103 protein-coding genes, 8 tRNA genes, 1 other RNA gene and 1 riboswitch (1 of these 113 cut by a window edge) are annotated in these 115,343 nt (G+C 37.3%); of the genes, 43 read left to right on the top strand and 69 right to left on the bottom strand.

Annotated elements, in window-relative coordinates; translation table 11 throughout:
* The 9 genes from ACTJJF_RS08665 to ACTJJF_RS08625 form a co-directional block, all read left to right on the top strand.
* Positions 1 to 486, top strand: partial view of a serine hydrolase domain-containing protein gene (locus ACTJJF_RS08665; RefSeq protein ID WP_440699386.1) — the 3' end only. 552 nt of this gene lie to the left of the window's left edge; only the last 486 of its 1,038 coding nucleotides appear in the window; its start codon lies off the left edge, out of view; it ends in the stop codon at positions 484 to 486.
* 46 nt (positions 487 to 532) lie between these two features.
* Entirely contained in the window at positions 533 to 1,435 is a 903-nt protein-coding gene (locus ACTJJF_RS08660; protein ID WP_440699385.1) for an alpha/beta fold hydrolase, read from the top strand.
* Positions 1,436 to 1,531: 96 nt separating this feature from the next.
* The gene (locus ACTJJF_RS08655) at positions 1,532 to 1,951 is read left to right on the top strand and encodes a DUF1801 domain-containing protein (RefSeq protein ID WP_440699384.1); all 420 of its coding nucleotides are present in this window, start codon (positions 1,532 to 1,534) and stop codon (positions 1,949 to 1,951) included.
* Between the two features lie 3 nt (positions 1,952 to 1,954).
* Entirely contained in the window at positions 1,955 to 2,587 is a 633-nt protein-coding gene (locus tag ACTJJF_RS08650; RefSeq protein ID WP_440699383.1) for a DUF7079 family protein, read from the top strand.
* Positions 2,588 to 2,710: 123 nt separating this feature from the next.
* A complete protein-coding gene (locus ACTJJF_RS08645) occupies positions 2,711 to 3,271 on the top strand; it encodes a dihydrofolate reductase family protein (protein WP_440699382.1) in 561 nt (186 codons plus the stop codon).
* Positions 3,268 to 3,642 carry a VOC family protein gene (locus ACTJJF_RS08640; protein ID WP_440699381.1) on the top strand — a complete coding sequence of 125 codons (375 nt, stop codon included), beginning with the start codon at positions 3,268 to 3,270 and terminating at the stop codon, positions 3,640 to 3,642. Before ACTJJF_RS08645 ends, ACTJJF_RS08640 begins: the two co-directional genes overlap by 4 nt.
* A 34-nt stretch (positions 3,643 to 3,676) precedes the next feature.
* Positions 3,677 to 4,453 (top strand): helix-turn-helix domain-containing protein, encoded by a 777-nt coding sequence (locus ACTJJF_RS08635; RefSeq protein ID WP_440699380.1) that lies wholly within the window; start codon positions 3,677 to 3,679, stop codon positions 4,451 to 4,453.
* A 15-nt stretch (positions 4,454 to 4,468) separates the two neighbouring features.
* The gene (locus ACTJJF_RS08630; RefSeq protein ID WP_440699379.1) at positions 4,469 to 4,852 is read left to right on the top strand and encodes a 5-carboxymethyl-2-hydroxymuconate Delta-isomerase; all 384 of its coding nucleotides are present in this window, start codon (positions 4,469 to 4,471) and stop codon (positions 4,850 to 4,852) included.
* Between the two features lie 31 nt (positions 4,853 to 4,883).
* Entirely contained in the window at positions 4,884 to 5,384 is a 501-nt protein-coding gene (locus tag ACTJJF_RS08625; protein WP_440699378.1) for a DinB family protein, read from the top strand.
* A 284-nt stretch (positions 5,385 to 5,668) separates the two neighbouring features.
* On the opposite strand, the gene ACTJJF_RS08620 is transcribed toward ACTJJF_RS08625, so the two are convergent.
* The 9 genes from ACTJJF_RS08620 to ACTJJF_RS08580 all read right to left on the bottom strand — a co-directional run bounded on the left by ACTJJF_RS08620 (position 5,669) and on the right by ACTJJF_RS08580 (position 16,422).
* Complete coding sequence (locus tag ACTJJF_RS08620) at positions 5,669 to 6,334, bottom strand: hypothetical protein (protein ID WP_440699377.1); 666 nt, start codon at positions 6,332 to 6,334, stop codon at positions 5,669 to 5,671.
* Between the two features lie 35 nt (positions 6,335 to 6,369).
* Positions 6,370 to 6,894: a hypothetical protein gene (locus tag ACTJJF_RS08615; protein WP_440699376.1), complete on the bottom strand. Its 525-nt coding sequence runs from the start codon at positions 6,892 to 6,894 to the stop codon at positions 6,370 to 6,372.
* Between the two features lie 187 nt (positions 6,895 to 7,081).
* Positions 7,082 to 7,831, bottom strand: a complete 750-nt coding sequence (locus tag ACTJJF_RS08610) for a hypothetical protein (protein ID WP_440699375.1) — start codon at positions 7,829 to 7,831, stop codon at positions 7,082 to 7,084.
* A gap of 4 nt (positions 7,832 to 7,835) precedes the next feature.
* Entirely contained in the window at positions 7,836 to 8,102 is a 267-nt protein-coding gene (locus tag ACTJJF_RS08605; protein ID WP_440699374.1) for a hypothetical protein, read from the bottom strand.
* A 93-nt stretch (positions 8,103 to 8,195) separates the two neighbouring features.
* On the bottom strand, positions 8,196 to 8,531 hold the full coding sequence (locus tag ACTJJF_RS08600) for a hypothetical protein (protein ID WP_440699373.1): 336 nt from the start codon (positions 8,529 to 8,531) through the stop codon (positions 8,196 to 8,198).
* Positions 8,528 to 8,734, bottom strand: coding sequence for a hypothetical protein (locus ACTJJF_RS08595; RefSeq protein WP_440699372.1), 207 nt, complete (start codon positions 8,732 to 8,734; stop codon positions 8,528 to 8,530). The genes ACTJJF_RS08600 and ACTJJF_RS08595 overlap by 4 nt, the downstream gene beginning before the upstream one ends.
* Positions 8,735 to 8,841: 107 nt before the next feature.
* Entirely contained in the window at positions 8,842 to 9,363 is a 522-nt protein-coding gene (locus ACTJJF_RS08590) for a hypothetical protein (RefSeq protein WP_440699371.1), read from the bottom strand.
* On the bottom strand, positions 9,360 to 15,947 hold the full coding sequence (locus ACTJJF_RS08585) for an RHS repeat-associated core domain-containing protein (RefSeq protein ID WP_440699370.1): 6,588 nt from the start codon (positions 15,945 to 15,947) through the stop codon (positions 9,360 to 9,362). The genes ACTJJF_RS08590 and ACTJJF_RS08585 overlap by 4 nt, the downstream gene beginning before the upstream one ends.
* Positions 15,948 to 15,954: 7 nt before the next feature.
* The gene (locus ACTJJF_RS08580; RefSeq protein WP_440699369.1) at positions 15,955 to 16,422 is read right to left on the bottom strand and encodes a hypothetical protein; all 468 of its coding nucleotides are present in this window, start codon (positions 16,420 to 16,422) and stop codon (positions 15,955 to 15,957) included.
* A gap of 721 nt (positions 16,423 to 17,143) precedes the next feature.
* Here ACTJJF_RS08580 and ACTJJF_RS08575 point away from each other — a divergent pair.
* From ACTJJF_RS08575 to ACTJJF_RS08540, 8 genes are all read left to right on the top strand, one after another.
* Entirely contained in the window at positions 17,144 to 18,109 is a 966-nt protein-coding gene (locus ACTJJF_RS08575; protein WP_440699368.1) for a DUF2268 domain-containing putative Zn-dependent protease, read from the top strand.
* Positions 18,110 to 18,723: 614 nt separating this feature from the next.
* Positions 18,724 to 19,557 carry a hypothetical protein gene (locus tag ACTJJF_RS08570; RefSeq protein WP_440699367.1) on the top strand — a complete coding sequence of 278 codons (834 nt, stop codon included), beginning with the start codon at positions 18,724 to 18,726 and terminating at the stop codon, positions 19,555 to 19,557.
* Positions 19,558 to 19,784: 227 nt separating this feature from the next.
* Positions 19,785 to 20,549, top strand: coding sequence for a hypothetical protein (locus ACTJJF_RS08565; RefSeq protein ID WP_440699366.1), 765 nt, complete (start codon positions 19,785 to 19,787; stop codon positions 20,547 to 20,549).
* A 33-nt stretch (positions 20,550 to 20,582) separates the two neighbouring features.
* On the top strand, positions 20,583 to 21,359 hold the full coding sequence (locus tag ACTJJF_RS08560; protein WP_440699365.1) for an alpha/beta fold hydrolase: 777 nt from the start codon (positions 20,583 to 20,585) through the stop codon (positions 21,357 to 21,359).
* A gap of 13 nt (positions 21,360 to 21,372) precedes the next feature.
* Positions 21,373 to 21,723: a DUF2200 domain-containing protein gene (locus ACTJJF_RS08555; RefSeq protein ID WP_312298628.1), complete on the top strand. Its 351-nt coding sequence runs from the start codon at positions 21,373 to 21,375 to the stop codon at positions 21,721 to 21,723.
* A gap of 26 nt (positions 21,724 to 21,749) precedes the next feature.
* Entirely contained in the window at positions 21,750 to 22,508 is a 759-nt protein-coding gene (locus tag ACTJJF_RS08550; protein ID WP_440699364.1) for an ATP-grasp domain-containing protein, read from the top strand.
* Positions 22,509 to 22,683: 175 nt separating this feature from the next.
* Positions 22,684 to 22,809: riboswitch (FMN riboswitch) on the top strand.
* A gap of 92 nt (positions 22,810 to 22,901) precedes the next feature.
* The gene (ribB, locus tag ACTJJF_RS08545) at positions 22,902 to 23,549 is read left to right on the top strand and encodes a 3,4-dihydroxy-2-butanone-4-phosphate synthase (RefSeq protein ID WP_440699363.1); all 648 of its coding nucleotides are present in this window, start codon (positions 22,902 to 22,904) and stop codon (positions 23,547 to 23,549) included.
* Positions 23,550 to 23,682: 133 nt separating this feature from the next.
* Positions 23,683 to 24,681, top strand: coding sequence for a T9SS type A sorting domain-containing protein (locus tag ACTJJF_RS08540; protein WP_440699362.1), 999 nt, complete (start codon positions 23,683 to 23,685; stop codon positions 24,679 to 24,681).
* Between the two features lie 190 nt (positions 24,682 to 24,871).
* On the opposite strand, the gene ACTJJF_RS08535 is transcribed toward ACTJJF_RS08540, so the two are convergent.
* On the bottom strand, positions 24,872 to 26,956 hold the full coding sequence (locus tag ACTJJF_RS08535) for a TonB-dependent receptor domain-containing protein (protein WP_440699361.1): 2,085 nt from the start codon (positions 26,954 to 26,956) through the stop codon (positions 24,872 to 24,874).
* A 160-nt stretch (positions 26,957 to 27,116) separates the two neighbouring features.
* On the opposite strand from ACTJJF_RS08535, the gene ACTJJF_RS08530 reads away from it, so the two are divergent.
* Positions 27,117 to 27,869: a DUF3575 domain-containing protein gene (locus tag ACTJJF_RS08530; RefSeq protein ID WP_440699360.1), complete on the top strand. Its 753-nt coding sequence runs from the start codon at positions 27,117 to 27,119 to the stop codon at positions 27,867 to 27,869.
* Between the two features lie 114 nt (positions 27,870 to 27,983).
* Here the strand turns inward: ACTJJF_RS08530 and ACTJJF_RS08525 are convergent, their stop codons facing one another.
* The gene (locus ACTJJF_RS08525) at positions 27,984 to 28,199 is read right to left on the bottom strand and encodes a hypothetical protein (protein WP_312298639.1); all 216 of its coding nucleotides are present in this window, start codon (positions 28,197 to 28,199) and stop codon (positions 27,984 to 27,986) included.
* Between the two features lie 229 nt (positions 28,200 to 28,428).
* On the opposite strand from ACTJJF_RS08525, the gene ACTJJF_RS08520 reads away from it, so the two are divergent.
* The 5 genes from ACTJJF_RS08520 to ACTJJF_RS08500 all read left to right on the top strand — a co-directional run bounded on the left by ACTJJF_RS08520 (position 28,429) and on the right by ACTJJF_RS08500 (position 31,844).
* Positions 28,429 to 29,103: a DUF4919 domain-containing protein gene (locus tag ACTJJF_RS08520; RefSeq protein ID WP_440699359.1), complete on the top strand. Its 675-nt coding sequence runs from the start codon at positions 28,429 to 28,431 to the stop codon at positions 29,101 to 29,103.
* Between the two features lie 225 nt (positions 29,104 to 29,328).
* Positions 29,329 to 30,180, top strand: coding sequence for an alpha/beta fold hydrolase (locus ACTJJF_RS08515; protein WP_440699358.1), 852 nt, complete (start codon positions 29,329 to 29,331; stop codon positions 30,178 to 30,180).
* Positions 30,180 to 30,650 (top strand): RNA polymerase sigma factor, encoded by a 471-nt coding sequence (locus tag ACTJJF_RS08510; RefSeq protein ID WP_440699357.1) that lies wholly within the window; start codon positions 30,180 to 30,182, stop codon positions 30,648 to 30,650. Before ACTJJF_RS08515 ends, ACTJJF_RS08510 begins: the two co-directional genes overlap by 1 nt.
* Complete coding sequence (locus ACTJJF_RS08505) at positions 30,640 to 31,230, top strand: hypothetical protein (RefSeq protein ID WP_440699356.1); 591 nt, start codon at positions 30,640 to 30,642, stop codon at positions 31,228 to 31,230. Before ACTJJF_RS08510 ends, ACTJJF_RS08505 begins: the two co-directional genes overlap by 11 nt.
* A complete protein-coding gene (locus ACTJJF_RS08500) occupies positions 31,227 to 31,844 on the top strand; it encodes a class I SAM-dependent methyltransferase (RefSeq protein ID WP_440699355.1) in 618 nt (205 codons plus the stop codon). Before ACTJJF_RS08505 ends, ACTJJF_RS08500 begins: the two co-directional genes overlap by 4 nt.
* Positions 31,845 to 31,917: 73 nt before the next feature.
* Here ACTJJF_RS08500 and ACTJJF_RS08495 read toward each other — a convergent pair whose 3' ends face one another.
* From ACTJJF_RS08495 to truA, 3 genes are all read right to left on the bottom strand, one after another.
* Positions 31,918 to 33,675, bottom strand: coding sequence for an ABC transporter ATP-binding protein (locus ACTJJF_RS08495; protein WP_440699354.1), 1,758 nt, complete (start codon positions 33,673 to 33,675; stop codon positions 31,918 to 31,920).
* A gap of 226 nt (positions 33,676 to 33,901) precedes the next feature.
* Complete coding sequence (locus tag ACTJJF_RS08490) at positions 33,902 to 34,252, bottom strand: hypothetical protein (protein WP_440699353.1); 351 nt, start codon at positions 34,250 to 34,252, stop codon at positions 33,902 to 33,904.
* Between the two features lie 24 nt (positions 34,253 to 34,276).
* Positions 34,277 to 35,029: a tRNA pseudouridine(38-40) synthase TruA gene (gene truA, locus ACTJJF_RS08485; RefSeq protein ID WP_440699352.1), complete on the bottom strand. Its 753-nt coding sequence runs from the start codon at positions 35,027 to 35,029 to the stop codon at positions 34,277 to 34,279.
* 88 nt (positions 35,030 to 35,117) lie between these two features.
* Here truA and lpxK point away from each other — a divergent pair, with 88 nt between their 5' ends.
* From lpxK to ACTJJF_RS08455, 6 genes are all read left to right on the top strand, one after another.
* Complete coding sequence (gene lpxK / locus ACTJJF_RS08480) at positions 35,118 to 36,143, top strand: tetraacyldisaccharide 4'-kinase (RefSeq protein ID WP_440699351.1); 1,026 nt, start codon at positions 35,118 to 35,120, stop codon at positions 36,141 to 36,143.
* Positions 36,127 to 36,942: a purine-nucleoside phosphorylase gene (locus ACTJJF_RS08475; RefSeq protein ID WP_312298653.1), complete on the top strand. Its 816-nt coding sequence runs from the start codon at positions 36,127 to 36,129 to the stop codon at positions 36,940 to 36,942. Before lpxK ends, ACTJJF_RS08475 begins: the two co-directional genes overlap by 17 nt.
* Before the next feature lie 268 nt (positions 36,943 to 37,210).
* Positions 37,211 to 37,726 carry a TlpA family protein disulfide reductase gene (locus tag ACTJJF_RS08470; protein WP_312298655.1) on the top strand — a complete coding sequence of 172 codons (516 nt, stop codon included), beginning with the start codon at positions 37,211 to 37,213 and terminating at the stop codon, positions 37,724 to 37,726.
* 98 nt (positions 37,727 to 37,824) lie between these two features.
* Positions 37,825 to 38,280, top strand: a complete 456-nt coding sequence (locus ACTJJF_RS08465; RefSeq protein WP_312298656.1) for a GNAT family N-acetyltransferase — start codon at positions 37,825 to 37,827, stop codon at positions 38,278 to 38,280.
* Positions 38,281 to 38,439: 159 nt separating this feature from the next.
* Positions 38,440 to 39,537, top strand: coding sequence for a DNA polymerase IV (gene dinB / locus ACTJJF_RS08460; RefSeq protein WP_312298657.1), 1,098 nt, complete (start codon positions 38,440 to 38,442; stop codon positions 39,535 to 39,537).
* A 44-nt stretch (positions 39,538 to 39,581) separates the two neighbouring features.
* Positions 39,582 to 41,054, top strand: a complete 1,473-nt coding sequence (locus ACTJJF_RS08455; RefSeq protein ID WP_312298659.1) for an alpha-amylase — start codon at positions 39,582 to 39,584, stop codon at positions 41,052 to 41,054.
* An 87-nt stretch (positions 41,055 to 41,141) separates the two neighbouring features.
* Here the strand turns inward: ACTJJF_RS08455 and ACTJJF_RS08450 are convergent, their stop codons facing one another.
* The 3 genes from ACTJJF_RS08450 to ACTJJF_RS08440 form a co-directional block, all read right to left on the bottom strand.
* Positions 41,142 to 41,312, bottom strand: coding sequence for a hypothetical protein (locus tag ACTJJF_RS08450; protein WP_440699350.1), 171 nt, complete (start codon positions 41,310 to 41,312; stop codon positions 41,142 to 41,144).
* 284 nt (positions 41,313 to 41,596) lie between these two features.
* Complete coding sequence (locus ACTJJF_RS08445; protein WP_440699349.1) at positions 41,597 to 42,934, bottom strand: carboxylesterase family protein; 1,338 nt, start codon at positions 42,932 to 42,934, stop codon at positions 41,597 to 41,599.
* Between the two features lie 137 nt (positions 42,935 to 43,071).
* A complete protein-coding gene (locus ACTJJF_RS08440; protein WP_440699348.1) occupies positions 43,072 to 43,974 on the bottom strand; it encodes a helix-turn-helix domain-containing protein in 903 nt (300 codons plus the stop codon).
* A 266-nt stretch (positions 43,975 to 44,240) separates the two neighbouring features.
* Here ACTJJF_RS08440 and ACTJJF_RS08435 point away from each other — a divergent pair, with 266 nt between their 5' ends.
* Positions 44,241 to 45,293 (top strand): NAD(P)-dependent alcohol dehydrogenase, encoded by a 1,053-nt coding sequence (locus ACTJJF_RS08435; RefSeq protein ID WP_440699347.1) that lies wholly within the window; start codon positions 44,241 to 44,243, stop codon positions 45,291 to 45,293.
* Between the two features lie 32 nt (positions 45,294 to 45,325).
* Here ACTJJF_RS08435 and ACTJJF_RS08430 read toward each other — a convergent pair whose 3' ends face one another.
* Positions 45,326 to 45,775: a winged helix-turn-helix transcriptional regulator gene (locus ACTJJF_RS08430; RefSeq protein ID WP_440699346.1), complete on the bottom strand. Its 450-nt coding sequence runs from the start codon at positions 45,773 to 45,775 to the stop codon at positions 45,326 to 45,328.
* A 151-nt stretch (positions 45,776 to 45,926) separates the two neighbouring features.
* Between ACTJJF_RS08430 and ACTJJF_RS08425 the strand changes: the two genes are divergently transcribed.
* Positions 45,927 to 46,805: an NAD(P)H-binding protein gene (locus tag ACTJJF_RS08425; protein ID WP_440699345.1), complete on the top strand. Its 879-nt coding sequence runs from the start codon at positions 45,927 to 45,929 to the stop codon at positions 46,803 to 46,805.
* A 71-nt stretch (positions 46,806 to 46,876) separates the two neighbouring features.
* On the opposite strand, the gene ACTJJF_RS08420 is transcribed toward ACTJJF_RS08425, so the two are convergent.
* The 43 genes from ACTJJF_RS08420 to rpsU form a co-directional block, all read right to left on the bottom strand.
* Positions 46,877 to 47,683, bottom strand: coding sequence for an alpha/beta hydrolase (locus ACTJJF_RS08420; RefSeq protein WP_440699344.1), 807 nt, complete (start codon positions 47,681 to 47,683; stop codon positions 46,877 to 46,879).
* A 116-nt stretch (positions 47,684 to 47,799) separates the two neighbouring features.
* Positions 47,800 to 49,083: an alkaline phosphatase family protein gene (locus ACTJJF_RS08415; protein WP_440699343.1), complete on the bottom strand. Its 1,284-nt coding sequence runs from the start codon at positions 49,081 to 49,083 to the stop codon at positions 47,800 to 47,802.
* A gap of 100 nt (positions 49,084 to 49,183) precedes the next feature.
* Complete coding sequence (locus ACTJJF_RS08410; protein ID WP_440699342.1) at positions 49,184 to 50,026, bottom strand: GNAT family N-acetyltransferase; 843 nt, start codon at positions 50,024 to 50,026, stop codon at positions 49,184 to 49,186.
* A 37-nt stretch (positions 50,027 to 50,063) separates the two neighbouring features.
* Positions 50,064 to 50,459 carry a cytidine deaminase family protein gene (locus tag ACTJJF_RS08405; protein ID WP_440699341.1) on the bottom strand — a complete coding sequence of 132 codons (396 nt, stop codon included), beginning with the start codon at positions 50,457 to 50,459 and terminating at the stop codon, positions 50,064 to 50,066.
* A gap of 29 nt (positions 50,460 to 50,488) precedes the next feature.
* Positions 50,489 to 51,085, bottom strand: a complete 597-nt coding sequence (locus ACTJJF_RS08400; protein ID WP_440699340.1) for a GrpB family protein — start codon at positions 51,083 to 51,085, stop codon at positions 50,489 to 50,491.
* 148 nt (positions 51,086 to 51,233) lie between these two features.
* Positions 51,234 to 52,013, bottom strand: coding sequence for a T9SS type A sorting domain-containing protein (locus ACTJJF_RS08395; RefSeq protein ID WP_440699339.1), 780 nt, complete (start codon positions 52,011 to 52,013; stop codon positions 51,234 to 51,236).
* Positions 52,014 to 52,016: 3 nt separating this feature from the next.
* Entirely contained in the window at positions 52,017 to 52,541 is a 525-nt protein-coding gene (locus ACTJJF_RS08390; RefSeq protein WP_440699338.1) for an ankyrin repeat domain-containing protein, read from the bottom strand.
* Positions 52,538 to 53,083 carry a YceI family protein gene (locus ACTJJF_RS08385; RefSeq protein WP_312298679.1) on the bottom strand — a complete coding sequence of 182 codons (546 nt, stop codon included), beginning with the start codon at positions 53,081 to 53,083 and terminating at the stop codon, positions 52,538 to 52,540. The genes ACTJJF_RS08390 and ACTJJF_RS08385 overlap by 4 nt, the downstream gene beginning before the upstream one ends.
* A 12-nt stretch (positions 53,084 to 53,095) precedes the next feature.
* The gene (locus ACTJJF_RS08380) at positions 53,096 to 53,446 is read right to left on the bottom strand and encodes a c-type cytochrome (protein WP_440699337.1); all 351 of its coding nucleotides are present in this window, start codon (positions 53,444 to 53,446) and stop codon (positions 53,096 to 53,098) included.
* 1 nt (position 53,447) lies between these two features.
* Positions 53,448 to 54,290: a DUF5777 family beta-barrel protein gene (locus tag ACTJJF_RS08375; RefSeq protein WP_440699336.1), complete on the bottom strand. Its 843-nt coding sequence runs from the start codon at positions 54,288 to 54,290 to the stop codon at positions 53,448 to 53,450.
* Positions 54,291 to 54,417: 127 nt separating this feature from the next.
* Positions 54,418 to 55,068 (bottom strand): Crp/Fnr family transcriptional regulator, encoded by a 651-nt coding sequence (locus tag ACTJJF_RS08370; protein ID WP_440699335.1) that lies wholly within the window; start codon positions 55,066 to 55,068, stop codon positions 54,418 to 54,420.
* Between the two features lie 267 nt (positions 55,069 to 55,335).
* The gene (locus tag ACTJJF_RS08365; RefSeq protein ID WP_002976436.1) at positions 55,336 to 55,641 is read right to left on the bottom strand and encodes a DUF3467 domain-containing protein; all 306 of its coding nucleotides are present in this window, start codon (positions 55,639 to 55,641) and stop codon (positions 55,336 to 55,338) included.
* A gap of 87 nt (positions 55,642 to 55,728) precedes the next feature.
* Positions 55,729 to 59,994, bottom strand: a complete 4,266-nt coding sequence (gene rpoC, locus ACTJJF_RS08360) for a DNA-directed RNA polymerase subunit beta' (RefSeq protein WP_312298684.1) — start codon at positions 59,992 to 59,994, stop codon at positions 55,729 to 55,731.
* Between the two features lie 121 nt (positions 59,995 to 60,115).
* Positions 60,116 to 63,937, bottom strand: coding sequence for a DNA-directed RNA polymerase subunit beta (gene rpoB, locus ACTJJF_RS08355; protein WP_312298685.1), 3,822 nt, complete (start codon positions 63,935 to 63,937; stop codon positions 60,116 to 60,118).
* 437 nt (positions 63,938 to 64,374) lie between these two features.
* Positions 64,375 to 66,960 (bottom strand): T9SS type A sorting domain-containing protein, encoded by a 2,586-nt coding sequence (locus tag ACTJJF_RS08350; RefSeq protein ID WP_440699334.1) that lies wholly within the window; start codon positions 66,958 to 66,960, stop codon positions 64,375 to 64,377.
* Positions 66,961 to 66,992: 32 nt separating this feature from the next.
* On the bottom strand, positions 66,993 to 68,153 hold the full coding sequence (locus ACTJJF_RS08345; RefSeq protein WP_440699333.1) for a hypothetical protein: 1,161 nt from the start codon (positions 68,151 to 68,153) through the stop codon (positions 66,993 to 66,995).
* Between the two features lie 138 nt (positions 68,154 to 68,291).
* Complete coding sequence (locus tag ACTJJF_RS08340; RefSeq protein ID WP_440699332.1) at positions 68,292 to 68,798, bottom strand: hypothetical protein; 507 nt, start codon at positions 68,796 to 68,798, stop codon at positions 68,292 to 68,294.
* 253 nt (positions 68,799 to 69,051) lie between these two features.
* A complete protein-coding gene (rplL, locus tag ACTJJF_RS08335) occupies positions 69,052 to 69,420 on the bottom strand; it encodes a 50S ribosomal protein L7/L12 (protein WP_062675820.1) in 369 nt (122 codons plus the stop codon).
* 46 nt (positions 69,421 to 69,466) lie between these two features.
* Positions 69,467 to 70,045 carry a 50S ribosomal protein L10 gene (gene rplJ, locus ACTJJF_RS08330; RefSeq protein WP_440699331.1) on the bottom strand — a complete coding sequence of 193 codons (579 nt, stop codon included), beginning with the start codon at positions 70,043 to 70,045 and terminating at the stop codon, positions 69,467 to 69,469.
* Between the two features lie 17 nt (positions 70,046 to 70,062).
* The gene (gene rplA / locus ACTJJF_RS08325; RefSeq protein WP_050022253.1) at positions 70,063 to 70,755 is read right to left on the bottom strand and encodes a 50S ribosomal protein L1; all 693 of its coding nucleotides are present in this window, start codon (positions 70,753 to 70,755) and stop codon (positions 70,063 to 70,065) included.
* An 11-nt stretch (positions 70,756 to 70,766) separates the two neighbouring features.
* Positions 70,767 to 71,213: a 50S ribosomal protein L11 gene (gene rplK, locus ACTJJF_RS08320; protein ID WP_065399374.1), complete on the bottom strand. Its 447-nt coding sequence runs from the start codon at positions 71,211 to 71,213 to the stop codon at positions 70,767 to 70,769.
* A 521-nt stretch (positions 71,214 to 71,734) separates the two neighbouring features.
* Complete coding sequence (locus ACTJJF_RS08315) at positions 71,735 to 72,406, bottom strand: hypothetical protein (RefSeq protein WP_440699330.1); 672 nt, start codon at positions 72,404 to 72,406, stop codon at positions 71,735 to 71,737.
* Between the two features lie 11 nt (positions 72,407 to 72,417).
* Positions 72,418 to 73,059: a hypothetical protein gene (locus tag ACTJJF_RS08310; protein ID WP_440699329.1), complete on the bottom strand. Its 642-nt coding sequence runs from the start codon at positions 73,057 to 73,059 to the stop codon at positions 72,418 to 72,420.
* 18 nt (positions 73,060 to 73,077) lie between these two features.
* Complete coding sequence (locus ACTJJF_RS08305) at positions 73,078 to 73,698, bottom strand: hypothetical protein (protein WP_440699328.1); 621 nt, start codon at positions 73,696 to 73,698, stop codon at positions 73,078 to 73,080.
* Between the two features lie 619 nt (positions 73,699 to 74,317).
* The gene (gene nusG / locus ACTJJF_RS08300; protein WP_002976412.1) at positions 74,318 to 74,860 is read right to left on the bottom strand and encodes a transcription termination/antitermination protein NusG; all 543 of its coding nucleotides are present in this window, start codon (positions 74,858 to 74,860) and stop codon (positions 74,318 to 74,320) included.
* A gap of 19 nt (positions 74,861 to 74,879) precedes the next feature.
* Positions 74,880 to 75,086, bottom strand: a complete 207-nt coding sequence (secE, locus tag ACTJJF_RS08295) for a preprotein translocase subunit SecE (RefSeq protein WP_002976410.1) — start codon at positions 75,084 to 75,086, stop codon at positions 74,880 to 74,882.
* Between the two features lie 12 nt (positions 75,087 to 75,098).
* A tRNA-Trp gene (locus tag ACTJJF_RS08290) sits at positions 75,099 to 75,169 on the bottom strand.
* 65 nt (positions 75,170 to 75,234) lie between these two features.
* Positions 75,235 to 76,422 carry an elongation factor Tu gene (tuf, locus tag ACTJJF_RS08285; protein ID WP_062697363.1) on the bottom strand — a complete coding sequence of 396 codons (1,188 nt, stop codon included), beginning with the start codon at positions 76,420 to 76,422 and terminating at the stop codon, positions 75,235 to 75,237.
* A gap of 267 nt (positions 76,423 to 76,689) precedes the next feature.
* The gene (locus tag ACTJJF_RS08280) at positions 76,690 to 79,788 is read right to left on the bottom strand and encodes an efflux RND transporter permease subunit (RefSeq protein WP_312304170.1); all 3,099 of its coding nucleotides are present in this window, start codon (positions 79,786 to 79,788) and stop codon (positions 76,690 to 76,692) included.
* Between the two features lie 60 nt (positions 79,789 to 79,848).
* Complete coding sequence (locus ACTJJF_RS08275) at positions 79,849 to 80,934, bottom strand: efflux RND transporter periplasmic adaptor subunit (RefSeq protein ID WP_440699327.1); 1,086 nt, start codon at positions 80,932 to 80,934, stop codon at positions 79,849 to 79,851.
* Positions 80,935 to 80,938: 4 nt separating this feature from the next.
* Positions 80,939 to 82,180, bottom strand: coding sequence for a TolC family protein (locus ACTJJF_RS08270; RefSeq protein ID WP_312304159.1), 1,242 nt, complete (start codon positions 82,178 to 82,180; stop codon positions 80,939 to 80,941).
* 213 nt (positions 82,181 to 82,393) lie between these two features.
* Positions 82,394 to 83,758, bottom strand: a complete 1,365-nt coding sequence (locus ACTJJF_RS08265; protein ID WP_440699326.1) for an ATP-binding protein — start codon at positions 83,756 to 83,758, stop codon at positions 82,394 to 82,396.
* Positions 83,759 to 84,439, bottom strand: a complete 681-nt coding sequence (locus ACTJJF_RS08260) for a response regulator transcription factor (protein ID WP_065399383.1) — start codon at positions 84,437 to 84,439, stop codon at positions 83,759 to 83,761.
* 165 nt (positions 84,440 to 84,604) lie between these two features.
* Positions 84,605 to 84,676 (bottom strand) — tRNA-Thr (locus ACTJJF_RS08255).
* A 41-nt stretch (positions 84,677 to 84,717) separates the two neighbouring features.
* Positions 84,718 to 84,790, bottom strand: a tRNA-Gly gene (locus ACTJJF_RS08250).
* An 86-nt stretch (positions 84,791 to 84,876) separates the two neighbouring features.
* Positions 84,877 to 84,957: transfer RNA gene (locus ACTJJF_RS08245), tRNA-Tyr, on the bottom strand.
* An 18-nt stretch (positions 84,958 to 84,975) separates the two neighbouring features.
* A tRNA-Thr gene (locus ACTJJF_RS08240) sits at positions 84,976 to 85,052 on the bottom strand.
* Between the two features lie 88 nt (positions 85,053 to 85,140).
* Positions 85,141 to 85,213: transfer RNA gene (locus tag ACTJJF_RS08235), tRNA-Gly, on the bottom strand.
* 86 nt (positions 85,214 to 85,299) lie between these two features.
* Positions 85,300 to 85,380 (bottom strand) — tRNA-Tyr (locus tag ACTJJF_RS08230).
* Positions 85,381 to 85,398: 18 nt separating this feature from the next.
* Positions 85,399 to 85,472 (bottom strand) — tRNA-Thr (locus ACTJJF_RS08225).
* Positions 85,473 to 85,581: 109 nt separating this feature from the next.
* Complete coding sequence (locus ACTJJF_RS08220) at positions 85,582 to 85,872, bottom strand: HPF/RaiA family ribosome-associated protein (protein WP_066697961.1); 291 nt, start codon at positions 85,870 to 85,872, stop codon at positions 85,582 to 85,584.
* Complete coding sequence (locus tag ACTJJF_RS08215) at positions 85,869 to 86,756, bottom strand: tyrosine-type recombinase/integrase (RefSeq protein WP_440699678.1); 888 nt, start codon at positions 86,754 to 86,756, stop codon at positions 85,869 to 85,871. The genes ACTJJF_RS08220 and ACTJJF_RS08215 overlap by 4 nt, the downstream gene beginning before the upstream one ends.
* Before the next feature lie 79 nt (positions 86,757 to 86,835).
* A complete protein-coding gene (gene rpsU / locus ACTJJF_RS08210) occupies positions 86,836 to 87,033 on the bottom strand; it encodes a 30S ribosomal protein S21 (protein WP_034687383.1) in 198 nt (65 codons plus the stop codon).
* Between the two features lie 269 nt (positions 87,034 to 87,302).
* Here rpsU and ssrA point away from each other — a divergent pair.
* From ssrA to ACTJJF_RS08195, 3 genes are all read left to right on the top strand, one after another.
* Positions 87,303 to 87,704, top strand: a transfer-messenger RNA (tmRNA) gene (ssrA, locus tag ACTJJF_RS08205).
* A gap of 121 nt (positions 87,705 to 87,825) precedes the next feature.
* Positions 87,826 to 88,128, top strand: a complete 303-nt coding sequence (locus ACTJJF_RS08200) for a hypothetical protein (RefSeq protein ID WP_440699325.1) — start codon at positions 87,826 to 87,828, stop codon at positions 88,126 to 88,128.
* Positions 88,125 to 88,304 carry a hypothetical protein gene (locus tag ACTJJF_RS08195; protein ID WP_440699324.1) on the top strand — a complete coding sequence of 60 codons (180 nt, stop codon included), beginning with the start codon at positions 88,125 to 88,127 and terminating at the stop codon, positions 88,302 to 88,304. The genes ACTJJF_RS08200 and ACTJJF_RS08195 overlap by 4 nt, the downstream gene beginning before the upstream one ends.
* A 93-nt stretch (positions 88,305 to 88,397) precedes the next feature.
* On the opposite strand, the gene catB is transcribed toward ACTJJF_RS08195, so the two are convergent.
* Positions 88,398 to 89,027: a type B chloramphenicol O-acetyltransferase gene (gene catB, locus ACTJJF_RS08190; RefSeq protein ID WP_440699323.1), complete on the bottom strand. Its 630-nt coding sequence runs from the start codon at positions 89,025 to 89,027 to the stop codon at positions 88,398 to 88,400.
* A 390-nt stretch (positions 89,028 to 89,417) separates the two neighbouring features.
* Here catB and ACTJJF_RS08185 point away from each other — a divergent pair, with 390 nt between their 5' ends.
* From ACTJJF_RS08185 to pyk, 5 genes are read left to right on the top strand one after another with little or no spacing between them, the layout of a single operon-like run.
* A complete protein-coding gene (locus tag ACTJJF_RS08185) occupies positions 89,418 to 89,657 on the top strand; it encodes an acyl carrier protein (protein ID WP_002976354.1) in 240 nt (79 codons plus the stop codon).
* A gap of 34 nt (positions 89,658 to 89,691) precedes the next feature.
* Positions 89,692 to 90,936, top strand: coding sequence for a beta-ketoacyl-ACP synthase II (gene fabF, locus ACTJJF_RS08180; RefSeq protein ID WP_065399419.1), 1,245 nt, complete (start codon positions 89,692 to 89,694; stop codon positions 90,934 to 90,936).
* A 9-nt stretch (positions 90,937 to 90,945) separates the two neighbouring features.
* Positions 90,946 to 91,710: a ribonuclease III gene (rnc, locus tag ACTJJF_RS08175; protein WP_312303492.1), complete on the top strand. Its 765-nt coding sequence runs from the start codon at positions 90,946 to 90,948 to the stop codon at positions 91,708 to 91,710.
* Complete coding sequence (locus tag ACTJJF_RS08170; RefSeq protein ID WP_440699322.1) at positions 91,688 to 92,161, top strand: IPExxxVDY family protein; 474 nt, start codon at positions 91,688 to 91,690, stop codon at positions 92,159 to 92,161. The genes rnc and ACTJJF_RS08170 overlap by 23 nt, the downstream gene beginning before the upstream one ends.
* Positions 92,154 to 93,599 carry a pyruvate kinase gene (pyk, locus tag ACTJJF_RS08165; RefSeq protein ID WP_312303486.1) on the top strand — a complete coding sequence of 482 codons (1,446 nt, stop codon included), beginning with the start codon at positions 92,154 to 92,156 and terminating at the stop codon, positions 93,597 to 93,599. Before ACTJJF_RS08170 ends, pyk begins: the two co-directional genes overlap by 8 nt.
* Positions 93,600 to 93,787: 188 nt before the next feature.
* Here the strand turns inward: pyk and ACTJJF_RS08160 are convergent, their stop codons facing one another.
* The 4 genes from ACTJJF_RS08160 to hutI form a co-directional block, all read right to left on the bottom strand.
* The gene (locus ACTJJF_RS08160) at positions 93,788 to 95,080 is read right to left on the bottom strand and encodes an aldehyde dehydrogenase family protein (protein ID WP_440699321.1); all 1,293 of its coding nucleotides are present in this window, start codon (positions 95,078 to 95,080) and stop codon (positions 93,788 to 93,790) included.
* A 137-nt stretch (positions 95,081 to 95,217) separates the two neighbouring features.
* Positions 95,218 to 96,141: a formimidoylglutamase gene (gene hutG, locus ACTJJF_RS08155; RefSeq protein WP_212649671.1), complete on the bottom strand. Its 924-nt coding sequence runs from the start codon at positions 96,139 to 96,141 to the stop codon at positions 95,218 to 95,220.
* A gap of 210 nt (positions 96,142 to 96,351) precedes the next feature.
* On the bottom strand, positions 96,352 to 97,428 hold the full coding sequence (locus ACTJJF_RS08150; RefSeq protein ID WP_440699320.1) for a DUF695 domain-containing protein: 1,077 nt from the start codon (positions 97,426 to 97,428) through the stop codon (positions 96,352 to 96,354).
* A gap of 20 nt (positions 97,429 to 97,448) precedes the next feature.
* Positions 97,449 to 98,675, bottom strand: a complete 1,227-nt coding sequence (hutI, locus tag ACTJJF_RS08145; RefSeq protein WP_440699319.1) for an imidazolonepropionase — start codon at positions 98,673 to 98,675, stop codon at positions 97,449 to 97,451.
* A gap of 255 nt (positions 98,676 to 98,930) precedes the next feature.
* Here hutI and ruvB point away from each other — a divergent pair, with 255 nt between their 5' ends.
* The 4 genes from ruvB to coaE all read left to right on the top strand — a co-directional run bounded on the left by ruvB (position 98,931) and on the right by coaE (position 102,152).
* Positions 98,931 to 99,953 (top strand): Holliday junction branch migration DNA helicase RuvB, encoded by a 1,023-nt coding sequence (gene ruvB, locus ACTJJF_RS08140; protein ID WP_440699318.1) that lies wholly within the window; start codon positions 98,931 to 98,933, stop codon positions 99,951 to 99,953.
* Positions 99,954 to 100,018: 65 nt separating this feature from the next.
* Positions 100,019 to 100,636 (top strand): FMN-binding negative transcriptional regulator, encoded by a 618-nt coding sequence (locus ACTJJF_RS08135; RefSeq protein ID WP_440699317.1) that lies wholly within the window; start codon positions 100,019 to 100,021, stop codon positions 100,634 to 100,636.
* Positions 100,637 to 100,649: 13 nt separating this feature from the next.
* A complete protein-coding gene (locus ACTJJF_RS08130) occupies positions 100,650 to 101,516 on the top strand; it encodes an MBL fold metallo-hydrolase (RefSeq protein WP_312303465.1) in 867 nt (288 codons plus the stop codon).
* Between the two features lie 9 nt (positions 101,517 to 101,525).
* Positions 101,526 to 102,152 carry a dephospho-CoA kinase gene (gene coaE, locus ACTJJF_RS08125; protein WP_440699316.1) on the top strand — a complete coding sequence of 209 codons (627 nt, stop codon included), beginning with the start codon at positions 101,526 to 101,528 and terminating at the stop codon, positions 102,150 to 102,152.
* 83 nt (positions 102,153 to 102,235) lie between these two features.
* Here the strand turns inward: coaE and ACTJJF_RS08120 are convergent, their stop codons facing one another.
* From ACTJJF_RS08120 to ACTJJF_RS08110, 3 genes are all read right to left on the bottom strand, one after another.
* The gene (locus ACTJJF_RS08120; RefSeq protein WP_440699315.1) at positions 102,236 to 107,227 is read right to left on the bottom strand and encodes a GEVED domain-containing protein; all 4,992 of its coding nucleotides are present in this window, start codon (positions 107,225 to 107,227) and stop codon (positions 102,236 to 102,238) included.
* A gap of 234 nt (positions 107,228 to 107,461) precedes the next feature.
* On the bottom strand, positions 107,462 to 111,856 hold the full coding sequence (locus tag ACTJJF_RS08115) for a GEVED domain-containing protein (protein WP_312303458.1): 4,395 nt from the start codon (positions 111,854 to 111,856) through the stop codon (positions 107,462 to 107,464).
* 291 nt (positions 111,857 to 112,147) lie between these two features.
* Complete coding sequence (locus ACTJJF_RS08110) at positions 112,148 to 115,123, bottom strand: reprolysin-like metallopeptidase (RefSeq protein ID WP_312303455.1); 2,976 nt, start codon at positions 115,121 to 115,123, stop codon at positions 112,148 to 112,150.
* Between the last annotated feature and the right edge of the window lie 220 nt (positions 115,124 to 115,343).

The following is a 115,343-nucleotide window of genomic DNA, read 5'->3' as shown; positions in this document are numbered from 1 at the left end:
GGAATACCATTTAATCAATATGCAGAAAAATTTATTTTCAAGCCCTGCAAAATGACTGCCTCCATCATGACTCCTTTTGAAAATGAGAACAATATAGCCAGGGGATTTAATAAAAATCCAGTAGCGGATAAAGCTGATCTGCCCATAACCGGAGGAACTTATTTAACCACTAAAGATCTCTTGAAATGGTCGAAATGCCTTCACTCCAATACATTAATCCATGCAGACTCGTTATTTGAACTGGGACAACATTTTGCTCAGCCGGAAACTCAATCTTCCCTAGGGCAGGCAAAATTTAAAGATAAAAAGTTAATTGAGCATCTGCACGATGGAAGGTCCGGAAGCTATGAAGCTATTTTAGTTTCTGATCTGAATGAAAAAATTACCATAATCCTTCTTGGAAATAGCTACAACGGAAAATTGTTTGAAATTTCTGATGCTATGACAAACATTTTGAAAAACGAAAAATATAGTTTTCAAAAATAAATCTGCTTGATTTCATGACAAATATTACATCCAGAATTTTAAAATAATGACCAGACTTTTAAAAATCATTTTCCTTTTTCTATTTCTCTTCAACGTAAACGCTCAAGAAAAGAAAGATCATTCTCTGCTGACAGGCGATCAGGTAAAACTGTATACTAAAAAATCAGGAAAGGGACCTGTATGTATTTTTATTCATGGCGGCCCGGGTGCCTGGAGCCAGTCATTTGAAAACCTGGGCGGAAATAAGCTGGAATCTGATCTTACTATGGTATATTATGACCAGAGAGGAAGCGGATACTCCGGGAATTCTCCGGAAGGGAATTATTCACTAGACAGAATGATTGAAGATATTGAAGAGATCAGAAAGCAGCATGGTACAGAAAAAGTTTATCTTCTAGCCCATTCGTTCGGTGGGATTCTGGCAACGCATTATGCTCTGAAATATCCTGATCATGTAAAAGGAATCATCCTGGCCAACTGTACACTGAATATGAAATACTCGCTTCAGCAGCAGATCAACTATATGAACAGCCTGGTGAAAACAGATTTTAAAGCTGAAGATTCCACATTACTGGCTGATTTTATGAAAGCAAAAAATGAATTGGTAAAAAGAGGGTTGGATTATAAAATGCTCTCTGACCGCAAAGAAAATATAGAGCTCCTGAATAAAATCGACCATAAAAACCCAAGCACTTTTGAATTTGCCCAAAAAGCGTTTGCCATACAGGAATACTGGAAGGATTACACCCCTGTGACCTCATCTATAAAAATTCCTACGCTGATCATTACAGGAACAAGAGACCACTCTATCGGAGAGAAACATTTTACCTCTTTTTCATTTCCTGATCAGCAGGTTGTGGAAATCAATGGCGGTCATATTCTCTATTATGAAGAAAATACCAAATTTGTAAAAGCTATTTCCGATTTCATCCATAAAACGGACCACTAGATTATGAAGAATCGGATTCTGCCAATGATTCAGTCTGAGCTGGAAAAGAATTTCCCGCTTCATTATTGGAAAAATGCAAAAAAAGAAATATAGCTTATGATCATTCAGGACCAAATAGAAGAATATATTGCCAGCCAATCTGAATCCAAGCGCAGGGACATGCAGGATCTTCATCATCTCATCATGGACCTCATGCCGGAATGCAGGCTATGGTTTCTGGATGGTAAAGACAGTGAAGGGAAAGTGGTTTCCAATCCGAATATTGGCTATGGACATCACACCATTACTTATGCCGATGGAAGCACGAAAGAATTTTATCAGGTCGGAATGAGTGCCAATACAACAGGAATCTCTGTTTATATTTTAGGTATTGATGATAAAACCTATTTATCCAGAGTGTATGGCGAAAAAATAGGTAAAGCCAAAGTAACCGGATATTGTATTAAATTTAAAACACTTAAAGATATTAATATTGAAGTTCTTAAAACAGCGCTGCAACTGGATCGTAAACCATAAAAAATGAATTTTATCCGACGGTTTTTCAAAACAGGTGAAAATACAGGTAATACCTGGGCCATGTTTCGGACTTCAAAATCTGAAGTACAGGAATTTCTTGTGTCTTTGGGACAGCTTTCCTTCACCGATGATTCTCTTATAATAAAAAACTATCCTTTTGAGCCTTCCATTGCCTATAGACAGAATACCTTTCTGCCAGAGCAAATTGATGATATTGATTTTACATCCAACCCTCCCACCTGTAGAATTGGAACCGAGCTTCTGTTTTTAAGTGCTGAGCAAAAAACTGAGCTTGAAAACTTTGCCAGGAGAAATAACATTGAAACGGTTGAACGCCCCATGATCTGGGAATGGATCCTTGAACCTTTCTTAGACACGGAATTCACAGCTGAAACGGATCAAAAACTAACGGAGATCTTAGAAAAATTCGGATTATCAGCTGAACAGGTACGAAATGTAAGGGCAGAAGTAGAAATCCAGATGCTCAAATATAATTTCGATACAATGCTTTGGGAATGGTGCGGATTTGATGCTTCAGATGTACTGAGAGCCATGCGGACAAAATATCAAAAGACCGAATTTGAGGATTTCTACAGACGGGTCATGAAAATCGCATTATTAACAGAGAAAGAATAAACCGGAACTTTCCGGAGTAACCAGACCTCAATAAAACCTGGATAAATGATAAGGAAAAAGTAAATTTTCCTTACCTTTCCGATAACTTTAGAAAAATTATTAACCAATCCATTCGACATTAATATGAAAAAAGTAATACTAGACCTGGCAACAACCCTGGATGGCTTTATTGAAGGCCCCAACGGAGAAATTGACTGGTGTATTATGGATGATGATATGGATTTTGACGGCTTTATTTCAGATATTGACACCATTTTCTATGGACGGGTAAGCTATGACGCATGGGGAAATTATCAGCCTGATGAAAATGCAGCTCCTGGGGAACAGGAATTCTGGAACACCATTCACTCAAAAAATAAATTTGTTTTTTCAACGCAGCATAGGGAAGATGAAAATGCAACATTCATCCATTCCGATCTTATAGAAAAAATAGCGGAAATCAAAAAACAGGGCGGAAAAGACATCTGGCTTTATGGTGGTGCCAGCCTTATCAAAACTTTTATAGACAATAACCTGATTGATGTTTACAGAATATCCGTTCACCCTGTGGTATTAGGAAAAGGAAAGCCCCTTTTTGAAGATATGAAAAAGCGGTTAAATTTAGAACTGGTTAAAACCAATGTCTTTAAATCCGGTGTTGTACAGCTTATTTATCATCCATCAGGAAATACACTTCAGGAATGAATATAAGGTTAGAAACAATCATCCTGTATGTACAGAATACCGGATTGCTTAAAAATTTCTATGTTGAAAACTTTAAGTTTACTGTGGTGGAAGAAGATCCTGCCTGGATACTCATGAACGCCGGACCTGCCCATATCGGGCTTCACAAAATCGGGGATCAGTATCTCGAAAAAATAGCCGGTGGATATCAGTTTGACAACAATACCAAGCTTGTTTTTGAAACGGATACAGACATTGAAGTGGTGAGAAATGATCTTTTGTCAAAAGGAGTTCAGATGCAGGAGATCAAAACTTTTGAAAACTATGATTTCTGGCTTTGTGACGGAACAGATCCGGAAGGAAATGTATTTCAGCTGAAATATAGAAAGTGAATCAACTTTTATGTAAATTATTAATACAGTAAAAATGAAAAAAGTAATCGGAATTTTATTCTTCATACCAGCTCCGTTTTTGTTTGGCCAAAATATATCCGTTATTGAAAAAAAGCTCAATGATGCATTTCAAAAAATTGAGCATTGGTCTTCGGAGGGCAGAGATCAGAAATCATCCTCTGACTCCCTTTATGCTGCCAATACAAAATTTGAAAAACTATTGTCTCAGTATACCTCTTCCAATCCCGAGACGCTCAGCCACAATTTCAAGAGTCTGGAGAAAGCAGGATTAACCGTTGCTACCTCAGAAGACGGGAAATTCAGAATTTATTCCTGGGATACCTGGACCGGTGGAACCATGCACTTTTTCAAAAATGTTTATCAATATAAGACCGGAAATAAAGTTCAGTCTAAAACTGTAGACAGCGATATGGAAGGTGATCCGAAGTCCTATTTTTATCAGATCAATGATGTCATTTCCCAAAATAAAAAATATTACCTTGCTCAAGGTACTTCTATATTAAGCTCAGGGCTCACTTCTCACTTTGTACAGGTCTTCTCTATTGAAAACAACGGTGCACTGAATGATAACGCACAATTGATCAAAACCCAGACAGGAATTAAAAATCAGCTCCGGTATGAGGTGGATCTTACCGCATCTTCCAACAGAAACAACGAGATCAGAAATTATAAGATTGAATATGATAAAAAGAATAAAATTATCAGCATTCCTTTAATTCTTGATGATTCGAAGGTGACCTCCAAAAAGATCCGTTATCAGTTTAAAGGGAAATATTTTGAAAAGTTATAATTGATAATAATATTTATGCCTCATTTCATTATAGAATGCTCTCAGGACATCCTCCGGCAGAGAACCCCGGACGAAATTATGAATGCTGTCTATGAATCTGCCGAATCAACAGGTTTATTTGCAGTCAATGATATCAAAGTAAGACTACAGCCCTATTCTTATTATCGGCTGGGAGATCAGAAGACAAACTTTCTGCATGTTTTCGGTCATATTATGGAAGGCCGCAGTACGGAACAGAAAGCCCATCTTTCAAAACAGATTTGTACCCAACTTACAGCATTGCTTCCGGAAACGTCTTTTCTGTCTGTCAACATCAGTGAATTTGAAGCAGCAACCTACAGCAATAAGGCTCTTATTAACCCTGAAAACAAAGATCAGAACCGTCATTTCGGTTTATAACCAGAAAATTTCACCCTAAAATATCAATATCATGAGCTTAAAAACATTAGCCGCCAAAAGTGTTCAGTACAACAATTGGGTAGTCAATAAATATATCGACTGGCTGTCTGGAAAAACAGATGAACAACTGAATCAGGAAACGATTTCAAGTTTTCCGACCATTCTGAAAACGCTGCACCACATCTGGCAGACTCAGGAATACTGGTGGAGTCATATTTCCGAAAACAACGATTTCGATTTTGAAAAAACTCTTGCAGTAAGCAGTAAAGAGGATGTTTTCAATGCGATCAGAAACAATTCACAAAAGCTGGCGGATTATGTGGAAAACTTATCTGAGGAAGATTTGTCTAAAAATGTAAAGATAGAATCTCAGTGGTTTCAGTGTGATTTTTCAAAATATGAATACATCCAGCATGTGATTCTTCACGGAACCTACCACAGAGGACAGATCGTAACGATGGGAAGAAATATCGGAATTACCGATGCTCCAATGACTGATTTTAATTTCTGGAACATTTATAAAGATCAATAATTCCCGGAGAATGGGAAAACTTTTCGAAGTAATCTCCGATAATGCTATAAAGAAAATTTAACAATTACTATTGCAAGAAAAGTGAATATTATGATTTTAAAACTTACAGTAATCCTGACAGCTTAACTGAAATAGCCGCTCTTAAATGTCAGCATTGTGGCAAAAAATATTTTTTATCCAGTATCTAATTTATCATAAAAAAATTTGATTGATCTTAATGAAAATCCTCATGAAATAATCATGAGGATTTTTTGTAGGAATATTTAAAAATATTTGTGAGTTTTCTAATCTTTTATAATAACGTCAATTTTATTTGAAACAATATTTCCTGAAAATATTCTATATTTTTTTGGTTCCTCATTTAGAACTTTAGAATATTTCCTTAGCATTTTTGCTGGAATATTTAAAAATAATTGAAGGCTATATTCTTTTTGATTTTTTACGTCATAGTATAATGATCCATCATCTGCCACAGAGCGATAAATTGGCAGACTAATTTTAGTACATAAAGCTATACTTTCTTTAGGAGGAATATTTATAATTCTTTTATTTATATCATAAAAAGTACGCCACTCATAATCATGTTTTAAATTTAACTGATATCTTTTTTTAAATCGTACTAACTCTTGATCTGAAGGGGTAATTATTCTTGGTTCTTTTTGATAGCCATAAGATCCGGATATAGGAACTAATAATTTATCTCCATCAATTATTCTGAGGTTTAATAAGCCGAGGTTGGGTTCATCAATAGCTTCATTTTGACCAGTGCTAAAACCTGTAGAATCAGCTAAAACCTTATAATATCTTGTTGAATTATTTTTAATACTATAGCATAAATTGCTACTATTTTCTGATGTTAGCTCTATTCTTTCATCGGGAATTTTAATTTCTAAATCCTGAGCAAAAACCAAATTGGTTAGTAATATAAAAACTAAAACAATTATTTTCATTAAAAAGTATTTATAGGTTAATCCAAAATACTTTATTATTTAATAAAAGGGATTTTAGCAACAATACTATCTTCCAGCATAATGTATCCTTTCTTTTCTAAAGTATCTATATATGATCTACAGGCTAACGGCATACTATTTTTCTTACTGTGATTAGATTTAATATTCCATATATATTTTCCAGGCCTAGATAAATCATAGATACTTTTTTCCCTATAATTTAGATTTAAAGTTGTATCGATTTTTTGTTTAGGTTTCAAAATAATTAAATTATTTTTACAATCATCATCGGTATATCGTGTGTAATACCCTCTTAAATGGTCAATCGGATTAAGTTTTTCATTATTGAATAACCAATAAGAATCTCCTGAAAAGCCATAAGGGTCAATAATATATGTTTTACTACTTTTATTTTTAATAATATAACTTATATTATAATTCTCTCCGAGTTTCCATGGGGCATTTACAAGAATATCAATTTCATTACTTTTATTTAGTTTCATCTGCGTAGAACAGGAAATGAAAATAAAACAAGTTATTATTAATATGACTTTTTTCATTTTATTATATTCTGAAGGTAACATATAATTCATTAAATGTTTATCTTATGAAAGAATTTTAGCAACAATACTATCTTCCAGCATAATGTATTCCTTATTTTCTAAAGTGTTTACATATGATTTACAGGTAATGACACAGTTCTTTGGTAGTAGTAATTTCCCTTTTTCTATTCTCAAATACACAGGTCTACTTAGAAGTAACATTCAAAATGGTTGAGTTAATAGAAGTTTTTGATTGATAATCTTTATATGCACCATTTTTTATTCCTTGTGCCTCACCTTTCAATCTGTTCAGTTCTGGTAAAAAATAATCATTAAACTCAAAAATTTCTATATGTCGAGGAATTGAAACATTAATAACTATCGAAGCTATATTATTAATTAAAGCGCAATATTTATCACTAATATAAAAGGAGAAATTATCTCTAAATAAATATAAATAATTAGTATGATTAAAAAATGCTATAGGCCTTTTAGGTAAAAATAAAGCACCAAAATATTCTTTCATGTTTTTATTATCCATTATTTTAAAATATTCTTCTTTAGTAATTCTAAAACTTAACATCCATTTTTTTTCTCTTTTTAAATAAATATCAAAATCCTGATTATATATATCATTTTTAAAATCTATATAATGAATTAAATTTGTCTTCCCATCATCGTCCTTAATATCAGTTTTAAATGCAAAAACAGGGTGAACTATAATTTCTAAATCATTAATATCTCCATCAAAAATTTGATTATAAAAAGGATCGTTCTTGCCAACAGTTTTTTTATAATCTTTATTAATATCAATCAACTTATTAACATAATTTTTAGCTATACTATCATATTTTGATTTATAAAATTCAAAATTCACAGTATCTACTTTCTTAGTTTGAGCTGAAAAAAGTACAAGACAAAAACACATACCGATCATCATAAAAAAGTATTTCATATTTTTAAGGTTTTGAAAATGAAAAAATGTTATATACATTTTGGCTTACTCTATGATAATTTTGAAAACTCTTAATAGTTCCCGATCTATATTGAGGATCCCAAGTAGTTATATATTTAAATGTAGAGTAATCAGATTTATATTGAATTTCTTTTACTAATACAGCATGGCCTTGTAGATTTTGTTCTCCGTCAATCTCATTATATCCCATAAAAACAGGATGCCCAATTTGAATACTTTCTACAATAAATTTAATTGCCTGTGTTTTCATACTATCAGGAATTCCTTCATGAAAATAGTAACTCCCTTTCCCATTTTGCAAAGCTTTAACTTTCAGTCCTAATCCCTCAAAAAACTCCTTAGTTTAATTTGCATAAATTCCACCTGAATTATTAGCAGCTCTTTGCTTATCCCTCACATTAATATCCATTCCCAAATACTTTGCTGCGACTTTTCCAACCGTAGGAACACAATCAGTTTCTCCCCTTTGATATTCATTAGAGTTTATATCCATTTTAGCTATTAACCATTCATCTACTATCGCACTTCCTTCATCATTATAATCGGGAGAAATTATGTATTTATAGCTTGTATTAACTCCATCAGTGGAAGTGATTTTATTAGTAAATAAACTACCAGAGTAAGAAATTCCTCCAATTGCTCCCCCTAAGAAGTTTCCTCCATTAAATGCTGAATTCAATCCTCCTGATACAAGGCCTGGTAAACATTTTTAATTGCTCCGGCATTACTGCTAATGTTTCCTAATGCTCCGGACACAGCTGCTCCTCCTACAACTGCGCCCCACGATTTCTGCCAATCCCATTTAACAGGATTCCAATTTCTATTATTGGCGCCAACACCATTTAAATATCCGCCTACAATAGCACTAATAATCCATTGCAAAAACTCGTCAATTGGATTATGCCATATCCATAAGAAAAACAAAAGCAGGTACTCCTGCTTTTGGTATCAAGAGTTTTAGTGTTAATACTGAATCCAAATTCCTTTTATCATTTAATAAAAGGAATCTTAGCAACAATACTATCTTCCAACATAATATATCCTTTCTTTTCCAAGGTATTTATGTATGATTTACAACTTAATGGCATTCCATTTTCTTGACTATGCTTTGATTTAATATTTCTAATGTAACTCCCTGTCTTAGAAAAATCATATATACCTTTTTCTATATAATTTAGACTTAAAGTTGCATCCATTTTTTGTTTAGGCTTCAAAATAATCAATTCATTTCTACAGTCTTCATCCTCTCGAGAATAGTATCCTCTCGAAAAATTTATAGGATTTAATTTTTCATTGTTTAGTATCCAATATGAGTTACCAACAAAACCATATGGATCAATAATATATGTTCTATTAGTGTTATTCTTTAATGTATATATTACTGATTTATCAGCTATTAGCTTTACAGGTACATTTACAAGAATATCAATATCTTTACTCTTATTTAATTTCATCTGTGGAGAGCAGGAAATAAAAATAAAACAAGTTATTATCAATATGACTTTTTTCATTTTATTATATTCTGAAGGTTTAATATATATTTTGTTATTGAATTTAAATAATCATTTATCCCTGGATCAATTGTTCCTGTCCACTCTCCAGCTTTCAAATACGATGAAACTTCATTTAAATCCTGAATAAATGGATGATTTCCTTGTAATATACCCTTTTTCCAATTTTCAAAATGCCCTACTTCATGTATTATTACATCACCTAATCCGTAATTACTTTTTTTTCCATTTAACAGAGCAGGGGCTAATATTATTTTTCCGGTAATAGGATTTGTTATTCCTTTTATTTTTATTGTAGGATCACTTGGATCTACAAAAAGTCCATCCGCACCTGTAGAAAATTTAATGTAATCTTTTCCCCATTCATTCATTGTATCAGTATTCCCCACTGCAATCCAAGCATCTTTAGGAACAAATAATGATGCTATTATACTAAAACTATACATATTTGCCGGAGCACTAGGATTTAATCCCGAAAGCATCAAGACAAGACTCAACGGATCTTTTGATTTAGATTCAGGATATTTTCCCAATATTTCATTTCCAGCATCAGAAGCTACCATATATCTAGAATTTCTAACCATATCTGTTGAAGTAATCTTATTATTAAACAAATTTCCTGAATAAGACACCCCTCCAATTGCTCCACCTAAAAAATTACCTCCGTTAAATGCTGAATTTAATCCTCCTGATACAAGGCCTGGTAAAACGTTTTTAATTGCTCCGGCATTACTGCTAATGTTTCCTAATGCTCCGGACACAGCTGCTCCGCCTATTGCTCCTCCTACAACTGCACCCCATGATTTCTGCCAATCCCATTTTACAGGGTTCCAGTTACCGTTATTGGCTGCCACACCATTTAAATATCCACCTACAATAGCACCAATGATATATTGCAAATATTCTCCACTAGGGTCATTATACATCAGTGGATTATTCATCACATACCCGTACTTATTATAGTTTTGAGTATTGGTAGGCTCCTGTATATTTTCATCAGCATTTAAAAACCTTCTCAATAATGGATCATATAGTCGCCCATTCATGTGAATAATTCCTACATTCATAAGATGCTCGTGACTGGTGTATCCTCTGTCTATAAGCAGTGTCATTCCGGCAATTATTGATTTATCCGTTATAACAGCTTCATTACCTATTTTAAGATGGGTAAAGTTCCCCCACGCATCATAATGCCTTTGCTCCAGTTTATTCCCCGCTTCATCACTGATGGCAAGAACACTTCCTATATAATCTTTGTGAAGAAACTTATAAGAGCCGTTCTCATTTTCATAGTCTCTCAAATATACAATATTGGATTCATATGGATTACCACCAATATACAAAATATGCTTTTCTTTTTTCGTATTGTCCTCCCTCACAATTTCAAAGCTTCCATCTTCATTATAAAATTTTGTGAAGGTGTGCTTCCATTGAGGTGCTTCAGGGTCCCATACCCCGGTTTTAAGCCCGGTTTGTATTCCGTTTTCAAGCCTTTCAAAACTTACACGCTGACGCATATTACTTAATCCATAATCAAAAAATATACGGGATTTCTCTCCACTAATCTGAGTTGGGTCATTATTTTCATTATAAACAATACTTTGAATTAAATCACCATTATAATTCTGTATTCCTTCAGCATTCAAAGTCATTCCGGTAGGCTGGTAGATTTTAGCAGAGTTTTCATATTTCATGGTTCCCACTTGGTCATTCTCTTCTATTCTTCCTTTTATATCATAAATGTTTCTGTTTGTCGATGGTTTGGTTCCCGTTATAGGATTTGTCCAGTTAACTAGGCGGTTATTATCATCGTAATCAAAAGATTCAGTGATATTGAAGTCTCCTCCGGTTGTTCTGGTCTTCAGTTCATTCTTTATGGCATCAAATGAGTAAGACAGTTGTAGAATAGAAGGTTTTACGGCAGATGAATGATTAACACCCGTTAAAAAACCATTTGCATCATAAACATTATTAATAGATGCCAAGCCCAGTTTCTCCTGCAACATCTGTCCTTTTGCATTGGTCTGCTGAAGCTCCCAAAGGATTTTCCCTGAGGTTTTGTCCTTCATCTGGTAAAGTTCTCCATTCCAAGGGCTGTAAACATTCTCTATAGTAACTTTAGTAATAACTCCTGCGGACTGCAGCTCCTTTTCATAAGAAGAAATCCGGTCCTTTTCATCATAGACAATATTTTTTTGAATATAGGTCTTTCCATTACTGTTCTCTGTTGAAGATAATATTCTTCCTTTAGAGTCATAGGTGATAACAGTTCCAAATGGCTGCCCTTTTATGATACCGGCCTTTTCAGTAAGCTGCCCTTTGCCATTGTAGGTGAAAGCAATGGTCTTGTTGGTTGTCTGCCCGCTATCTACTGTAGAAAATTCTTTTTGGGAAACAATCTGTCCCAGAGCATTGTAGGTATATTCTTTAGTTCCTTTTGGACTGGTAGTTTTCTTAATTCGTCCCAGACCGTCATATTCATACTTGTAAAGCCCATTCGACGGATCGTTAAATTCAATTTTCCTGCCCCATTCATCATATTTTGTAGTCACAATATTTTCTTCATATTGAGCTTTAATTTGTTTTCCTGCACCATTATAGGCAAACTCTACTGTACCCCCGCTATCTGTTGAAGAAATTATATTTCCTAAAGCATCAGTTGTTTTAGAGTTGGTTCTGCCGTATCCGTTCTGTTCTTTCACTCCTGTCGTCAAACCTGATATGGTGGTTTCTGTTCTTTTACCATTAAATGCTGTGGCAATTACTTTAGCAGGGTATACAGAATCATCATAAACAATCGTATTCCAATAGCTTGCACTTTGTCCTTCAAAATAAGGTTCAGATTCTTTAATTTTACGTCCTAAAATATCATATTGGGTTTCTTTTGAAACAAATAATCCCTGACCGAAGGCTTTAGCCGAGGTTTTATATTCCTGACCAAATTTATTGGTGAATACCTTTGACTGATCACCATCCGGATCATTCCGGGTAACTGTTACATTAGAATTACTATCTTTTTCATAATTATAAGTAGTCGTACCTGCTATATTGGATGTAGAGCTTAAAAGTTTACCCCAATCATCATAATTATGGGTAAGAGTATTTCCGAAAGCATCTGTTTGGGATACTAACTGTCCCCAGTCATTGTATGCAAACTGAATCTCCAGTCCTAAATTATCCGTTTTCTTTATAATAAACCTGCCTTTAGAATCGTATTCGTTTTTTTCAGTTTGTTTACCTGCATCATAAGCATTACTTGTTACTTTTTGTGTAATATTTCCAAATCCATCGTAGGTGAATTCATCTGTTACAGCTCTGCCTGTATCATTTCCGCCAGTCGTTGCAACCGTTTTTAACCGGTTATTCTCATACGTGTACTGTGCAGTTACTCTTTGCAGGTCAGAATAAGCCGTTTCTTCATTGACATTCTTACTAAGACGCCCTATATAATAATCTTTCCCCTGGCCGGAAGGGTTATGCGTATAGAGCATTTTTTTAGTTGAAAGTCCAAAGTTTCCATTGATAGATGTAATTGATTCGTCAGGCAAATAATAACTACCATAGATTATATTGTTTTCAGAAACAACCCCTGTTAAGAAATCTTTAGTTTTAGTTGTTTTGGGTACAATAGCTGTTACTGCTTTAGCTTTATCAGCATCTGGAACCGTAGTCACCACCTGACCGTTCAGAAGCTTGTCAATTTGGTAAGATGTAGACTTAAAACTTAATAACCCGGAATTATTTTCAGAAACATCGGCCGGGAATATTTTTGAATAATCATTAGGCGTCCTGACACTCCATTCTTTCACGGGAATCCCTTCGTTCACAGGGTCAATCTCTACTCCTGACCAAATCTTTGTATTTTCAAATCCGTCAGCATACCATGAGCTTCGGGCTGTTTTTCTGAAGCCAACCATTCCTCTACCTAATATATTGGACGTAAGCCCCCGGTAAAGGAAATCCTGTTTTAATTTTTTATCTGCTGTAATGCTCTGAGCCATTTGTGAAACCACATGCATTCCAACAGATTGGTTAATTTCAACATAAGGATAGTTTGGTGTTGCGATATTATCATATAATCCCGGATTTCCTTTTTTATCCAGTTGTTTATATACAATTTCTGTAGTAATTCCTCCCTGTGATATACTTTTTATTCTACCTTCTTTGGCAATATCGTAATATGGATGTGATACAATGCGTTGTATCTCACCCACATCGCTACTATATCCAACTGCAGAACCCAAAATAACTTTTCTTAACATTGCTCCTGTCCATTGATCTACTGATAAACCCATCAGATCTCTTAAATTAGGAGCCACTTCCGCCGGTATACTGCTTTCGTTAAGATGAAGAGTATATGAATCAATATGGTTGAGATAAACCCCATGTGAGGATGTACTTTCCATTGTACCATAACCGCCAGTAAGTGAATATACACTGGTTTTCATTTCAGTCCACGAAAAATATTTAGCCATATTATTGTTATCCTGACTATCAGATAAGGTATAACCTCTCTTTGATTTAAGGGCTAATAATTCAGTTTTTCCGTCATTATTAATATCATAGGCTACAAACGTTTGTGGATTATGAAGTAAAAAATTGGGACCATGCTGTTCTAGCATTCGTTCTGATGGCTCTTCAAATTTTACATTTTCTTTGATAAAACCATTTCCTTTTGAAGTGTACTTATTCCAAAATACGGAGTTTATTGCTTGCGGAAGCATAATATCACTTAATCCGTCCCCATTATAGTCTCCAACTACACCTTTTTCCCAAATTCCTTCTATAGTTTCATCGTTGCTGGGCTTGAAAGGCGCAATCGAGGAAACATATTGACCTTGAGCATTTTTCTGAAAGGTAATGAGTTGCGGTTTCTGGTTTTCATCTAATTTAAGAAGATCAAATACTCCGTCCCCGTTAAAATCCCCAGATTTATAAATTGTAAACATATCTTTGTCTCTCTTATCAGGATCATGATAAAGGGACAAATTATAAAACCATCCGTTATTAAGTGTAGACTGATCGGGATCGACTACATAATATCTTTTTGAATCGGTGCATTCAAAAGCACCTTTTCCTGCATCGTCGGCTATAGGTCTACATCTTTTATCATTGAGAAGTACAATAATCTCACTTAGACCATCTCCATTAAAATCAATATTTTTTAATCCTGCAATGGAGGATCTGGTACCATTTTGGGTGGTTCCGTAAGTATTATCCCAACTTGCATTAGGAATAATTCTTTTATAATTCAGGATCAGCTGATTATTTTCTGTGATACTGTAAAAAGATAATTCTATATCGTACTTTGAAGTCGAGGGGTTTATAACCGCTTGTCTTGTAACAAGTCCCTGCCGATTGTCAATCTTATTATCACTTTTTAAATTAACTGCAATAGCATCTTTCAATTGTTGTAATGTACTGTTGATAAATACTGGGCTCTCTGTATTGTAAGTAATGGAATAAAAATCTTTATAAAGGTAGACTCCCGGTTGTGATATTCGGGGCGATGTTGAAGAATGATATCTTAATAAATCAAGATTTCCATCACCGTCAAAATCTCCTACAACATCATTTTCTACACTAGGCTTTAATGCAGTAGTTTTTGTCGAAGGAATATTACCAATTTGTCCCGATTGCTCATAAGTAAAAACAACCGGGTTTGCTTCTTCATTTTTACTGTTTAATATACTTACTTTGTTAAGATACCTATAGGATGTTCCCTGAACATCTTGCTTATAGGAAACATTATACTTTTTATATTGATTGCCTCCGGAAGAAACCAAGATAGATTCGAGAAGCTTAGACTGTGAGAACTCGACCCCTTTTATATAGGCTTTTTCTGAGATGGGGTTAGATGCAAATACAAATTCAATTTTGTTAAAGTGTGGTGTATTCTGGGTTTCATTTCCACCCCATTCAATGGAACTAATCACAGAAACATTTCCCTCGTTTGTATAGTTATAGGAAATATAATTACCATTTGTATCTATTGATTTGACAATATTATAGTCTATAGCGGTTCTTGCCGGGCTATTTCCCGAAGCTGTGGCGCCATACCATATCTGTGACCCGTCAGGAGAGGTGACTTCCCAATATTCAGGTCCCTGCCAAGACTGTCCTGAAACAGCTCCCACAGATTTAATCTTTACATTGGAATATTTTTCTGTCACATATTCTGCGCCATCTTTACCATACTCTCCTGATTTTAGAATTAATCGTTGCCCATTAAAGCTGTAATAGTCAGAATAATCAAGCTGTACATTTTTTGTAACCCCATCTTTTTCAAGATTCTTCCCAACTCTTGAAATTGCTGTTACTCCTGAAATATTCCAGCCATAGCCAGCAAGGCCGTTTCCGGCTCCGCTTACATAGACCAAGCTGATACTTGGACCTACTTTTTGAATTCCCGGAGGTGTATCGATGGTCATTGTATATTGAAGCTGCCCGGCTTGGGTCACTTCAATATTCCCTTTGGTATCATGAAATTTCTGAACAGGAGCTGTTTGTGAAAGCCCCATAATAGAAATGCATGATACTATAAGAGAGTAAAATAATTTTTTTTTCTCTTTATAAGTTTTCATCTTTGTATTAGCGTTTGGTTATGTTTCTACTAAAAATACGGCCGTCTTTTAGGGTGAAACGCAGCACATAAATACCCCAATCATACCCAGTCATGTTAATTCTGATTTTCTTATTCAGATCAGGCATATTTTGCTGCTGGAATTTCCAGTGTACCGTACTGTGCTGATATAATGAGACGGACTCGATAAGTCCATCCACTTCATCTGTCCAATCGATGGTTAATACATCATTCACAGGGACCGGATACAGGCGGATTTGTTTCCAGAATGCCTTTTCGTCAATCACAGGAGATTGAGTAAGAGCTGTTGTTTTAGAATCAACTTTTGATGTAGTTTCAGGCGTCTGTTTAGCACTGGTATCGGGCCCCCGATATCGCTGATTTCCAGCTTCATCATATTTAAAATAGACTTCGGTTTGGGAAAATCCCAAAAACCCTATCAGTAACGAAAATAATGACAACATTTTTTTTCTCATGATTATATAGTTTTTTAATTTTCTAAAATATGTTTTTTACTGATCCCTCACAACATATAAAACATTGTTTAAGAATGGATTAATATTATTTGTAACCATCGTATTTATTTATTTCTTAAGTAAATTCACTTTATAAGATATTTTCCCAAAATAAAATAAAAACAGAAAAAACTCAAAAATGCCTGAAAGGAGATTTAAGAAGTATTATCAATAATCAATTGAAGCTTATCAACCGGATTGAAAATCACAGAACGATATAATCTTTTTTTCATTCATCAGATAAAAATGACCTTTAGAACATAAAATTTCACCATCTGATCGATAAAATTTCCATTGATATTTTTTTAATAGTATTTTCGTCCAAAATTAAACCATGAAAAAAATTATCAGATTCTTTAAGTATGCTCTGCTAAGTGTATTGGCCATTATATTCTCTATAGTTCAAAAGCTACTTAAAGAAGTTGTAGTAGCAATTCAGAAGAGAATTCCCCAACAATCCAGCAAAGAATTACTTCAAAAATGAAATAACATTTATAATTATAACCGAATCTTACAAGGTTGGTTAAAGATTACTGTGATCGGTATTGATACGGATTTCAATGACAGCTCCCGTAAGATTTCCAGAGATTCTGTAATGATTCTTAATTTTAAAACTCAAAAGTTTTAGCTCCAATACAATAATTTATACCTGATGAAGATGAAAAAAATCTGTCTTATTATAATGCCTTTTCTCTTATTCTCTTGCTCTGTAAAACCCGTTGCGGATACAACTTTTGATTACAGAAGACTGGAAAAGATACCGGACAGCGTAAAAGTTGAGAATATCGTGATCAAAAACCTGTTCAAACACCAGCTGCTTGCTCATAAAGATCAGCAATATGATTCTGCCCGAATCGTTAAAAGTGTTTATCTCCCGCACAAAAAACTCTGGGACAGCTGCTATGCCATGATCTTTGGTGATGAAAATGCCCATCTTTTCAATACACCTGAAGGGATGATCAGATGGAATAAAACTCTATATAAAAAAAATAAACCTCAGCTTGAAGACAGGGCCAATATTCTTTTAAATATAGATACCCGGAAGCTGTTTAAGAAAACCCTTACACAGTTTAACAGCTTGGTTCCCTATCAGCCTAAGGCTAAAATCAGCCTGATCTTTACTCCTCTCACCGGAATTTCATTCGGAGGCTGTAATGATGAACAGTTTGCTTTGGAGCTTAATAATAAAAACGTTGACATTCTTTATTCGCTTGAAAAAGGACTTCCCCATGAACTCAACCACATGGTATATGAACATTTCAGAAAGGCTGATCCTGACAGAGCAACCGCACTGAATCAAACCATAGATGAAGGTTTCGCCTGTTATTTCACTTATATATTCTTTAACCGTACAATGGAAAAACATGAAGCGGTGGAAAATATGACAAAGGAAAACTGGAACTGGTATATAAAAAATGAAAAAGACATTTTTACAAAACTGAAACCTTATTTTTCTGATGCTTCAGGAAACAATCCTCTGCTGAGAAATGACAAGCATACATTATTTCCTGATGCTCCCAAATCAATAAACTATTGGCTGGGGTTCAGGATTATTGAAAAATATGCAGAAAAAAACGGCCCGGATTCCTGGAAAAATATTTATCAGCCCGAGAGGTGCTGGAAAAAAGCGGTTACGAAAAGTATATAGAAACTCTGTAGACCACCTACATATCTGAATATTACAATTGCCACTTCTTATTGCAGTCATTTTGCAGAGGAGTGGCTTATTTGTGTCGCAATTTGGCGTCGATCACCACCTATTTTTCCGAAAAATTGTGGATAAGTTTTTCATATCCTCTTTTCTATTATCAACAAAATGTGGATAACTTTTTCACAACATAAAAAACAGCAAACAAAACATTAGTATTCAATATTTTATAGAAAACATGTATCCACAATAATTTTCAACAAATAATCTTTAATGTGGATAAATATAATGTGGATAACTTTTTTTATGCAGATTTTTAAGTGCTAAATCTTTGCTGATAATTAAAAACAAGATATGATATATTTTCAATCATAATAGATTATTAATTAAATAAAAATATCACTTAACAAAGAATTAAATACCACAAAACATTTATTTAATAACACATATAACAATAATAAAAAATAAAATACTTATTTTAGTCATTGAATAATAGATAAAAATATTAACCATTTTAAGTAAAATTAAAAACACTTTCACCTGCATTAAACACGATGAAAAATTTATCCACAAAATGAAAAATAAATTGAATAACCCCATAACCCCTCATTCACATGACAACACTAGACATCAAAAAAAGCATCATCCCTTACCTTGGAGAAACAGCACCTTACATTTCTGTCCCTGAAAATATCATTTTCAATAACAACAGACTGGAAACCAGTATTTCAGAATACAATTTCAATCATGAAAACTTTTCCAGACTGATTCAGCTTTTATCATCATTGGGAAGCTGTAACCTATACTGGCTTTTAAATCCCTCCTCGAAAGAGCAAATCTATTTTATGGGTGAAAAAGTAAGAATAAGACAACTTTCTTACAAAAAGTCAGACTCGGCAACCATTATCTGCGAAAGCTTCCTGGAATCGAAACGAAAAGGTAAATCATCTCTTGTGATTCGGGACAATCATTCAGGCGAAGCCCTCTACTCTTTTGAACTTGACTATCACATTATTTTAAAAGACACCTTTAAACTTTTCTACAAAGATTACTTCAATGATGTTCCGGTAGAATATTATGAAAATAAACTTCCTGCAGGCAGGATAAGAACGGAAAACGACCATCAGTTCACTATATTCATAGAACCCTTCACTCCCAACCAGTGTAAAGGGCATTTTGAAAATTATCCTATTGTACCTTCTGTTTTTATTATGAACTGCACCTTAAGGGAGATTTTCAATTTTCTGGGCCAGAAAGATCCTTATGAAGTTGATAATCTGGAAGGATACGCCACCAAAGCAATGCCTACAGGAATAGAATACAGGATTGATGTTTCTCATCAAAAACTTTTAAAGAACCTTCTTTTTTTCAAATGCGAAATAAAAGATCTTTCAGGCACATCTTACGCCACCATCATCACCAATATCAGGTTCATAGAAAATAAGTAAAATCATACAATCTCTGTGATAACCGCAGAGATTTTTTTATTATAGCAATATATCAGGAAATAAGTTCACAAACTTAAAGCTCAATCCTTTAAAAGGCTAAAGCCTGAAAGAGAAACAGATAACGCTTTAATGCATTTGTCAATAAAATAAAGCACGATCCTAACTTTATCTGTAGTGTCAGTACATTTTTTGTAACTTCCGCTATCCAAAACCGTAATTTTAAAATCATGAAAAAGTTTTTTTTTATTTTCACATTGATCTATATACAGTGTCTTTCCCAGGAGCAGGTAAAAGTATCACATGTTTCTCAACATGATAACTTTATTGAGGTAGGCATACACATAGACAAACCCACCGATAAATTTAACCTGATCAGATTGGATACACTGACAGTGACCGGCAATCAAAAGAATATATTAAAAGAAAATAAAGAATATCCTCTAAACTACGGATATAATAATGGCAGAACCTTAATAAGACGATATGACATTCCGGAAAAGCATTCCAAAAATGTAACGATCAAAGGCGTTATCCAATACTTTACCCCGTCAAAGGGTAACGGTTCGTATATTGATGCCGGAAAGCTCAAAAATATAAAGCTGAATACAAACCTTGTGAGCAAAGCTGCTGTTGACAAAAATCCAAAGCTATATTTCAGCATCATTGATTCTGCTGCCGTCAATAAAGTTTTTCCCGATCTTAAAGTGAATAACGAAAAGATAGATTTTAAAAGCTATGATATCATGTATGCTTACAAAGACAGCAGCCCTCAGAAACTCACTTATTTTATCAATGACAATCCGGACCCCGGATATAATAATATGATACTGGAAGACAGTAAGACAGGTGTTATTTATAAACTTGTTAAATTGAAACAAAATATGTCTCCTTCTGAAAGAGATCAGATTCATGTGGAACTGATGATTGAAAATGAAAATGCTGTCAGAAAAATTCCTTTTGAATTGAAAGATATAGCGGTCGTCGAAAAATAACAGGATACAAATACCTCACAAAATCATTTCAAAATGGAAAAATACACCCTATCATCAGACGGTCAGAAGATTCATTATAAAGAATCCGGAAAAGGAAATACATCACTTATTTTCGTTCATGGCTGGCTGGGAAATACAGAATGGTGGATTGATCAGCAAATTTTTTTTGAAGACCGGTATCATGTGGTTTCAATGGACCTCGCAGGGCATGGAAAATCCGACACAACCAGAGAGGAATGGACCAGTGAAGGTTATGCAGATGATATTAAAGCGGTAGCAGATGATATTCAGGCTTCAGAAATCATTCTGATAGGGCATTCTATGTCCGGAGCTTATGTACTGGAAGCTGCTTTAAAGATTCCGGCCACCAAAGCCATTGTACTGGTGGATACTTTAAAAAATCTGGATGAAGTTTATACGGAAGAGCAGGTTAAAGAAGTCTTATCCGCCTATCGCTCTGACTTTAAAAATACTGTGGAAAACTATCTTCCCCAGTTTCTGTTTGCAGAAAAAACACCTCCTCAGGTAAAGGAAAGGATACAATATGAATTTCTTCAAAACGCCCCTGAAATAGCTGTAGATCTCCTCAGACCTTTATACAAAACGGATTCCAGGCAAATTGCAGACCAGATCAGGGTTCCGGTAGTAGCGATCAATTCTGATGCATCCCTCACTCATCTTGAAAACAACCGAAAGCATCTGAAAAACTACGATTACGTGACGATTACAGATGTTGGACACTATCCTATGCTTGAAAAACCACAGGAATTTAACCTTATTCTTGATAAAGTTATTAAAAGTTTACTCTAAAAAATGCACAGCCATGCAGAATACCAGAATATTTACAACATCTTTTGCCAGCGTTTATCCCCATTATATACAAAAAGCAGAAAAGAAAGGACGTACCAGATCGGAAGTTCATGAAATTATTTTCTGGCTAACGGGATATAATGAAAAAAGTTTACAGGAGATCTTAGAAAACAAAACTGATTTTAAAACCTTCTTTGAACAGGCGCCTCAAATCAACCCTAATGTTTCATTCATAAAAGGTGTAATCTGCGGGTATCGTGTAGAAGAAATAGAAGATGAACTGATGCGGAATATCCGGTATCTGGATAAGTTGATTGATGAGCTGGCTAAAGGAAAACAGATGGAGAAGATATTAAGGAAATAATATTTAATGGCTTACTAAACTTTAGCATGATTGAAAAAGCTTACATTCATGAATATGGCAATAAAAAACTAGAACCGGAACATCAGGATGTGATTGATGTACTCGAAAAGAGATTCATAAACTATGAACTTTTCACAAACAAAAAAATTTTAAGAAATCAGCTATTTATCGACCATACAACATTTATTGCAGGAGATCATTTTGTCTTTTCTTATATTTTCAGAAAATACGGTCTGCAACCACCTGCAGACTGCTACCCAAAAGCTCTCCAACATTATTTGAAAAGAGACATCCGGGAAACAACAATACGCAACCTTTCCAACAGTTTTGATGGAAATATTCCATATATTTTTGTAAAACCTAAATTAAAAACTAAACTATTCACAGGGTTTACAATAGAATCACCGCTCGATCTTTATCGCCTGATGGAATTTCCAGGAAATACAGAACTCTACTATTCTCCCATTGTCGATTGGAAAGCAGAATACAGAGTATTTGTAAACAATTCAAAAATAGTAGGGATCAAGAGATATAATGGCGATGAAGGATATGAACCGGATATGACCGTTGTACAAAATGCAGTGCACGATCTTGAGAATTCAGAAGAATGTACTAAAGCTTATGGAATTGATTTTGGAATCTTGTCCACAGGAGACACCGCCCTGGTAGAATGGAACGATGGTTATGCACTGGGATCTTACGGCCTTGATAAAGAAGTTTATACCGATTTATTATTAGCAAGATGGTCCGAAATTATGACTGAAATATTTACTCCTCGATATTGACAGGTCTTAATGAAAATTAACTTTCTATTTTCTCTGTAAGATATCTTCTTATTGATAAATCCTATCAAAAGCATTTCTCCATTTCAAAAAACTTCCCGAAATTAGCGACCTGTGCGTTAAATACTATTCAATGAAATAAAAATTTAAATTACAACATACAGCAAAACTTAGTATAAGTTTTCTTCGGGGCAGGGTGAAATTCCCTACCGGCGGTTACAGTCCGCGACTCCTTTCCAACGAAAGGACTGATCTGGTGAAATTCCGGAACCGACAGTTAAAGTCTGGATGGGAGAAGAAAATGAGATGATCAGTAAGATTCCTTATGGACTCTTATTGTGTCGTATTTCATTTCCATGTACCGAAGACTATTTTAACTTTTAAAAGTAAAATAACATGGAAAAATTATTAGAACAATTCGGAGCTACCTCCAGAGAACGTGTAGAAAAAGCACTTCAAACATTACAAAAGGGAAAAGGTATTCTTTTAGTAGATGATGAAAACCGTGAAAACGAAGGTGACATCATTTTTCCCGCTTCCACTATTACAGAACAGGATATGGCTCTTTTGATCCGTGAATGCAGCGGTATCGTATGCCTGTGCATTTCTGAAGAGAAAAGCAAACATCTTAATCTGCGTCCGATGGTAGAAAAGAACAATTCAAAAAATCAAACCGCATTCACCATTTCTATCGAAGCCAAAGAAGGAGTAGAATCGGGAGTTTCAGCAAAGGACAGGGTAACAACCATCAGAACGGCTGTGGCTGCCAATGCTCAGGCAGAGCACATTGCAAGCCCCGGACACGTTTTTCCTCTGATTGCGAAAAAAGACGGGGTATTCGAAAGACGTGGCCATACGGAAGGCAGTGTAGATCTTGTAAAAATGGCTAATCTGGGTGATGATGCCGTACTGTGTGAACTGACGAATGAAGACGGTTCTATGGCAAGACTTCCGGAAATCGTAGACTTTGCTCTCAGAAAAGGGATGAGCGTGGTCACAATTGAAGACATCTACGCTTACCGTAAAATGATCCTCAGCAACTAAACATACTTTATTTAACGCACAGGGCAGCCGTCTGATTGAATCAGACGGCTGCTTGTATTTAAATATTTAATTAAAAACAAGTTAAATGAAAATTGAATTCTGTTTTTATTTAACTTTAACAAAAAAATTGACTATGAAACAATCACTACTTATTCTGCTGGGAACCTCAGCGGTTCTTTCGGCACAGATTACCCTTACCAAAGCTTCTCATGATCCTGTCATAGGAGATGTGGTAAACAATAATCTGGTAACAGGAACTGTAGACAATTCTGCAACAGGAGCCAATGCAACATTCTCGAATGGAGGTTTAACCATGGGTACTGCATCCCAAACCACTTATTCAACACCTACTTCTGCCGAGATAACAACTTTTCCGGGTTCTACGATTAAAACGACAGACGGAGCAACAACAATCTATTATAAGGCATCAACAACCAAACTGGAAATCACTGGAATTGTTAACCCACAGGCTACGTTAAACTTCAGTGTAGACAATGGTACTTATAATAACTATCCGACAACTTTCGGACCTGCTCAAAATGATACTGCTAAAGGAACCTTCACTTCCTCTGTTGCCAACGGTCTGTTCAGCGGAACATTAGCCACTCAGGCTGACGCATACGGAACACTGATTCTGGGTAATCAGACCTATAGTAACGTTCTTAGAGTAAAGTATACACAGAATTTTAATTTGTATGCATCTTTTGATGTAATTTATGCCAATCCGATCGGGACCGTTACCAATACAGCCTACGCTTATTATGACGCTTCTCACAGATATGCATTACTCAGCACTACCAATGGAAACATTAGTGTTCCATTACTGGGGATAAACCAATCTACCTCAAGTGCTCAGGCTTTAAGCGAAACATTCCTGGCCACCGGCAATGTGATGAAAAAAGCAAATCTTACCATTTACCCGAATCCGGCACAGGATTTCATCGGTTTTAAAGGAGACGTAGAAAATTACTCCACAGCGAAAATCTATAGTCTGGATGGAAAACTGATCAAAACTTCAGATATAAAATCAGGAAACATTCAAATCTCAGATCTGCCGCCCGCTTCTTATTTTATTGAAGTCAATGGCAAGAACACTGAAACGAGACAGAATACAAAATTCATTAAGAAATAACAAAAAAATCCCGTTCAGCATTGAACGGGATTTTTTTTGGCAAGGAAGCTTGAGGGTGAAAGCCGGAAGTACTTCCGGTCTGAAGAGTACTTTAACCCTATTTTTTATTAATATCCAATTTTATCACCATCAATTATTACAACCTTCAGAAGTATCTGCCAAACAGAAACTTCCTGCATTCATCCTATTTCTAAAAAGTGGCTGCCGGCGCCGTCTCATTATTAAGCTTTCTTTGGATCTCCGTCTTTTTTCCTTTAGAGAAATCATAGCTGAGCCCGAGTACAAACATCGATTTATTATTCATAATCTGTGTATAAACCCTGTAATCTACCAAACTTTCCGGTAAACTCTTTGTTTTATACTCAGAAGGCATTCCTATCCAGTACATTCCTGTAGAAAACGTCCAGTTTTTATGTTTATAGCTTACAAAAATATTGTTCTGGTTTTCGTTCGTATTAAGGAAGGCTCCACTTAGGCTATACGTAGGAATATTAAACTGATACTGCATTGAAAAAGCTTTGTATTCTGAAGAAAGTACAAAATAATTTCCCCAATAGCTGTTTTTAATCAATGCTCCCTTACTCGTTTTTACGGTTTCAGCTGTAGGTGTTATAACAGCTTTTATAACAAGAAGGCTGTTCCCGAAAGGCTTATATGAACCTGTCAATTGAGCACCATACCTCTGTCCGTTTTTTCCATTTTCATAAGTGAGTGCATAACCTTCCAAAACATCATCCTGAACATAATACTGGTTGATCACCCGGTCTGTGTAACGGTAAAACAAAGCTGCATTAAAATCAAAATATTTATTGTTAAAAGAATAGGTCAGATTGTTCGAAAAAACCTGCTGAGACTCCAGTAAAGGATTTCCCCGCTGTACAATATTGGGGGCGAGCTGCACTACATTACTGCTCAGGGCATTACTCTGAGGGCTCACCGGATTATAACTTCCTGTAAAACGAAGATTATGGTTATTTTTCAGCTGATATCCTAAAACAACTTTCGGGGTAAAAGTCCATTCATCAAAAGTATTTTCAGCGCTTTTATTGTAAATATGGGTAAGTCCTGCTCCGACACGGTAACTGAATTTATCTATTTTCCCGGAAAATTCTGTGTAAAAATACTGCTCCAGATAGTTGACGGTGTATTGGGAATATCCTGCAAGATTGTTCAGATCATTGGAAATGGAAGATCTCGAAATCCTGTATCCGGATGAAAGTTTTCCTGCCTTGAAATCATGGGTATGGGCAAGTTCACCCACTACACTGGTTTGTTTCGCTTTCAAAACCATATCATTATCATATACGGAAAGTCCTGAGGCTACAATCCATTCCTGAGCTGTTTCGGAAGTATGGGTTGTGTAATGGGAACCTACAACATTAATGCTCAGCTCATCCTTTTCACCTATTTTTTTTGAATAATAAAGATCAAGCTTGGGAATTACATAATCCGAACCGTTATTTTTAAACATTCCGTGTTCTTCATTGGATGCATTTTCTGAAAAAACACTTTGCCCTGTTCCTTTTGAAAATCTGCTGAAAATAGCCATATTCAATTTTGCCTGGAAAGAATAGTTATCAGGAACCAGCCTGGTATAGCGCAAGGCCATATTCTGGAAAGTATATCCGAAATGATCTTTCCTGTTTTCATCTGAACGGTAATGCTTTCCACCCAGCTGATAATCATAAATGCTATTGACTCTCCTGTCATTGTAATCTCTTAAATTGATTGAATATTCAAGGCCGAAATCATTTTTTCCTTTTGTATAGTTGGCATAGGCTGAACCGTTCACAAATCCTGTATTCAGGGCAGAAAAAACTTCGGTTCCGAATACATATCCCGTCTCGGCAGATCTTGTAAGGATATTCACCACTGTATCTGCCATGGTTGCCCATCTTGCAGGCGGAATATCATAATACTCCACTTTTACCACTTCCCGGGGAGCCACACTCCTGATCTGCAGGTCTGTAGCTTCAATTCCATTGATCAGGAAAAGCGTAGTTCCTCCTTTTGTACTGGTAATTGTATTGCCGATCGGATCAAGCTGTAGTTCGGGAAGAGTTTTCAGCAGATCTTTTGCATAACGGGCTTTTTCCAGGGCTTCTTTATCAAAGGTATAAACAGCCTTATCTGCAAATTGTTTTTTGCGCTGTGATTTCAAAATAACCTCCTGAATTTCTTTTGGTGTTGAAACCTCTGCTGTATCTTTTTTTGCTTCCTGAGAAAATGCAAAGGTCCCACAAAGAAAGAACATGGTATACATCGTTTTTTTCATATCAAAAAATGGGCTTATACTCTTAGGACAATTGATATTTAACAGTTATTACATTAACCAATAGAAGTAGTGAATAAGTTTTTTTAAATAAAATTTCATTATTATGTTAAATTCAGCCCGCTTTTTGCTGTTTTTTTGAAACATCACAAAATATAAAGTCATGAAAAAAGCAGTCCTGTTACTTCCATGCTTTCTGTTTGCTGCAACCCATGCTCAGGAAACGGAAAATACTCCGGCAGAGAAGATGAATATCGTCAAGACGAACGTCACAGCCTATGCTTTCCGGAATATTAATTTGTCTTATGAAAGAGTAATCAACCAATGGTTCTCCGTGAATATTGGATTCGGGACCATGCCGGAAGGAAAGGTTCCCTTCATCAATGCCTTCCTGAAAGATGAGGATGAAAAAAGATTTCAGAATCTCAGAGTAAAAGCAACAAACTTTACCATAGAGCCCAGATTTTACATAGGACATGGATATGGAAAAGGATTTTATATTGCTCCTTATTACCGGCATTCCGATGTTTCTTCCAATACGTTTGATTTCTACTATGATTATAATGGACCGGATGGAAACACCTATCAGATCCCTCTCAAAGGAGAAGGCAGCACTAAAGGTGACAGCGGAGGTGTAATGGTAGGCGTACAGTTTTTCCTCACCAGAAGCAGGAATCTGGTTCTTGATTTCTGGATTGCGGGAGCCCATTATGGAAGCGGCAGAGGAGATTTCAGTATGACTTCCAATTATGTGCTTACCCCGGATATGCAGGCACAGCTTAAAAGAGAAATAGAAAACCTGGACATCCCATTTGTAAAATATACAGTAGAAACGAATGCCAATGGAGCCAGAATAAAAGTAGATGGTCCATGGGCAGGTTTCAGAAGCGGGCTTTCTTTGGGATATAGATTTTAAAAGGATTCAATGATAACAATAAACTGTTCTTGTAAGAACGTCAACACTGGATAAAGACTGATCAGTCCCTTAGAAATCCGGCGCTGCAGAGTATCTGCAGCGCCGGATGTATTTTTAATGATAAGCTTGTTTAAACTTTTCTATGATATTGTCCAGGTTATGACGCTGAACATATACACTTTTTACCTCATCATACCTCGGTGATTTGTAGAAAACTTCGTGGAAATCCATACTGCCGTTCCCTACTTTTACCACTTTCTGTACTTCGATATTCAACTTTCTTAACTCGTCTTTAAAGACTTTAAATTCATCTTGGATACTACTGCTCATTAATATTTTTTGGATTTTAATTAAAAAACTATTTTTATGATCCAATACCCTCCTGATACCAGGGGTAAGTCTCAAATTCTGATTAAAGTTAGTAAATTTATTAATATATACATAAGACTTCAGCAATGTTTTATTGTTTTTTTTACAAATAACAGATATATTTTAAAAACTCTATAGAGATTCCGTATTTTTAACCCGATTAAAAACTTATATTAAACGATAAAAAACAATGTATATAAAAGCAATTTTCTCTTTATTCTTCATACTTCTTCTTATTACTGTATCTGCCCAGAAGCCGGAATTCAAAGCCCCGGATTATTCTTTGATTAAAAAAAATATTGAGGATAAAAAATCAGAGTTTTATTATCCTGAGCTTTTAAAAAGATTGCAACAGAATGATACCCTCCTTACGGGCAGCCAGTATCGTCATCTTTATTTCGGGTATACATTTCAAAAAGGTTATAAACCTTACAAAACCAGTAACAGGGCGGAAGAAATGACTAAATATTATCGTGGCGAAGGTATTACTGAGAAAGATGTGCCGGCAGGGATCAAACTTTTCCGGGAAGTTTTGGAAGAAAATCCGTTCGATCTTCGTGCTATGAATTATCTCGTTTATATGTACCGTTTGGTGAAAGATGAGAATATGGCCAAAAAAACAGCAGGTAATTTTCACGGATTATTAGGTGCTATCCTGGCTTCAGGTGATGGCATGAAATGTGAAACGGCATTCCATGTTATTTCCGTTACCGATGAATATGTGCTTTTGAATACGTTTCAAATGGCAATGAAATCCCAAAGCATTACCGGAAAGTGTGATTATATCGTATTTGAAAAAGACCAATACAAAGTTCCGGGACTCTACTTTGATATCAGCAGATTCTACGGAAAAATATTAGATTAATACAGAGTAGTCAGAAGAAGAAAGGAAAACTGTAGTTTTTATGTATCAAACTTCAGGAAAAGATTTTCGAAATATATTTTTTAAAATTAATGACTGAGAATTTTCGCTTGCAGCAGGGATTTCAGAGAAGGAAAAATATTTTTTTCAAAAAAAAATAAAATTCAGTGTAACATTTTTTCAAGGTTCGTCTCTAAAAGACAAATAAACCTTAAAACTTTAGAAATCATGAAAAAATTAACATTCCTTCTTATCGTCCTGTTATTTTTAGCAGCAGTATGTAATATATTCGGTCAGACAAAATCATATCCTTTTGAAGTAAAGAAAACCGGAAAAGGAAACCTGTCTTTAATTTTTATTCCCGGGTTTGCTTCTTCCGGAGAGGTGTGGAACGAAACGACTGCCAGATTTGAAAAGAACTTCACCTGTTATACTTTAACAATGGCAGGATTTGCAGGAGTGAAACCGGAAGCAGATGCCAGCTTTGCAGACTGGGAAAAAGAAATCGCTGCCTACATCAAAGATAATAACATTGATAAACCTATGATCATCGGACACAGTATGGGAGGAGGTCTTGCCCTGGCCATTGCTGCAGATTATCCGGAGCTGGCTGGTAAAATCGTCATTGTAGATACACTTCCTTGTCTGGCTGCAATCTCCGATCCTGATTTTAAATCTAAAGAAAACAATGACTGTTCAGCAACGGTTAATAAATTAACAGCAATGACAGATGAACAGTTCCGCCAGATGCAGATACAGACTATCCCACGCCTTCTGGCAGATACTTCCATGCAGGAAACCGTAGTTGGCTGGAGTGTGAAATCTGACCGAAAAATATTTGCCACGATGTACTGCGATTTTTCTAATACTGACCTCAGAGAAAAAATAAAAAATATACAATGTCCTTCCCTTATTCTGCTGGAGTCTTTTTTTGTCAACCTGAAACCAACTATTGATGGGCAATACAAAAATCTAAAAAATGCCAATATTCAATATGCTTCCAAAGGCTTACACTTCATCATGTACGATGACAAGGAATGGTATTTTAACCAGCTTAATAACTTTTTATCTGCGAAATAATGGTATTTGAAGAGATCTACGAACTCTACTGGCAGAAAATATTCCGTTTGTGCATGGGATATGTGAATGATCCTGAACTGGCTCAGGACCTTGCTCAGGAAACCTTTATCATTGTATGGCAGCAGCTTCCGAAATTCCGGAATGAATCCAGTGTCGGGACATGGATCTTCAGAATTGCCTCTAACAACTGCCTGCGCCAAATCGAAAAGGAAAAAAAATTTGCTAAGGCCGACCTTCCGATCAATCTGGAAGAAAAGAAACAGGAATCCCTTGAACCTCAGATACAGCTACTCTATCAGTTGATTTCTGAACTTCCGGAAACAGACAGAATTATCATCTCGCTGGAACTGGAAGAAGTAAAACAGGCAGAAATAGCGCATATTGTAGGGCTTTCGGAATCCAATATAAGGGTGAAAATTCACAGGATAAAAGATAAATTAACGCAAAAGTTTAAAGAAAATGGATACTAATATAGATTTCAAAAATATATGGAAGCAGCAGACTTCCAACAAACCTGATATGGAAGAACTTCTGGGCAGACTGAAAAAGTTTAAAAATGAAAACCTGCGAAGGCTTGTGATCACCAATCTTTTACTGGCTGCTACCTGTACAGGAATTGGTTTTGTCTGGTATCGCTATCAGCCTGAGCTGGTCACTACAAAAATCGGGATCGTATTGGTTATTCTAGCAATGGTTATTTTTTTACTGGCATACAACAAGCTTTTCATGGTCTTTTATAAAATAGATAGTAACCAATCCAACAGTGAATACCTTCAAAGTTTATATGTGGTAAAAAATAAACAGAGGTTTATGCAGACAACAATGCTAAATATTTACTTTATCATGTTGTTTACCGGTCTGGTTCTCTATATGTATGAGTATACTTCAAAAATGCCGTTCTCCTCTTCAGCTATTGCTTATACTACATTTCTGGCATGGATAGGCTTCAACTGGTTTTACCTGAGACCAAAGACAATAAAAAAACAACAGGCTAAACTTGACGGATTAATCGCTAAATTTGAAGAAATCAATAATCAATTAAAGGAATGAACAATTCTTCAGAACATAAAGACCATTGGGAAAACGTATACGAAACCAAAAATCCGGACCAGGTAAGCTGGACACAAGCAAAGCCCCAGACCTCACTTGACTGTATCAATTCTTTCGGTTTGGGCAAAGATGCCAGGATCATTGACATTGGTGGCGGAGACAGCAACCTCGTTGATTTCCTTCTTCAGGAAGGCTACGAAAATATTACCGTACTTGATATCTCTTCCAAAGCACTGGAAAAAGCAAAAAGGCGGCTGGGAGATGCTGCTGCTAAAGTGAAATGGATTGCAACAGATATCACTGCATTCGAACCTATCGAAACGTATGATATCTGGCATGACCGGGCTGCCTTTCATTTTCTGACTACCCAGGAAAAGGTTTCAAAATACATTGGCATTGCAGAGAAAAGTATAACCGGCTTTATGGTTCTTGGAACTTTTTCTAAAAACGGCCCCACAAAATGCAGCGGACTGGATATTCAGCAATATGATGAGGAATCTTTATCTTCAGAGTTTGAATCCGGTTTTGAAAGGATACAATGTCTTACTGAAGATCATACAACACCTTTCGGAACCACTCAGAATTTTGTTTTCTGCAGCTTTAAAAAACTTTAGAAGAGCTATTTTGGGAATGTATAGGGTATAAATTCACGATAAAAAAACTATTTAACCTATGTCTCCTTACAGATTATGATTTTTTCTCTTCTTCCATTTCCACTTCGTGACGCAGCTGGGCTTTGTACAGAGTAGCATAGTAACCGTTCTTATCTAAAAGCTCCAGATGCTTTCCTTCTTCAACAATTTTCCCATGCTCCATCACAATGATCTTATCGGCTTTTTCGATCGTGGACAGTCTGTGAGCGATAATAATGGAGGTTCTGTTTCTGGTAATTTTTTCGGTAGCTCTCTGGATCAGTTTTTCACTTTCGTGGTCTATAGAAGATGTTGCCTCATCCAGGATCAGAATTTTAGGATCAGATAAATAAGCTCTTAAAAAAGATAATAATTGTCTCTGTCCTAAAGAGATTGAAGAACCTCTTTCACTTACGACATAATCATAACCTCCCGGAAGTTGCTCTATAAACTGGTCAACCTCAATTTCCCTGGCTCCTGCTTTTATCTTATCCAGAGTGATACTGTCATTTCCAAAAGCCAGGTTTTCAAAAATACTTCCATGGAAAAGGAAAACATCCTGCAATACTACCCCGATGTGACTTCTCAGATTATAAAGCTCGTAGTCTTTCAGGTTCACATCATCAATCAGTATATTCCCGGAATTGATATCATAAAGTCTGGTAATAAGACTGATAATGGTGGATTTTCCTGCACCTGTAGCCCCCACAATCGCCACGGTTTCTCCCGGATTTACTTTAAAATCTATTCCTTTCAGCACCTCCTGCTTTTCATCATAGGCAAAATGTACTTTCTGGAATTCAATTTTTCCGGCAAAATGATCTTTCTTCACAGTTCCGGTATTCGGCATTGAATTGTCTTCATCCATTAGTCCCAAAACTCTTTCTGCACCTACAATACCTCTCTGAATATTATTGAAACGGTCAGCAATCTGTCTCAGCGGACGGATCAGCATTGAAATATACTGAATGAAAGCGATGACCACCCCGGCACTGATCGTAATATATCCTCCATAAAACAGGATAAACCCGATAAATAAAGAAGAGATAAGCTCTACTACCGGAAAGAATAATGAGAATATAAATACGGTTCTCAGTAAAGCTCCTTTCAGGGTAATATTAATATCGTCAAATTTTTTAAATTCAGATTCCTGTCTGTTGAATACCTGGATAATAGGCATTCCTGCCAATCTTTCCTGTACAAAAGAGTTTTGAGTGGCAGTCCAGTTTCTTTCATCCCCGAAAGCTTTTTTAAGTCTTTTCTGGAAAAATCTCGTAATGACTACCATTAAAGGAAGAATAGCCAATGTAATATAACTCAGGTGCACATTGGTACTGAACATCATGATCAATACAAATACAATTCTCAGAATATCCCCGAAAACCATAAGGAATCCGTCTGTATAAACCGTTGCAATGGTCTCAACATCTCCTACGGCACGGGTAACCAACTGCCCGATAGGGGTTTTATCAAAGAATGATGTTTTAAAATATATCAGCTTCGCATACAGTCTTTCCCGGATATCCCGGATAACGTTCTGTGAAATGAAATTTGAAAAGTAGACCAGGAAAAAATTTAAAACCGTTTCCGCAAATACCAATCCAACAAGGATATAGATATGCTTCATCATCAAAGCTTTATCATGCAGCTTGGTAATATCGTTATCTACCACTTCCATAGTAAGATATGGCCTGTAAGTAGAAACAATTGAAAGGATTACGGAAATGATCAGGGTAAGGATGAACCAGGACCGGAATTTCATTCCGATAAAGAACAGCCTCTTTACAATCCCCCAGGTATCTTGTTTTTTCATTGTACGAATCGAAGAAAGAATTAAAATAAAATTCTATGCAAAAATAAGACTTTATAAATTGCCAGCCTTTACAACTTTCACAATTCGTGATAGAAAATGCCTGATACCTGTAATTTACAATATGAATATATCAGGTATTATTTCGAAACCGGCCCGAAACATAAGCTGCCTATTCTTTCTCTACGGAGGATTTCATCCATGGCTGTTTGGATATGGAATTTAAAATTTAATCTTTATCAATCAACGTTTTTCCGATCTCATTGATTTCAACGGATGGCTTCAGCAGATTTTCTTTCTTAAACTTCCTCTCAAGAAACTGGTAGCTTCCCCAAACTGCGACAACGGAAATCAGCAAGCTGACCATATTAGCAGCAGAAAACCCCGTATAGTTCACGCTGTCCAGAGATTCCGGGTCTGTTGCAGCCATATATATTCCATAGCTAAGTCCTAAAATCACCTGAGTACCCAGGTAAATACCTATTGCCAACAGACCATAATGCCATTTGGTTTTGCCAAACTTTTCTGCCAGTTGTGCATAATACCGGTAAGCACCGATAAGAATAAAAATTGATAACATGGTTATATTTGTTTTTAGTTTTTTTTAAAATTCGTAGCCTACATCTACAAGGTATAACCCGTGGGCTGGTGCTGAAGTTCCGGCAGCGTTACGGTTTTTATCTTCAATCACTTTACGGAGATCTTCCGGCTGTAGCTTTCCTGTACCGATCTCCACCATCGTACCGACGATAGCCCTCACCATATTTCTGAGGAAACGATTGGCTGAAACGGTAAACTTCAGCTCAGAGCCGTTCTGTTCCCATTCCGCTTTATACATTTTGCAGATATTGGTCTTGTTGTCGGTCTTTAATTTGGCAAAGCTTGTAAAATCTTCATACTCAAACAATATCTTACAGGCCTCGTTCATTTTATTGATATCCAGAGGTCTTTTCCAATGCTGCCATGCCGATTCCTGAGTGAAAGGATTTTTTTCCAAAGAAATATAATATTCGTACATCCTGTAAGTGGCATCAAAGCGGGCATGAAAATCATCCTTTACAGGAAATATTCTTTTGATAGAAATATCCGGGGGAAGAAAGCTGTTTAATCTTCGTGGAAGCTCATCACTCAACGTCTGTTCCGTATCAAAATGGGCAAATATTTTTTTGGCATGCACTCCGGTATCCGTTCTTCCGGCACCGGTTGTTTTAATCTCTTCCCTTAAAATGGTGGATAGGGCCTTTTCCAGTTCTTCCTGCACAGAAATAGCATCCGGCTGTATCTGGTAGCCGAAATAATTCTTTCCGTTGTAAGAAAATTCAATAAAGTATCTCAATGTATTGTAATAACTCCACAAAAATACTTTAATTTAACGAAATATTTGTTGAAAAGTCTTTGAGAATATTACACCAAATGCTTATGAAAATTCCTATTTTTGCAATCGTATGAAAAGATGGTACCTTTATCCTTTTTCCCTCGGTTATCATTTGGTAACGGGTATCCGGAACACAATGTATGATCTGGGAATTTTTAAGTCGACAAAATTCAAGACCCCGATAATCAACGTCGGGAATCTTTCTGTGGGTGGAAGCGGAAAATCACCGATGGTGATGTATCTTGCACAGTTGTTATCCAAACATTACAGAACCGGAGTGCTTTCACGAGGCTACGGAAGACTCACCAAAGGCTATGAAGTCACTAATTATGAGAGTAATTATAAAATGGTGGGTGATGAAGCAATGCAGCTTTTTGAACGTTTCAAAAACCGTTTTGTGATCGCTGTTTCAGAAGAACGTGTTCCCGGTGCCAAAAAAGTGATTGATGATATGGATCTTGAAGTTCTGGTACTGGATGATGCCATGCAGCACAGAGCCATCAAAGCAGGATTCAATATTCTGATGACTGATTTTAATGATCCGTTTTTCAAGGATTACCTTCTTCCTGCCGGAGATCTGAGAGAATCAAGAGCAGGATATAAAAGAGCAAACATCATTATGGTCAGCAAATGTCCTGATGAACTGACAGAGGAAACAAAAAGGTATTATATTTCAAGAATAAGACCTTCATACGGACAGAAAGTCTTCTTTTCATCCATCGGCTATGACGAAAATGTGTACGGAAAAGATAAAATGCTTCCGGATAACAACCTGAACTATTATGATATTTTACTGATCACCGGAATTGCCAATCCCAAACCGCTTCTGGAGCATCTGGCCAAATTCTCGAAAAGGGTGAAACATTTAAAATTCAGGGATCATCATAATTTCACGGATGATGATATTAAAAAAATCCTTGCCGAATACAAAAAATTAGGAGAATATAAACTGATATTAACCACAGAGAAAGACTACGTACGTCTGAAAACTTTTGACTATCTTAGAGAAATTGTTTACTACTGGCCTATCAATGTACTTATTGATAAGAAGGAAGAATTCAATCAAATCATCTTAGATTATGTTAGAAAAAATTAAAGAGACAGCTGATTTTATCAAAAATATTATTCAGGAGACTCCTGATTTTGCTGTTGTTTTAGGATCCGGACTGGGAAAGCTGCAGAATGAAGTAGATCAGATCCATGTTTTAGAATACAAAGATATTCCTAATTTTCCTCAGACTACGGTTGCAGGCCATACCGGAAAGCTTATTTACGGGATGTTGGAAGGCAAAAAAATACTGATGATGAGCGGTCGCTTCCATTACTATGAAGGCCATTCTATGGAAACCGTAACTTTCCCTGTAAGAGTTTTTCATTTACTGGGCATTAAAAATCTTATTCTATCCAATGCCTGCGGCGGGGTAAATCCAGATTACAGCGTTGCTGATATTGTGATAGTAAAAGATCATATCAACATGATGCCTGAGCATCCGCTTCGTGGCAGGAATATTGATGAACTCGGACCACGTTTTGTGGATATGAGTGAACCTTATAACAAAAAAATGATCGCTGTTGCTGAACAGGCTGCTGCTGAAAATACAATAAAAATCCATCAGGGAGTTTACGTAGCATTACAAGGACCAACTTTTGAAACCCCGGCCGAATATGGCATGATCAAAGCTATTGGTGGTGATATGGTAGGTATGAGCACTGTTCCTGAAGTGATTGTTGCCAGACATATGGGAATGGATGTATTCTGCATGTCTGTGATTACAGATCTTGGCGGCCCTGATATTGCATTTGCCGTTTCTCACGAAGAAGTTCTGAATGCTGCCAACAAAGCTATGCCCAATGTGATTACTGTGGTCAAAGGACTGATTAAAAATTATCAATAGTATCTTTTTCTCAAAAGAAATTTTAAAACATTTAAGAATGCATAAGCTAATGCACACAAAAAAATTGAGCATTAGCGGTCATAGCATTATTCATAAGCATCTGCGTCATCTGCACAATCTGCGAGAGATAAATATTTTTTTTAAAAATCTTTTTCCTGGATACAGCATCCATAGAATTTCTCAATAATATAAATTTTTCCCAATTCATCAAAAATTAAGAGAAGATTGCCGTGCATTGCTTAGTTTTGTGTAAATGAAATTGTAAGAAATGAAAAAGTTGATATTAATTTTCATGATAGGGATTTTTGGAGCTGGCTCTGCTCAGAAGGCTCCTACTGTTCTGAAAAAGGGGTTTTCCAAAGAAGCTCTACAGCAGAAACTTGAAGATGAAGACGGAAAAAGCATCACAGTCCAGCAGATTCTGGACCAGCATAAAGGAAAAATATTAGTGATTGATTTCTGGGCCGGATGGTGCAGAGATTGTCTTCAGGCCCTTCCAAAAGCTGAGCAACTGGAAAGAAATAACCCTAATGTAGACTTCGTCTTCCTTTCGCTGGAAAGATCAAAAGAAGGTTTTGATAAAAGCCTTGCAAGATTTAATATGAAAGACAAAGATAATTACTGGTTTGCTTCAGGATGGAAAAATGATTTCAACAATTATGTTGACCTGAACTGGATTCCACGGTATATGATCATTGATCAGAAATCTTCTATTGCCAAATATTATGCAATATCTCCGGAAGATCCTGAAATTCAGCAAACGATTGACAGTCTTTTAAAATAATTTTTATCACCAACATATCGGCACTTAAGTTGTAAGATTTGTCCTGAACAATAAGACATTCCGTTAAAACTTAAGTGCTTACTTATTCATCAGACACCATGACCACAAGAGAAGCTACAACAGAGGATTTACCAACACTTTTAGAATTTGAACAGGGAATTGTTACGGCAGAAAGGCCATTCAATGTTACCCTTATTGACGGGGAAATTCATTATTATGATTTGAACCATTTTATACAGTCTCCGGATGCCACCCTTATTATTGCCGAGGAGAATAATGAAATCATAGGATCCGGATATGCATTAATCAAAAAAGCGGAGAAATATTATTATAAGTTTGAGAAGTACGCTTATCTGGGCTTTATGTATGTAAAACCTGAATACAGAGGGAAAGGTGTCAATAAAGTGATTACCGACGAACTGATCAGCTGGGCAAAATCCAGAGATATTTCAGAAATAAGGCTTGACGTCTATGCTGAAAATGAACCTGCTGTAAAAGCATATGAAAAAGCAGGATTTGAACCGCATCTTCTTACGATGAGACTGAAATTGTAAAAAGATGAAAGATGGAAGTAATTTTAGTATGATGAAAAGCTGCTAATTATTTTCAATAAATGGATTCCGTTTTATATTGCTCTCATTAACTTCCTACTTCTTAGCTTCCCTTCTTTAAAAACCAATTATCATCAATAAAGGAATCCATATCTTTGTCATATGGATTTTTCTTTGCCGCTTCGTAAAATTATACATGTAGATATGGATGCATTCTATGCATCTGTGGAGCAGCATGATAATCCTACTCTCAAAGGCAAAGCTATTGCTGTAGGAGGCCAGCACCGGGGTGTGGTGGCAGCGGCCAGCTATGAGGCGAGAAAATATGGGGTACGCTCTGCAATGCCCAGTAAAACAGCTAAAGAAAAGTGTCCTCATCTTATATTTGTTCCGCCCCGTTTTCCAAGATATAAAGAGATTTCAAAAAAAATCCGTGAGATTTTCTATGAGTATACTGATCTGGTAGAACCTTTATCTCTGGATGAAGCGTATCTGGATGTGACCGAAAATAAAAAAGGAATAGAATCTGCCAATCAGATTGCAAGGGAAATCCGTCAGAAGATTTTTGAAGAAACCGGCCTTACCGCTTCTGCAGGAATTTCAGTGAATAAATTTCTGGCTAAAGTGGCTTCTGATATCAATAAACCCAACGGTCAGAAAACTATTCATCCGGATAAAGTGGAAAGCTTTCTGGAAGAACTTCCTGTTGAGAAATTTTACGGTGTTGGAAAGGTTACGGCTAACAAAATGTTTAGTTTAGGAATTTATAAAGGAAAAGATTTAAAGAAAAGAACAGAACAGGAGCTGATTAAAATTTTTGGAAAATCCGGTAAGCATTATTACAATGTAGTACGGGGCATTCATACTTCTGAAGTAAAACCTCATCGTATTCAGAAAAGTGTAGCGGTGGAAAGAACTTTTTTTGAAGACCTTTCTGATGAACAACAGATCAATGAAAAGCTGGAAAGCCTGAGCCAGGAACTTCATCAACGGTTGCAGAAAAATAATATTCTGGGAAGAACTTTAACATTGAAAATAAAGTACAAAGATTTTTCGCTTTTTACCAGAAGTATCACCAGGGATGATTATTTTACATCACCGGAACAGTATTTTGATACCGGGAAAAAGTTGTGGGAGCTTCGTCCCTATGACAAAGCTGTACGTCTTCTGGGCCTATCTCTTTCCCATCTTAATACTGAAGAAAAAAAGCAGATTTCCGTTCAACTAAAAATCCCGTTTGAAGAATTCGAGAATCAGTAGGTTAATTTTTTTTGCTAACTTGTATCTACCAAATCAGCAAATTTATGAACCCAACAATGATTCAGTTTTTCCACTGGTATTCTGAAGGAGAAGGAAAATTATGGAAAGAAGCCGAAAAACAGGCAAAATATTTAGCAAAACTGGGAATTACCTCTGCATGGCTTCCGCCAGCCTATAAAGGAACAAACGGAAGCTATTCTATCGGATATGACTCATACGATCTTTACGACCTTGGAGAATTTGATCAGAAAGGTACCATCCCTACAAAATATGGTACTAAACATGATTACCTTAAAGCCATCAAAGCACTAAAAAAACAGAATATAGACGTCATTGTAGATATTGTACTGGGACATAAGGCAGGTGGTGATGAGCTTGAAAAATTCAAAGCTGTAAAAGTGGATGAAGATAACAGGGAAAAAATAATTTCCGATGTGATTGAAATAGAATCCTATACTAAGTTCACTTTCCCCGGAAGAGGAAAAAAATATTCTGATTTCGAATGGAATTTTACCTGTTTCAGTGGTGTAGACTATGCAGAAGGCATGGAATCCCATATTTATAAAATACAATCTGAATATGGAGATGACTGGGAAGAAATGATTCATGATGAAAAAGGAAACTATGACTACCTGATGTACAATGATATAGAGCACCGGAATCCTTTTGTACGGGAAGAGCTCAATACATGGGCAAAATGGTATTTTGACCAGACTGACTTTGATGGTGTAAGGCTGGATGCCTTAAAGCATATTTCATTTGATTTTTATAAGGAATGGCTTACTCTTCTCCGATCCAATACCGGGAAAAATATTTTTGCAGTTGGTGAATACTGGGCTCCGGGCTACCTTCACCTGCTTCAGAAATATATTGAAGTGACGGAAGGCTGCATGAGTCTTTTTGACAGCTCTCTTCAGAATAATTTTCACAATGCTTCCAGAGAAGGAGCCTCTTATGACCTCCGTAAGATCTTTGACGGAACCCTGACGCAAGCCGATCCTATGCATTCTGTAAGTTTGGTTGCCAATCATGACACTCAGCCTTTACAGGATCTTGAAGCTCCCGTAGAATCTTGGTTTAAGCCTATTGCCTATGCCTTGATTTTATTGAGGAAAGACGGTTATCCATGTGTTTTTTATCCTGACCTGTATGGTGCCCATTACGTGGATAAGGACAGAAGCGGCCATGATCAGGAAATATTTATGCCTAAAACTGATGGTATTGAAGAACTCCTTACAGCCAGGAAAGAGCATGCCTATGGAGAACAGCGGGATTATTTTGAAGATGCCAATTGCCTTGGGTGGGTACGTGAAGGAGATGATCAGCATACAGGATGTGCCGTCGTGCTAAGCAATAAAGATGCTTACAACAAACCTATGGAAATGGGAAAACGCTATGCCGGGAAAAAATGTAAGGACCTGTTGAAAAGATCCAAGGAAAAAGTAGTGATTGATGAAAACGGCTGGGGAGACTTTCCCGTTCCTGCAGGAAATGTGAGCGTCTGGATTCCTGAATAAACGATAATTGAAAAATAACATACATGATCAGAAGCCTTTCCGGTCATGTATGTCTGAAATACTTTACAAGGATGATATTGACCTTTTTTAACAATAAATATACCTGCAGCTATATGCGTCTTTAGCCCATTCACAGCATTGCCCGTCTTCAAGAGGTGTACAGCATACCCAATGAGCGGGAACAATGTCTCCTGCTTTCAAATTTTTGAGTTTCTGACGATCAATTTTCCTTGTATTCAAAGTGATTTTTGTTTTCATAATGGTTATATTTTTATGATAGATGTTCAAATATAACAGACTGTGAAGTGTTTTGTTTAGATTATGCTACAAACAGCAGGAATAGGTCTATTAAAACCACCCCGTCAAAAATTCTTTGAATTTTCGCCACCCCTCCAGTGGAGGGGAATGTTACGTCTTCAGTTGTAATGTATACAAAAAGGAGATTTCCGGGAACTGAGATCAACTTTTATGGATAAAGTTCGTCATTAAAAAAACCTTCAGTATTCAAAAACTTTTGGGGTATTCTTTAGGAGTAATACATTTTAAATCTTTTGAAGTTCCAGGATTTCCGGACGTTCGGATGAATCTGATATCTTTCCGGTACGGGCAAATTCTGCCCATAGCGCTCTCAGTTTTTTTCCATTTTCGTGAATACGGTTCCAGGGAATATTCTTAAGCATTTCAGAAGATTTCCAGGCCGATTCATTACCGAAAATTAATGGAAGATCGATACAATGAGGAGCTCCTATATGATTGTCTTTTAATCTGGAATGAATTCTGAATAAATACACGTTTCCACCACCGCTTGCGTAATTTTCTGCAAATTTCTTTGCCGGATCACCATAAATAAATGCTGTAGTTTTTTCAACGGTTTTATCCATGATCTTCAGTCCGATCCCTTTTCCGAAATATTTATTCAAAGCCTCGGAAGTTTTGAGGTAAAAAGCGGTTTCATCATTATTCAGACCAATCAGCACATCATATTTCCTGGCATTGGTTTTCCACAATTCTGTTGATTCTTCTTCTGTACATAAAGGAGGGAATCCGTATTGGATACCAAAAGGCATTGCTGCTTTCAGACCGTATTTCATTACAGATGGAGTCAGTTTGCCATATTCATCCATCATTTTTATAACATCTGTTTCATCTTTCAGAAATTCTGTTTTTTTCAGAAATTCTGCAGACATTTTCTGTCTTTTATGTCGTAATCCCAGTGGTGCACTCTGAATGATCACCCGTTGGAATAGGCCTTCCGTACCATCGGAAATCATCAGATGGGCAATTGCATCTCCACCTGAAGACTGGCCAAGAAGCGTAATATTTTTTTCATCACCTCCGAAACCGGCAATATAGCTGTTGATCCATTTAAGGGCTTCAATCATATCAAACAGTCCAAGATTGGGCGGTCTTTTTTCATTACCTCCCAAAAATCCGAAAAGCCCTAACCGATAGGATACTGTAACCACAATAATGTTTTGTTCTTTCACCCACTCTGCAGGATCAGCAGTGGAAATATCCCCACAGCCAATCTCATGGGAACCTCCATGAATCCATACAACTACAGGAAGTTTCTCATTTTCCATGATCTTTTCAGGACGGGTAATGGAAAGATACTGAGTAGATTCATCAGCTTCAAAACTTTCCACAGGAGTTGCTCCTATCATTTTTTCTACCAGCGGACTTAATGCCTGCGGGCAAACCGGGGTTTTATCCGGAGAAATAATATCTGTGGCGGAGGGTTCTGCGGGCGCAGGTCTTTGAAATCTTCCGGAATGGGCATACCGGATACTTTTGGCCTTGATGATTCCGTTTTCTTTTACGGCTATAATCCTTCCGAAACGTGTTTCAAAAATATGGGTTCCTGTCTGGTATGAGCTCATTTTAAACTATAACTATTTTATACTTAAAGGTAGTCTGGTTTTTTGAGAATAAAAAATTTATGGCATTAATTAAACACAAATGGCCAACGAGATTGAGAGCATTGGAGAAATATTTGTGTAATTTATGTTTCTGGTAATTAATTCAGGGATTTGTATTCACTTGGGGAAACTCCTACTTTGGTTTTGAACAGTCTTGTGAAGTGCTGGGGATATCTGAATCCAAGATCATAGGAAATTTCACTGATGGATTTTCTCTCGTCCAGGATCTGTTCTTTGGCTACATCAATGAGCTTATTGTGGATAAATTCCTGTGGGGAAATACCCAGTTCTTTTTTGATCAGGTCTCCGAAATAATTGGCAGAAAGGTTGAGTTTTTCCGCAAAGTAGTTAACCATCGGAAAACCTATATTTTTAGGATTTTCAGATTTTAAATAATCATCTACAAGGTTTTCAAATTTTCCAATAACTCCCTGGTTGACGTGGTCTCTTGTAATAAACTGACGGTCATAGAAACGCATGCAGTAATTCAGGAAAAGCTCGATATTATTTACAATTAAAGATTTGCTATGTTTATCAATAGCCTGTTCCAGCTCCAGCTTAATATTTTTAAAACAATCCAGTACCACTTCTCTTTCTTTTTCGGAAAGATGGAGCGCTTCATGCACATCATAAGAGAAGAATGAATAATCTTTCATATTCTTTGCCAGGTTGGTCCCTTTTATTAAATCCGGATGAAAAATCAGGGCAAAGCCTGCAGGCTGAACGTACTTGTCTTTATTGTAAATTCCATACATCTGCCCGGGAGCAATAAAAACCAAAGTTCCTTCCTGGTAATCATAGCTGTGTTTCCCGTATTGCATATCTCCACACATGACATCTTTCAGAAAAACGGTATAAAACCCAAATGTTCTTTTATACTGGCAAATAGGATCAGATTTGGAAAAATCAATAATACTCACCAGCGGATGCAGGGTTTCATGATTCGCCATTTTATTATATTCCGAGACCGTATTATATATTTCAACCTCCTGATTTTCCATGAAGTATATTTTTATTGCTATTCAAAATTACCAATTTCATTTGTAACTGAAATGGGGTCTGTAAAATTGGTAAGTAATTCGGTAATCTGTATAAGTTTAGTTTGTGTAAAAGTTTCGATTTTTGTACCGTTATGGAAACTTTTAATTCAACTATTTTTCCAAAAGGCGAAAGGTTCTTTCTGAGTATTTCTTCGGATGGGAAACCTGTAACACATGAAGGTTATCATAATTTTTAATTTGAAATTAATTTAAAACCAAATAAACAAATGAGCACATTTACAGTAAAAGCGTACGGAGCAGAATCCAAGACAGCTGATCTGAAAGAAATGAATATTGAAAGAAGAGAAATAACTTCTAAGGATGTAGAAATCGAAATTCTATACTGCGGGGTATGCCACTCTGATCTTCATACGGCAAGAAACGACTGGGGCGGAACCCTCTACCCTGCTGTTCCCGGACATGAGATTATAGGACGAATCACAAAAGTAGGAAATGAAGTTTCTAAATTTAAAGTGGGCGACCTTGCAGGAGTGGGATGTATCGTAGATTCCTGTGGGCATTGTGAAAGCTGTCAGCATGATCTGGAACAATACTGTCTGAACGGATTTACCGGAACATATAATGGTCACGACAAGCATTCCGGAGGTCATACTTTCGGAGGATATTCCCAGAAAGTAGTGGTGGACTCCCATCATGTTTTAAAGGTTCCTGAAAATCTTGATCCTGCTGCCGTAGCACCTATTTTATGCGCCGGGATTACAACATGGTCTCCTTTAAGACACTGGAATGTAGGTCCCGGTTCAAAAGTAGCTGTTGTAGGATTAGGAGGATTAGGACATATGGCTATAAAACTGGCAAAGGGATTAGGAGCGGAAGTAACTTTATTTTCCAGAACTCCGGGAAAAACTGAAGATGCAAAACAATTGGGTGCTGACCACGTGATTATTTCTACCGATGAAGAGCAGATGAAGTCGGTAAAAGGAAAGTTTGATGTCATTATTGATACGGTTCCGTATGTACATGATGTAAATCCTTACGTCAATACTTTAAATGTAAACGGAACTCATGTTCTTGTAGGCTACCTGGGCGGGCTGGAGCCGATCTTAAATACAGTTCCTTTAATTCTTGGAAGAAAGTCTGTAGCGGGTTCCGTGATCGGAGGTATTGCAGAAACCCAGGAATTGCTGGATTTCTGTGGAGAGCACAATATTGTTTCTGAAATTGAGATGATCAGAATGCAGGATATCAATCATGCCTATGAAAGAATGCTTAAAAGTGATGTAAAATACCGTTTCGTCATTGATATGAAGTCTTTGTAATTTTTCTATAAAACAGTAACAGAACAGGCGCTTCAGATTGAAGCGCCTGTTTTATTTTTAACATTCCGGCTATAGGCATTCTGATCCTGATTTACTATGTAATGGTTTCCTTCGACACTTCTGATATCATTTCTTTCCATATCCTGAAAAGCCCAAGCTGCCATGGCATCAATAACAGGAGCCAGTTCATTTCCTGCTTCACTTAGTTTATAGGTCACATGTGGGGGCACTACAGGTTTGGCGGTTCTGATGATCAATCCGTCTGCTTCCAGTTGCTTCAGATGCTGGATCAACATTTTTTCCGTTACGGCAGGAATTGCTTTTTTCAATTCGCTGTATCTTTTCTCTCCTGTGGAAAGGTTAAACAGAATAATAGGCTTCCAGAATCCTCCTATTCTTTCCATGACATACATTACAGGGCAATCCTGCACTATTTTTTTATTTTCCTGAATGGTTGAGCTTTCTTTTATTGCTGTCATCATTACATACTTTAGGGTAAGTACTTGTATAAAAGTAAGTACAAATATAACTTTGTTCTCAGAAATAAAAAAATATTTGTTATGAAATTGCTGATGCTTAATCAAACCTTTCAGCCATTTCATACGACCTTTAGAAACAATAAAAAATTTACTTATGAAAATTGTAATCACCGGATCATTAGGAAATGTAGCAAAGCCATTAACACAGCAATTAGCTGCAGCAGGACATGACCTTACTGTGATAAGCAGTAATGAAGCCAGAAAACAGGATATTAAATTATTGGGTGCAACTCCGGCTATCGGATCTATTACAGATGTAGATTTTCTTACTCAGACATTTCAGGGAGCAGATACCGTATTTGTAATGACTCCCCCAGCCATCAGTGAGAATAATATCGTGGAACATACTATCAGGGCAGGAAAAAATTATGCAGAGGCTTTAAAAAATGCCAATGTGAAAAGAGCGGTTATGCTCAGCAGCGTAGGAGCAGCATCACCCGTAGAAAATGGCCCTATCAAAGGGCTTCATCATATTGAAAATCTATATAATGAACTTGAGAACATTTCTTTCACATTTTTAAGAGCCGGATATTTCTATACGAACTTCTTTAACGATATTCCACTGATTCAAAATGCAGGAATTATCGGTGGTAATTATGCCGGAGATATAGAAATTCCTGTGGTACACCCCAATGATATTGCCAGGGCAGCCGCTGAAGAATTGGTGAAAGATCATAATAGTAAAAATATCCGATACATTGTAAGTGATCAGCGAAAGGCTTCTGATTTTGCAAAAGTTTTAGGTGCATCAGTACAGAAACCGGAACTTTCGTGGGTAGAATTCTCTGATGATGATGCATTGAACGGAATGCTTCAGGCAGGTTTACCTCAGGATATGGCGGAATTATATGTTGAAATGGGAAAAGGAATGAGAACAGGTACTGTACAAAAAGATTTTATTGAGCACGGTTCGCCTGTTACCGGGAGTGTAAAGCTGGAAGATTTTGCAAAGGAATTTTCTTCTAAATTTTAAGAATAAATAATTTCGGCGCACCAAAGGTGCGCCGAAATTATATTGTGAGTAACAAAATTATATCTGTCCGATTATTTAGTGGTAAAGGTCCAGATTAAAGCTTTTTCTTTACTGGCCCTGAAAATAGTAGCATGGGTTTCTTTAGGTGCTTTTTCATATTTCCATTTCACATTTTTCATATCCGTAGCTTTCAATACTTGAGCCAGTCTATTTACAGCTTCAGAAATTCCTTTTTCACCGGATGAAGTAAACCATAATTTTTTAGGGGTTTTGGCAATACCGACAAGGCTTTCTTTTGCTGTTTTTACTTCATATTCTTTATTCCACCATAATGACGGGTCGATAGCAATATAGAAATCAAACATATCGGAGTGGTGTAAAAAAGTCTCCATTACAAAAAGTCCTGCTAAGGATTCTCCAATGATTCCTTTTTCACTGCCGGTTCTGTATCGTTTGTTGATTTCGGTAAAAAGTTCATTATTGATGAATGCCCTGAATTTTTCGGAACCTCCTACAACAGGGGCAATTTTTTTATCCTCTTCATCTTCCGTAGGACCCGTAAGGTCTCTTCTGCGCTGTGTATTTTCAATCCCGACCAGGATCATAGGGGGAATTTTTTTTGATTTGATAAGCTTTGCCAGAGTATTGGCAACATGGGGAAAATCTTCCTGAATTCCTCCGTCTGCCATATATAAAACCGGAAATTTTGCTGAGCTTTTATCGTATCCGGAAGGCTTCCATACATTAATGGTTCTGGTTTCACCTACTTCTTTCGACTCGATTTTAAAATCATCATGTGCCGGAACAGGATCCTGACTCTGAGAAAATACCTGGCAGCTCAACAGCAATAAAAATACGAATAGTAACCTATACTTCATGTTTATTTTTTTAATAAAAGTAATGCTTTTTATTGATAACAAACCTATATTCAACAAAATCGCAATGCATCTGTTCATGATACATTGCGATTTGATAGTCTTAATTTCAGCTTAAATTATTTTTTCTCTTTCAGAGTTTCTTTCAGAACTTTCAGTTTTCCATCAATCGGATGATCGATCTTTAAACCTAAAATTTCAGCAACCAAAGGATAAACATTCACGTTGGCAAACTCATTGATGACAATATTGTTTTTAAACTCAGGTCCCCATGCAAAGAATGTGGCTTTCATTTCCGGAACAATACGGGGATCGTAGCCATGTTTTCCTACTGAAGTTTTCTTTCCTTTTTCTAAAAATATTTTCGGTGCTTTAGGAATCAGAAGAATCTGCCCTATTCTGTTGTAACGGTCATCTCTTGTTGCAAAATGCAGGTATTTTGGAAGCTTTTTATCCAGATATACTTCGTAATCTTCTGTTTTGTTTGCTTTGAGTTCTTTGTACACGGACTTTACCTCATCAGGATTTTTTACATATACTCTCAGCAGTGTCTGGGAATTGTAAAAATCAAACCGGTTTTTATCCAAAAGAATCGAAGGAATTTCTAATGGTGTACCTCCATCTACTTTGATCATACCATGATCTGAAACAAACACAAAGTTGACATCTTTTAAACCTAATGCATTTACTTTCTGAACCAAATCACCAATAGCCTGGTCAATCAGATGAACAGCTGTTTCGGTTTCTTTGGTGTCCGGACCATAATGGTGCCCGCTTCCATCCACTTCCGGGAAATATAATGAAATAAAGTGAGGTCTTTTATCTTCAGGCAATTTCAGCCAGTTCACCACTTTTTCCACTTTTTCGGAAGGGGTAAATTTTTCGTGATACGGATAATAATAAGAAGGTCTCAGTCCTCCGGCATCACTGGCAGAGCCCACCCACATCAGAGAAGCGGTTACCAGACCTTGTTTTTCTGCTAATCCCCAAAGTGGAGTTCCTCCGTACCAGCTTCCATCTTCAGCATTTTTCTTATTGCTCAGGGCATAAGATTCCTTACGCTTGTAATCATAGAAAAAATTATCGATCAACCCGTGATGGGAAGGATAAAGCCCGGTAATCAGACTCCAGTGATTGGGAAAGGTAATACTCGGATAGCTTGGGATCATTGCTTTTGCCTGTACACCGCTATTGGAAAGCCTAAGTAGATTTTGAGCATTATATTTTTCAGCATAATCATAACGGAAACCATCTGTAGAGATCATGATAACGTAAGGCTTTGACTGTGCTTCAATGTTATTGTAACGGTCCGGTACTACTACCTGAGCCGTATCCGTATTGGTATGCTGTGCAAAAACCGTAAAGGAAATAAGCAGCAGCAAAAGATGTATTCCTTGCTTCATTGTTTAAATTTTGGGCAAAGGTACATTCTCTGCTGCTGCCTGAAAAGTTTATGAGGTTAAAAGTATATTAAAACCTTTCATATTCAAAAAAATTTTATGATCAGATGCTTCGTTTCATTTCGAATTGCGAAACAGAATTTTTAAGTCCAATTGTTGATAAAAAGGCTGCTGAATCTTCAGAAATATCGTCCACATTGTTCAGGGAAATGGTTTCTCCATTATTTTTTTCTCTGACTGCGTTGAAAAGTTTTGTTCCGATTCCCTGTTTTCTGTATTCTTTATCTACTGCAACCTGATATACTTTTTTGGCAGCAGGTCCGTAAATGATATAACCCACAAGTTTTTCATCAGTATAGGCTCCCAGAGTAATATAATTTTCAGGCATTGGGTCCAGTACAAAAACAGATCCCTGCCACGAAGGCTCAATATCCCAGAAAGCTGATAGTTTGTCCCATTGAAAGTCTTTCATATTCTGAACAGATACTTCAGCATTCCCTTTTTCCGGTTTAATAGTTCCGTTAAAACAAAGCAATCTACGAACCTTGCTAAAACCTAAATTCTCATAGGCCCTGATGGCTGCATTATTACCTTCAATAACCTCAAGAAGAAGTGTATCTGCATTTCTCTCTTTCAATATTGGAATAATGAAGTCATACATTTTTCTTACAAGCCCTTTACCTCTGCTCTCCGGAACAACTCCCGTTCCTCCGTTGTATATAATTTTCCCATCATTCCCTGTTTTTTCAGCCTGAAGGATAAATCCTACCAGCTTATCATTTTCAAATGCGCCTACCGATATCCCCAGATCTATTTTTTCAGCTGCAATTTTTGTCGTCAACTGTTCTTTTGACAGATGAAAAGGAACGATATAGTCTGAAAAAGAATGGTTGAATACGGATAAAACATCTTCTACACTCGTATTTGAAAGGGTTTTGAATTCCATTGTCATATATTGTTTTAAAATTTAAGATTAAAAAAGACTACCATTCCCTGCCCTGATCTTCTTTCCAATCATAAGGCAGAAGTTCTTTTAATGTCGTAAACACGCCGTTTTTTACTTCTACTATTGCACTGAGATTTTCTTTTGACAGCTGGCTCATCAGTTCTCTGCAGCGTCCGCAGGGAGGTACGGCATTCCCATCATTCCCTACAGCTACCACTGCCCTGATAAGATGTTCACCATTTTTCAGCATTTCTGCCACAGCACTATGTTCTGCACAAAATCCCATAGAACAGGCTGTATCTATACTTATGCCTGTGTATACATTCCCTTCTGCTGTTTCAATAGCAGCGGCTACTCCTCCATATTCTATAAAGTCATTCAGAGTTTTTGATTTTGCAAACTTCGCAGCTATTTCCTTTAAATCTTTTCTCATTGGGCAAATATTAAACAATTGGTTTTTTATCAATGATGATTGAGATACCATTGAACGGCTTTTTGTTCTTCTTTTTTAATAAACGGATCTTTCCCTTCATTATAGTCATTCCCGTCGTACCATTCCTGCAGGCTGAGATGTTCTTTTAATTTTTGATATTCATCCCTTACCTCAGGATGTGTACGCAGATAATCTCTGAAAGCGATATGTCGAAGCCAATGTTCTGAAGAAACAGGAATGCTGTGAATATGGGCTATGCGCAGTTTGTGATCATGCATTTTCTCATGAATTTCATCTCCCTGATGAATGATTTCCGGAAGGTCTAAATTCTGCGGAAGGTCTTTAAGCTTAATAAAGAAACGCCTATATGACATATCTTCATTGTATTTTTCATAGTAGACATAAGTTTTCCCTTTCAGCAAAGATGGAATTTTATTCAGATCTTCTTCGCTCTGTACGCCGATCATAATGTCTATGATGGGCTTTGCTGACAAACCTTCCACCGATGTACTCCCGATATGCTCAATCTGTGGATTCAGGAAACCGATGTCTTCCATCAGTTCATTTTTAATGGATTCAAATTGTTTTTTCCAGGAAGGGTTGTATTTTTCAAAGGTAATTTTCATGGGGATCCGGTTCTATACAAATATATGGAATTTTAACCAAAGCCTTTAGAATAAAGGCCTTTCAATAATTTTGAAACCTATCAATAAAAAAAACACCTCTGAAAAATCAGAGGCATTCTTTTGAATATTTAGGTGTGTTTTTTTAAGGTTATTCTTTGATAAATTTCTCGTAAGAGGTAGTTCCGTCTTTCAGTAGAATTTCCACATAGTAGATTCCTGATTTCAGATTTTCTATGCTGATTTTTTCACCCTCAGGTTTTACCGTTTTTACTTTTCTACCTGTTGCTTCATAGATGTCAACAGATTTTATCTTATCCCCATTTTTGAAACTCACAGTTGTTTTCGCAGGATTTGGATAAAGAGCTACTTTTTTACTTTCAAGAGATAAATCATGAGTTCCCAGAACAGAAGCAAATGTGCCTGTTGCATACCCTGCAACTCCCCCATGTCCTCCTGCAACATTAAAAGTTGCTGAACCCGGTCTCACTCCGGCAATACTGATTGTATTTGTAGTAGCATACGGAAGCTGATAATCATTCGTATCAGTGTTGGTAAGATCTCTGGTTAAAGTTAAGGTTCTTATTCCTGCATTCACATTATCGCTTACAGTAGTCCAGTTTTGAGTTGCATCTACCGGAGGTTGCATAATTCCGGTGAAGTTTCTGTCTGTAAGAGCTGGTGTTGTTTGTGTTGTATAAACCAAAGCGTCTCCTGCTGACATACTAAACCCCTGATTTACTCCTATCCCGAATCCAAACCATCTGTCTGACGGCCCCTTCAAAACAAGTGTAACTTTAGAAGTTGCATTGTCCAAAGTAAAATTTGCAATCATACCATTGCCTGACAATGTCATATCTCCTGTTGATTTTTGTTGCGCAAAGCTCGAAAAATATGCTAACAGAGAGAGAAAAAATACAATGCTTTTCATATTTTAATTTTTTAAAAGGTTGATAATATCTTTATTGTTTGTTTGTAATGCATATTCAAAAGGAGTCATCCCCTGCAAATCTTTGATGGATTTATCAGCTTTATTTTTAAGTAATAATTCAGCTAATTCTTTATTTCCAAACTTCACAGCCCAAAATAATGGAGTGGATCCTGTTTCATCTGCAATATTCGGATCTGCATTTTTATTTAGCAGATACGTTACTAAATCTTTATTATATTTTACAGAAAGTCCTGATAAAGCAGTTCCTTGCCGGCTTTTATAATTCACATCCTTCACATGATCTATCAGGTATTTGGCAACTTCTGTATTTCCTCTGTAACAGGCCAATATAAGGGGTGAAAATCCGTTTTCATTAATCTGGTTGATGATATCCGGATTCTGCTTCATCAGCTCTTTTACTTCAACTACTGTTCCGCTTCTGGCAATATCATAGATTGATTTTGCTTTTTCCTGTGCAGATAAAAGACTGCTCAGAAATATACCCAGTACTAAGATGATATTTTTCATTGTTTGATCAGTACATAGTTATACTCGACATTTACATTTTCCGCAATTTTCTTCGTTACCATTTTCGGAATGGTCACTTTATAATCTGCCGGTCTGGCCACAAAGTTACCCTGCATATAGATTTTCCCGTCTTTTGCATAGATCGCAGCTGTAGAAGAAACCGCTTTATCCACCCCATGAAAATTAAGGGTACCCTGAACGGTATACTTTTGCGGGCTTGCCGTAAGTTTTGTTTTATCAAAGCCTGCAATTTTCCCCTTGAAGGTTGTTTTAGGATATTTTGCTGTTTCTGCGTAGCTTTCATTGAAATGCTCTTCCATGAGTTTTGTTTTAAAATGAAAGTTCTTTACAGCGGAAACAGAGGCCATTTCTCCGGTATCAGCATTGATCACAACGGTATTGTTGTCATCCTGGGCATAAATATCTTCAAATAGCGGTACTGAAGCTTCGAAGATAACCTTCCCTGTCTTGGAGCTATATTTCTGTGCTGAAGCATAACCGGCAAAAAGCAGGGATGCACTCAATAGTATTAACTTTTTCATATCAAATATTTTTTAATTTTCACTAAGCCCATCAGCCTTCCATTTAATAAAAGTGTTGATCTGCGTTGCAGATAATGAACCTCCTTTAGGCATTTTTTCCGGGTCGCCATTGGGTCTTTGGATGCGATCCAGAATCCCGTCTATATTGGCTTTCACCTGATCGTAAGTTGCCAAAGGTTTAATAAAGCCGTCTGCAGAATGACATCCGATACAGTTATTGTCTATAATAGGTTTTATGTCTGCTGTATATTTTACAGGCAATACAACAGGCGTATTGTCTGATATTTCTTCATAGGTCCTGCTGTCACAGCTGCTCAGGATGATCATTGAGGATAAGCTCAACAGATATACTAATTTTTTCATATTAAAAGACTCTATAAAGATTAAACCCAAAGAAAATATGTCCTTTTCCCCAATTGCCGGATGCATTGGTAAGATATCCTATATCTGAATTGATCTGGGAATTGGTGAATAAAAGCTGGAAAACATGTCCCCCGGTTTCTATATCTACCCCTAATGAAAGAGGGTTTTTATAAAAACTGTGATTATCGAAATTCACAAAATACTCTGCATTCACAGAGACTCTTTTTGATATTTTATAGCGTCCGCCCAAACCTGCCAGAAACTGATTTTTATCTTCAATGCCCGGATCATAAAGGTTCTTATGAACATAGGAAGGGGTAAGCTGCAATGAAAGCTTATCATTAAACCGTCTTGAGATGAGTGCCTGGGTAAGGTATGAAAGTCTGTCGTTGAACTTAAGGTGTGGATAAGTATCTTTATCCAAAGCAGTATTTATGGCCATTACATTATAACCGGCAATATCTACCGGAAAGTTTTCACTTTGTCTTACCAGCCGATATTTGACAGCGCCTTCAAAGGTTTTCATATTGGTTTCTCTGGAGAGGCTGACTGAGACAGCGTCTGAAACACCATAAATAACGCCTAATTTTGTAGAAGCATTATCAAGACCAAAAAAATCCTTAAATCCTGCACTGATATCACCGAACCTATGGGCAACAATCATGTACCATTCTTTTTTTGCAGGAAGCTTTGTAGATTGTCCTGTAACAATCTGAAGGGCCTTGAAGGCGGGTTGTGAGGTTTCTGTATTGGTTTTGATGGTGTCAATATCTTTCAGCAGATCCTCCTGTGCAAAGGCAAAACCTGAAAAAAGTACCGACAAAAATAAGAGAGCTTTTGTCATATTCTAATTTGATTTTAATTATCATATGACAAACTTATAGAGTTCTCAATTCAAAAATGTGTGATAAAAGTCACCATGGAAATTGTTTTTATCAATCACGAAACAAAAACTTTTAAAACAATATGAATTAGATCAATCTAACATTCTCATTAACAGCTATTTTAATTCCTTCTTTAGTCTGTAGAATTTCTCCGTCGTTTTCAATTTTTTTTAATACTCTGCTTACCACTTCCCTTGAAGTTCCCAGGTTGTTGGCTATTTCACGGTGCGTTATCTTAATGGGGTTGTTTCCGGTAAGCGTAATCTGTTGTTTAATATAATTCAGCACTCTTTTATCCAGTCTGTGAAAAACGGCATCATTCACCATATTCATGACCTCTGAGAAACGCCTGTCATATTCACGGTAAAATAATTTATTGATTTCCGGAAAGCGGATCAGCCAGTCATGCATTACTGAGACAGGAATCAGCAGTGCTTCAGAATCTTCTTCCGCCACAGCATATACCCTGCTAACATAATCTGTAAAAATAGAAGAAAAGGTCATAAGACAGCTGTCGCTGGGCTTGATATAATAATAAATAAGTTCGCGCCCGTCATTCAGGGTAAAGACTTTAATGGAGCCTTTGATCAGAAAAGGGACATATTTATTTTTCTGCCCTTCCCTTATAATCTCTGTCTTGGCTTTTATAGAGGTCATCACAGCATGTTTCTCGAGTTCTGTCGAAAAGTCACTGCCTAAAAAACCAAATTTCTGAAGAATAAATTGGTTACTTATCATATCTTTTTTTGTCAAGTATCTGAAACAAATATATAAAATTGAACAACTCCTATGTTATATATTTAAAACTATTTCAATATCTCCGCAAAAACTTTAACAAATAACTAAATATAATATAAAAATAAGAAAGCATTATTAAGAATACACCCTATTAAAGTTGAAAAAATACCGGATATCTATTTTGAATTCCGAGTATTTTAAGGCAGTATCTTTAATAAAAATGCCCCGATAAAAACCGGGGCATTCTATTTTATTGTAAAAGAAATCTTACGCTTGTACGTTGTTTCCACCTAATACGAAAGGCTCAACTTCTTTGATTTCTCCGAACTGCTGCTCGTAGTTAGCGATGTTCTGCTGAAGAGCGTTTAATACTCTTTTAGCGTGAAGTGGAGCAAGAATAACTCTTGATCTTACTTTAGCCTGCTGAACACCTGGCATCAACTGAATAAAGTCTACTACAAATTCAGATGGAGAGTGGTTTACCAAAGCTAAGTTAGCATAGATACCAGCAGCTACCATTTCGTTTAATTCGATGTTGATGTTTCCGTCTTGTGGATTTTGATTGTTGTCCATTGTTATAAATTATGTTTTTAAAATTCGAAATTTGAGATTGTGAAAATATAAAAATAATTTCAAATCCCAAATTTCAAATCATTAATTTTAGTTAAGGTCTTCGAATTCTTTCTTAGAACCAACAATAACGTTCTGATACTCTTTAAGACCTGTACCTGCAGGAATTCTGTGTCCTACAATTACATTTTCTTTAAGACCGTTCAGATCATCTATCTTACCTGCAACAGCTGCTTCGTTAAGAACTTTAGTTGTTTCCTGGAATGATGCTGCAGACATGAACGATTTCGTTTGAAGAGCCGCTCTTGTAATACCTTGTAATACCGGAGTTGCCGTAGCAGGAAGAGCTTCTCTTACTTCTACCAATGCTAAGTCTTCACGTCTCAACTTAGAGTTTTCATCTCTTAATTCTCTTGCAGTAATCATCTGACCTGGTTTGAATTCTTTTGAATCACCGGCATCTACTACTACTTTAAGACCGAATACTCTGTTGTTTTCTTCAAGGAAATCATACTTGTGCTCAAGAGCTCCTTCAAGGAATTGAGTGTCACCTCCATCCACGATAGATACTTTTGTCATCATCTGTCTTACGATGATTTCGAAGTGCTTGTCGTCGATTTTTACCCCCTGTAGACGGTAAACTTCTTGGATCTCGTTTACTAAGTATTCCTGAACCGCTGTTGGGCCTTTAATTCTTAAGATATCTTCCGGTGTGATAGAACCGTCAGAAAGCGGAGAACCTGCTCTTACGAAGTCATTCTCCTGAACAAGAATCTGGTTAGATAGTTTTACTAAGTAAATTTTTCTTTCACCAGTTTTAGCCTCAACGATCAATTCTCGGTTACCTCTCTTAATTTTTCCGTAAGAAACTACCCCGTCGATTTCAGTAACAACCGCTGGATTTGAAGGGTTTCTTGCTTCGAATAATTCGGTAACTCTCGGAAGACCTCCGGTGATATCCCCTGCTTTTGCAGATTTTCTTGGGATTTTGATTAAGACTTTACCAGCCTTAATTTTTTCACCATCGTTTACCATTAAGTGGGCTCCTACCGGTAAGTTGTAAGCTTTTTGCTCAACACCTTTAGAGTCTACCACCTTCAAGGTAGGTACGGCTTTCTTATTTCTGGATTCAGAGATTACTTTCTCTTCAAATCCTGTCTGTTCGTCAATTTCAAGTTGGAATGAAATACCCTGGATGATATCCTCGTATTCTACCTTACCTGAAGTTTCAGCAATAATTACCGCGTTATATGGATCCCATCTACAGATTGTATCTCCTTTCTTCACTTTATCACCTGGTTTTACAGATAATATCGATCCGTAAGGTACGTTCGCTACCATCAATGGAGTTCTTGAATCGTTATCAGCAACTAATCTGAATTCCGTTGAACGTGAAACTACAACCTCAGCTGTATTACCGTTTTCATCTTCAGAAGTAATGGTTCTTACTTCGTCCATTTCTACGATACCGTCTCTTCTTGCAACGATAGATGGGTTTTCTGATACGTTTCCTGCAGTACCCCCCTGGTGGAAAGTTCTCAACGTAAGCTGAGTTCCCGGTTCCCCAATGGATTGTGCTGCAATTACACCTACCGCTTCACCCATATGGATTACTTTACCTGTTGCTAAGTTTCTACCGTAACATTTCGCACAGATACCTTTCTTAGCTTCACAAGTTAACGGAGAACGTACTTCAACGGCTTCTAATCCTGCTTCTTCAATTTTCTTCGCTAATTCTTCGATGATTACCTGATCTGCACTTGCAATAAGCTCGTCAGTTTCAGGATCGTAGATATTATGAAGAGATACTCTACCTAAGATTCTTTCAGAGATTTTTTCAACGATCTCGTCATTTTTCTTAAGTGCAGTAACTTCTGTTCCTCTTAAAGTTCCACAGTCGTCTTCTGTAACGATAACGTCCTGTGCAACGTCTACCAATCTTCTCGTTAAGTAACCGGCATCGGCTGTCTTAAGAGCGGTATCCGCAAGACCTTTACGGGCACCGTGGGTAGAGATAAAGTACTCTAGAATCGAAAGACCTTCCTTAAAGTTGGCAAGGATCGGGTTTTCGATGATCTCCGCTCCGGTAGAACCGGCTTTCTGCGGTTTTGCCATCAAACCTCTCATTCCTGATAACTGACGGATCTGTTCTTTAGAACCCCTCGCTCCAGAGTCAAGCATCATGTATACAGAGTTGAAACCACCTTGGTCAGTTTTCATTCTGCTCATGATCATTTCAGTTAATCCGGCGTTGGTGTTAGTCCAAACGTCGATTACCTGGTTATAACGTTCTGTATCGGTAATTAGACCCATGTTATAGTTCGCTCTAATTTCGTCAACAGTTTCGATTGATTGTGCAATCATCTGTTTTTTCTCAACAGGAACTACGATATCCCCAAGTGAGAAAGAAAGACCTCCTTTGAATGCGTTTGAATACCCTAGGTCTTTCATTGCATCAAGGAACTTCACAGTTGTAGGGAAATCTGTATCAGCAAGGATCTTACCGATAACGTTTCTCAATGATTTCTTCGTAAGAAGTTCATTGATATATCCTACCTGCTTAGGTACAATCTGGTTGAATAAGATTCTACCTACAGAAGTTTCGATCAGTCTTGTTACGATTTGCCCGTCTTCTTTGATTGGCAGTCTACATCTTACTTTAGCATTTAAAGATACTCTACCTTCAGCATAAGCAATTTCTGCTTCTTCAGGAGAATAGAATGCAAGACCTTCTCCTTTTACTTTCATCGTCTCAGTAGAGCTTAATTCTTTAGTCATGAAATAAAGACCAAGAACCATGTCCTGAGATGGTACTGTAATTGGAGAACCGTTTGCAGGGTTCAAGATGTTTTGAGAACCTAACATCAATAACTGAGCCTCAAGGATTGCTTCTGGTCCTAGTGGCAAGTGTACCGCCATCTGGTCACCATCGAAATCGGCGTTGAAGGCCGTAGTTACTAACGGGTGTAGCTGGATTGCCTTACCTTCGATCATCTTAGGTTGGAAAGCCTGAATACCCAGTCTGTGAAGCGTAGGTGCTCTGTTCAATAGAACAGGGTGACCTTTCATCACGTTTTCAAGGATATCATAAACTACCGGTTCTTTTCTGTCGATAATTCTCTTTGCAGATTTTACTGTTTTTACAATTCCTCTTTCAATTAGTTTTCTAATGATAAATGGTTTGTAAAGTTCAGCTGCCATATCTTTAGGAATACCACATTCGTGAAGCTGTAAGTTTGGACCTACAACAATTACCGAACGCGCAGAGTAATCTACCCTTTTCCCTAGTAGGTTCTGACGGAAACGACCTTGCTTACCTTTCAATGAATCAGAAAGTGATTTCAATGGTCTGTTTGATTCAGATTTTACTGCAGAAGATTTTCTTGTGTTATCGAATAATGAATCTACTGATTCCTGAAGCATACGCTTCTCGTTTCTCAAGATTACTTCAGGAGCTTTGATCTCCAATAATCTCTTCAAACGGTTATTTCTGATAATAACTCTTCTATAAAGGTCATTTAAGTCAGAAGTAGCGAAACGTCCTCCATCCAATGGAACCAATGGTCTTAGTTCTGGTGGGATAACTGGAAGAACACGCATGATCATCCACTCCGGTCTGTTGATCATTCTTGTATTAGCACCTCTCAATGCTTCTACAACGTTCAATCTTTTAAGAGCTTCAGTTCTTCTTTGCTTAGAACCTTCATTGTGAGCTTTGTGTCTCAAGTCGAAAGATAATGCATCAAGATCGATTCTTTTTAATAATTCCTCAACAGCTTCAGCACCCATTTTAGCGATGAATTTGTTTGGATCGGAATCGTCAAGATACTGGTTTTCTACAGGAAGGGTCTCCATGATATCAAGGTACTCTTCTTCTGTAAGGAATTCCATATTTTCGAAATCAGAACCGTCTAATTTCTTAGCAATACCTTGCTGGATCACTACATATCTTTCGTAGTAGATGATCATATCTAATTTCTTGGAAGGAATTCCAAGAAGGTATCCGATTTTGTTTGGCAATGAACGGAAATACCAGATGTGTGCAATTGGAACTACAAGGTTGATGTGCCCGATTCTCTCTCTTCTTACTTTTTTCTCAGTAACTTCTACTCCACAACGGTCACAAACGATCCCTTTGTAACGAATTCTCTTGTATTTACCACAAGCACATTCGTAATCCTTTACAGGACCGAAAATTTTCTCACAGAATAACCCGTCTCTTTCAGGTTTGTGAGTTCTGTAGTTAATAGTTTCCGGCTTTAAAACCTCCCCTCTTGAGTCTTGTAAGATAGACTCCGGTGAAGCTAAACCGATGGTTATTTTATTAAATCTACTCGTTTTATTTTTATTTGACATAATTTTTTTAGATTTTAGATTTCAGATTTCAGATTTCAGACGAAATCATCATTCCAAATTCAAGGATTATAAAATTCTTAGAGTGCCATAGTCTGACATCTTGTGTCTGACATCTGATATCTTACTCCTCCAATCTTACGTCTAATCCAAGACCTTGTAACTCGTGAAGTAATACGTTGAATGATTCCGGAATACCTGGCTCAGGCATAGATTCACCTTTTGCAATTGCTTCATAAGTTTTTGCTCTACCAATCACGTCATCCGACTTCACAGTAAGGATCTCTCTCAGGATGTTAGATGCACCGAATGCTTCAAGTGCCCAAACCTCCATCTCTCCGAATCTCTGACCTCCGAACTGAGCTTTACCTCCTAACGGCTGCTGAGTAATCAATGAGTAAGGACCAATAGAACGTGCGTGCATCTTATCATCAACCATGTGTCCCAGTTTCAGCATGTAGATAACACCCACTGTAGCCGCCTGTGTAAATCTTTCTCCGGTACCACCATCATAAAGGTGAGTGTGACCGAATTTAGGAAGACCTGCTTTCTCAGTATACTCAGTAATCTGATCAAGAGTTGCTCCATCAAAGATTGGCGTAGCAAACTTCAGTCCTAATTTCTGACCAGCCCATCCAAGAACTGTTTCATAGATCTGACCGATGTTCATACGGGAAGGTACCCCTAGTGGATTCAATACGATATCTACCGGTGTTCCGTCTTCAAGGAATGGCATATCTTCTTCACGAACAATTCTTGATACGATACCTTTGTTACCGTGACGTCCTGCCATTTTATCTCCTACATTCAGTTTACGTTTCTTAGCGATGTAAACTTTAGCCAGCTTCATGATCCCTGCCGGAAGCTCATCTCCGATTGAAATAGCAAATTTCTCACGGTTTTTAACTCCCTGGATGTCGTTATATTTGATTTTGTAATTGTGAATCAATTGTTTGATCAATTCATTCTTGTCAGCGTCTACTGTCCAGTCTGAACCGCTAACGTTTACATAATCTTCAACTGAAGTTAATAACTTGTGAGTGAACTTCACACCTTTACCGATGATTTCTTCATCAAGGTCATTTTGCACCCCTTGAGAAGTTTTACCGCTTACCAGTGTATTTAATTTTTCAATTAAAGTGTTTCTCAACTCGTCAAACTTAGCCTTGTAAGTGTTTTCAATTTCTTCAAGTTTAAGTTTTTCTTCAGTTCTTTTCTTTTTGTCTTTAATGTTTCTGGAGAACAATTTCTTGTTGATAACAACTCCTCTTAATGAAGAGTCAGCTTTTAATGATGCATCTTTTACATCACCGGCTTTATCACCGAAGATTGCTCTAAGAAGTTTTTCTTCAGGAGTCGGGTCAGATTCACCTTTTGGAGTAATTTTACCAATCATGATATCTCCAGGCTTCACTTCAGCACCGATTCTGATCATACCGTTCTCGTCAAGATCTTTGGTAGCTTCTTCAGATACGTTTGGAATATCAGCTGTAAGTTCTTCCATACCTAATTTGGTATCACGAACTTCTAGTGAATATTCATCTACGTGGATTGAAGTAAACCAGTCTTCACGTACAACTTTTTCGTTGATTACAATCGCATCCTCAAAGTTGTATCCTTTCCAAGGCATGAACGCTACCACTAAGTTTCTACCAAGAGCTAATTCTCCTTTTTCAGTAGCATAACCGTCGCAAAGTACCTGTCCTTTTTCCACTACATCACCTACTCTTACGTTTGGTCTTAGGGTAATGGTTGTACTCTGGTTGGTTTTTCTGAACTTAGTAAGGTTGTATGTTTTAGTAGCAGACTCGAATTGTACTAAATCTTCGTCTTCGCTTCTTTCATATTTAATAACGATTCTGTCAGCATCTACGTACTCTACAGTACCTGTACCTTCAGCGTTAATTAAGATTCTTGAATCTCTTGCAACTTGTTGCTCAAGCCCTGTACCTACAACCGGAGCCTGTGGCTTCAATAGAGGAACGGCCTGACGCATCATGTTAGATCCCATCAATGCACGGTTCGCATCATCATGCTCCAAGAATGGAATTAGTGATGCAGAAATACCAGAGATCTGGTTTGGTGCAACGTCGATAAGGTTAACCTGAGCTGGCTCAACTACTGGATAATCACCATCTAGTCTTGCAATAATTCTGTCTGTTAAGAAGTCTCCGTTATCACTCAATTCAACGTTTGCCTGAGCAATTACTTTGTCTTCTTCGTCTTCTGCATTCAGATAAATAGGATCAGCGTTAAGATTAATCTTACCATCTTCTACTTTTCTGTATGGAGTTTCGATGAAACCAAGGTTGTTGATTTTAGCATAAATACCTAAAGATGAAATCAAACCGATGTTTGGTCCTTCCGGAGTTTCAATCGGACAAATTCTTCCGTAGTGAGTATGGTGAACGTCACGAACCTCGAAACCTGCTCTTTCTCTTGATAAACCACCAGGCCCTAGTGCAGATAATCTTCTCTTGTGAGTGATCTCTGATAGAGGGTTGGTTTGGTCCATGAACTGAGATAGCTGGTTGGTACCGAAGAACGAGTTGATAACAGACGTTAAAGTTTTAGCGTTAACAAGGTCAAGTGGAGTAAAGATTTCGTTATCTCTAACGTTCATTCTCTCCTTGATTGTTCTTGCAATTCTTGAAAGACCTACACCGAACTGTCCTGCTAATTGCTCACCAACAGTTTTAATTCTTCTATTAGATAAGTGGTCGATGTCATCCACCTCCGCTTTAGAGTTTACAAGCTCAATCAAGTGTCTTACGATCGCAATAATATCCTCTTTTGTAAGAACTTCAGTTGTAGTTGGGATGTTTAGACCTAACTTTTTGTTTAGTCTGTAACGTCCTACTTCACCTAAAGAGTATCTCTGCTCAGAGAAGAATAATTTTTCAATGATTCCTCTTGCCGTTTCCTCATCTGGTGGATCTGCGTTTCTTAACTGACGATAAATATACTCTACCGCTTCTTTTTCAGAGTTAGTAGGGTCTTTTTGTAATGTATTCTGGATGATAGAGAATTCATTGCTGTTTTCTTTGTGAATCAGGATAGATTTCACACCAGCATCCAGGATAAGATCTAAGTGTTCTTTTTCAAGGATCGTTTCTCTATCTAAGATGATTTCGTTTCTTTCAATAGAAACTACTTCACCTGTATCTTCGTCTACGAAATCTTCGAACCAAGTGTTCAATACTCTCGCAGCCAATGTTCTCCCTTCCACTTTTTTAAGGGCAGCTTTAGAAACTTTCACTTCTTCAGCAAGGTCGAAGATCTGAAGGATATCCTTGTCAGATTCGTACCCGATAGCTCTTAATAAAGTTGTTAATGGTAACTTTTTCTTACGGTCGATATATGCGTACATTACGCTGTTGATATCGGTTGTAAATTCCATCCAAGATCCTTTGAAAGGAATAATTCTTGAATAGTAAAGTTTGGTTCCGTTAGCGTGGTAAGTCTGTCCGAAGAATACCCCCGGAGATCTGTGTAACTGAGTTACGATTACACGCTCTGCTCCATTGATAATGAATGAACCAGAAGGAGTCATATAAGGAACCGGACCTAAATATACATCCTGAACCACTGTTTGGAAATCTTCGTGTTCCGGGTCAGTACAGTACAGTTTAAGTCTTGCTTTTAGAGGAACTGAATAAGTAAGTCCTCTTTCCACACACTCATCGATTGAATAACGTGGAGAATCTACCAGATAGTCTAAGAATTCTAATACGAACTGGTTTCTTGAATCCGTAATTGGGAAATTCTCTTGGAAAGTCTTGTAAAGAGCTTCTGTCTTTCTGGCTTCAGGAAGTGTATCAAGCTGGAAAAATTCTCTGAAAGACTCGATTTGGATGTCCAAGAAGTCTGGAGTTACAATTTTTCCTTTCGCTGATGAGAAATTAATTCTCGGATTTCCTTGAGTTGTTGATTTTGTTTTACTCATAAAACTTTTAAGAAAGGGTTAAAAAATATTTTGATTCATTAAAAAATATCAGAAAAGAACAAGAAACAAGGTAAAGTAAAAGGTAAAAGTGTTTTTGGCGCTCACGAAGGACCTTCCAGCTCTTTAACTTTGTACTTGGCTCTCTCTAACTGCAACACTGGTATATCTTTTCACAGCGTAATGCAAAATATTTTTATTACTTTTGAGGCTATATTACCCGTAATACCTACAAACACAAAATCCCTTTCCTGTATCACACAGTGAAAGAGTTGATTTTCAGTATTTTATAAATTTACAAACAATTTTTAGCGCCAAAAGAGGGGCAAAGATACAAAAAGTTATCCACAATAACAAATAAATTACCTCATTTTTAAGCTGTTAAATAAAAAAGGCTGCCCGAAAACGAGCAGCCTTCACCTTATTATGAAGTTACAAGATTATTTTACAATTACCTTATAAGATTTCACTGTTGTTTTGGTTTCAATCTTGATGATATAAACTCCTGTTGGCAATGAAGCAGTATCAATACCGGTACGTGAAGAGAATTTATCCGATTTTACCACCTTACCTTCTACAGAGAATAAAGTATACACTCCTTCTTCAGCAGATGTAATCATAAGATTTTCTCCAGCCTTTACCGGGTTTGGATATATCTTCACATCATTAACAACCTCTGTAACGTCTGAAGCTGTAATTTTCGCTGCTGTATCAGATGCGTTTTTCAATAATGTGGCATATGGTGAAAGTGGTGAGTTTGGTGCACCTCTTTTCACAAGATCCGTATCTACTACAGCCTGAATACCGTCTTTATCCGCATCGTTAATCGTAGAGATAAACCCGCCTCCTAATGTATCAAGATTACCTTTTCCGATCTGATATAGATCCAGGTCTGATCCGTTGGAAGTGAGATCAAGGAAATCAGGTCTGTTATCTCCATCTGTATTTTTCAGCGTATATTTTAAAGTTCCGGAATCCGGATATGTTTCCAGTATATCGGCCAGACCGTTTTTACCTACGGCAACACCTGCATCAATAATTCCGTTACGATCTGCATCAATCTGACTGATCACTGATGTTGGAATACCTGATTCAAATAAATCCAGAATTCCGTCATTATCAGAATCAAGATCACGGTAATTTGGAATTCCGTCTCCCAATACAGGAGTAATCAAAATATCACCTTCCATATCATCATCTTCAAATTTACTATTCTTATCAAAGTCTTCCATTGAATCCGGAATACCATCATTATCAGAATCAAAATCACAAGCGTCCACAATACCGTCACCATCCGTATCCAGCGTTGGAGATTTATCATTAATTACAGTACATCCTTCCGCACAGTCAGGAATACCGTTACCGTTATTATCAATACTATCATCTCCGTTTGGACAACGGTCGAAACAGTTTGGAACCCCATCGTTATCATCATCTTTACTGGCAAAAGCATTATAAATATTATACCCCTGAGATAAATTTACAGATAGCAATGAACTGAATGTAATTTTTATACGGTTGAAAGGTTTGGTTGCCTTCCCTCCGATATAAAATTTATTGGATCCGCTGGTAAAGAAATTCCCTGTAATAAGGCTTCCTGAAGTAAAGGTATCCGTCAAAGTATTGCCGTTATAGAACTGAACGACAACTGCATCCAAAATACTGACTCCGATCAGACCGCCTGTTTTTTCAACAGTATATCCTGCGACAGTATTTTTAGGAAGTAAGCCGTTGCTTCCCACCGTTAAGTTTGCAGAGAAAAGAAAAGTTCCTAACAATGGGAAAGTAAGTCTTGCATAATTGGAAGGATTATTATCCACCACTGCCCCTGTATTGGTAAGGCTTGGAGAAAGAAGTCCCAAGCCAGACTGCGTCCATCCGAATCCATTCACAATATCGCCCTGAACTGAAGATCCGCTTGTCTGAATTTTATCATCACATTCACAGCCTACAGGCTCTTCGAATGCATAGTACACATTCAGTTTTCCTAAATTAAACCCTACTGTCTGAGTAATCTTTAGTCTAACCTCATTGAAAGGCTTGGTTGTAGTCAATGTTACTTTTTGCCTTCCTGAACCATAGCTAATAACTTTAATATTGATAAGACCTCCGCCGTCTGATAACTGTTTTGAATCCTGGAGCTGTCCGAATAAATAGGTTTCCACAGTAATATTCTTCAGGAATTCAGCACTTAATAATTTCCCCTGATCATCCGGTTCAATCACAAATCCGGTTCTGTTGCCTGCAGGGTATACCTGGTTTTTATCTAAAACTCCCACTGAATAAGAGCCTAACAATCCTACCGGAAGCACAATAGATCCATAAGAGTTTTTATCACCATCACCTATTCTTTCTCTGTTCTGAACATATGAAAGCGGAGCTAGAAAGCTGCTGCTTCCGGAAACATTTCCGTCAACACCACTTCCGGCAATGATATCATCACAAATTCCATTGTTATCTGTAGGTACTTTTGCAGGATCAAACGCAAAGGCATAATACACATTCATAGAACTGAATACTGACAGCACATTGGTTTGATACAGCCTTACCTCGTTAAATTCTTTTGTTGTTTTAAAATGAAGGAATATTCTGTTTTTATTGCCTCCAAATGCCGGCACAGACAATAAAGTACTGCTGGTGGTAGTTTCCTGCAGAACTCCGTTTTTATAGGTACTGATTCTCAGAGAGCTTAAAAGATCTACGGTAATAAAGCTTGTCCCAAGATCCACATTAAATCCTGTAATATACCCTGCCGGATAAGTGGTATTATTATTTTTTACAGAGATTCCGTTCCCGCTTAATAAAGAAGCAAAGTTCCCCATACTTACTTTATTGTCAAGATCAGCATCCACCACCGGGTTCATACTCCCGTTGTAACACGCCAGACAAATTCCTGAATTGCTGACAGGTTTTGCCTCTACTCCCATCCCCCGGATGGGTTCATAACCCTGCTGTCCCAATACTATTACAGACATCACTAATGTCATAAGCATTACAGCCAGTTTCCCGAATAATTTTTTGGTCATTTTGTATTGTTTTATAAAGTTTGTGTTTTTTATTAAAGTGTCTGCCATGCAAAATCAGTGGCATTAGGTCCTGTTTGTTTACATCCTAAAAAACTTCCTGTTGTGCCTATCAGTTCATATACAATAGTTCCTGCATTGGCAGCATTACAAGTAGGTTTTGTGTTGGCTTTAATCAGTATGGCTTTACTTACCTCCAGATCAGCAAAATTGGTTGAATTGGGAACCATATTGATGCCTATATCAGTAGTTGTGGTATTGTTTTCATTGAAAAATACGTGAGCGCCATTAGCATACACAGACTGCCCGGGATTTGCGGTTCCGGAAAATCCGGCTACGAAGGCTTTACCTCCTAAAGCAAAGCTTGCTGAGCCCACTGCAAAGCTGTTCGGGTCTACTGTATTTCCGCTTCCTATTGCAATTCCTCCTTTATTGGTATGAGCGTTCCCTAATGTTAATCCTGTTACACCAGTTACTGTATTTGAATTTCCAAATACAAAATGATTCGCTCCTGTTGCCGTATTGGAATTTCCAATGATTTTTGCTCCACTCGTTGCTGAATTATTTGCCCCTATAGCTATAGATGGAAAGTTTGCATTGTTGGCAGTAGCGGTATTATTTCTTCCTATCGCAACATTGGAAGATACAGCATTGGTTGTATTATTTGACCCCCAGGAAAAAGCTGCATAAGCACCTGTTGCATCATTAGAATTCCCACCTTGCAGGGTTCCGTTAACATCCAATATTGCTTTTACATTCTTCTGAGTAGCCAGAACAAGGCTCTGGCCATCAGTGGTTCCTAAATAATTTCCTTTGGTAATATCTGTTCCCAGTGTAGATGCGGTAGCAGTAGTTCCTGTATTTCCTATGGTATTCCAGTTTGTACTTAAACCATTCCATTTGGTTCCGTCAAAAAAGTAATATCCCGGAGATAATACATCTACAGTCTGTCCCGAAGGTGCTGCTTCAGCTGCAGTAACAAATACCAATGCCCCTGTCTGGGCAGACGTATAATTTTTTGCTTTAAGCTGAGCTCCTGTAAGCCTTGGAGCAATGATACCGTCTAACTTAGTTGCCGTTTCCGGCGTTCCTGTCACATCCAGGGTGGCCTGAGGTGATCCTGTATTAATCCCAACCTGTGCTAATGTTGGTAAACTTGCAGATAAAAGTGCAAGAATGAATAATTTGTTTTTCATTTCTAATGATATGTTTTTTTTGTGTGTTTTAATAGTAGACAGTCCTCTGATGATTTCATTTAAATAATAAATGGAATGACAAATGATTTCGCTAAGAGAACTGTTAAGTTTAGGAAATACTGTTTGAGTATAAAAAGGTTATATAAGTTTATCTGGAATTTTAATAATAAATTTAAAACCGTCAACCAACTTACAAGAATTAATGTAGAATTTCTTGATTTTTTCGAATTTGGTCAATATGTATTTATTGTATATCGCATGTAATGAATACCATTCATATGTGACGGTCAACAACTCAATATCATTCAGAAAAGAAGGAGAAAAATCTTTACTGTTTACAATAAAAGGGAACTTATAATTGAAAATACGATCAACACATCCTTGAGTATATTGATTATCCTTCTCGTTATCCAAAACGTTGGCCATATTTATCGTACTCATTGATGGATGTATAGAAACACCGGCAAGCTGTAATTGCAGATGATTATTTACATCTGTGTATTGCAGAAGGTCTGCTTTATCTGTGACTACAGATATAAATTTAGTGTTTAGTTTTCCTATAGCCGTCAGCAGCAATATCAATGCAAATTTATGACCATAGGAAAGAAAGTAATTTCTATCCAATTCTGTTGTGTTTTTTTTCAATACAAATATAATAATTTTTTAATCAAAATAATATTTTATTAAAAAAAAATCACTTAAACACAGGTAACAACAGTAATAAATTAATAAACTATGTTAATAATTAACAAATATACAATAATAAAACTATATCATAATTTTTAGTGTAATAATATTTAAATACACTTATATTTAAATTGTTGTAATTATAAAGGAGTATAGCCCAAAAAAGCCCGGGCAAATTGCCCGGGCTTCTATATTTATAATAAAACTGAAATTATTTCAATTCTACTTCAGCACCAGCTTCTTCTAATTGCTTCTTAAGAGCTTCAGCTTCGTCTTTAGAAACACCTTGCTTAATTGCAGCAGGAGCTCCGTCTACGATATCTTTAGCTTCTTTAAGACCAGCACCAGTTAAATCTTTTACTAATTTAACGATAGCTAATTTAGAAGCACCTGCAGACTTAAGAATTACGTCGAATTCAGTCTTTTCTTCAGCAGCATCACCTGCACCACCTGCAGCAACAACTACAGCAGCAGCAGCTGGCTCAATTCCGTACTCATCCTTAAGGATAGCAGCTAATTCGTTTACGTCTTTTACAGTTAGGTTTACTAGCGTTTCAGCTAAATTTTTTAAATCTGACATTGTTGTAATGTTTTTGTTGATTATTTATTTAATTTTTTGAGTGTAATTATTCAGCACTTGTTTCTTCAGTGCTATCTGCAGCAGCTTCAGCAGCAGGAGTTTCTTCTACCGCAGGAGCAGCTTCTTCAGCTTTAGCTTCTACAGTTTCAGGTTTGTTTTGAAGAGCAGAAACAACTCTCTGGATTGGAGACTGAAGTAATCCGATGATTTCACCGATCATTTCTTCTCTAGACTTGATGTTAGCCAACATGTCTAGGTTGTTGTCACCAACGTAGAAAGTTTCTTGAACAAAAGCAGACTTTAAAGCTGGCTTCTCTTCTTTCTTTCTGAATCCTTGGATAAGTTTCGCAGGAGCGTTAGCTGTTTCAGCAATCATTAATGCTGAGTTTCCTTTGAAAGATGGGAACATTTCAGAGTAATCTACTCCTTCAATCTGCTCCATTGCTTTTTGTAAAAGTGTATTTTTTACAACTTTTACTTTAATGTTTTGTTTGAAAGCCTGTCTTCTGAAATCTGAAGATTTACCAGCGTTCAAACCTTCTAGATCTGCTACGTATACTACTTTTGCATCCTGAAGCAAATCTTTGATCTCTTGTATCGCTACAACTTTTTGGTCTTTTGTCATTGTCTTAGGATTAAATATTAGTTAACAGATTTAGTATCAATTGCAATACCCGGGCTCATTGTAGAAGACAAATAGATAGACTTCACATAAGTTCCTTTAGCAGCAGTTGGTTTCATTTTGATCAATGTCTGGATTAATTCCTGAGCATTTTCTTTGATCTTAGCAGCATCGAAAGACACTTTACCAATACCAGCATGGATGATACCATACTTGTCTACTTTGAAATCAATTTTACCTGCTTTTACTTCAGTTACTGCTTTACCAATTTCCATTGTTACAGTTCCTGATTTAGGGTTTGGCATTAAACCTCTTGGACCTAATACTCTACCTAATGGACCTAATTTACCCATAACAGCTGGCATCGTAACGATTACGTCAACGTCTGTCCAACCATCTTTAATTTTTTGTAAATATTCGTCAAGACCTACATAGTCAGCACCAGCAGCTTTAGCTTCTGCTTCTTTATCTGGAGTTACAAGAGCTAATACTTTAACATCTTTACCAGTACCGTGAGGAAGAGATACAACACCTCTTACCATTTGGTTTGCTTTTCTTGGGTCTACACCTAATCTTACAGCGATATCTACAGAAGCATCAAACTTTGCAGTGTTCACTTCTTTTACAAGAGCTGAACCTTCTTCAAGGTTATAGATTCTTCCTTTTTCTACTTTGCTTAAAGCTTCCTTTTGCTTTTTAGTCAATTTTGCCATTTCTAATAGTTTTAAGCGTTAAAAGTTGGTTTAGTTCCTGTTACTCTTAATCCCATAGATCTAGCAGTACCTGCAACCATAGAAACTGCAGAATCCATTGTAAAGCAGTTAAGGTCACTCATTTTGTCCTCAGCGATTTTTTTCACTTGATCCCAAGATACAGAACCTACTTTGTTTCTGTTTGGTTCACCGGAACCTCCTTTGATCTTAGCCGCATCCATTAACTGGATTGCTGCAGGTGGAGTTTTAATAACGAATTCAAAAGATTTGTCTTCGTATACTGTAATTACTACAGGTAAAACTTGCCCTGGCTTATCTTGGGTTCTTCCGTTAAATTGCTTACAAAACTCCATGATGTTCACACCTGCAGAACCTAATGCCGGACCTACTGGTGGAGAAGGGTTAGCTGCGCCACCTTTCACCTGAAGCTTTACCATTTTAAAGACTTTCTTAGCCATTGTTTGTTTTTTAAATTTGAATAATTAATGAGTTTGGAAGCATTTATTATTCAGCAGGTTATCGCACTCACCTATGATAAGCCTACTTTTTGGACTGCAAAAGTATAAAATATTTTTGAAACTACAAACGGATATTACTGATTTTTAAAAAGTTTTAAAAAAATAATTGAGATCCTGAACTTTAAATATTCCTGTACTTCTGTTTTAAAACGGTTTCATTTGTATAGAAATTAGCAAGATTATAACTGACCTTTTAATTTGATTTATGATTCTCAATCTTATTCTAAAATATTACCTAATTCTTTCTTATCCGAAACACTTTTTCTGGATATAAAGCTCCGCCTTCACCCAGTCTTTAAACTTCAACACATCGACTGTATGGGTATACTTCTGATATTCTTTCCTGTTCTGCCCAAAGCAAAACACAAAAACATCCATCTATGCCAGGTAATTCGTCAAAATAAAAAAAAGATCATTTATTGAAAAATGACCTTTTATATTCTTAAATATTCTATCTGTTTTTAAAACCCTGAAGGTTTAGTAAGTGTTTGTGCAGAACCGTCCGTTCCACCCAGATTAGCATTTACATCGCTAAAATTCTGTTTTGTAATGAGTCTTTTATAAGCCATCAGATAAAATTCTACTGTAAAATTATTATAGGTTCTTGTAGGATTAGCTGATGTAAAAGCAATCAGTCTGCTATTATTGGTGAACGCTGCTTTAAGATGCCAGGTTCCATTACTTTTGAATGCAACCACATCCGGAGAACCCTGGCGGTTATCATTGATTCCGTTATCTCCAAAATCCAAAGCCACACTTGTACTTCCATCATTAAGCTTGAATGCATAATTATGAACTACAAGAAGGAAATTATTGGCATCAATCTTAGTATCATAATCTGTAATTCCCGCCCCTGACACTCCTGTTAAAGTAAGCTTAAGGTAATTAAACAATCCACTGCTTTCCAATGCTGGATTATACAGCTGAAGTGAATTCTGTGAAGTGGCAAGAAAGCTTCCCCCTGTCATGGTAGGTTCCCCCGGGTTCCTAAGATACAAAGCATCGGTACGGGTATCTCCGTTTACATCTAATGTCTCTGTGGGATTGGTTGTCTTTATTCCCACTCTACCGGTCTGAGCATTAAAAAAAATTCCCAGACACATAATTATGATCATATAAATTTTTCTTTCCATAAGTGTTGTTTTTATTGAAGTCCAAGCGGGGTATTTGTTGAAACTCCTCTATAACCTGCTGCTGCAGATACAGAACCATTAAACGTTCCCCAATCCTTTACCAGAGACCTTTCAAATACATTCAGAGTAAGCGTCCAGGTACCATTAGCAGAAGATACTGTACCGGCACCTTTAAAACTCAGATTAATGGCATGATAAGTCTTTCCTCCACTTGTAACCGGAGTTACTTCTGTAGAATAAGCTCCAAAAGATTTCGGATTTGTACTGGTATTGGCTCCAGAAATAGCAGCTGAGAAAGTGGCTCCGGTAATTGCAATAACATATTTATTGGTTTCCAGGCCTGTGTTAAGGTTCACTACTTCATCCTGGCTTACGTTTGTTAAAACAACTTTATAGGCATTTACAGGTGCTACATTTCTGAGAGCGATATCCATCATTTTCACTTTTCCTACCGGAGTGGTATCCTTAGAACGTGTCAAAAGAAAATAATTTCCTCCTGCCGGCGAATTTACCGTGTCCACAAGATAAGATTCCACTAAAGTTTCTCCCGCAACATCCAAAGTTGACTGCGGATTATTGGTATTTATTCCTACTTGAGCGTTTGCGGTAAAAAAAGTGCCACCGGCAAAGAGTAAGGTGATAATTTTTTTCATTATGTTATGTTTTTATTTTTATTGAATTAAAGGTGCAGCTGCCGCTCCTGTGGTTGAAGTACCCATAGCCTGTGTGGGATTAAACTCTTTTGCATAGGCACGGTCAAAAACCATTAGATTAAGCGTCCATACCCCTGTTGGTAAAGAGGCATCCGGAGCAAACCCTTGATAATCAGCTTTAAGCTTCCATGTTGTACCTGTAGAATAGGCAAAAATCTGAGGAACCGGTGTTAACCAATCTGCAGAACCGGTTTTAACTGGCTGGGTAAACCCGAATGAAGAAATTACAACTAAAAATTTGCTGGAATTAATTTTAGTGTCAAATTCATTCACCCAATCCTTATCTGTAGGATCACAGGTAATTTTATACTGGATCAGATTGATCGGTGCCGGTGAGTTAGGTACGAAAGCATCATTATAAGCCGTAATTTTATTTTCCGGAGCCGGAGACTTAATAATAAAAGTATAATTTTCATTAGCTCCCAGCTTTTCTATAGGTTTTTTGAAAACCATACCGGATGTTTTCATCGTACCGTTAACAGTGAGATCTTTTTCAGGTGTTTTGGTGTTGATACCAACCTGAGCATTGACCATAGAGAACAAACCCAACAAAAGGATTGTCGAAATAATTTTTGTCATTGGATATGTGTTTATTTTTATTATTTCACTTTTTCATGTTTCAGTATTTATTGTAATACAAAACAAGAAATCCTTTACACATAATAAACTGTGTATTGAGTAAGCAAAATAAATTTTTATGGATTAACTGAACAACAAGTTACAAGAAGCATGCCATCCATAGGAAATTATAAAGGTAAAACCCTCATCAGTAGAGCCTAAACCGGCGTTTATCCCCTACAAGAGATAAATAAATTACAGTTAACTCCCATACAGAAGGAACAGACAATCATTCGGAATTTAAATTTTTAATAAAAATAATGATGAAAAATTATGAAAATTCTAACACCTGAAAATAAAATTACAAATCAGGTTTAGTATATTATTATATTTTCTAATTCAAACACAGATAAATTAAAATTTTAGGGATGGTTAAGAGATATACTGGCCTATTCAATAACTCTGCGGATTCGATATTAAGCTATAAGGATAAAAGAACAACTTAGAAAAGGACTGAAATCAACCACGAACCTATCAGCAGGAAGGTTTATAAGGCACTATCAACTTAATATCAAACGAATGTACAAAACAAAAAAAGACCGCTAAAACAGCAGTCTTTTAAGTTTTATATAAGTAATTGTTATACTTTTTCTACTTGCATGTAGCTTAGCTCCATTGGAGTTTTTCTACCGAAGATCAATACAGAAACTTCAATTTTCTTTTTGTCTTCTAGAATCTTCTCAACTGTACCATTGAATCCGTTGAAAGGACCATCGATCACTTTTACGTTTTCACCTACTACATATGGAATTTCTACATCGCTTGCAAATTCTGAAAGTTCATCCATTCTTCCAAGCATTCTGTTCACTTCTGATTTTCTCATCGGAACAGGATCCCCTCCTTTTGTTAAACTTAAGAAAGAAATAACACCAGGAATGTTTTTGATAACGTGAGGAATTTCTCCCATCAGATCAGCTTCGATCATTAAGTATCCAGGATAGTAAGGTCTCTCTTTAGGAACTTTTTTACCGTTTCTAATTTGGATTACCTTTTCCATAGGAATAACCACTTGAGTAACGTACTGCTCAAACCCTAGACGTTTGATTTCTGTCTCAATATAGTTTTTCACTTTATTTTCCTGTCCGCTGATAGCTTTCAGCACATACCATTTCAATTCGCTCATTATGGGAAAATACTTTTAATTAATTGAACAAGTTGATTAGCATTCCGATGATGTTGCTGATTGCTTTTGAAAACAATTCATCAACTCCAAAGGTAAATAATGCCAGAATCACTGTCGCAATAGTCACTACAATTGTAGAAGACTGAAGGTCAGCCCACTTTGGCCATTCAACTTTATGTCTGAATTCGTTATAAGAACCTTTTAAAAAATCGACAAATGAACTCATAATTTATATTTGCACGGGCACAAGGATTCGAACCCTGATCAACGGTTTTGGAGACCGGTATCCTACCATTGGACGATGCCCGTAGTTTAAAAAAGCTCCGTAAAGAGATTCCTTACGGAAGCTTTTTATATTTTTAAGAGAATAATAATTACTCGATGATTTCAGTAACCTGACCTGCACCAACTGTTCTACCTCCTTCTCTGATCGCGAATCTAAGACCCTCGTTAAGAGCGATTGGTTGTAACAATTCTACAGTAATAGTTAAGTTATCACCAGGCATTACCATTTCTACACCTTCTGGTAAGAAGATCTCACCTGTAACGTCAGTAGTTCTTACGTAGAACTGAGGACGGTACTTGTTGTGGAATGGAGTGTGACGTCCACCTTCTTCTTTAGAAAGGATATAAACCTCAGCTTTGAATTTTTTGTGTGGCTTAACTGAATCTTTCTTAGCGATAACCATACCTCTCTTGATGTCAGTTTTTTCAATACCTCTCAACAATAGACCTACGTTGTCACCAGCTTCACCTCTGTCTAGGATTTTTCTGAACATCTCAACCCCTGTAATAGTAGAAGTTAATTTCTCATCACCCATACCTACGATATCAACAGGATCACCTGTGTTGATAACACCAGCCTCGATTCTACCAGTTGCTACAGTACCTCTACCTGTAATAGAGAATACGTCTTCGATTGGCATCAAGAATGGCTTATCCTGATCTCTAACAGGCTGCTCGATCCAAGTATCAACTGCATCCATCAATTCTTCAACAGTCTTAACCCACTTCTCGTCTCCGTTAAGAGCACCAAGAGCAGATCCTTGGATTACTGGAGAGTTATCTCCGTCATATTCGTAAGTAGATAATAAATCTCTAAGTTCAAGTTCAACAAGCTCTAAAAGCTCAGCATCATCCACCATATCAACTTTGTTCATGAAAACAACGATTCTTGGTACGTTTACCTGACGGCAAAGTAGGATGTGCTCTCTAGTTTGAGGCATTGGTCCATCAGTTGCAGCACATACTAAGATCGCTCCATCCATCTGAGCAGCACCAGTTACCATGTTCTTAACATAGTCGGCGTGACCTGGACAGTCAACGTGTGCATAGTGTCTGTTTTCAGTTTCGTACTCGATGTGAGCTGTATTAATAGTGATACCTCTTTCTTTTTCTTCTGGAGCAGAGTCAATAGAAGAGAAATCTTTTTTCTCAGCAAGACCCTTGTTCGCTAATACACTACTGATAGCTGCAGTAAGTGTAGTTTTACCATGGTCAACGTGACCAATAGTACCAATGTTCAAGTGTGGTTTGTTACGATTAAACGTTTCCTTTGCCATGATTTAAAATTATTTATTTATTGTTTTTCAAATTTTCGGTGTGCAAATATAATGAATTTTTAAATACCAAAAACTTTTTATTAAAAAAACTTTCAATATTATCTTCCAATGAAGGACAAACCTTATATTTCAACGTATTGAGACTGCAAATTTACACATTTTTCCGAATAGAAAAAATCTTTGTAAAACCTTTTATCGCTCCTTTTATGAAAAAGCCTGAAATACAGAATATTCCAGGCTCAATTAATATATAAAATAAAAGAATAATCAGGCATGAACAAGCTTTTTAGACCTGTTGAAGATCCAGAAAATGATTGGAAAAATAAGCAATGTAAGCACCGTAGCCGTAATCAGTCCTCCAATGATGACAATGGCCAGTGGTTTTTGGGATTCCGAACCGATCCCTGTAGATAATGCAGCCGGCATTAGTCCGATAGAGGCCATCAGTGCTGTCATAATCACAGGTCTGGTCCTGGATTTCACTCCGTTTAAGATCGCAGCATCTAAATCCATCCCGTTTTTAACGTTCTGATGGAATTCTGTAATAAGAATCACTCCATTCTGAATACAGATTCCCAAAAGAGCAATCATTCCCACCCCGGCAGAGATCCCGAAATTCATTCCAGTAACGTGCAGGGCAATGATTCCGCCGATCAGTGCAAAAGGTACATTAGCCAATACGAGAAGAGAATCCTTCATATTTCCGAACAGGATAAACAAAAGGAAGAAAATCATCAGGATACTTACCGGCACTACCTGCGCCAGCCTGTGTGAAGCACGCTGCTGGTTTTCAAACTGGCCGGTCCATCCTACAGAATATCCGTCCGGAAGTTCAACGGTAGCCACTTTTTTCTGTGCATCTGCGATAGTACTCCCCAAATCCCTGTCACGGATTGAAAATTTCACGCCGATGTATCTTTTGATATTATCCCTGTAAATAAATGCTGCACCGTTGTCTTTTACAATAGTACTGATTTCTTTCAAAGGGATCTTCGCCCCGTCCTGTGTAGGAACCATAAGGGAAGCAATATCATTTTCATTGTTCCTGTATTCCTGGGAATAACGGAGACGGATCGGGAATTTTCTTTCGCCGTCAAACATTTCAGAAGCCGTCTTTCCGCCAAACGCCATTTCCAGTACCGCCTGAGCATCTGCCGGCATCACTCCGTAAGCAGCCATTTTATCCCTATCCAATACCACACTCACTTCCGGCTGACCAATATTTTTAATGATCCCGGGATCTTTTACCCCGTCTACATCTTTAATTTTTGTCAGAATCTCATGGGCAAGCTTATCAAGGGTTTCCAGATTATCCCCATAAATCTTGATTCCGTTTTCTGCCTTAAAGCCGGCTACCGCTTCCGCCACATTATCGGAGATCGGCTGGGAATAGTTGAAGGTAATCCCCTGATAGCTCCGTAATTTCTGATCAATCTCATTAATCAGTTCATCATAGGTGATCTTGCGTTTCCATTCTTCCCTGGGCTTAAGGTTGACGGCAAACTGTACAAATCCGAAACCGTTCGGGTCTGTTCCGTCATTACTTCTCCCCGTCTGGGCCAGAACATCGGTCACCTCAGAGAAGCTCATAATGTCTTTCTTTAAAAGATTGGCTGTTTTCAATGATTCTTTTAGTGAAGAACTCATTGGCATTTCTGCAGTGATCCAAAGAGACCCTTCATTCAGTTGCGGGAGGAATTCAGTTCCCAGAAATTTGCCGGAGAATAAAGTGACTGCCAAAAATGAAATGGCCACGATCATACTCATTTTTTTATTTCTGAATGTTACATTGAAACCTTTCAGAACAATTCTATCCCAAAAGTTAACAAACGGATTGTTTTTTTCCCTCACATTTTTATTTAAAAGAATATGGGAAAGAACAGGAACCAGGGTCAATGTAAAGATCAAAGCTCCCATTAATGCAAATCCTAATGTAAAGGCCAGCGGTGAAAACATTTTCCCCTCCACTTTCTGGAACGAGAAAATCGGGATCAAGGAAGTAATAATGATGAGCTTCGAAAAGAAAATTGCTTTTCCGAGACCCGTTCCGGTCTGTTTGATCCAGCCACCTTTTGCCAGTTTATTGAATTTTTCCGTTCCATATTTATGGGCTTTGTGATCGAGCATTACGAAGAGACCCTCCACCATGACGACGGCTCCGTCAATAATGATTCCGAAGTCTACTGCTCCTAACGAAAGCAGGTTGGCACTCATCCCTGCCAGCTTTAAACATAAAAATGCGAATAATAATGATAGTGGAATGATGATAGAAACAATTAAGGTTGTTCTCCAGTCCGCCATAAAAATCAAAACAATCACGGTTACCAGTACAATCCCTTCAATAAGGTTATGCATTACGGTGTGTGTGGTAAAGTCCATCAGGTTATCACGATCATAGAAAGTGACCATTTTAACGTCTTTTGGAAGAACTTTTTCGTTTAATTCTTTGATTTTAGCTTTTACACCTACAAGAACTTCTCTTGGGTTCTCTCCTTTTCTCATTACAACAATTCCTTCTACAGTATCATCATGATTGTTCAGCGCTGCCTGCCCTACTCTCGGCATAGAGCTTTCATGCACTTCTGCTACATTTTTTACCAGAACAGGGTTTCCACTGTCATTCTGAATGGTGATATTTCCGATATCCGCCACGGATTTCACCAATCCAATACCTCTTACCACATAAGCCTGGCCGTTTTTTTCGATCACATCGCCACCTACATTCAGGTTGCTTTTCGTAACGGCATCGTATACCTGAAGCGGAGTCAGATTATATTTATCCAAAGCTCTCGGATCGATACTCAACTCGAAAACTTTATCCTGCCCGCCGAAAACATTGATATCTGCAACTCCGGGAACTCCTCTTAAAGCACGGTCAATCACCCAGTTTTGCAGGGTAAGCAACTTGCGGGAATCTTTTGTCTTGCTTTCCAGCGTATATCTGAAAATCTCGCCGGTTGGCCCGTAGGGTGGCTGTACTTCAGGGTCTACCTCATCAGGAAGGCTAATGGTTCTTAATTGGTTATTGACCTGATTTCTGGCAAAAGTATCATCCACCCCGTCGTCAAACAGAATTTTAACAATGGAAAGGCCAAACATGGTTGTACTTCTCACACTGGTTTTCTTCTGAACCGGGCTCATGGCCAATTCGATGGGGGTTGTCACAAAGCGTTCTACTTCTTCTGCACTCCGCCCATTCCATTGGGTAATAATTACGATTTGAGTATTGGTAACATCCGGGAAAGCTTCAATCGGCATATTTTTGAAGCTTATGAAGCCGGCAATCGCTAAAATAGCCACCCATATAAAGGTAAAGGCTTTATTTTTTAATGAAAAAGCGATTATATTTTTTATAAATTTATTCATGATGATAGATTGATGACCTAAAAAAGCCGTTGAAAGATTTTTTATAAATAGCTGAACAGATTAACTATTCAGTGAACGATAAATCAATAGCTGATTGTTGGTAATCACTTCTTCTCCTTCTTTTAGGCCATCTGCGATATAAGTAATGTCACCTACCTGCTTCAAAACCTTAATCTCTTTAACCTTCACATCTGTTCTGGATTTAAAGACCACCACAAAACTTTTATTGTCATCAAAGATTACGGCTTTGGACGGGATGGTCAGCATCGTTTTATTTTCCAGACTGGAAACTTTGATGGTTGCTTTGCTTTCCGGGATCAGAAGACCGTTGGCATTATCCAGAACAACTCTCGCCTGCATGGCATTAGTCTGCGGATCGATGATTTTAAATATTTTATCAATTTTCCCATCAAAAACTTTATCAGGATAGGAAAGTGTTGAAACCTGGGCTTTCATTCCAAGGCTGATCTTGTCAATATCAGACTCGTTCACGTTCATAATCGCCCATACATTGGTTGTATTGGCTACATCAAAAATATTATCACTTCTATCACTTCTCAGCTGCATATCTTTATTGATGCTCTTCTGAACAATATATCCGTCAATCGGGGCTAGTACATTGTAGATATTTCCTGACTTTACGTTATACACTGTGCTTACAGCTGTAGCCCGCTGTAGCTGATCTTCCGCTTTCTGCAGCTGGCTTTTGGCTTCCAGAACATCTCTTTCGGTATTAAGCTTTCCTTCGTATAATTCTTTGGCAACTCTAAGGTTATTTTTGGCAACCACAAGATCTGTCTTTGCATCACTCACATCTTTCTGAATTTCCGCAAGCTCTGTACTTCTGATTGTGGCAAGAACCTTCCCCTTTTTTACATAGTCTCCCAACTCTACATTTACACTCAATACATTTCCTCCTACGAGCGGGTAAACATCTATATAACTGTTTTTATCAGCAGAAATTTTTCCGTAAAAGCTGTATTCATCTTCTATATTCCTTTGTTCAGCTTTTGCTAATGAAATTGAACTGAGCATCGTATTGCTGAGTTCAAAGCCTTTTTTAGCCTGATTGTTTTTTTCTTCTTCTTTTTTTGAACAGGCCAATAATGATAAGACCATCAATACGGGGATAATATAAGTTTTCATTGTTTTAATAGAAGATTTTCGTTTGTACTAGTTGATTAAGCTGTTCTGCAGACTGCATGATCTCATTCTTCATATCATAGATCTGCAGTGCGGTTTCCCGGTAGCTGTCCATAAAGTCTGTAAATTCAATAAGGTTGACATTCCCTTTTCTGAAATTGGTCAGCATTCCATTATATACCAATTCCATATTCTGCAAATCTGTAGTTTTAATATCCAGCAGCTGGTCATACTGGGCTTTCCAGGTTTTGTAGGCAGACTGCACTTTTGTTTCAAGGGTTAGTTTCTGAAAGTCTGCATTTTTTTGATTTTGCTGAATGGCATAGTTGGCTTTTTCCACATTTCCCTGATTTACCCTCCATAAAGGCAAAGGAATTCCCAGGGTAAGATTGGCTTCATTATTAAAAGTACCTCCAGCCTGATCCCACCCTGCCCCTACATTCAGATCCGGGACATTCAGTGATTTCTGCCATTGGGCATATAGCTTACTATTATCTATCAGCTTTAAATTGTACCGGTAATCTGCGTTATTTTCCAGGGCTTTGCTTTTCAGTTCTTCTTCGTCTCCGAAAGGCTGTGCTGCGAGTGCTTCTTTGGCTTCCGATTCGGTTATCTGAGGATCTATATCTTCAGAAATACCAGTCAAAATTTTTAAATTCTGCTCAAATTCAAGAATGTTTTTATTGATTTCAAGCTTATCATGGTTCAGCTGGATCACAAGGCTCTGAAGTCTTACGGCATCTTTAAGAGAAACATTTCCCTTTGCCGACTGTATCCTGTAGGCGCTCAAAAGGTCATTCATATACCCCAGCTGCTTATTGGTGTTTTCCAATTTGAGTTTTTCGTAATAAAGATTGTAATAAGCAGTGCGAAGCTGGGCTCTGAGATCAACCAGTAACTGAGAAAACTGAAGCTGTGCGAGTTCTTTATTCGATTTGGCAAAGGCAATTTCATTTTTCTTTTTGCCTCCCATATAAATCAGCTGGGTAATTCCCGCTCCTTTTGAGTGCCCTACATCAAAAAACTTTTTGCCCTGAGGGTTGTAAGCATTGAATTGACCGCTCAGCTGTGGCAATTCCCAAATTTTAGCCTGCAGGATATCTGCATCAGCCATATTGATGTTGTATTGTTCGGCGAGCAGCTGGAGATTGTTCTTCTGAAATGCTTCTTCACATTCCACAAGAGACATTTGCTGTTGTGCTGCCACGAATGAGGAAACGGCAAGACACAGCACTGCAATTCTGTTCATTATTTTGATTTTAGATTACAAAATTGCTCTGATGCGATTAAAAGAAACTTAAATGGGCCTTAAAATAATATTAAAAATATCCTTAAACAGAGCGTTCAGGATGATATAACAGAAAATTAAATTTTATCTGCCTTTTGAATCTCAGTCTAAAATTTAATCACAGGTTTAACAAAAAAAGGAGTCTTCTTTTAGAAATGGATCAAGACAGAAAATTTATTTTTTAAAAATGAGTGTAAATGTATTCATAAATTCAGAGGGAGAAGAATAGATGATCTGAGCGTCATGATATTCAAGAATTCTTTTCACAATTCTCAGCCCTAGTCCCGAACCTGCTATATTCTGGGCATTATTTCCTCTGGTAAAGGCTTCAAAAAGCTTGCTCTGTTCTTCTTCAGAAATGGTATTTCCATGTGAGATGACTTCCACACTCAGACTATCATTCGTTTCTGTAATTAATACCTTTACTTCAGCGGTATCAGAGTATACTGCAGCATTTTTAAAAAGATTAATAAAAACTATGACTAACAATGATTGAATACCTTTTATCGTTAAAAAGGCATTTTCAGAGGTATCTTCAGTAATCAGAAAATCAAGTTTAAGCTCCGGATAACTTTTTTCCACTCCTTCAAAAGCTTCAAAGATAACCTCGTCTATCCTTACTTCTTCATAAATACTCTGAATATTTTCTTTATCAAATTTGGTAAGCAGCAGCAATGAGTGGGTAAGGTCAGACAATTGATATACATCCCGCTGAATCTGTTGCAGGGAAGACAATGTTTCCGGAGAATGTTTTTCGAATTTAATCAGATTTTCCAGCTGAAAAGCCATTCTTGTAATAGGTGTTCTAATCTCATGGGAAGCACTTGCGGTAAAATCTTTCTGTGACTGAAATACATCATCCAGTCTTGCAATCATTGTATTAAAAGACCGGGCAAGAACATTAATCTCGTCATTAGACTGCTGAACCGGAATCTGTGTAGTCAGTTTATGGGCGGTAACTTCAGAAATTTCTTTATTCAGATCTTCCAGAGGGCGAAGAAATTTTTCCACAAAATAATAGCTGAAAAAACCTATCAGCAGTGTACTCATTGCATAGGCCGTGATCAGAAGGTATTTAAGGTACCCCAATTTTGATTTCCCGTTGGTATCGAAAGCACTGGTGAGAATATAGTAATTTTCTCCTTTGATGTTTCTGAGCGCTGCATAAATTTCCGGAACCGTTTTCTCTGTATAAATAATTTTCTTTTTATCCAGTTCTTTCAGCATAGCATTATCCCAGGTTACATTCCTGTCCTTAATTGTGCTGTAGATAAGCTCTTTCTGCTCATTAAAAATCAAAATTTTCTCATTCAGTAAGATATTATCCGAGTTTTCATTGAAAAAAACCGGAGCTTCTTCTTCAAAATCTTTGGACTTGGATATAAAATGGGAGGTAAATTCAAGTCTCTGTCTGAATCTCTCTTTGAATTCGTCTCTTCTAAAATCATTAAAAGATAAATAAATGACAGCCATCACCATTCCAAAAAGCAATGAAAAGGCGATACTGATCGTTAAAGCTATCTTTCTTTTTAAAGACATTTATAATGGACTTAGGTAATATCCGAAACCGGAACGGGTATGAATGAGTTTAATTTTAAAATCTTTATCAATCTTTTTTCTTAAAAAATTGATATAAACTTCTACGGTATTGGTATTGGTATTAAAGTTATGTTCCCATACATGTTCTGTAATCTGCTGTTTGGAAACCGTCCTTCCCTGCGCTTCTGCAAGATATACCAACAATTGAAATTCTTTTAAAGTAAGAGTTATTTCATTACCGCTGCGATATACTTTTTGTTCTGTCTTGTTAATGATAAGGTCATCAATCCTGAGAATATCCTGATCGGAAGTTTCCGAAGGAGCCTTACGTCTCAGCAGGGAGTTGATCCTTAAAAGCAGTTCCTCAAACTGAAAAGGCTTTACAAGATAATCATCGGCAAGTCTTGTAAAAGCATCCTTTTTATCTGAGATATCGCCATAAGCGGAAATAATGATGATTGGGGTATTTTTATCAAAAGAACGAATTGTCTGGCAAACATCCAGTCCGTTGATCTTAGGAACATTGATGTCCAGCAGATACAGCTCGTAGGTATTATTTTTAATCTGACGCAGAAAAGTTTCCCCGTCATATATTTTATCACAGGTAAAATTGTTGGATTCTAAAAACCGGCAAAGCTCTGCAGAAAGAATGAGATCGTCTTCTAATAAAAGAATATTCATCAAAAATTATTTTACACGAATTTAAAGAAAATTTTTAGGATTGTGATTCTAAAGATGAAGTAAATAGAATATGAATAAAAACCAGATGATATCCCCGCTCTTCTGAATTATTTATTATAAAGTTTAGAGCAAAAAAAATCCCGGAATCAATCCGGGAAAATCGAGAGCCAACTACGGGACTTGAACCCGTGACCTCTTCCTTACCAAGGAAGCACTCTACCGCTGAGCTAAGTCGGCATCAACTAAAAAAATCACACTAACGAGCGTGATTTTTATTGAGCGGAAGACGGGGGTCGAACCCGCGACATTCAGCTTGGAAGGCTGACGCTCTACCAACTGAGCTACTTCCGCAATTTTGTTTCCAAAACTATTGGTAACGCTGTGCAAAACTAAGAAAACTTATTTAATTCTGCAACTTTTTTTTCTAATATAAAATGTGGGGAGAGCAGGATTCGAACCTACGAAGCCGAAGCAACTGAGTTACAGTCAGTCCCATTTAGCCACTCTGGAATCTCCCCAGATATTTTATATTAAAATGGAGCCTCCAGAGGGATTCGAACCCACGACCCCGAGATTACAAATCACGTGCTCTGGCCAACTGAGCTATGGAGGCATTTTAATAATGGACTGAAACTGATCGAGAAACTCTACTCTACACATTTCAGTGTTAAAAAAAATCACTTTTTACAGTGATAATTTTGAGCGGAAGACGGGGGTCGAACCCGCGACATTCAGCTTGGAAGGCTGACGCTCTACCAACTGAGCTACTTCCGCAATTTTGTTTCCAAAACTATTGGTAACGCTGTGCAAAACTAAGAAAACTTATTTAATTCTGCAACTTTTTTTTCTAATATAAAATGTGGGGAGAGCAGGATTCGAACCTACGAAGCCGAAGCAACTGAGTTACAGTCAGTCCCATTTAGCCACTCTGGAATCTCCCCAATATTTTATATTTTATGAGCCTCCAGAGGGATTCGAACCCACGACCCCGAGATTACAAATCACGTGCTCTGGCCAACTGAGCTATGGAGGCAAATATAAAAAAGAATTCAAAAGATCGCTGTTCCTTTTTTGCGAGTGCAAATATAGAACGGATTTTTTGAATTCTCAAATATTTTATAAACTTTTTTTAACTTTTTTTTCTATGCCATTTCTTTTTTCTTGATTAATAGCTTTTTAGCAGTATCAACACAAAGGTCCAAACTTTCTTCAAAACTTGTAGATGTCTTCTTTACTACGATATCGTCTCCCGGAACCGCCAAAATAATCTCGGCTGTTTTATTTGCTTTATCAGCATTATTTTCTACTTTCAAAAATACCTTACACTCCTGAATCTTGTCATAGAAGGTATCCAATTTGCTTACTTTTTTGTCGATGTGTGATTCTAGTGGTTCGTGTGGAGTTAAACCAATTGATTGTACTGTGATCTTCATAATTCTTCTTTTTTTGATGCTCGAGGATGAGCCTGATTAAACACTTTTTTCAATTGTTCAATATTAGCATTCGTATAGACTTGAGTACTGGCAAGACTGGAATGCCCTAATATTTTTTTCACTTTGGAGATCTCCGCCCCATTATCCAAAACGTGGGTAGCAAAGCTATGCCGCAAGATATGAGGACTTTTTTTTTCTTTCGTTGTTATAAGACTAAGGTACTTATTAACTACCACATAAACAAATTTTTCGTTAAGTTTTTTCCCCTTCTTATTCACAAAAAAACAGGATTCATATCCGGTCTGTGGTTTCCTTATATCCAAATAGGATGTAAGAAGTTTGGTGAGGTCTTCAGAAATCGGGATTACCCTCTCTTTATTCCCCTTCCCTATTACCTTCAATTCATTTCCGTCTGTATTAACATTCTCAAATATCAGGCCACAAAGCTCCGCTTTACGCATTCCGGTCTGATAAAGTACTTCCATGATACATTTTTCCAGGATATCATGCTCCTGTTCGAAGATTTTTTCATTAAGATCCTCCATTTCCTCTTTAGACATAGGAATTTGCTTCTCTGCATAAAATTTCAGAGAAGAAATACCTTCCATTGGAGAAACCGTAATTTCGCCTATTTTTAAAAGATAAAGGTAAAAACTGCGAAGGGAAGACAACTTTCTGTTGATACTTCTTTTGGAAATATTATTTTCACTGAGTTCAACAATAAAGTTTCTGATAATCTTTTTGTCAGCTTTAGCTATGTTTTCAGAGGATTCTGTCCTGAGGTAGAAATAGGAAAAGTCGTCAAGGTCTTTTTTGTAGCTTGTAATCGTATGAGGTGAATATCTTTTTTCGAACTGCAGATATTCTAAAAACTTTTCCAGCATCATGGGATATAAAAATAAAAATTCACTCCTCAAATATAAGAATTTAAGAAGTGAATTAATATATGGTTAAGAAAAAATCTTAAGCCTGCTCTTCCTTGCTAAGTGCTCTTTGTTTGTAAGCCGCTTTTAGTCTAGCTTGTCTTAACGTTACAGAAGGCTTGATAAACTGTTGTCTAGCTCTTAATTGACGAACTGTACCTGTTTTATCAAATTTTCTCTTGTATTTTTTTAAAGCTCTGTCGATGGATTCACCATCTTTAACTGGAATTATTAACATATTTTACATCTCATTTTGGATTGCAAAACTAGACATTTTTTATGAGAATGCAAAATATATTATTATAAACAATCATTATTACTGCTCAAATATTTTGATAAACCTTGTATTAAAGGTGGTTGACAGACAATAAGTTTTTTATCCACAATGGCCGAATATTCAATTCTTAATAGCTTTAAATCGTTTATTTTATTTCATATTTCTATTAAAACCATCAATATTAATGAAATGTAAACAAAAAGCACTATCTTTGCATTCACTTTATTCATGGGGTTGACTGGTTTCGACAGCAAGATCAATGGGTAAGTAAGCATGCAGAGAACCGTAGCGCGATCTCTATAATCCCTTGCTACAAAATTTTAACTGGCAACGAAGAGTTCGCTCTTGCAGCTTAATATCGAAGTATAGTAGATCAAGCGTTTTCCCGAAGATTTCAGTAGGGAAGCAAGATATTCCACAAATGCTCTGTTCTGCGGCGTTTGATCCTGGGATATAGGAATGCGGAAATAAGACTTTAGAAGCTTTGGCTAAAGTTCGAAAACCTCAGAAGATAAGCTGAAAGTTGGGTGTCTATCCTCTGCTTTCAGTCGAAAACCAATGGTAGAATAAGCATGTAGAAAGCTTATGTATTGCTTGTTTGGACGAGGGTTCGAATCCCTCCAACTCCACAAAAATTCATTTGAGACACCTCCAGGTGTCTTTTTTTTATTTACAGCTATACCATTTACAGACACCCCAACCCTGGATTTGTTTCATATCATTTCATTCAATACTTTTATCCATAAAAACATCATGAAATACATCAGCCGCATCGTTGTAAGTGGGAATATTCCGATCCCTGAAGACTTGGTTCATTTTTATACCAAAAGCTACAATGGCAGTAATTATACAGATATTCCTTTTCCTTTTTTAACAATGGATAAAGTATGTGAAGATCTTCATCATTATGACCACATCAGTGAGATTGACCTAGAAAAGGATTCCATTTCAGAAGATACCAAGAAGCTGACAGAAACCATTCGAAGACTTGGATTGACAACTTCCTTATCGAGAGTTTCATGGATGTTTCAAGCTCATATCCTATTTTTGATTTGATTCAAATCGTCATTAACGATAATCAGATTGTGAAAGGCTCACTGGAAAGCCCTTTAGACCCGGAAAACGGGTATCATTTTTCAGACAATTACGGATATGATCATTACGGCATCTTCTACTCCGGCTATGAAAATGCCAGGGAAAAATATCTTCGAAATCTTGAAGATCATCCTTAATGATTCTATAATCTAGACAACCGCAGCATTCAAAAGGGTAAAGAACAGCAAGCATAACAACATGAAAAAGGCCCCCAAAGGAGCCTTTAATCATTATTTCATATTTTTATAGAAATCGTACAATGCATCAATATCAGCAGAACATAATATCGGCATAGCATCTTTCAGAATTCTTTCATCCCACTCCCACCATTTCATTTCGAGCAGCAAGTCTATATGATGTTCACTGAATCTTTTTTTGATTGACTTTGCAGGATTTCCACCCATTATAGTATAAGGCTCAACATCTTTGGTAATTAAAGCCCGGCTTCCAATTACTGCCCCATCTCCGATTGTAATTCCCGGCATGACCATCGCCTCCGTTCCTATCCAGACATCATTTCCAATCACAGTATCTCCTGCCAGTTCAAAGGCATCTTTACTATTTTGGAAAAACTCTACTTCTGACATGTAAAAGAATGGGAAGCTTGAAATCCAGTCATGTCTGTGTCCCTGGTTTCCACACATTATGAAACTGGCACCTGTACCTATAGAACAATAAGAACCTATGATCAGCTTATCAACATCATTTCTGTCCGGAAGAAGATACCGGGCACAGTCGTCAAATGAATGACCGTGATAATATCCTGAATAGTAAGAATATTTGCCGGCAATAATATTAGGATTCTGAATATGGTCTTTTATGATTTTGCCTTTAAAAGGACTTTCAAAGAAATTTTTCATTTTTTAGCATTTAAATATAACAATAATAGCAAGAGAACAGTTGTAAGCTATCCTTTAGAAAATAGGATTTGTTAATATAAAAAAGCTAACGTGTCAATTTCATAACACACAAATATAAGTAAAAAAGTAAAGACTTCTCATTCAATTTTGTTCCGGGAGAGACGAAACTTATGGTTTTTTAAACATTTTGCCCGGAAAATAATTTGATTTACCTGAAATTCAAAATTAATCATCTATAATCCAATCAAATATAAACAACTGAAAACTAAAAGACTAAACCATCCTGATCTAAAATGAAAGCTTCTAGTCCACAAAAAAGACTAAAAAAATGTTTTATCGTAAAGAATTTTATATATTTGCAGCATCTAACAATTAAAAAAATAATTTACTATGTCAGACATTGCATCAAGAGTAAAAGCTATCATCGCTGATAAGCTTGACGTTGAAGAAACAGAAGTAACTCCTGAAGCTAGCTTCACTAACGATTTAGGAGCTGATTCACTAGATACAGTTGAGTTAATCATGGAATTTGAAAAAGAATTTAACATTCAGATCCCTGATGACCAAGCTGAAAAAATTACTACTGTAGGACACGCTATCGCTTACATCGAAGAAGTAGTAAATAAATAATATTCTTCAACAAAAAAGAAATTAAACAAAGTTTATGGAATTAAAAAGAGTAGTTGTAACCGGATTTGGAGCAATAACACCAATAGGAAATAATGCAAAAGAATACTGGGAAAATCTTGTGAAAGGTGAGAGCGGTGCCGCTCCGATTACTCTTTTTGATGCCACAAACTTTAAAACCAAGTTCGCATGTGAGGTAAAAAACTTCGATCCTTTACAGCATTTCGATAAGAAAGAGGCTAAAAAAATGGACCGAAATACCCAATTGGGACTTGTTGCCGCTAAAGAAGCAGTAGCACATTCCAGAATTATGGAAGACAATGTGGATAAAAACAGAGTCGGAGTAATCTGGGGTTCCGGAATCGGAGGTTTAGAGACTTTTGAAACGGAAGTGTTAGGATGGGCCAATACGGAAATTCCGAGATTCAACCCATTCTTTATCCCGAAAATGATTGCGGATATCACTCCGGGACACATCTCTATTGAGTACGGTTTCCATGGACCCAATTATACGACTGTATCTGCATGTGCTTCTTCAGCAAATGCTATTATTGATTCCAAAATGCTGATCCAGCTTGGGAAAGCAGATGTGATTGTATGCGGAGGCTCTGAAGCCGCTGTTACAGCAAGTGGTGTGGGTGGATTCAATGCAATGATGGCACTTTCTACAAGAAATGACGATCCAAAAACAGCTTCAAGACCTTTTGACAAAGACAGAGACGGATTTGTATTAGGTGAAGGGGCAGGATGTATCATTCTTGAGGAATATGAGCACGCCGTAAAACGTGGTGCAACAATTTATGCAGAATTATTAGGGGGAGGTCTGAGTGCGGATGCACATCACATGACAGCTCCTCATCCTGAAGGTCTTGGTGCTTATCTGGTAATGAAAAGCTGCCTGGAAGATGCAGGTTTAACTGCTGATGAAGTAGATCATATCAATATGCATGGTACTTCTACTCCATTAGGAGACATCGCAGAATCCAACGCAATTTCAAAGTTATTGGGCGAACACGCTTACGATATTCAGATTAATTCTACAAAATCAATGACCGGTCACCTTTTGGGTGCGGCAGGAGTTATTGAAGCTATCGCTGCGTTAGGAACTATTATTCATGGTACTGTTCCTCCTACCATCAACCATTTTACTGATGATGAAAATATTGACAGCAGACTAAACTTTACGTTTAATACCGCTGTGAAGAAAGATGTAAAAGTAGCCATGAGCAATACTTTTGGATTTGGCGGGCACAACGCTTGCGTTCTATTTAAGAAAATCTAAATTCAATGAATGGAGTTACAGAAATACTTTTCTAAATTCCTTCTCAAAAAAAGAAAAAGACAACTAACGGAGAGAGATTATTTTCTCAGTACCGAGCTTAGAAAAGTATTAGGTACCGAGGTTCAGAATCTTGCTCTTTACCGTGAAGCTTTTTCTTTAAAAAATTCTTCTAAAAATCAAGACAGCAATTACGAAAGGCTTGAATTTTTGGGAGATTCTGTTTTGGGTACAATTATTTCTTGTCATTTGTTTCAGACATATCCTCAGGCTAATGAGGGATATCTGACTCAGATGAAATCTAAGATTGTTAATAGGAAAAACCTTAATAAATTAGGAGAAGATCTCAAGCTTACCAGCCTTTTGCAAAAGCAAAACAGTTCGTCAGCCCTTGGGGAAAATATCTCCGGAAATTTATTCGAAGCCTTAATTGGTGCCGTTTATTTAGACTTCCATTATGATGCCTGTAAAAAGATCATTCTGGATAAATTGCTGACGCCTTCCGAAATCAACAAACTTGAAAATAAGATCGTCAGTTATAAAGGTCTTCTGCTTGAATGGAGCCAGAAAAAGAAGGTGAATATAAAGTACGAAACCTGCGAGGAGATCCAAGTCAACAAATCAGTCGTATTCAGATGCCATGTATGGCTGGGAGACGAAAAGATTGCCAATGCAACGGAGACCTCCAAGAAAAAGGCAGAGGAAAAGGCAGCACAAAGGGCGTTTTATATTTTAAATAAAAAAGAAAATATACTTGGAAATTCAAAAACTTTATGATTTTGATGATATAGAATTTGAAGATATTGCCATAGGATTGGTAAGATTAGCAAAAGATATACCCGCTCATGAGTTTTTTTATAAAATCAATCAGGCCAACAACCTGACATTCTCGAGAAAGAAAGATCTTGTTTTTCATGGAGGATATTATGATTATTTTTTTCCCAGATTTGAAGCCTACCACAAGTACTCCAAAACCTGTTTTACCTTTATTTCCAACAAATCTTCTGAAAGTAAGCAAAAAAAAGTTCAGACGGAACTCTTTACAGAAGAAGAAAACATTAAATTTTTATTAAATAATCAGGTAGATGTAGAATATATTCTGCATAGTTCGGAACAGTTTCCTGATTTTTCCGTAATTTTGCTCCCTGAAAATCTTGTGTTTCCAATTCAAGATTATACACTGAGTTCTGATGAGGAACTTTATCAAATTATCCAGTATTATGAATAAGTATTTAAAGAAGACAAAAATTATCGCAACACTAGGGCCTGCTTCGTCGTCGAAGGAGGTAATGTTAGATCTGATGAAGGCGGGTGTTGATATTTTCAGAATAAATTTTTCACATGCAGATTACGACTTAGTTCGAAAAAATATTGAAATAATTAGAGAGCTGAATAGCGAGTATGGGTATTCAGTGGGTATTCTGGGAGATCTTCAGGGGCCTAAACTAAGAGTAGGTGTTGTAAAAGAAGGTTCATATCTGAACCCTGGAGATATTCTTACTTTCACCAATGAAAAGATGGAAGGAGACTCTACCAAGGTATACATGACCTATCAGCAGTTTCCTCAGGATGTAAAAGTAGGGGAAAGAATCCTTATCGATGACGGTAAGCTGGTATTGGAGGTTACTGAAACCAATGAAGTAGATACTGTAAAAGCTAAAACGATACAAGGGGGACCTCTAAGTTCTAAAAAGGGGGTGAACCTACCTAACACTCAAGTTTCTCTTCCTGCATTGACAGAGAAGGATATTCAGGATGCCAACTTCATGCTTGATATGGAAGTGGACTGGATCGCACTTTCTTTTGTACGTCATGCTCAGGATATCATCGATCTGAAAGAATTGATCGCCGGCCACCCGAACGGTAAATTCAAAACTCCGATTATTGCAAAGATTGAAAAACCTGAAGGGGTAAAAAATATTGACGAAATTCTATTGGAATGTGACGGACTAATGGTTGCCCGTGGTGACCTTGGTGTAGAAGTTCCGATGGAGGAAGTTCCTGCAATCCAGAAAAACCTGGTAGAAAAAGCAAGATTCTATTCCAAGCCTGTAATCATTGCCACTCAGATGATGGAAACAATGATCAACAGCTTAACGCCAACAAGAGCGGAAGTAAATGACGTAGCTAACTCTGTATTGGATGGTGCAGATGCGGTTATGCTTTCCGGAGAAACGTCTGTAGGAAGATATCCGGTACAGGTTGTGGAAAACATGGCTAAAATTGTAAAGAATATCGAAACGACTCATTTCTATCAACACAAAAATGAGCCGATCGAAAAAGATTACAATTGTATCGATGAAAGATTCATTACAAACAGGGTTTGTCTTGCAGCAGTAAGAATTGCCAAAACAACCAACGTTTCTGCAATCGTTACCTTAACACATTCAGGATACACAGCTTTCCAGCTTGCAGCACACAGGCCAAATTCCCATATCATTGTATACAGTGGTAACAGAAGAGTTATTACTATGCTGAACCTTCTTTGGGGTGTTCACGCTTACTATTACGATATGAAAAAATCTACTGATGAGACAATCATACAGGTCAATATGCTTACGCATAACTACGGCTATATCGAAACAGGAGATTTCGTAATCAACATCAATGCGACCCCATCCTATGAAGGCGGAAAAACGAATACATTGAGACTGACTACGGTATAAGCAATAAGCAATAAGCAATAAGCAATAAGCGAAATTACTTTTTGTCAAAGCATATAAAAACTCCCGGAAATTAATTTTCGGGAGTTTTTTATTTATATTGTTAACTTATAAATGGTAGGTTGTCATTCTGAACGAAACGGAGTGAAGTGCAGGATCTCTGAGATTCCTCGGAATGACATTCAAACACTTTAATTTCCGACAATTGTCTTGGCAGTTACAAACTCTTTTAAAGCCAGTAAAGAGAGCTCTGTTCCATATCCTGAAGCCTTTGACCCTCCAAATGGGAAACGGGGATCAGAACTGGTCATTCTGTTGATATTCACTGTTCCGGATTCAAGATTATCGATAAAGAATAGCTGACGGTCTTTATTTTTTGTCCATACAGAGTTTGAAAGCCCGAAAGGAATATCGTTAGCGATCTGAAGCGCTTCCTCATCATTTTTGGCAATCATGATCATTCCAAGGGGTCCGAAAAGTTCTTCTTTCAGGATTGGATTTCCTTCCTGAACTCTGATCAGTCCCGGTTTAAATTCATTTTCTGAAATTCTTTCTAAAGGGATAATGATTTCAGCACCATTTTCCAATGCCCTGTTGAACTGGGCTTCCAACTCATCAGCAAGATCAGGTCTTGCCATTCCGGCCAGCTTCGTTTCTTTATTGAGAGGGTCCCCGATCTCATATTTTTTATATTCTTCAATGAAGATGGGTAAGAACTGATCTTCAATTTTTTCATCAATGATAAATCTTTTTGCTGCCGTACAGGTTTGACCGCAGTTTTGAAGCCTGGATTTTACTCCTGCCTTTGCTGCTGCTTCAAGATCCGCATCATCAAAAATGATAAATGCATCACTTCCGCCCAATTCAAGTAAAGATTTTTTGATATTTAATCCGGCTATTGAGGCTACTTCTCCTCCAGCTTTCCCACTTCCTGTCAGGCTCACTCCTTTTACAGCTTCATGCTCAAGGATTTCTTTTACGACTTTGTGACCTACTTCAAGGTTCTGAAAAATACCCTCAGGAAAACCTGCTTCCAAAAGAACTTCTTCGATAGCGTTTCCGCTTCCGAAACAAATTGAAGCATGTTTTAAAACCACCGTATTTCCGGCCAACATTGCCGGAACAGCGAATCTCAATACCTGCCAGAAAGGAAAGTTCCATGGCATAACGCCAAGAATTACCCCTTTCGAAGCATAATGTACTTCAGAGTAAGCAAATTCGGATTCAATTTTTTCAGGTTTTAAAATATTTTCTGCATCGGCATAATAGTGCATCATCAAAGCACATTTTTCTACCTCAGCAATTGATTCCGAAATCGGTTTATTCATTTCTGTAGTAATGATCCTTCCAAATTTCTCTGAATTATTTTTTAAAATTTCTGCTGCTTTTGCAATTAACTTCTGCCTTTCCTCAAACGGCACTTTTCTCCATACTGAAAACGCTTTATCTGCTTTAATAAGCTTGCTTTCAATTAATTGTTCCATAATATAATTTCTGTTTTAAATTCAGCTAATGAATTTATAAGCGCTTTTATTTTAAAAGCACGGTGAAATCAGCAAATTCCATTCCTTAAGGGTCAATAAAATAATGATTTTCTCTATCGGAAGAATATAGCTTTATCTTAAATCATCAGCCATTCATTTACCAGACATGCTGCCAGTCTTGCCGTCCTGTCCTGAAGGTCAAACGACGGGTTCACCTCAGCGACATCCAGCGCAACCAGTTTTTTATTTTTTAAGATATGTCTGTAAAAATGCATAAAGGTTGCGTCTGCAAAGATACCATTATATGCTGAAGCGGAAACCCCCGGAGCGATAGAAGCATTAAAAACATCCATACAAATGGTGAGATAAGCAAAATCTACGGAGTTGAGAAGATCATCAATACGCTGATAAATGGATGCGAGGTTCTCGAAAAACAATTCATCTGCCAGGATATATTTCATCCCATACTGATGGGCCGTATCAAAAAGTTTCAGGGTGTTCGAATTTCTCTGGATCCCGATGTGAAGGGAATTGATCGGTCCTTCCTGAGCAATCTGCCAGAATCCCGTTCCTGAGCTCGGCCCTACTCCTTTTTCCGGCTGTCTGTTGTCAAAGTGGGCATCAATATTGATGATTCCGATCTTTTGTTCCGGAAAGGCAGTTTTAATGCCTAAATAATGAGCATAGGTCACTTCGTGTCCTCCTCCTAAAACAAGGGATTTTCCTCCTTTTAAAAGTACTTTTGAGACATTTTTGGCAAGGTTGTTCTGGGTATTTTCCAGGTTGCCGTCTTCACAGGTAATGTTTCCAAAATCCAGCATTGAAAAGTCAGGAAGAATAACCGGAAAATTTGACATGTTTTTCCTGATGATATCCGGGGCATCTTTTGCTCCCAGACGGCCTTTATTTCTCCTCACTCCTTCATCTACCGCAAAACCATGCAATACGAAATCGTCCGTTGAAATATTATCGTAATTCTGTTCTTCCTTTACTCTCTGAAATAGCCTGTGGAAAAGAAGTTCTTCTCCATCTAATCTACCCTGCCAAATATTCTGAAACATAATTTTAAAAATTCAATTTAGTCACATCATTATATCCTTGTAAAGCTAACTAATATTGTTTAGATAAAAAAGCGCCTTGCACAGATTATGCAAAGAATTCAGTGTAAATACGATAGATTGCTTTTATACTTTTATCCGGATTGGCAAATGTGGAAGAAATTTTTTCTTCCACATTCCTGTATTTTAGCGCTAAGACAGTGATCAACCTGCCTATACAGCATTATTATAATATTCAAAAAACTGCCAGTATTTATCTTTAAAAATCCTGAATGACATTTGATATTCCGGATTGCTCTGTTTTATTTTCTGGAAAACCTTAGCAATCTGCCTGAAGTCTTTTCCTGCAAAAAAGCTTTCCTTGACATTATCTGCACTTTCTCTTCCTATATACAGGTATCCTGCTTCTTTCAGCTCTTCAACGGCTTTATCTTCGATATCACTCAACTTTTCAAAATCTTCTTTTTCAGGAAGGCCGTCATTATTATCTCCGTTATAATGGGCTTTAATAACCAAAATCCACGGATAAGAAGCTTTTGCATCAAATTGCAATAAAGGAAGATTCATACAGGCTATAAGCGGTCTCTCATTATCCAGCTGAGCCCTCAGGATTGAAAACTCATCTTCGGCTTCAGCTCTCTTTACACTTTTATACTTTTCTGTAAACTCTCTCTCCCGCCATGACAGGAAATCTTTTAGTTTTTCAACAGGAACCAGCTCTTTCTCCGCATGCTCTTTTCCTACCACGGTAAAGGTATCAATCTGTGTTGCAAAATTCAGTTCACCCAAAAAGCTGTCCAGAAAAATACAGACTCCCGTTGTAATGGCATTTTTGTTTTCAGCATTTCCATCGTACACAAAGACAAGATCAATTTCATCCGGATATTTTTCCTGCTCTCTGGAATAGAAAAAGATATTGTCTTTGGTAAACTGATAACCATCCATCGTGATATTCACTTTATTGACATCCATTGCCGGCTTTAACGCTGTAAATTTCCAGTGTTCCAGTACCGGAGCTCCTGCAATAAGTTCTTCGGCAAAAACAATATTCTTTATTTGCCCCTCAACGGTAATAATCAGCTCTGCAGTGGAATGATCGAACATTCCTGCCAGGAAATAATATCCTTCATTGACCTGTCTGAGTTTAGGAGAAATGACATCAAAAAAATCCTTTTCAATGGATTCCTGACCACCTTCTTTAACGACATCATAAAAGTTTCTTTCCATCGTTACAAACCAGTCCCAAAATTCTTTATAATCCAGCTTTTGTTTATTCTCTTTTTCTTCCATACTCAGAAAGGCTTTATTATTTAATCAATACGGTTTCCGTTAATATAAACATGTTCAGCTTTAAGGCTTCCCTGGCTATACAGTACATTCTGGAAGTTATTGGTTTTGAAAGTTACAAAATCTGCTTTCTTACCCGGTTCCAGTTTCCCTCTGTCTTCCAGATTAAGGGCATAGGCCGCACGGAAAGTCATCCCGGCCAATACTTCGGCAGTAGTCAGCTTCTGGAAAGTAGCCAGAATAGAAGCCTGGGTAATCAGATTTCCCATCGGGGCAGATCCCGGATTCCAGTCACTGGCAATAGCTACGATTGCTCCGGCATCCAATAATTTCCTTGCCGGTGTAAATTTTTCACCCAATCCTAAGCTTGCTCCCGGAAGTGCTGTTGCTACTGTATCGGATCCTGCCAAGAACTCTATATCTTCATCAATGGTCGCCTCAAGATGGTCTGCAGATTTTGCTCCAACCTCTACAGCAATTCTTGAGCTTCCCGGTGTAAACTGATCAGCATGAACCGTTATTTCAAAACCTAAATCTTTAGTTTTAAGTAAAAAATCTTTACTTTCTTCGGGCTGGAATGCTGATTTCTCAATAAAGATATCCACACGTTTAGCTAAATTTTCTTCTTTTACTTTCGGTAAAATCTCAGTAAGAATATATTCTAAATATTCAGGATTGCTTCCTTCAAAGTCTCTTGGTTTTAAATGAGCGGAAAGACATGTTGGAACTAAAGTGGCTTCAGTGGATTCCTGTGCCTTTTTGATGATACGAAGCATTTTCAGTTCGTTTTCAACATCCAGGCCATAGCCGCTTTTTACTTCAATGGTTGTGATTCCAAGATCAACAAGGAAACTGATTCTTTCCAATAATGTTTTCAATAATTCTTCTTCCGATGCATTTCTGGTATGCTGTACAGAGCTCCAGATCCCACCGCCGCTTTCAGCAATTTCCAGATAGGTTTTCCCCGCATTACGCATTGCAAAATCATTAGCCCTGTTTCCTCCGAAACAGATATGGGTATGCGAATCTACAAAAGCAGGAAGAATAACCTGTTCTCCCTCAATTTTTTCGATTTCTATTCCAGGATTTTCTGTTTTTAAGGTTTCAAAATTTCCGGTTTTCTGAATGGTATTATCGGCAACTATAATTCCTCCGTCAGCAATCACTTCCAGTTGTTCATCAGTAAGTTTTCCTCTTAAGGGTAAGTTGGCAAGCGTTACAACCTGCTTGAATGGTCCTATTAATTTCATTTATTTAGGCTAAAGGTTAGAAAATGAACTGTTTATTTAATACTTTATCATTTCCGGCACACTGAAGAAATCCGGATGACATTAATTTTACAGCTCACACTTTAATTATTCCTCTCAAAAATACTTAAAATATCTCAATTGGTTAAATCATATCCTGTCATCTCCTCTATACTTCTTTATCCTTCTGTTCTTTTCTCAATCTCCCTTTCAATCTTAGTCTAAATTTCCTATCTTTGAGGTAAATGAAATGAATTAATGCCAGATTTTTTACATCCAGATAAAGAAAACTACTCACGAGAGGAGCTGATGCAGGAAGAGCAGATCCGTCCCCAGAGCTTTAAAGATTTTGCGGGACAAAGAAAAACGCTGGAAAATCTTGAGGTTTTTGTAACGGCTGCCAAAAGACGTGGTGGTGCGCTGGATCATGTTTTATTACACGGTCCGCCCGGACTTGGAAAAACCACTCTTGCGAATATTATAGCCAATGAACTTGGTGTCAACTGTAAAATTACTTCCGGCCCTGTATTGGATAAGCCGGGAAGTTTGGCAGGCTTACTGACCAACCTTGAAGAAAATGATGTTCTTTTCATTGATGAGATCCACCGTCTTTCTCCGGTTGTAGAAGAATACCTGTATTCTGCCATGGAGGATTATAAAATTGACATCATGCTGGAAACCGGTCCCAATGCAAGAAGTGTACAAATCGGGCTGAATCCTTTTACATTGGTAGGAGCTACTACCAGAAGCGGAATGCTTACCAAACCTATGCTTGCCAGATTCGGAATTCAAAGCAGGCTTGAATACTACTCTATTGAGCTTTTATCTGTAATTATTCAGCGAAGCGCAAGGGTATTGGGGGTTGGTATCTATGAAGATGCAGCGATAGAAATTGCAAGAAGAAGCCGGGGAACACCCAGAATTGCCAATGCATTGCTGAGAAGGGTAAGAGATTTTGCAGAAATTAAAGGGAATGGAGAGATTGAAATCAAGATTACCAAATATGCATTGGATTCATTAAATGTAGATGAGTTCGGACTGGATGAAATGGATAATAAGATCATGCGTGTCATGATTGAAAATTTCAAAGGGAAACCGGTAGGTATTTCCGCTCTTGCCACTTCCATTGGTGAAAATCCGGAAACGCTGGAAGAAGTGTATGAACCGTTTTTGATTCAGGAAGGATTTATCATCAGAACTCCGAGAGGAAGAGAGGTAACTGATAAAGCATATCAGCATTTAAGCATTTCCAGACCTAAAAATCCGGGCGAACTTTTTTAATGTAAAGTTCAGGAATACTGATTCAAAGTTTTGAGTTAAAGTTTTTAAAAGAAGAGTTATTATTTATGTTTATTCCCAAGTTGTACCGAAGTGAAGATATGGATGTGATGAGAGAAATTATCAGAGAAAATTCTTTTGCCTTACTCATTTCTTCTGTTGATAAAATCCGTGCTACTCATTCCATGATGATGCTGAACGAAAATGATCCGGAAAATGTTTATATTGAAACTCATATTTCAAGAGCAAACCCACAAGCCAGAACTTTAAAGGATGGTGATGAGGTTTTATGTGATTTTTTAGGTTCCCATGCTTATATTTCAAGCAGCTGGTATGATCATATCAACGTTTCTACATGGAACTATGAGGCAGTACAGATCTATGGGAAAGTGGAACTTATGAACCATGATGAATTGTATGCCCATTTGGAAAAACTAACCTCAAAATATGAAAATTTCCAGCAGTGCCCGATGATGGTGAAAGATATGGGAAAAGAGTTTGTGGAAAAAGAAATGAAGAGAGCTTTTGGAATGAAGATAATTCCGACCGAAATATTTATCAAACAGAAACTCTCTCAGAACAGAAAAGAGAATGATTTTCAAAACATTATCTTACATCTTGAAGAATCTGCCGATGATAATGCCAGAAAGGTTGCTGAGAAAATGAAATTAATTAAAAAGAAATAATCAAAATATACATATGAAGCTATATCCAATACAATGTGGAAAATTTAAACTGGACGGCGGCGCCATGTTTGGGGTCGTCCCAAAGAGTCTGTGGGAAAAAACAAATCCGGCAGACGAAAAAAACCTGATCGAGCTTGGAACCCGCTCTTTGCTTATTGAAGACGGAAAAAAACTGATCCTTGTAGATTGCGGATTGGGCAACAAACAGGATGATAAGTTTTTTGGGCACTATTCTCTATGGGGAGATGACAATCTTGATAAAAATTTAAAGAAATACGGGTTTATAAAGGAAGATATTACGGATGTATTCCTTACCCACCTTCACTTTGACCACTGCGGTGGGGCTATAGAGTGGAATGATGACAGAACAGGATACAGACCGGCATTCAAAAATGCCAATTTCTGGACCAACGAAAACCACTGGAAATGGGCAACGGAACCTAATGCAAGAGAAAAAGCAAGTTTCCTTAAAGAAAACATCATGCCTATGCAGGAAAGCGGGCAGCTAAATTACCTGCCGCTTCCAACAACAGGAAATTATGGTTTCGCTCCCGATCTGAAAATGGATGTCATCTTTGTAGACGGGCATACAGAAAAGCAGATGCTTCCTGTTATTCAGTACCAGGAAAAAACTGTAGTTTTTGCAGCAGACCTTATTCCTACAGCAGGACACATCAACCAGGTATATGTAATGGGATATGACACAAGACCACTTTTAACCCTGGAAGAAAAAGGAAAGTTCCTTAAACAGTGTATAGATAATGAATACCTTCTGTTCTTTGAACATGATGCTCACCATGAGCTGGCAAGTCTTAAGATGACAGAGAAAGGAGTAAGACTGGATGAAACATTCAGCTTTAATGATGTTTTTGGATATTAATTTTTAAGTATGGAAGAATTACATTCAGAGGCACAACAGGCAGAGCCGCCCGCACCCAAGATCATAGGCCTTACCGGAGGAATCGGTTCAGGTAAAACTACAGTAGCTCATTTTATTGAAGAATTCGGATTTCCGGTGTATTATTCGGATGACAGAGCAAAAGCCATCGTCAATGAGAGCGAAGATCTTAAAACAAAAATCAAAGAACTTCTGGGCGAAGAATCTTATGATGAAAATGGTTTTTATGACAGAAAGTTTGTCGCCGACAAAGTTTTCAGTAATCAGGATCTGCTTCAGCAGTTAAATGAAATCATTCATCCGGCTGTACGAACAGATTTTGAAGACTGGGTAAAAAAACAAACCAAATATCTGGTCTTCAAAGAAACCGCATTATTGTTTGAGCTGAAACTTAACAGGCAATGTTATAAATCTCTTTTGGTAACAGCTGAAGATAATATCAGGATCAAAAGGGTCATGGACAGGGATAATAAGACTTACCGTGAAGTACAGGCCGTAATGGAGAAACAGATGTCTGAAAAAGATAAAATCAAAATAGCAGATTGTATCATCTACAATAATACCAATCTGGAAGAATTAAAAGAAGAGACTGAAAAAGTCATCTTTGCAATTGAATAAAAAAAACTCGTTAGAATAATTTCTAACGAGTTTTTTTATAATAGGGTACAATCAATTTTCTACTCTGAAAGCATTTAAGCAGCCTACTCTTTAATGAATTTTTTCTGTACGGTTTTACCATTGTCATCAATATCGATCACATAAACCCCATTGGTAAGTTTACCTACATTAATCTGGTTATTCAGCAGAATTCCATCTGCGATCACCTGCCCTACTGCACTATAGATCTTATATTTGGCTCTTTTGCCAATATTTTTGACAAACAGTACAGAACTTACCGGGTTAGGATAAATTAAGACATCATCCTGATTGATAGGATTAGGAATAACGTTTTTAGAAATTCTCACAGAATAATCTTCCACTTCTCCATTCTTAAAGCCAATGCAGTTCACAGGAACTCCATCTCTTTCCATTGCTACTCTCATTACCACATATTTATAGTCGGTCATACTTACAAAGGCATCTACCGGTACATTGAATTTTCCTGATACCGGACTGGTTGTATTTGGAGGTGAAGTAAATACTCTTTCATTAATATCAAACTCACCGTTTCTGTTGAAATCAATCCAGACTGCAATTCCTTCATTATAAGTATTTCCTGTCCATTTTTTTTCAATAATGATTTCATTATCTGTAGACCCCTGAATCAATTCTATGAATGTTTCAGGAACTCCTGTATAATCGGTATAAGTAGATGCTCCGGATTCATTTTCCATTACTTTCTTCCCATTTGGCTTTACTGTAACTTTAGAAATATGTTCCCCTGCTGAACTTCCTGAAGACATTCTACAATAGGTTACTGTAGGAGTGGTAAAGTAATAAGGTGGTGTGAAGGTGCCGGGAATACCATTACAGATATTAGCAACCTGCATTTCATATTTTGTAAGTTCAGATAATCCGGTCAGAGTATAATTATTTGTAGCAACCTGAATATTCGTCCAGCCTGGAATGCCTACTTTTCTGTATCGCAGAAGGTAAGTAGCTCCGGGGAAAGTATCCCATTGAACAACTGCTGATGTAGGCAACAGCTGAGTAATGGTAAGTCCCGGAGGTGGAAGTTCACAGATTCTCTCGGTAGTAAATATTACAGGATTTGAATAAGAATTCCAGCTAGTCTCTCCTGCACATTGGCTGGCAACCTGTACTTCATAGGTTGTGTACGGATCAAGGTTGCCAAGAGTATAGGTATTAACAGGTGATGCAGGCAAATTGATTTCCGGATTAGACCATCCTGTACTTCCCACTTTTCTCCATCGTAATTTATACTTTACTCCAACCACACTTGGAGCCCAGGTAATCAGGGCTGAATTTGTGGTAATGCTGCTTACCGTTACCCCCGGAGGTTCAGGATCACATCTTGTTGTAAATACCTGTACCGGTGTGAATGCTCCTAAAGATATTCCGCAGTTTGCAGCAATCTGAACTTCATAAGTGGTAGAAGGTGTCAGGTTATTCAAGGTATAAGGTACGCTGGTCACATAAATATTGTTCCATGTTGCTGCCCCTTGTATTCTATATTGTAAAAGATAAGTAATATTATCTGCTGCTGCAGTCCAGTTGATAACAGCAGAATTATGAGTCACTGTATTCACTCCAAATCCTGTAGGGGTAGCAGTGCTGCAAGGTCTTAATCTTACGGCATAATCTTCCACTTCTCCATCTGTAATATTCTGACACATTACAGGAGCACTTGTTTTACGTAAAGCTACTCTCATGGTTGTTGTCAATGGTCCTGAATAGGCATTTGAAGGAACATTAAATATTGCTGTAACCGGTGTATTAGAATTGGCTGCTGAAATAAGAATTCTTTCAGAGTTATCAAATTGTCCGTCTCTGTTAAAATCTATCCAGGCTGTAACGGCTGTACTTGTTGTTGCACCATTCCAGCCTTTAGCTACTGAAATTTTATTATTTACTGAGCCTATTTCCAGTGTGATCAGGGTAGCCGGTGTGGTATAATTGGTGTAATTATTCTGTACAGAAGTATTATTCATTACAGCTAAAGCAGGGTTGATCGAAGTTACAGTTACATTTGAAATATGTTCATTTGTGCCAGCACCCGTCATTGGGCAATACGTTAATATTGGTGTTGTAAATTGTTGTGAAGAAGAGAACGCTCCTTGATTATTGTTACATTTTGTTGACACCTGAACTTCGTATTGAGTCTGTTCTGTAAGCCCCGGAATGGTATAATTATTTCCTGGAGGCAGTACAGGATTTACAGTCGTCCATACTGTTGTTCCTACTTTTCTGTATCTTAAAATGTAAGTGGCTCCTGTAGTAGTGGCCCATGATACATTGGCTGAGTTGGGCGTCAGATTGGTAATGGTAATATTAGCAGGAGCTGCAGTGGTACATACTGCCAGATCGATCAGCTTTACAGCATAATCTTCCACTTCACCATTGGTAAAAGATCCACAGACAGCCGGACTGTTTGTATCTCTCATTACTACTCTCATCCTTGTGGTAAGAGGTCCTGAATAAGCTGTTGCAGGCACCTGGAATGTAGCTGTTACCGGAGTTACCTGGTTATTGGCTGCATTAAGCACTCTTTCTGTTGTTTCGAATGTTCCGTTCTTATTAAAATCTATCCATACACTTACAGCCTTATTGCTCATAGCCCCGGGCCAGAATTTGGATACCGAAACAGTATTATTATTCGTTCCCCGAACCAAGGTTATTAATTTTGTAGCATCCGCTGAGTAATCCGTGTAATTGCTAGCTGCCGAGTTATTACTCATGGTATAAGAGCTTGTAGCTGCTACCATGACATTTGAAATATAGCCATTATTGGTATTAGTGGAAGTAGCCGCACAATAGGGAGTCATAAAAACTGTAGATGCCGAAAAGTTACCGGTTACTCCGGAACAGATATTGGCTATCTGAACTTCGTAATGGGTACCAGCTGCAAGCCCAGTAAGCGTTGTTGTATTCACTGTTGGATTAGGATTAACCGTTGTCCACGCAGTAGTTCCCGCTACACGATATCGTACTATATAAGTCGCATTAAAAGAAGCATTCCAGGTAATAGTAGCGGTTGCTTGTGTAATAGCTGTGATTAAAATTCCACCGGGAGCATTAGAATTGCAGATTGGCAATGTACTTATCGGAGCATTTCCAATAGCATAAAATACATTATTGACAGCACTTATCCTGATCTTTGCAGTACCTCCTACCGTAAGCGGAAAAGGACTAAAGTCCAAAGATTCGGATCCATCATTAGGCGTTGAGGCCGCCACTACATTCCAGGTAACGCCATTATCTGTAGTAAAATCAATTTTTACATTAGGGGCATTATAGGGAGCTGTATTGGTATTCACGACATCCCAGACTACATTGGTAGGTCCGTTGTTATAAACAGTTGTAGGGTTCACTTTGAACGGTCCGTTATTTCCAACAATAATTGTTTGAGTAGCCGACTGTGTCTGTTGTTGTGTTGAAACGGGATGGTTATCACGTACCGTCACTGTAAACCTTGTTGTTCTGGCAACTGTAGAAACAGCTTCCCAAAGGTTGTTGGAATTATTTAAAACACCAGCCAGAACTGAACTTAATCTGGGGAAATAACGGCTAGGACTACCGGATGGAGCAATTGATCTGAAAGACGGCCCCGATGCTGTATTTCCTAAATTATTAGCATCAGTAACTTCATTGGCTATATCTACCTCCTCCCAGGTATAGGTCATTGGATCATTTTCCGCATCAGTAACTGATGCTGTTAATACGAAAGCAGTTCCTTTTGGGATATTATAAGTAGGTAATGCCCCTATCACAGGCGGGGAATTCACAATTGGTGTTTCTATGTCACATGTTTTAGTGATCAGATTCGCCTGAATATCTCTTATATTAGTGGTATTAAAATAAGGATCAGAATGTGCCTGAACATTATTCACAGGACTGCCTCCGTTTACCACTCCGGCATACCCCATAATAGTGGATCCGGAAGCCGGTTCTACACTTGTACCCGAGCCCAATTGCCCAGGATCATATGAGAAACTGTGAATTCCTCCCAGCTGATGTCCTATCTCATGGGCAACAAAATCAATATCAAAATTATCTCCCACAGGAGGTCCATTCCCCGGAGAAGTCCAGCCTGAACCTTTATCATTACCGGCAGGTGTCAGATTATCCCGGCATATACATCCAACACATCCGGCATTTCCGCCTGCTCCCGGAGGAGAGAATAAATGCCCGATATCATAGTTTGCATTTCCAACAGTTGAGGTGATGACATTCTGAACCTGAGAGTTCCATCCAACAATACCATTCTGGGTTCCATTCTGAGTTGCAGAATAAGGGTCAGTATTTGCATTGGTATAAATCAATCCGGGAAAATTCTGTAAATTCAAATGAAGTGCAAAGTCTTTTTCATACACTCCATTAATCCTTGTAAGTGTCGCATTCATGGCAGCCAATGCTCCTGCCACAGTTCCTCCATGATACTGGGTATATTCCCCGCATACACTTAATGCTAATCTTAGTGTTCTGTATTTTTTGTCAGATGATTTTGCAAAATTTGCTACCTGATTTGTAAAAGATTGTCCTTGCTTATGCAGCTTTTCTATCTCAAGCTTATCACTTTCCTTTTCCCCGGTTGAGCAGACAAATCCGGATTTTCCTCCTTGTGTTTTAGGATAAACTCTATAAAGTGTTTTACTAGTATTTGCAGGTTCTATAAATTCAGTTCCTTCCCCGGTGATAATCATAGACTGAAAGTCATTGGGTGCCAAACTGAATCTCAGGTATTTGCCAGGATCATCAATTCCTATTCCTACATAGGATCCAAGCTGGTACTGATCTGCCAGTTCTTTCACCACAACCGGAAAACTGTAGACCGAAAATTTTTCAATTTTCCCGTTTAAAACAGGTAATGATATGATAACAGGTTTTGCATTTTTCCCTGTTTCCTGCGCATTCTTCAATTGAGATTTTAGCAGTGAAATGTCTAAAGAGTAATAGCTGTCATTAGGCAAGCCATCTCTGATTAGTTTTCCATCGGGTGCTGCAGGAGACCATTGTGCATGAGCTATTGCAAACAAACAAAGGAAAAAGAAAGAAATAAAAGTTTTATTCATAATTTCTCTTAAAGCTTTGTATTAATCTCACAAAACTAATCACTTTAATATCAATAAACAATACATTAATTCATTTGATTGAAAACTTAGCAATAAAAATACAAATCAATTAAAAATATCAACAATTTTATTTAAAATCATGAAAAAATTCAAAACACAGTGATTAATTAACTAATAAAAAGACAAAAAAAAGGCCTCCATTTCCGGAGGCCTTTCTATCTGAAATTTAGCGTATTATTCTTTGATAAATTTCTTTTGAACAGTTTTACCATTATCATCGATATCGATTACATAAACACCGTTGATCAATCTACTTACATTGATCTGGCTGTTTAGCAATATACCGTCTGCGATCACCTGTCCGGCAGCATTGTAGATCTTATATTTCGCTCTTTTGCTAATATTTTTCACAAACAATACAGAACTTACCGGGTTAGGATAGATCATGATTTCATTCTGATCAAGAGGGTTAGGAGTTACCTGTTTAGAAATTCTTACAGTGTAATCTTCCACTTCACCATTTTTAAAGCTGGTACAGTTTACAGGAACACCGTCTCTTTCCATAGCCACTCTCATTACTACATATTTGTAGTTGGTCATGCTTACAAAGGCATCTACAGGTACATTGAATTTTCCTGATACCGGACTTGTTGTATTTGGAGGTGAAGTAAATACTCTTTCATTAATATCAAACTCACCGTTTCTGTTGAAATCAATCCAAACTGCAATTCCTTCATTGTAAGTATTTCCTGTCCATTTTTTCTCAATGATAATTTCATTGTCAGTAGATCCTTGAATCAGTTCAATGAATGTTTCAGGAACTCCGGTGTAATCTGTATAAGTAGATGCACCTGATTCATTTTCCATTACTTTCTTACCATTCGGCTTCACAGTAACTTTAGAAATATGCTCACCTGTAGAACTTCCTGAAGCCATTCTGCAATACGTTACCGTAGGTGTTGTAAAGTAGTATGGAGGGGTATAATTTCCAGGGGTACCATTACAGATATTTACTACCTGCATTTCATATTTTGTTAATTCCGTAAGACCTGTTAATACAAGGTTGTTAACCAGTGTAGGAACTTCTGTCCAGCTCGGGATACCAACTTTTCTGTATCTGAGAACATAAGTTGCTCCAGGGAAAGGATCCCATTTGATCTCAGCCGAAGTTGGTAGTAATTGAGTAATCGTTAATCCCGGAGGCGGAATTTCACATATTCTTTCCGTTGTAAATACTTTAGGGTTTGAATATGGGTTGATGGTATTTTCTCCATTACACTTATTGGCAATCTGTACTTCGTATGTAGTAAATGGCTCTAAAGGAGTTGTACTTCCCAATACATAAGTATTTGCAGGAGGGTTAGGTAAACTAACGTCATTCCATGGTCCAGTACTACCTACTTTTCTCCATCTCATTGTATAAGTCGCACTCACTGCAAGTGGAGACCATGTAATCAACGCAGTTGTTGGCGTAATGTTCGTTACAGTCACATTCGGAGGAGTAGGATCACATCTTGTAGTGAATGTAGTGATTGGAGTAGGTGTACCAATAACATCTCCACAAATTGCAGCAATTTCTACTTCATACGTTGTAGCCGGAGTCAATCCGTTGATCGTTAGATTTGGAAAGTTATTCAATAATGCAGAAGCATATACCTGTGTCCATGTTGTAGTTCCCAACACTCTGTATTTTACTAAATAGCTTACTCCTGCTCCTGAAATATTAATTGTTACAGAGTTATGTGCAGGTGTGAATACAGGGTTATTCGGTTTAGCATTACTACAAGGTCTTATTCTTACTCTATAGTCTTCAACCTCTCCGTCTACTGCATTTGAACACATCACAGGAGCACTTGAACGTTTTGCTACCACTCTCATCGTAGTAGTTAATGGTCCCGTATAAGCTGTTGAAGGAACCGCAAAAGTTGTTGTTACCGGTGTAGTTGTATTAGCTGCGGAAAGTATAAATCTTTCTGTAGTATTATCAAACTGCCCGTCTCTGTTGAAATCGATCCATGCAGTTACCGCTACGTTTCCTGTTGCTCCATTCCAGCCTTTTGAAACTGAAATTTTATTATTCTGAGAATTAACATCTAAAGTAATAAGAGTCTCAGGAGTTGTATAGCTGATATAGTTGGTCTGTACAGAAGTATTATTCATTACAGGTACTCCAGGGTTTGAAGAAGTAACGGTTACATTAGAAATGTGATCGTTTGTTCCTGAACCTGTCATCTGGCAATAAGACAACGGTGGTGTTGTAAATGTTACTGATGGCGAATAGCTACCTGTAGAAGTTCCGCACTTGGTAGAAACCTGAACTTCATAATTTGTCTGTTCTGTAAGACCAGGAATTGTATAGTAATTCTGACCTGCAGGTAAAGTCATCGTCTGCCATGTACCACCAGGTGTTGTTCTCCATCTTATGGTATAAGTAGCTCCTGTGGTTGCTACCCATGATACTGTAGCAGAAGTAGCAGTAAGACTGTTTACGGTAATATTTGTTGGAGCTGCCGTTGTACAGTTCTGAGGATCTATAAACTTCACAGCATAGTCTTCCACTTCTCCCTGACTGAATGATCCACAAGGATCAGCATCATCTAGATAAGTCATAACCACACGCATACGGGTATTCTGAGTACCGGTATATGCAGAAGGAAGTACTGTAAAATTAGCTGTTACCGGAGTAGTCGTGTTATAAGTAGTATTCAGGATTCTTTCAGTAACATCAAAAATTCCGTCTCTGTTGAAATCGATCCATGCAGAAACTCCATAAGAAGAGGTGGATCCTGGCCAGTATTTGCTAACAGAAATTTTATTTGTATTTCCACCACCTCTTTGTAATATAACCAGTCTGGTAGGGTCTGCAGTATAATCTTTGTAGCCGTCTGATGCTGAATTGCTCACCATAATCGGAGCATTGGTAGGGGTAACGGTTACATTATTAATATATCCACTTGTAGAGGTATTACCTGTAGGACCTGCCGTACAATAATTAAGTGCAAGTGTAGTAAAGGTCACACTAGGAGAAAACGCTCCTGTAGCACCACCACATACTGTGGCCACCTGAACTTCATATTGAGTCTGATCTAATAAGTTAGAAAGTAACTGGCTACTCGCTAATGTTGTATTAACGGTAATGGTTGACCATGTAGTTCCTGTTACAGGCTTATATCGCACCACATAAGTTGCCCCTATTGCAGGTACCCAGCTTACAAGAGCTGTACTTGCCGTAACGTTTGATACAGCGATATTACTTGGAGGTGCAGATGAACATGGCTGTAAAGCAATCACATTCAATGCAAAGTCAACATAATTACCGTAAGGTGCAGGACCACACGAATTAATATTTCCGGAATAAGACGTCGCAGTTCTTACTTTATAAGTTCCCGGTGGTGTTGTTGCAGGTATTGGAATAGTTGCAGTACCTGTTGCAGCATAATTTGTAGTTGCAAGGATTGTTTCACCCGGATCGTTAAAACTAAGATTATTATTCCAGTCAACCCATACATAATAATAGAAAGAACTGAAACTGCTAGGCATATTACTAGCAAGGTTCATTGTTAAAGTAGCTGAAGGTATTGCTGAAAAAGGTGCTGTAGAATTAACATACGCCGTATAAGAATTCGCTGTGTAACCTAAATTTGAAATCCCTCCCGTAGTTGTTACATTGTTCAGGTAATACTGGGTTGAGCTTGTTCCTCCTGTTGGTGTACAATATGCTGTATGGATGGAAATAGGACCTACCCACCAGCTTTGATTCGTCGCATCACATTTTGCTCTCACCCATATATAATAGGTTGTGTTTGCAACCAATGGAGAAATCGTTGCGCTTGTACCTGTTGCCACCGTTTGTGATGGTGGTGTTGCAGCTGTAGGAGCTGTACTTGAAGTACTGTAATAAATCTCATATCCTCCCGCAGGTGCAGGAGAAGGAGCTGTCCAGCTGATACCCGCACTTGTTGTAGTAGCAGAGGTTAAAGTGATCACTCCAGGAGGCGGACATGCAGGTGCCGGTCCGAAAGTCATCCTGATATTCGGTCTGTCTGATGTTACGGTTCCGTCTCCAGTAGGAGGATTGCTATCATCCCGGATATACATATGCTTCGAGGCAGCAGTAGAATAAGCAAAAGCATTTCCTGCTGTAGTACCTGTTCCGTATCCTCCATAGTTATTTTCTACATATACCATCAGGTTATCTGATCCGTTATAGTAGAATGGGGTTTGTAATGTTACGGTATTCCATCCAGTAGGCATGTTAGTCAGGGTCCCGTTATACACTAAAGTAGCACCACCAATTGCAGAAGCCCAGTTTTGTGCTGAAATAGTTGTCACAGCAGTTGCCACAGGCTTCACGTAAATCTTTACCGGAAGAGCAAAATTTGTAGATGCCGTAGCATTCCATGCTACGGAAAGTAAACTTCCTCCAGCAGGAAGATTAATTTCTGACGCAGTATAAAGGGATGCGGATCTTTCAAATCCGTAGTAACCGGCCAAAGGATACCTTTGAGTGCTGGTTCCTGTACCAATCGTAACTGTTTGTGCCTGTATGAGTAGTCCGAAAACCATACAAAGCAGTGTAATGAACGGCTTAAAACGCCTGTTCATTTTACCGAGTAAAAATACACTCATATTTTTTAAAATTTAATAATGAAAACTAGTAAAAGTAGTTATAGATCTTTTGTTTATGGGAGCCAAAGGCATTTTTGAAATCTCCCTTTTACAGATAAATCTGTAGTAAAAAAGTAATTTTTTATATCATACGCTATTATTTTAACAATCACACAAATCTAATCATTTTTTCATTATAATATATTCATTAAAGCATTTTTTTTGTAAAAATTAAACGATATTTCACTTTATACGTTAAATAAATAAATCCCCGGCAATACCGGGGATTTACTAAAAATTTAATGAAAAACTTTATTTCTTAATGAATTTAGACCTGATTTGCTCAATGCCTTTATCATCTATTGTAATTATGTAGCCACCTTTAATTAAAGTTGAAACATTTACTTTTCCATTATTGATATTTCCACTATTTACAAGTTGTCCTGCAGCATTATAAATTTTGTAAGCCGCTTTATCTGAAACTTTGGTTATGTTTAAAACATCGGTTGCAGGATTCGGATAAATCTGAATATCATTATTTTTAATATTGGTTTCTGAAGTAGAAAGAGGTGCCGGTGAAATTACCACATTATAGTCTTCCACTTCTCCATAAGGAGATTTTATTCCACATGCCCATGTTGCAGGTAGTGAATATCCAGCATTATTAGCACCTGCAAATAAAGCAAGTACCCTCATTCTTAAAGGTTTTCCTTCAATAGCATCATCCGGGATAACCACAGTAGAGGTAACCGGAGCGTTCGCAATACCTACAGGGAAATTAAGAACTCTTTCTGAGTTATCAAAAGTACCATCTCTGTTGAAATCAATAAACACAGCCATACCATCATAGTCCGGAGCTCCTGTACGACTTAAAGTCACAGATAACGGATAGGTATTTCCTTTTGTTAAATTAATTTGCAGAGCTGTGTTATTTGTAAAGTTACTATAACCACTTCCAACCTGAGTTGTATTGTTTACGTTAGCCAGTGTTACGTTTGAGATATGCTCATCAGTACCATTATTACCTGCTGCAGTACAATAATTAATAGAACTTGTAGAGAAGTTAACAGACGCAGAATATGTTCCAGTTGTTCCAGCGCACACTACAGCTACCTGTACTTCATAAGCAGAGCCGTCATCAAGATTACTTAAGTTAACAGAAGGTACGTTTGTATCTATTTCAGTCCAAACTGATCCTGTAGTCTTTTTATAACGGAATTTGTATGTTGCTCCCGTATAAGACATCCAGGAAACACTTGCTGAACTTGTTGTAATATAACTTACCACTACATTGGTAGGGGCTGCACTGCTACATGGTGAAAGAGGAGTTAATGTTACATTTCCTAATGCATAGAAAACATTTCCTATAGCAGATATTCTTACTTTGATGGTCTGCCCGCTCATTGATGCCGGGAACGTAAAGTTCTCAGAACCGTCATTTGGTGTAGAAGCTGCTAAAACAGTCCATGTATTTCCACCATCCGTTGTATAGTCGATCTTAACATTAGCAACATTATAAGGAGCTGCATTTGTATTAGCTACAACCCACTGTATTGGCGTCGGCGTGTTTACATCGGCAAACTGAGCTGCCAATCTGAAAGGTCCGTCATCTTTTACAATAATGGTCTGCTCTGCATATTGTGTCTGCTGCTGACTGGCTACCGAGTTATTATCTCTTACTGTCACAGCAAATTTGGTTGTTCTCGGAACCATTGATACAGATTCCCAGGTATTAGATCCGTTATCTAAAACTCCATTCAATACAGATGAGAATTTAGGGAAATACCTTGAAGGACTGGTAGATGGTGCTATTGATCTGAAGGAAGCCCCTGAAGAAGTTTTTCCTAAATTACTTTTATTGATAACAAGGTTAGCATTGTTAACCTGTTCCCATGTATAAGTCATCGGATCATTTTCCGGATCAGTTGCGGAAGCCGTCAATACAAACGCTGTTGCCTTAGGAATAGTATAAGTAGGCAACGCTGCAATAGCAGGAGGATTATTGGTAATTGGTGTTTCAACATCACAAGTTTTTTCAAGCAGGTTAGTCTGAACCTGTCTGATACTTACATTATGAAAGTAAGCATCGGAATTTGCCTGCACATCGGTATTAGGACCTGTAATCCCGGCATATCCCATAATAGAAGACCCTGAACCCGGCTCTACATTTACCCCACTGCTTTCAAGGCCATGAGAAAATGTATGGTTAGCTCCAAGCTGGTGTCCCATTTCATGAGCTACATAATCAATATCAAATGCATCACCTTCAGGCTGTCCGTTTGCAGGTGAAGTAAATCCTGAACCTTTAGCTGTATCATCAGCAGAAGCCGGGTTGATACAAACGCAACCGATACATCCTGCATTTCCACCACCTCCGGAAGCTCCGAACAAATGTCCGATATCATAGGCATCGTTACCTACACCAGGAGTATTTGTAAGGGTCTGCTGTAACTCTACATTCCAGTTATCCATATCTGCAGCATCCGAATAAGGGTCTGTAGCTGCATTAAAGAAGATAAGTCCGGGAAGATCCTGTACATTAAGGTGTAATGCAAAATCTTTTTCAAATACACCATTTACTCTTGTCATTGTTGCACTGATTGCATCCACAGCCCCTTGCAGAGTTCCCCCGTGATAGGCAGTGTATTCAGCAGTAACAGACATGGCAAGCCTCATTGTTCTGTATTTTTTATCTGACATTTTTGAAAAATCATTGGGCTGATTGGTAAATGATTTTCCTTTTTCAAGCATTTTTTCAATAGCTTTTACGGCAGCCGGGCTTTCATTGGTAGTACAAACAAAGCTCTTGCTTCCTGTCTTCAATGTTTTAGGATGAACTCCGTAAACTGTTTTATCACTATTTTGCGGATCGATGAACTCATATTGCCCATCCTGCATAATCATTGAGTTGAACCCTCTTGGCGAAACGGAGAATCTAATTGTTCTCGAAGGGTCATCAATACTTGCTCCCACGTAAGAACCCAGTTGATATCTATCAGCCAGAGATTTTACTACAACCGGGAAGCTGTATACATTGAATCTTTCAATTTTACCACTTAAAGTTGGAATAGAAATAACAACAGGCTTGGCATTTTTACCCATCTCCTGAGCCTCGCTTAACTGAGATCTTAATAAATCCAGATCCAGCTTATAATAGCCTCGTACGCCTGTTACAGCTAACTCTCCGGACTTCTGCTTTCTGTCTACTTTAGCAGAGGTGGGCGTCCATTGTGCAAACGCTGTTCCTCCTACCAAAGCACACATCAAGGTAGTAAGTAGTTTCTTCATAATTATTTTTTTAAATTCATATCCAACAAAAATATAAAAACATTCACTAAACAACGAATTAAATTAAAAATAATTCATACAAAAAACACAAATACAAAATAATACATCATCAATATATAAAATACGTTTACATTTTATAAAAAAATGAACACAATAAAAAACACATAATATTTACCATAATACAACTACAACAAACATTTTCATAAAAAAATACACCAAT

This window comes from Chryseobacterium sp. 22458 (genome assembly GCF_052044975.1).
GTDB lineage: Bacteria > Bacteroidota > Bacteroidia > Flavobacteriales > Weeksellaceae > Chryseobacterium.
The sequence above is the reverse complement of the archived record's forward strand: the minus strand, read 5'-3'. Positions and strand labels throughout refer to the sequence as shown.

Bases quoted from the DNA above. Each gene is read 5' to 3' on its own strand.
- ACTJJF_RS08345 (WP_440699333.1), bottom strand. From the start codon at position 68,153: ATGAAAAACAAATTATTCATTCTTGCACTTTTATCTGCAAGTTTACCA.
- ribB (WP_440699363.1), top strand. From the start codon at position 22,902: ATGGAAAAATTATTAGAACAATTCGGAGCTACCTCCAGAGAACGTGTA.
- ACTJJF_RS08215 (WP_440699678.1), bottom strand. From the start codon at position 86,756: ATGCTGGAAAAGTTTTTAGAATATCTGCAGTTCGAAAAAAGATATTCA.
- ACTJJF_RS08515 (WP_440699358.1), top strand. From the start codon at position 29,329: ATGAAAAAATTAACATTCCTTCTTATCGTCCTGTTATTTTTAGCAGCA.
- ACTJJF_RS08565 (WP_440699366.1), top strand. From the start codon at position 19,785: ATGAAAAAGTTTTTTTTTATTTTCACATTGATCTATATACAGTGTCTT.
- secE (WP_002976410.1), bottom strand. From the start codon at position 75,086: ATGAGTTCATTTGTCGATTTTTTAAAAGGTTCTTATAACGAATTCAGA.
- rplJ (WP_440699331.1), bottom strand. From the start codon at position 70,045: ATGACAAAAGACCAAAAAGTTGTAGCGATACAAGAGATCAAAGATTTG.
- ACTJJF_RS08530 (WP_440699360.1), top strand. From the start codon at position 27,117: ATGAAAAAAGCAGTCCTGTTACTTCCATGCTTTCTGTTTGCTGCAACC.
- ACTJJF_RS08400 (WP_440699340.1), bottom strand. From the start codon at position 51,085: ATGAAAATTACCTTTGAAAAATACAACCCTTCCTGGAAAAAACAATTT.
- ACTJJF_RS08495 (WP_440699354.1), bottom strand. From the start codon at position 33,675: ATGAAAAAACAAGATACCTGGGGGATTGTAAAGAGGCTGTTCTTTATC.
- ACTJJF_RS08475 (WP_312298653.1), top strand. From the start codon at position 36,127: ATGTTAGAAAAAATTAAAGAGACAGCTGATTTTATCAAAAATATTATT.
- ACTJJF_RS08275 (WP_440699327.1), bottom strand. From the start codon at position 80,934: ATGAAAACTTATATTATCCCCGTATTGATGGTCTTATCATTATTGGCC.
- lpxK (WP_440699351.1), top strand. From the start codon at position 35,118: ATGAAAAGATGGTACCTTTATCCTTTTTCCCTCGGTTATCATTTGGTA.
- ACTJJF_RS08130 (WP_312303465.1), top strand. From the start codon at position 100,650: ATGAAGCTATATCCAATACAATGTGGAAAATTTAAACTGGACGGCGGC.
- pyk (WP_312303486.1), top strand. From the start codon at position 92,154: ATGAATAAGTATTTAAAGAAGACAAAAATTATCGCAACACTAGGGCCT.
- nusG (WP_002976412.1), bottom strand. From the start codon at position 74,860: ATGAGCGAATTGAAATGGTATGTGCTGAAAGCTATCAGCGGACAGGAA.
- ACTJJF_RS08260 (WP_065399383.1), bottom strand. From the start codon at position 84,439: ATGAATATTCTTTTATTAGAAGACGATCTCATTCTTTCTGCAGAGCTT.
- ACTJJF_RS08550 (WP_440699364.1), top strand. From the start codon at position 21,750: ATGATTGAAAAAGCTTACATTCATGAATATGGCAATAAAAAACTAGAA.
- ACTJJF_RS08635 (WP_440699380.1), top strand. From the start codon at position 3,677: ATGAAAAAAGTAATCGGAATTTTATTCTTCATACCAGCTCCGTTTTTG.
- ACTJJF_RS08160 (WP_440699321.1), bottom strand. From the start codon at position 95,080: ATGGAACAATTAATTGAAAGCAAGCTTATTAAAGCAGATAAAGCGTTT.
- ACTJJF_RS08570 (WP_440699367.1), top strand. From the start codon at position 18,724: ATGACAACACTAGACATCAAAAAAAGCATCATCCCTTACCTTGGAGAA.
- ACTJJF_RS08370 (WP_440699335.1), bottom strand. From the start codon at position 55,068: ATGATAAGTAACCAATTTATTCTTCAGAAATTTGGTTTTTTAGGCAGT.
- ACTJJF_RS08630 (WP_440699379.1), top strand. From the start codon at position 4,469: ATGCCTCATTTCATTATAGAATGCTCTCAGGACATCCTCCGGCAGAGA.
- ACTJJF_RS08425 (WP_440699345.1), top strand. From the start codon at position 45,927: ATGAAAATTGTAATCACCGGATCATTAGGAAATGTAGCAAAGCCATTA.
- ACTJJF_RS08590 (WP_440699371.1), bottom strand. From the start codon at position 9,363: ATGAAAAAAGTCATATTGATAATAACTTGTTTTATTTTTATTTCCTGC.
- ACTJJF_RS08525 (WP_312298639.1), bottom strand. From the start codon at position 28,199: ATGAGCAGTAGTATCCAAGATGAATTTAAAGTCTTTAAAGACGAGTTA.
- ACTJJF_RS08465 (WP_312298656.1), top strand. From the start codon at position 37,825: ATGACCACAAGAGAAGCTACAACAGAGGATTTACCAACACTTTTAGAA.
- ACTJJF_RS08615 (WP_440699376.1), bottom strand. From the start codon at position 6,894: ATGAAAAAAGTCATATTAATAATAACTTGTTTTATTTTCATTTCCTGT.
- ACTJJF_RS08585 (WP_440699370.1), bottom strand. From the start codon at position 15,947: ATGAAAACTTATAAAGAGAAAAAAAAATTATTTTACTCTCTTATAGTA.
- ACTJJF_RS08200 (WP_440699325.1), top strand. From the start codon at position 87,826: ATGAAATACATCAGCCGCATCGTTGTAAGTGGGAATATTCCGATCCCT.
- ruvB (WP_440699318.1), top strand. From the start codon at position 98,931: ATGCCAGATTTTTTACATCCAGATAAAGAAAACTACTCACGAGAGGAG.
- rplK (WP_065399374.1), bottom strand. From the start codon at position 71,213: ATGGCTAAGAAAGTCTTTAAAATGGTAAAGCTTCAGGTGAAAGGTGGC.
- ACTJJF_RS08305 (WP_440699328.1), bottom strand. From the start codon at position 73,698: ATGACAAAAATTATTTCGACAATCCTTTTGTTGGGTTTGTTCTCTATG.
- ACTJJF_RS08510 (WP_440699357.1), top strand. From the start codon at position 30,180: ATGGTATTTGAAGAGATCTACGAACTCTACTGGCAGAAAATATTCCGT.
- ACTJJF_RS08645 (WP_440699382.1), top strand. From the start codon at position 2,711: ATGAAAAAAGTAATACTAGACCTGGCAACAACCCTGGATGGCTTTATT.
- fabF (WP_065399419.1), top strand. From the start codon at position 89,692: ATGGAATTAAAAAGAGTAGTTGTAACCGGATTTGGAGCAATAACACCA.
- ACTJJF_RS08660 (WP_440699385.1), top strand. From the start codon at position 533: ATGACCAGACTTTTAAAAATCATTTTCCTTTTTCTATTTCTCTTCAAC.
- ACTJJF_RS08390 (WP_440699338.1), bottom strand. From the start codon at position 52,541: ATGAAAAATATCATCTTAGTACTGGGTATATTTCTGAGCAGTCTTTTA.
- ACTJJF_RS08110 (WP_312303455.1), bottom strand. From the start codon at position 115,123: ATGAAGAAACTACTTACTACCTTGATGTGTGCTTTGGTAGGAGGAACA.
- ACTJJF_RS08650 (WP_440699383.1), top strand. From the start codon at position 1,955: ATGAATTTTATCCGACGGTTTTTCAAAACAGGTGAAAATACAGGTAAT.
- hutI (WP_440699319.1), bottom strand. From the start codon at position 98,675: ATGAAATTAATAGGACCATTCAAGCAGGTTGTAACGCTTGCCAACTTA.
- ACTJJF_RS08375 (WP_440699336.1), bottom strand. From the start codon at position 54,290: ATGACAAAAGCTCTCTTATTTTTGTCGGTACTTTTTTCAGGTTTTGCC.
- ACTJJF_RS08540 (WP_440699362.1), top strand. From the start codon at position 23,683: ATGAAACAATCACTACTTATTCTGCTGGGAACCTCAGCGGTTCTTTCG.
- rnc (WP_312303492.1), top strand. From the start codon at position 90,946: ATGGAGTTACAGAAATACTTTTCTAAATTCCTTCTCAAAAAAAGAAAA.
- ACTJJF_RS08640 (WP_440699381.1), top strand. From the start codon at position 3,268: ATGAATATAAGGTTAGAAACAATCATCCTGTATGTACAGAATACCGGA.
- tuf (WP_062697363.1), bottom strand. From the start codon at position 76,422: ATGGCAAAGGAAACGTTTAATCGTAACAAACCACACTTGAACATTGGT.
- ACTJJF_RS08620 (WP_440699377.1), bottom strand. From the start codon at position 6,334: ATGAAAATAATTGTTTTAGTTTTTATATTACTAACCAATTTGGTTTTT.
- coaE (WP_440699316.1), top strand. From the start codon at position 101,526: ATGGAAGAATTACATTCAGAGGCACAACAGGCAGAGCCGCCCGCACCC.
- ACTJJF_RS08445 (WP_440699349.1), bottom strand. From the start codon at position 42,934: ATGAGCTCATACCAGACAGGAACCCATATTTTTGAAACACGTTTCGGA.
- hutG (WP_212649671.1), bottom strand. From the start codon at position 96,141: ATGTTTCAGAATATTTGGCAGGGTAGATTAGATGGAGAAGAACTTCTT.
- ACTJJF_RS08435 (WP_440699347.1), top strand. From the start codon at position 44,241: ATGAGCACATTTACAGTAAAAGCGTACGGAGCAGAATCCAAGACAGCT.
- ACTJJF_RS08470 (WP_312298655.1), top strand. From the start codon at position 37,211: ATGAAAAAGTTGATATTAATTTTCATGATAGGGATTTTTGGAGCTGGC.
- ACTJJF_RS08625 (WP_440699378.1), top strand. From the start codon at position 4,884: ATGAGCTTAAAAACATTAGCCGCCAAAAGTGTTCAGTACAACAATTGG.
- ACTJJF_RS08555 (WP_312298628.1), top strand. From the start codon at position 21,373: ATGCAGAATACCAGAATATTTACAACATCTTTTGCCAGCGTTTATCCC.
- ACTJJF_RS08270 (WP_312304159.1), bottom strand. From the start codon at position 82,180: ATGAACAGAATTGCAGTGCTGTGTCTTGCCGTTTCCTCATTCGTGGCA.
- ACTJJF_RS08430 (WP_440699346.1), bottom strand. From the start codon at position 45,775: ATGATGACAGCAATAAAAGAAAGCTCAACCATTCAGGAAAATAAAAAA.
- ACTJJF_RS08405 (WP_440699341.1), bottom strand. From the start codon at position 50,459: ATGAGAAAAGATTTAAAGGAAATAGCTGCGAAGTTTGCAAAATCAAAA.
- ACTJJF_RS08310 (WP_440699329.1), bottom strand. From the start codon at position 73,059: ATGAAAAAAATTATCACCTTACTCTTTGCCGGTGGCACTTTTTTTACC.
- ACTJJF_RS08560 (WP_440699365.1), top strand. From the start codon at position 20,583: ATGGAAAAATACACCCTATCATCAGACGGTCAGAAGATTCATTATAAA.
- ACTJJF_RS08440 (WP_440699348.1), bottom strand. From the start codon at position 43,974: ATGGAAAATCAGGAGGTTGAAATATATAATACGGTCTCGGAATATAAT.
- ACTJJF_RS08580 (WP_440699369.1), bottom strand. From the start codon at position 16,422: ATGAGAAAAAAAATGTTGTCATTATTTTCGTTACTGATAGGGTTTTTG.
- ACTJJF_RS08265 (WP_440699326.1), bottom strand. From the start codon at position 83,758: ATGTCTTTAAAAAGAAAGATAGCTTTAACGATCAGTATCGCCTTTTCA.
- ACTJJF_RS08490 (WP_440699353.1), bottom strand. From the start codon at position 34,252: ATGTTATCAATTTTTATTCTTATCGGTGCTTACCGGTATTATGCACAA.
- ACTJJF_RS08380 (WP_440699337.1), bottom strand. From the start codon at position 53,446: ATGAAAAAATTAGTATATCTGTTGAGCTTATCCTCAATGATCATCCTG.
- dinB (WP_312298657.1), top strand. From the start codon at position 38,440: ATGGATTTTTCTTTGCCGCTTCGTAAAATTATACATGTAGATATGGAT.
- ACTJJF_RS08410 (WP_440699342.1), bottom strand. From the start codon at position 50,026: ATGGAATTCAAAACCCTTTCAAATACGAGTGTAGAAGATGTTTTATCC.
- rplA (WP_050022253.1), bottom strand. From the start codon at position 70,755: ATGGCAAAATTGACTAAAAAGCAAAAGGAAGCTTTAAGCAAAGTAGAA.
- ACTJJF_RS08185 (WP_002976354.1), top strand. From the start codon at position 89,418: ATGTCAGACATTGCATCAAGAGTAAAAGCTATCATCGCTGATAAGCTT.
- rpoC (WP_312298684.1), bottom strand. From the start codon at position 59,994: ATGTCAAATAAAAATAAAACGAGTAGATTTAATAAAATAACCATCGGT.
- ACTJJF_RS08365 (WP_002976436.1), bottom strand. From the start codon at position 55,641: ATGGACAACAATCAAAATCCACAAGACGGAAACATCAACATCGAATTA.
- rpsU (WP_034687383.1), bottom strand. From the start codon at position 87,033: ATGTTAATAATTCCAGTTAAAGATGGTGAATCCATCGACAGAGCTTTA.
- ACTJJF_RS08610 (WP_440699375.1), bottom strand. From the start codon at position 7,831: ATGAAATACTTTTTTATGATGATCGGTATGTGTTTTTGTCTTGTACTT.
- ACTJJF_RS08575 (WP_440699368.1), top strand. From the start codon at position 17,144: ATGCCTTTTCTCTTATTCTCTTGCTCTGTAAAACCCGTTGCGGATACA.
- ACTJJF_RS08655 (WP_440699384.1), top strand. From the start codon at position 1,532: ATGATCATTCAGGACCAAATAGAAGAATATATTGCCAGCCAATCTGAA.
- ACTJJF_RS08505 (WP_440699356.1), top strand. From the start codon at position 30,640: ATGGATACTAATATAGATTTCAAAAATATATGGAAGCAGCAGACTTCC.
- rpoB (WP_312298685.1), bottom strand. From the start codon at position 63,937: ATGAGTAAAACAAAATCAACAACTCAAGGAAATCCGAGAATTAATTTC.
- ACTJJF_RS08395 (WP_440699339.1), bottom strand. From the start codon at position 52,013: ATGAAAAGCATTGTATTTTTTCTCTCTCTGTTAGCATATTTTTCGAGC.
- ACTJJF_RS08455 (WP_312298659.1), top strand. From the start codon at position 39,582: ATGAACCCAACAATGATTCAGTTTTTCCACTGGTATTCTGAAGGAGAA.
- ACTJJF_RS08500 (WP_440699355.1), top strand. From the start codon at position 31,227: ATGAACAATTCTTCAGAACATAAAGACCATTGGGAAAACGTATACGAA.
- catB (WP_440699323.1), bottom strand. From the start codon at position 89,027: ATGAAAAATTTCTTTGAAAGTCCTTTTAAAGGCAAAATCATAAAAGAC.
- ACTJJF_RS08385 (WP_312298679.1), bottom strand. From the start codon at position 53,083: ATGAAAAAGTTAATACTATTGAGTGCATCCCTGCTTTTTGCCGGTTAT.
- ACTJJF_RS08115 (WP_312303458.1), bottom strand. From the start codon at position 111,856: ATGAGTGTATTTTTACTCGGTAAAATGAACAGGCGTTTTAAGCCGTTC.
- ACTJJF_RS08150 (WP_440699320.1), bottom strand. From the start codon at position 97,428: ATGGAAGAAAAAGAGAATAAACAAAAGCTGGATTATAAAGAATTTTGG.
- ACTJJF_RS08280 (WP_312304170.1), bottom strand. From the start codon at position 79,788: ATGAATAAATTTATAAAAAATATAATCGCTTTTTCATTAAAAAATAAA.
- ACTJJF_RS08315 (WP_440699330.1), bottom strand. From the start codon at position 72,406: ATGGAAAGAAAAATTTATATGATCATAATTATGTGTCTGGGAATTTTT.
- ACTJJF_RS08520 (WP_440699359.1), top strand. From the start codon at position 28,429: ATGTATATAAAAGCAATTTTCTCTTTATTCTTCATACTTCTTCTTATT.
- ACTJJF_RS08450 (WP_440699350.1), bottom strand. From the start codon at position 41,312: ATGAAAACAAAAATCACTTTGAATACAAGGAAAATTGATCGTCAGAAA.
- ACTJJF_RS08535 (WP_440699361.1), bottom strand. From the start codon at position 26,956: ATGAAAAAAACGATGTATACCATGTTCTTTCTTTGTGGGACCTTTGCA.
- ACTJJF_RS08120 (WP_440699315.1), bottom strand. From the start codon at position 107,227: ATGAATAAAACTTTTATTTCTTTCTTTTTCCTTTGTTTGTTTGCAATA.
- ACTJJF_RS08605 (WP_440699374.1), bottom strand. From the start codon at position 8,102: ATGAAAACACAGGCAATTAAATTTATTGTAGAAAGTATTCAAATTGGG.
- ACTJJF_RS08220 (WP_066697961.1), bottom strand. From the start codon at position 85,872: ATGAAGATCACAGTACAATCAATTGGTTTAACTCCACACGAACCACTA.
- ACTJJF_RS08420 (WP_440699344.1), bottom strand. From the start codon at position 47,683: ATGAAGTATAGGTTACTATTCGTATTTTTATTGCTGTTGAGCTGCCAG.
- ACTJJF_RS08350 (WP_440699334.1), bottom strand. From the start codon at position 66,960: ATGACCAAAAAATTATTCGGGAAACTGGCTGTAATGCTTATGACATTA.
- ACTJJF_RS08135 (WP_440699317.1), top strand. From the start codon at position 100,019: ATGTTTATTCCCAAGTTGTACCGAAGTGAAGATATGGATGTGATGAGA.
- rplL (WP_062675820.1), bottom strand. From the start codon at position 69,420: ATGTCAGATTTAAAAAATTTAGCTGAAACGCTAGTAAACCTAACTGTA.
- ACTJJF_RS08415 (WP_440699343.1), bottom strand. From the start codon at position 49,083: ATGAAGCAAGGAATACATCTTTTGCTGCTGCTTATTTCCTTTACGGTT.